Source organism: Armatimonadota bacterium (assembly GCA_017993055.1).
GTDB lineage: Bacteria > Armatimonadota > UBA5829 > DTJY01 > DTJY01 > JAGONM01.
The window spans coordinates 57672-173014 of record JAGONM010000003.1 but is presented as its reverse complement, the minus strand read 5'-3'; the positions used below and the strand labels follow the sequence as shown (position 1 = coordinate 173014).

Genomic DNA, 115343 nt, shown 5'->3' with positions numbered 1-115343 from the left:
GTTGGGCGAACGATCGCAGCTTACCGGGGACTCCTTCATCGCGCGCTCGCGGCGATGCAGGCGTTCAGACATCAACTGCTCGAAGGTTTGCCCATCGTCCCACAGTCTCCGGTGCAGTTCCCATGCGACGGGTACCCCTTCGGAACTGCCCGCAAGATTCTCGGACTCGCCCGGATCGTTCAGCATGTCGAAGAGCACCGGCCGGTACTCGGGGAACTCGACGTACTTCCACCTCATGGTACGGATCATACGAAACGTCATCTCCGAGCGCGCGATATGTTCGCACCTTGCGAACTCTTTTCGACGCTCTCGAACGAGGCTCTCCCCGTCCAGTCCATAAGGATGAGGGAGGCCTGCGAGGTCGCAGAGCGTTGGGAACAGGTCAAGCAGTTCCACGATGTCCGACACAGATTCCCGTACCGCCATCGGCGCCCCTGTGCGTATCAGGAGTGGAACAGCCGCCGATCCATCGTAGTAAGAGCGCTTCCACCAGAGGCCGTGCTCACCCATCATGTCGCCATGGTCGGATGTGTATACGATGATGGTGTTGTCAAGCAATCCGTCGCGGCGGAGGCCCTCGAGCAGATCGCCGATACACTCGTCGAGAAAGCTGAGTGAGGCATAGTAGGCGGCGAGGCACTTCCTGCGCTCATCAGCACTGAACTGCGTCAGACGGTAGTCCTCTATGATGAAGCGGTCGTGTGGATGGACGGAGTCAGGGAATCCTGAAGGCAACGGCGGTAGTTCCGGCCCACGAGGCCAGAACCGTTCGAAGTGACGCGACGGCGCGGTGACCGGATGGTGGGGCCGCGCGTACGAGGCGCACACGAACCAGGGTTGGTCGGAGCGAGCTTCGCCGTGGGCTCGGATGAAGGAGAGCGCTTCGCGGGTGACGACCGACTCCTGCATGATCTCTTCGGGTAGCTCCGAAACGCCGGCGAACGGAAAGTGCCCTATGTCGTGGCGCGTCCACGCCTGGTCTCCGGCCGAGGCTACCGGATCGGGCTGATGGCCGCAGAAGCAGTTCGGGACGAGATCGCCGTATGGACGGTGCATGAAGCCGTTCATGGGATGATCGCCACCGACGTGCATCTTCCCTACTCCGCAGGTGGTGTAACCATGCCTTTCAAAGTGCCCCGGCATCGTCAGGCAATCGTTCGGGATCGGGGCATAGTTGAAAGTACCGCCGACATCGTGCGGCAGCCGGCCGGTCCACATGCCAATGCGTGAGGGCGTGCACAGTGGAAACTGACAGTAGGCATTGTCGAACACGATGGATTCCGCGGCAAGGCGATCCAGATTTGGCGTGATGGCAGCCGAATCGCCGGCGAAACCGGCGATCCGTCGGTTATGTTGATCTGACATGAGAAAGAGTACGTTAGGTCTCTTCGCCAACTCGCCCACTGCACATCTCAACGCTCAATGCGCCTACTCCCCAGGGAACCCCTCGTTGCGAAGGCGTCTCCCGATATCCCGGAGAAGCTCGTCGTGGAGCGGATGAATGCTCCCGTCGGCCCGAGGGCCGGTGTTCAGCAGCAGGTTCGCTCTGCGCTCGCGGGCATTTCGGATGATCTGCCACACCTGTTCCGCTGTCTTGCTCTGCTGGACCTGCTCTGCCGAGTAGCCCCAGACCTTGTCCGGGAAAAGAGTCGCGCAGATCTCGATCGGCTTGTCCGACTGCTCCACGGCCTTGTATTCCGGGGCGCGGAAATCCTCCGTGCCTGTGACGCCCTCCTTGTAGGAGATCAGACACTGCGGCTGGAGTTCACGGACAATCGCGTAAAGTTCCTCCAGTCTGAACTTCGAGGAATCGCCCGACACAGGCACCCCTCGACCATCGAACCATATCCCCGCGACGGGCCCGTACTGCGTAAGGAGTTCTGCGATCTGAGCCTTCACGAAGTCCACGTACTTCCCCAGGTCGTGGTCATTTCCGTACGCATATGACGGTTCAGGCGGATCATACTGCGGGCGAGGCGCGCCTTTCCACTCGTCATTGTTCGGCGCGTGAGGGTGCTTCCAGTCTCGCCCGTGGGAGTAGTAGAAGAACAGCCCGAGACCCTTCTCCCGACATGACTCGGCCAGTTCGGCGATAAGATCGCGCTTCGCGGGCGAGTTGAGGCTGTTGAAGGGGGTCTGCTTCGTCTCAAAAAGGCAGAATGACTCGTGATGGCGAGTGGTGATGTTGAGGTACCTCATCCCGGCGGCAAGTGCGAGATCCGTGATGTAGTCCGAGTCGAAGCTATCGGCCGTGAACTCGGACATCAGCTTCGCATACTCCGCAACGGGAATCTTTAGGAGATACTGGTCCCACTCATGGCGCTCCGCGAGCGAGTAAAGGCCATAGTGGATGAAGAGGCCGTACTTCGCGTCCTGAAACCATGACAGCGCCGCGCCTAGCGGGTCTTTCGCGTAGAGTCCATCGTATCCCTTGAGGTATGAAGGTATCAGGGCCGCCATTCGCATCCCCATCAGCTACCAAACCAAATCATGTGCGCCGATCCAGCGGTGGTCCTGGAACGGCTTGTTGTGTATTCCGAGCCAGATATCAGCCAGATCGCTCTCGGCCTTGAGCAGCGCAATGAGGGCGTATCCCGAGGCTCGCATGTTCACGCACGTACGCCCCCACCTCCTTCGCTCTACGCCTTCGTAGACGCCCTGGAATCCGCCGTCGATGCATGGATCGCCGGTCTCCAGGTACTGCATATCCAATAGCGCCGCCAGCGTCCTGTCCGCGGCACGGATCAGCCCATCGTCGTTCAGCAACGTACCGTAGTCGCGGAAGATCATCTCCGTCACCGGAACAGCGGAAGGAATCTTGCCGCCCTCGTAGGCGCCATCCTCGTCCTGATGCTTCGCCAGCCAGTGCGCGAAGAGAGACGCCTTCTGCATATAAGAGGGATCTCCAAAGAGCCGGCTCGCCGCGATCATCATTGCCGCGCCGAAGTCGTCGTTGTAGGCATGCTGAGGAAGCGTCGTCTGGCCCGGTTCCGGCGATGTGACCCTGTTGGTGAACGGATCCCTGTCGAGATTGAGACTACCGTCGTCGTTGATGAAGTCGTCACGGTAGATTCGGGCGATCGGTTGGAGTCCTTTCTCGACATACTTCGCGTCGCCAGAGAGCATGAACAGATCGTAAAGGAACAGACCCGCTCCCGACTGGAACGAGCCTCTGCTGTAGAAGTTGTCCAGGCCCGTATCCATGTAGATCGCGTAGAGCGGCCAGCCGTTGTACATCCCACGCCCGACCAGCCAGTCGCCGAAAAACCTTGCTCGATCGAGGTAGAGCTGGTTGCCGGTCGCATCTGCGAGCCACACAAGTCCCCAAGCGGCGGAGGTAGCGTCCCTCGGCGCGAACTCGATTGACTGCGGGGTGAGTTCCCGGATCGCGCCGAAGTACTCATTGTGACGATCCATCACCTGGAGCGACATGATGTACCGCCCGGCGAGTTCAGCCCTTCGAAGGTACTCATCGTTCCCCGTGCGTTTCCAGAGGGCGCAGAGGGTCGTCGCAATGTGCCCGCACATCCAGTTACCGGTCAGCACTCGCTCGCCGGTGTGCATATCGTAGCTTCGGATTCCTCGACCGCGGTTTGCATCCTGCCGGTCGGTGATCTGGTTGCGGATGATCCATTCGCCGCATCGGACCGCGCGGTCCAGTAGACTATCTGGTGTCATTGGTTTGCCTCACGACACGACCGATCCACGAGGAAATGAGAGGGGATCGCAGCTATTCCTGACTAGGCCACTGGGGTTCGAGGTTGCGGGCCTTGAAGGCATACAGCTTCGCATCCCTCAGGTAGAACCTCAGGCGGACAGTCCGGCCGAATCGCATGAAGTTCCCCCTGTCGAAGAAGCGCGTCGGATCAGCCTTGAAGTTCACGACGGCTCGGGTATGATCACCCGTGATCGGCACGCAATCGGCCCTGGTACATCCCTCGATGGGATTCCCGTCGAGATCTGTCACCTCAGTCAGCACTTCCCCCTCTGATGCGTCAACATTCAGAAGAAACCACGATGCACCGGTCGGCTTGAACGGCAGGGAGGTGATGACGCCCTCCTTACCCGAGGCCTCCCAGCAGACGAAGCCATCACGCCGAAGCGTGCCTGTTCCGAGCGCGGCATAGCCCGCCTGGTAATGCGGCGTATTCTTCCCGGCGTACCAGAAACGAATCTTGTCACCTTCGGGATGCGGAATGTTGTTCGTCAGCGCAACGTGCTTCGAGTCCCAACTTCCCTCCGGGCCGCGCACCAGGATCGGCCGGCGATCTCCTACTCTCTGCCACTGATGTAGATCCCGACTCAATACAAGCTGCTCCTCGAGCGTCATGTCATCGGTACGCATAACGAGGAGCTGCCCGAGGTACGCGTGACCGTACGGGATTATATACATAAGATACAGTTGCGTATCTTCCGAGTCCTGCTCGTCGGCTTCAAGAACAGTCTCCATCGCGGTCCAGTGAATCAGGTCCCTGCTCCGGCTGAGTGCGATGTGCCGTTTCCAAGGACGACCCCAGCGCTTGCAGAGCCTCCCATGTTGATGCGAGCGCGATGTAAGCACGTACCCCTTTCCCGCCGGATCGGCCGAGAGCGAATGGCAGTCGCCGTCGAGCGGGAGAACCGGCGGGAACTGCGCGCGCCAGTCCACGCCGTTCGGACTGAAGCACATCGTGATGCCCTTGGGATAGATCGGATCGTCGTACTGAGTGTAAAGAGTGGCGGCGTATCTGTCCTCTGAATCGGGCGCGCTGTAAGGTATTACGTTCCACGCCTGCTCGGCAAGTACAGAGGTATCGGGCGTTGCCTGTTGGGCGAAGCGGATGATGTTGTTCTCAAGCGAGCCGTTGTGCATCACGCGGCGCAGGGGGAACTTCTCCCACTCAAGGCCGTCTGTGCTGATCGCCAGGCAGCAAGACGACCCCTGGTCGGCGAAAGGCGGCAGGTTTTGACGGTTTACGGTGCGGTCGTAGGCGTTGTACCAGCATCGGAAGACATCATCCTCCGGGTCGCGCAGGACGACACCATAGAATGGATCCTGCAACGAGGTCACTCTGCCGTCCGAACCGAAGCCTTCCCAGGGCTCGGAGGGGACGATCACCGGCTCGGGGCGCTTCTCGATGGGGCAGAGCCTACGCACGGCATTATCGCTCTGATCGATCAGTTGCTCGTCGGCCAGGATGAACAGATCCTGCTCCGACCAGGTGTGCGCACAGCTCAACATGTTATGCTCCTCCGTCCACTGCCGCAGGGTCTCCGCTATAATAGCTTCACCGCGGCGCGCCGTCAAGCATCAGGGCACACTGCAGATCAGCGCCCACGCCTTGCCGGCAATACGCGTCAGGACCAGAATCAGTTCGCGAGAGCCTCCTACCTTCATCCGACGCTCGACCTCCTCCGGATCGAAAGGCACCCCTCGCTTCTTCACGATGACCTTTCCCGCGTCCAAGTCACGCAGGCGCCGGTTCACGACCTTCGGACTGAACGGCATGCTGTCAAGAATCTCGTACACATCCACGAACGGACTCGCAACGAGTTCATTCGTCGAGAGATACGCGATCTGCTCCGAAAGCCTCCATGCACCGACTTCCCCAGCAAGTTGTTCCACGAAGTGAGCCCTCACGATACCCGCGTCGGGCTCAAGGAGGTATCTTCCCGGTCTCCGCACCGGAACAAGACCTACCTCCTCCCGGGTCATGGATATGCCATGCGGGAGCAAGGTCGCGCGGCGGTCGGCGGTGCTGAGCCCCCCCAGCCAAACGACGGCTTCCTTGCACTCGCCACTCTCCGAGATGAACTCGATCTCGCCGCCCAGGGACTGAAGTTCCTCGTCCGGGGTCGCGGGCGAGAGCTTGATGGCACAGTCGGGAATATCGCGAGCCAGTCGCCGGATGGACTCGAGAGGCGGGTTGAGATCGGCGATATGACGAGACCTCCGGCCGCCTGCTCTACGAGAAGGATCGGCAAACACAGCATCAGTCTCGAGGTCCAGATCGGTAATATCGGCATGGATGAACCGAACTCGATCCGCCAGGCCGTAGACCTGCAGGTTTCGCTCGGCCATCGCCAGTCGCACGGGATCCCGGTCAACTGCGATCACCGGCCCGCGCGAAGCGAGGCCGACTGTATCGCCACCGATACCGCACCCGACATCCAGTACAGTCGCACCCGCTGAAAAGCGATCAGCGCGGTAGCGAGAGATAGCCTCCCCCGACGACTGCTCCAACGCCTCTCGGACGAAGAACATCTCCTCTGCACGGGAGAACTTCCGTGCACCGCGACGCCGAAGATCGAGCATCTCGAGCGCGGCGGACGAAACTTCCGGCGGATACTGCTTTCGAAGGGCGGAAAGCTTCGTGAGGAGATCGCCTGTGAGAGACCCGGCGCATCTGAGAAGCTCGTCACCGGCAGGGCTGAGTAGAAACTGCGCAGTTGCAGGGTCGATCGCCATGCTACTCCGACCCGAGGACCGGGACGCCGACTCCCGCAAGCAGTCGGCTCAACCTCTGCACCGGCAGCCCGACGACGTTGAAGTAGTCGCCACCGATCCCCTCGACCAGGACACTCCCGTGCTCCTGAATGCCGTACGCGCCTGCCTTGTCGAGCGGCTCACCCGTCGCAATATAGGCATCTATCGTGGCCTGAGACAACTCGCGGAAGCAGACCTCGGTTCGCACATAGTCCCTGACGATGCCGACGGTGTATCCACCCAACCGGCGTACGACGCAGACGCCGGTGTACACGTAGTGCGTCCGCCCCGAGAGTAAGTGGAGCATCCGCCGCGCATCGTCCCGATCAGCAGGCTTGCCCAACACCTCCTCATCCACCACCACGATCGTATCAGCCCCGATGACGACACCATCATCAAGCCGCAGAGCGATATTCTCCGCTTTGGCCGTAGCGGAACCGAGAACGTGCTGCTCGGGCGGCCAGAGCGGCACGCTCGTCTCATCGAAACCACTCGGAATGACGCGGAACGGCAACCCGATCAGGCGCATAAGCTCCTGTCGGCGAGGGGAAGCCGAGGCAAGAATCAGTTCCGGGATCACGGCCGGGGTCACGAGACTACGTCCACGGATGCGCCGCACTTGCCGCAACTGTCATTTTCCAGATTCGTACTGACGATGGAGTATCCCATACGAGCGATCACCGTATTGCCGCAACTCCGGCAGATCGTATCTTCAGCGCCCGGGATGTGCATATTGCCGACATAGACGTGCCGAAGCTCCGTGAGGGCCATCTTACGGGCCGCGATCAGCGTCTCAGGCGGGGTGGCGGCCGGTTCGCGCATCCTGTAGTCGGGGTGATACCTCGTGATATGAAGCGGAACTGCGGGGTCGAGGTCGGCGAGCCAGTCAACCAGCCGCTGAATCTGATCCGGACCATCGTTCAGGCCGGGAATCAGCAGATTCGTGATCTCGATATGCACGCCGACATCGCGGGCGATTTCAACCGTTCGCAGCACCGGCTCAAGCGGTCCCCTGCACACCGTGCGGTAGAAATCTTCGTCCATTGACTTCACATCTATGTTCATCGCGTCAACAAAGGGAAGCAGTTCCCTCAGCGGGCGCTCGTTGATCTCCCCGTTGGTGACGAGTACATTTAGCATACCTGCCTGTTGAACCAGAGGCGCAGTATCCATCAGGTACTCGTACCATATGAGAGGCTCGTTGTAGGTGTATGCGATCCCGAGGTTGCCCGGAACGGCAGACGCCATCTGGACCGCATCGTGAGGCGATAGAAACCGTGCCCCGGCGGAGGACTGAGATATCTGCCAGTTCTGGCAGAATCCGCACGACAGGTTGCAGCCGAGCGAGCCGAGCGAGAGAATCTGCTTGCCCGGGTGGAAGTGGAACAGAGGTTTCTTCTCGATGGGGTCAACGTGTATAGAGGAGCATGCGCCGTACGTCGTCAGGATGAGGCGCCCATCCACATTCATTCGCGCGCGGCAAACCCCGGATTTGCCTGGCGCGATAACGCACCCGTGGGGACAGAGCCCACAGCGGCCCAACTCACCTTCCATCTCGTAACAGCAGCATTCGGCCCTGGGATACTCGGCTGTCTCCGGTTCGTCTCTACTCATCTTCGGCCCACTGCATCGGATCGTTCAGACACGCCGGACCCGCGCGGCTATGCCAAGTCCCGGTCCGCAGGTTTAGCTTCCGCCATGCCGCACGACTTCGAATCGGTACAGCTGGACGGGTTCACCCTCGCGAATGCCCGCCTTGCGCGTGGCGATCATCACCTGATCCTCGACTGTGTCTACTCCCTCGAGATCGGGCAGCAGCAGTCCCCGCTTGAGTCCGCTCTCGACGATGACGCCATATTTCCTTGGATTCAGATCGTCCATGCTCTCGATCGCCTGAGGCACGGTGAGAACATCGACTGTATACTCGATGTCGGCAAGCTCCTCCTCGACGACCGGCTCAAACCGGGGATCGCGGGTGGCCGCGCCGATCGCGTTCTGGACGACCTCGGCGGCGAGGCTCTGATCAGTCGGCTCAATCGTACCGATGCACCCCCTGAGCTGGCCGTGTTTCTTCAAACAGACAAAGACGCCGGCTCGCTCCCGGAGTTCCTGAGGGAGAGGCTCCTGGGGCCGAATCGTGCGACGATTTCGTACGAGTTCCTCGACGGTCTCTCTGGCGAGGCTTACAAGAGAATCTTCCTCAGTTTCCTTGACCATGTCACCCCTCCGAGGGACTCTTCTTTCCGAACCTGTTCTCCGTCCCATGAATCAGGCGAACGATGTTCTCGCGATGCTTCACGGTCACATAGATCGCCACCACCGCCCCGAACACGCGATATTCGAGTGGAGAACCCGTCATCCACATGAGAACGGGCACGGCGATGCACGCAAGCACTGAAGCTACGGACACATAGCGCGTGACACAGAAGACAAGCCCCCAGAGTCCGAAAGCAACCAGTGCAATGACCGGCACCAATCCGACGCCGACCCCCAGACTGGTGGCAACTCCCTTCCCTCCCCTCAACTTGAGGAAGATCGAGAGGGTGTGCCCCAGAATAGCAGCCATCCCCGCTGCGACTCCCAGCCAGGCGGTCTCCGAAGCCAGATGCTTTGCCGCCAGAACCGGTATCAGGCCTTTTGCAACGTCAGCCAGGAAGACGACAATCCCTGGGCCGGGCCCAAGAGTGCGGTACACGTTAGTAGCGCCGATGTTCCCGCTACCGAACCGGCGGATATCCACTCCGCGCCAGGCCTTTCCGATGATGAGCCCGAAGGGTACGGCGCCAAGTAGATAGCTCAGAATCAGAAGCATGGTGTAGGACATAACGTTGTGTCTGCCGGGGCACCGAGCACGATTGCCAAGAACCCCTAGCCCCTACCCCTCTCTCCCTCGGCCTTGCGCGCAAAGATGCGGATCGGCGTGCCTTCGTACGGGTATGCCTTGCGAATCTGGTTCTCCAGGTAGCGTCGGTAGGAGAAATGGAGCATCTCCGGGTCGTTCACGAACAATATGATTGTAGGTGGTTTGACGGCCGGCATCGTGACGTAGTAGACCTTGAGTTGCCTGCCTTTGTGCGTATGCGGATGAGAATCCACGGCATCGTGAATGAGCCTGTTAACTTCGCCCGTCGAGAGACGCATGGTATGGCTCTGCGCCGCGAGGACCGCGGAATCGAGGGATTCACGGACTCCCATGCCCTCCGTTGCTGAGGCAAACACTATCGGCGCGTAGGGCATGAAGACCATCTCGTCCCGCAGCTTTGCGGCGAACTGTTTCATGCTGACCCCCCGACGCTTCGCAAGGTCCCACTTGTTGACGACGATGACCGCCGCCTTACCCGCCTCATGGGCGTATCCACCCACGCGCTTGTCGCCGTCGGTGATGCCCTCGTTCGCGTCAATAAGAAGCAGGACAACGTCCGCACGCTCGATCGCACGAACTGCACGGAGTACGCAGTAGTATTCGATGGAGCGCTGGACCTTTCCTGCACGCCTGATGCCAGCGGTATCAATGAGCACGACCGGTTGACCCTCGTGTTCGAACAGCGTGTCAACCACATCGCGCGTGGTGCCGGGAATGTCGCTGACGATGGCCCGCTCCTCCTGGAGGACGGCGTTAAGCATCGAGGACTTCCCGACATTCGGCCGGCCAATGATGGCGATCCGGATAGCTTCCTCCGGAATGCCTTCCGGCTCGGCTTCGGGCGGGAGATTCTCTATGACTTTGTCCAGCAGATCGGCGACGCCATGACCCTGAATGGACGATATCGGAAACACCTCGCCCAGACCCAGCGAATAGAACTCCGCCGCATCGCGCTCTTGCTTTTCGTTGTCAGCCTTGCTCGCCGCGAGCAGAACCGGTTTCCGCGATCTCCGAAGCAGATCGGCAACCTCGATATCGGCTGAGGTCATGCCTTCCCGCACGTCAGTCACGAAGACGATAACATCGGCTTCTTCCATGGCGATGTCGGCCTGCCTGCGAACCTGCGAGATGAGCGGATCCTCGTCACCCAGTATCATCCCACCGGTGTCAATGAGCACGAACTCGCGACCGTTCCACTCGGCTTCCGCGTACAGGCGGTCACGAGTAATACCAGGCGTGTCCTCCACGATGGCGATCCTCCTGCCAACAAGACGGTTGAACAGAGTTGACTTGCCCACGTTCGGACGGCCAACGATGGCTACTATCGAATCAGGCATTGATCTGCTCCCAGGCCGCGACCGGCGACGGTTTGACGGCCGTGACTCTCGCTCGGAGGGCGACCCGCACATCGTCGAGCGTCACTTCATCAAGAAAGCGCCCCTCATTGAGAGCGACGGATGGGATGAGGACCTCCTCGCCAGATTGGACGTCGCCCAGCGCACGGATCACGTCCGCACCCACCATCAGCCCGGCCACGGTGACGGTCTCCCCGAGAAAACCGTTCGATACCTCGCATACACGTGCTCTGACGCCCGGATGGCTGCTCATCCACTCGGCAAACTGCTCAAGCAGCGGCTCTGCCAGCGTACCCGTTACGAGCACGTAACTCCCTCGACGCGGCGAGGGAGTCTTCATTCGGCGCAGGCGGGACAGCTCGTCCAGGAATATCCGCGTCACACCGATCCCATCCTCGAGTTGCGGGAACCCTTCGTAAGCCGACGAGGACGGAAACCCCCTCTTAGAGATCAGGTGTAGTTCGTCCGACGCAAAGACCAACCTCGTGCCGTAGCGAGCCCTGAACTCTTGCTGCTTGCGCAGGCACAACGCCATCACCTCGCGGGCCACTTGTGCGTCTGCGGTCCGAAGCCGACGGAGGCTCTTCCTGTGTTTCGTCAGCCCCACCGGCACGATAGCTATTGACTCCGTTGCGGGGAACAGGCCCGCCAGGTCGTCAACCGTGCGCTCGAGGTGCGCTCCATCGTTCACGCCGGGGCAGAGCACGATCTGCGTGTGGAATCTGATCCTCGACGCGGCCAGCCGTCTGAGCTGCTCCATGATAAGCTCCGCCTTCGGATTCCCGAGCATACTCGCGCGAAGCTCGGGGTCGGTCGCGTGCACCGAGACGTACAGAGGGCTCATCTTCTGCGAGCAGATGCGGTCCATATCCTCGCCGGTCAGGTTTGTGAGGGTGAGGTAGTTACCCTGGGTAAACGAGAGCCGGAAGTCGTCGTCGCGGACGTAGAGCGTCGGCCGCAGGCCTTTCGGCATCTGTTGCAGGAAGCAGAATATGCAGGAGTTCTGGCACAAGCGCACACCGTCGAACAGATCTTCCTCGAACTCGATGCCGAGATGCTCGTAGGCGTCCTTCTCGATCGTTGACACGAAAGAGCGCCCCTCCCGCATACACTCGACGGTAACCTGCTCGTGTGCGGTCTCGAAGCGAAAGTCGAGGATGTCCAGAACCAGTTTGCCATTGACCGAGACAATGTCGTCACCAGACTTCAGGCCCGCCCTGTCCGCCGGACTGGCCGGTATGACGCTTGCTATCCTGGCGTTCATCCCCGACATGTCGGCCCCGTCTGACCCGTCGGCGGCATCAACCGCTGAGCTACTTCATTGATGATCCAGTCCGGCGTTGAGGCTCCGGCGGTAAGGCCTACTCTCGCGGCTCCCTGAAGCCAGGATTCATTGAGTTCTCCGGCGGTCTCGATGTGATGCGTCGGCACGCCGGTATCGGAACACATCTCCGCCAGCCGTCGAGTGTTCGCGCTGTTTCGGCCTCCGACCACGATGACCACATCGACCTCCCGCGCCATCTCGACGGCCGCCGTCTGGCGCTCTGAGGTCGCGTGGCAGATTGTGTTGAACGCCCGAACCTCTTCCGCTCGGCCGACGACCTCTCGTACTATCTCGACGTAAGCATCCAGCGTCTGCGTCGTCTGTGCTACAACTGCAACCTTGCCGCAGAGCCTCTTCGACCGCAGTTCCCGAGCACTCGATACCACCAGCGCGTCGTCGCCCGCGCTGCTCATTATCCCCCGCACTTCGGTATGGCCGGCATCTCCGAGGATCACGACTTGATATCCCTGATCGCGCAGTTCACGCGCCAGGTTCTGTACCTTGGACACAAACGGACATGTAACGTCAACAACCTCGAGGCCAAGTTCACGAGCCCGACTCATGACAGATTCCGGAACTCCGTGCGACGGCATGACAACCAGGCTGCCGCCGGGGACTTCCTCAACGCCAGAAACCACCTGCACGCCATCATGCGCCAAGCGCTCGACAACTTGAGGGTTATGAATCAACGGCCCGAGGGTATACATCCTCTTCCCCTCGATGCGCGCCGCCTCCATGACCGTGTCGAGTGCCCTGCGAACTCCGTAGCAGAACCCGGCTGATTTGGCGGTTATGAGTTGCATTGTGGGTCACACAGGACTCATGGAACCTACGCGGCGCATGAGTGCCGCCCAAGTGCGAAGTGCCGACCCCGCGTTCACGAGGCCGGCACCAGTTGTATATCGGGCGTGCGCGTGCGTTACGCGTCCTTGTTTCGTCTCAATCTTAGCAGGCCGTATTCGACGCTGTCAACCAGAGCGTTCCAACTGGCCTCGATGATATTGGCGGAGACCCCGACGGTGTTCCAAGATGTGGCGCCGTCGGTAGACTCCACGATCGCTCGCACGCCGGCCGCGGTACCGTCGGTCGCGTCCAGCACGCGAACCTTGAAGTCGGTCAGCTTGATGTGCGTCAGTTCCTCGGGATAGAACTTCTCCAGTGCCTTGCGAAGCGCGCTATCCAGGGCATGGACAGGACCATCGCCTTCGGCGACGGTCAGCAGTTCCTCTCCGTTTGCCATCACTCGAAGCGTTGCCTCCGTGATAGGCTGCGGGTCAGTGCCGCGCTGCTCAACGATGACCCGGAAGCTCTTCAGGTCGAAGAGTTTCTCGTAGGTGCCTACCGCCTTCTGAATGAGCAGTTCGAACGACGCCTCCGCACCCTCGAACGAGTAGCCCTTGTTCTCCAACTCCGTCACATGAGCCAGAACTTCGCGCGTTTCGGGCGACTGCTTCGTCAGATCAATACCATACTTCTCTGCTTTGTGCGCTATACTGCTGGCCCCGGCCAACTCCGACACTAGTATCCGACGCTCATTCCCCACGAGTTCGGGATGCATGTGCTCATAGGTATCCGGATTCTTCATCATGGCGTCCACGTGAACGCCTGCCTTGTGAGCAAAGGCGCTCCGGCCGACGAACGGCTGACGGTCGTTGGGGACGATGTTCGCGATTTCGTCAACATAGTGAGACAGGGCCGTCAGATCCTTCAGCGATACCTCGGGAAGGCAGCTGTACCTGAGTTTGATCTGTAGGTTGGATATTATCGAGATCAGATTCGCGTTCCCGCATCGTTCACCGTAGCCGTTGACCGTCCCCTGGACGTGAACCGCGCCGCTCTGGACCGCGATGATCGTATTCGCGACGGCCAAGTCCGAGTCATTGTGAGCATGCATCCCAACGGGAACTGTTACGGCATCCCTGACGGCCTTGAGGACCTCCATCACCTCGGAGGGCATCGCGCCGCCGTTGGTCTCGCAGAGCACCACACAATCAGCACCCGCGGTCGCGGCAGCCTTCAGAGTGTCAATCGCGTAGTTGGGGTTCGCCTTGTAGCCGTCGAAAAAATGCTCGGCGTCGTATATGACCTCTTTTCCCTCGTTTTTCAGAAACTGAACCGAGTCGTATATCATCTCGATATTGCGCTCGAGTTCGACTCGCAGCGCATCGGTGACATGGAGATCCCAGGACTTGCCGAATATCGTGACGACAGGCGTCTCAGACTGAACCAGCTTGATGAGGTTGCTGTCTTCCTCGGCGCGAACACGTGCTCGCCTAGTGCTTCCGAACGCCGCCAGCTTTGCGTTGACGAGGGGAACGCTCTTCATCCTCTCGAAGAACTCCTCGTGCTTGGGGTTCGAACCGGGCCATCCGCCCTCGATATAATCGAAACCCGCCTCATCGAGCCGCGTCGCTATCTTGATCATGTCGGCGACGGTGAACGAGACTCCCTCACCCTGAGACCCGTCGCGCAGCGTAGTGTCGTAAACCAGTATCTTCGGCACTGTGTCCTCCATCCTCAATGATGGTGAGTCTACCGGCAGAGGCCCTCTGACCGGGCTCTCTGTCTGGCATAGGCGATCAGTCCGCCGGACGCGATAAGGTTCTGCATGAAATCCGGAAAGGGCTGTGCCTGGAAGGTCCGACCGGTCGCAACCTCGGTGATGGTACCTGATGCAGTATCCACCATGATCTCACTCCCCGCGTTGATCGCGTCGGCCGCGTCGGCACACTCCAGGATCGGAAGTCCGATGTTTATCGCGTTCCGGTAGAATATGCGCGCGAAGGTCCGAGCGATCACGCACGACACTCCGGCGGTCTTGATCGCCAACGGCGCATGCTCCCTTGATGACCCGCAGCCGAAGTTGTCGGCAGCCACAATCATGTCTCCAGGCCGGACCATCCTGACGAAGTCGGCGTCTATGTCCTCCATACAATGAGTCGCCAGTTCGTCCGGATCGGAGGTATTCAGATACCTAGCCGGGATAATAACGTCCGTATCAACATTGTCGCCGTATTTGAATGCGTTGCCCCTAAACATCATGTCAGTTGTTCCCCCTAGCGGCCTGCACTGAGGCGAAGCCACTACATGCCAAGTTCGCCCGGACCACCGATTCGTCCCAGGACCGCCGATGCCGCGGCGACTGCCGGACTCGAAAGGTAAACCTCGGACTTCGGGTGGCCCATCCGCCCGACGAAGTTCCTGTTGGTCGTCGCTATAGCACGCTCGCCTTCCGCCAGACAGCCCATGTGTCCGCCAAGACACGGCCCGCAAGTCGGCGTGCTTACTGCGGCCCCGGCCTCGACGAAGATGTCGAACAGCCCCTCGTGCATCGCCCGAGTCCATATCTCCTGCGTCGCCGGGAACAGGATCAACCGCACGTTCGGATGCACTTTGCGGCCCTTCAGTACTTCCGCCGCGATGCGCAGATCCTCGATGCGACCGTTGGTGCACGAGCCAATCACCGATTGGTCTATAGGAATGTCGCCGACTTCACTTACAGGCCTCGCATTCTCCGGGAGATGGGGGAAAGAGACCTGCGGTTCCAGCTTCGAGCAGTCAATCTCGACAACTTGCTTGTATTTCGCGTCGGGATCGCTCGCGTAGCATTTGAACTCCCGCTTGGCCCGCTGGTTTACGTAGGCCAGAGTGAGCTCATCCGGGGCGATGATCCCGTTCTTGCCTCCCGCCTCAATCGCCATGTTGCACATAGTGAAGCGATCGGCCATCGGCAGTTCGTCAACGACCTCTCCGGCAAACTCCATCGAGCAGTACAGCGCACCATCTACCCCGATCTTGCCGATCGTGTAGAGAATCAGGTCCTTGCCGCCGACCCACCTGTTCAGCCCCCCGTAGTAGACGAACTTGATCGTCTCCGGAACCTTGAACCAGCACTCGCCGAGCGCCATCGCGGACGCGACGTCGGTGCTACCGACGCCGGTCGAGAAAGCCCCGATCGCGCCGTAGGTACAAGTGTGAGAATCAGCGCCGATGACCGCGTTGCCGGGAAGAACCAATCCCTCGTCCGGCAGCAGCGTATGCTCGATCCCAACGCGTCCGATCTCGAAGAAGTTGGTGATGCCGTACTTCGTCGCAAAATCGCGCATGACCTTTACCTGCTCCGCGGACTTGATATCCTTCGCGGGGGTCGAGTGGTCCGGCACGAGCGCGATTTTCTCCCTATCGAAGACGCAGTCAACACCGATCTCACCAAACTCACGGATCGCGATCGGAGCGGTGATATCGTTCGCTAGCACGAGGTCCAGCTTCGCTGTGATGAGCTCGCCGGGTTCCACCCCTGTCTTGTCACAGTGAGCCGCGAGTATCTTCTGGGTTATCGTCTGGCCCATGGTCGGCACCCTTCCTTTTCGCGTGGTAGTAAACCAGTTTGTTGATCGCCTGTATGTAGGCCTTCGCGCTGGCCTCGACGATGTCGAGGCTGGCGCCTCTGCCAGTGTACATGTTCCTACCGTCGCCCAGTTTGACAGTCACCTCACCGAGAGCATCCGTGCCGCCGGTGACCGATTTCACAATGTAGTCCACGAGTTGGTGCGGCACATTGATGATCTTGTCTATGGTCTTGTAGACCGCATCCACCGAACCCACTCCGGTCGCGCAGTCCATAAGTTCGCCGTCCTGCGTCAGCACCTTTATGGTGGCTGTCGGGACGCCCTCAAGACTGGTCATGACAGTCATATACTGGAGCTGATAGGTCTCCGGCATAGAGTAGACCTCATCGGCTACTATCGCCTCCAGGTCCTCGTCGAAGATCTCCTTCTTCTTGTCCGCGACTTCCTTGAACCTTGCGAACGCCTTCTCGAGGTCCTTCGGGTTGAGATGGTAGCCCAGCGATTTCAGCCGTTCCTCGAACGCATGCTTACCTGAGCGCCTGCCCAAAACCAGGCCGCTACCCGTCCAACCGACGCTTGCCGGATCCATGATCTCGTAAGTGGTTCGCTCCTTCAGCACGCCATCCTGATGGATACCGGCCTCATGGGCAAAGGCGTTCCTGCCGACGACAGCTTTGTTGACCTGCACAGCGAACCCTGTTACGTCGGAGACCAGACGACTGGCGCGGCATATCTCTCGAGTATTGATGCCCGTCGTGCAGCCGAACAGGTCCGGTCGGGTGTTCAGGGCCATGACGACTTCCTCCATAGCGGCGTTGCCTGCGCGCTCGCCGATACCATTGACGGTACACTCCACCTGACCAGCGCCAGCCTGAACTGCGGCCAGCGAGTTCGCAACCGCCAGACCCAAGTCGTTGTGGCAGTGAACGCTGATCAGGGCCTTCCGGATATTCGGGACGCGCTGGAACACGGAGGAGATCATCGTGCCGAACTCCGACGGTATCGCATACCCCACGGTATCCGGGATGTTCACCGTGGTCGCACCTGCGTCAATCACCGCCTCAACGACCTGGCAGAGGTAGTCAAGGCCCGTGCGCGCCGCGTCTTCGGTCGAGAACTCGACCAGTTCGCAGTACCCTTTCGCACGCTTCACGGCTCTAATAGCCATGTCCAGCACTTCCTCACGCGACTTCTTCAGTTTCTTCTCGACGTGCACGTCTGATGTTGCGATGAAAGTGTGTATTATCGGCTTCTTCGCGGCCTTGACCGCCTCCCAGGAAGCATCAATATCCTGGTCGCGACAGCGACTCAGGCTGGCAATCGCCGGACCCTTGATAGTCTCTGCGATTGCCCTCACGGCCTCGAAATCGCCGGGGGATGAAGCAGCAAAGCCCGCCTCGATGACGTCCACCTTCAGGCGCGCGAGCTGCCGGGCCACCTCCAGCTTCTGTTCCATGTTCATACTGGCGCCGGCCGACTGCTCTCCGTCGCGCAGCGTCGTGTCGAAGATCCTGATTCGCCTTGCCACTTGGCATCCCCCTTTCCCCGGTCATTAGTACTCGCGGTCGTCACTCTGTACGAGAGAGACAAGCACGAGGATAGGACTCGATTCCCCTACTTCTTCAGGTAGGGCATCATCTCGCGGAGCTGGGCGCCGACTGCCTCGATCATGTGCTCCTTCGCGTCTCTGCGCGCCGCGTTGAAGACCGGGCGGTTGGCCTGGTTCTCGAGAATCCATTCCTTTGCGAACTCGCCACTCTGTATCTCCCTGAGGATTTCCCACATCTCGTCCTTGGTCTCCTCATTCACGACACGCGGACCGCGGGAGTAATCGCCGTACTCAGCGGTATTGCTGATCGAATACCTCATGTAGCTCATGCCACCCTCGTACATGAGGTCAACGATGAGCTTTAGCTCATGCAGGCACTCGAAGTACGCGATCTCCGGCTGGTAACCGGCCTCGACCAGCGTCTCGAAACCCGCCTGAACGAGAGCGGTGCATCCACCGCAGAGGACCGCCTGCTCCCCGAAGAGATCGGTCTCGGTCTCTTCCTTGAAGGTGGTCTCAAGCACTCCGACCTTTGTGGCGCCGATTCCCTTTGCATAGGCGAGAGCAGTGTCCTTGGCCTTACCGCTCGCATCCTGCTGGATAGCGATCAGAGCAGGGACGCCGGCACCCTCTGTATAGACCCGCCGCACCAGATGGCCGGGACCCTTCGGTGCGACCATGATGACGTCAACATTCGCCGGGGGAACGATCTGCCCGAAGTGGATGTTGAAGCCGTGCGAGAACAGCAGCGTCTTGCCACCGGACAGGTTCGGCTCGACTTCGGCCCTGTAGACCCTCGGCTGAACCTCGTCCTCGGTAAGGATTTGAATGATGTCACCCTTCTCCGACGCCTCGGCCGCACTCATCGGCGTGAAGCCGTCCTTGATCGCTTGTTCCCAGTTCGCGGTGCCGGGAAGATCACTCACGACAACGTTCACGCCGCTGTCTCTCAAGTTCTGAGCCTGGGCATGCCCCTGGCTACCGTAGCCGATGATGGCTACCGTCTTGCCCTTCAATGCATCCAGATTGGCATCCTTGTCGTAGTATGCCTTTGCCATTTCCAACCATCCTCCTGTTTTGTTTTCGAGAGCCGCTGGAACACAGAGTCACGGAGCTCGTCTCTTGTGTTTCCCTCACTGCCGTGCTTCCATGTTCATTCGCTACGGCGTTCGTGCCCCACGCATCATTGCTATGCGGCCAGTGCGAACCAACTCGCGAATGCCGTATCCTTCGAGCAGGTTCTCCATCGCGTCAACCTTGTCCACACTTCCGGTCACCTCGATCGTGAACGTCTTGTCGCTGATGTCAATGATCTTCGCACGAAAGATATCTACCATCTGCATGATCTCGGCGCGGTTCGTGCTCTCGGCGCTGACCTTGATCATCGCCAGTTCCCTCTGCACGATCGGAATATCCGTATAGTCAACTACTTTGATGACGTCAATCAGCTTGTGAAGCTGCTTCGTGATCTGTTCCAGTACCGTATCATCGCCGCCCACGACGATCGTCATACGGGAAACCGAGGGATCATCCGTAATACTCACCGCGAGCGATTCGATGTTGAATCCGCGCCGGGCGAACAGGCCGGAGACTCTAGCCAGCACACCGGGCTTATTCTCGACCAAAGCGGTAATCGTATGCTGCATTCTGAAACCTCCTGTCCCTCTACCTCGGGTCCTTCACCATCATCTCTTCGATGCTCTGCCCGGCCGGGATCATGGGGAAGACGTTTTCTTCCTGTACGACGCGGAAATCCATCAGCACGGGCCGTTCGGTGACGTCAAGAGCTCTGGCGATCGCAACGTCCACGTCTTCCTTCTTCTCGATGCGCATCCCGACGCCGCCGTATGCCTCCGCGAGCTTCACGAAGTCTGGCTGCCCGGACATATCGACTCCCGAGTAGCGACGGTCGTAGAAGAGTTCCTGCCATTGGCGGACCATTCCCAAAAAGCCATTGTTCAGGATGGCGACCTTGACCGCGATCTTGTTCTCGACGGCCGTCATCATCTCCTGAATGTTCATCTGAATGCTTCCGTCGCCGGCAATCACGAAGACCTCTCTTTCGGGACAGCCGAACTTCGCGCCGATACCGGCGGGCAGGCCGTAGCCCATCGTGCCCAGCCCGCCCGACGATAGAAACTGCCTGGGATACTTGCAGCGGTAGAACTGCGCAGCCCACATCTGGTTCTGACCGACTTCCGTTGCGACGATTGCCTCGCCGTTCGTCGCCTCCCAGATCCGCTCGATGACATACTGCGGATAGAGCCCGTCGTCGCCGTATTGAAGAGGATAGTCCTGCTTCCACTGCGTGATCCGCCTGTTCCATTCGGTCTCCCCGCGAGCCTCGACGTGCTTCAGAAGAGCATCCAACACGCACTTGCAGTCGCCGACGATCGGAATATCTACGTGTACCGTCTTACCTATCTCGACCGGGTCGATATCTATATGGATAACCTGGGCGCTCGTGGCAAAGCGGTCCAGCTTTCCGGTCACCCTGTCGTCGAAACGCGCGCCGACGGCAATCAGCAGATCGCAGTCGGCCACGGCATGGTTCGCGTAAGCTGTTCCATGCATCCCGAGCATACCGAGCGAGTGAGGGTGCGTCTCCGGGATCGCTCCCTTGCCAAGCAGGGTAGTCGTGACGAGAATGTGCGTTCTCTCGGAGAGTGCGAGTATCTCCGGCGCGGCGTTGGAAGATATCACTCCTCCCCCGACGTATAGAACCGGCCTCTCCGACGCCGCAATCGCCTTTGAAGCCTTGACGATCTGCCTTGGATGCCCGGTGGTGGTCGGTCTGTACGAAGGGATATCAGGATTCGTAACCGGCTTGTAGTCCAGTACGCCCGTCGAGATATCCATCGGTATGTCAATGAGCACAGGGCCGGGCCGGCCGCTTCGTGCAATATGAAACGCCTCGGCAACGACTCTCGGGATATCGGCGCTACTCTTCAGCAGATAGTTGTGCTTTGTGATGGGCATCGTGATGCCCGTGATATCCGCCTCCTGAAAGGCATCCTTGCCCAGAGCAGTCGTTCGGACCTGCCCGGTAATCGCGACCATCGGGACCGAGTCCATGTACGCCGTCGCCAGCCCGGTGACAAGATTCGTCGCGCCGGGTCCTGATGTGGCCATGCAAACGCCGACCTTGCCGGTGGCACGGGCATAGCCGTCAGCGGCGTGCGCTCCGCCTTGTTCGTGGCGTACCAACACGTGACGGAGACCCTGACAGTCAAAGAGACAGTCGTATATCGGCAGCATGACTCCGCCGGGATACCCGAATATGACGTCAACGCCTTCGTGCTTCAGCGATTCTATCAGTGCCTGCGCTCCGGTTACCTTCAAGCTGTTCCTCCAGACAAGAGTCAGACGAGCAGGACTGGGCTGAGTGCTCCAGTCCAGTCTACTTGACCACCGCACCGGTGCCCGCAGACGTAACATACCTGGCATACCTCGCCAGGTAGCCGTCCTTGACCTTCGGCTCGCGAGGCGTCCATGACCGGCGTCGCTCCTCGAGCACTTCATCAGAGAGCCGAACGTTCAACTGCTTGCCGGGTATGTCCAGGTCAATCGTGTCACCGTCGCGGATAAGAGCGATGTTCCCTCCCTCAGCTGCCTCCGGGGAGACGTGTCCGATCGAGCCGCCCCTCGTCGCGCCCGAGAACCGTCCGTCGGTAATCAACACCACGTCCTTGTCGAGACCCATTCCGACGACGGTCGCCGTCGGAGTCAGCATCTCCCGCATACCCGGACCGCCTCTGGGACCCTCGTAGCGGATGATGATGACCGATCCCTTCTCGATATCGTTTGCCCGCAACGCCGCCATAGCATCATCCTCGGAGTCAAAGACGCGCGCCTTACCGGAGAATTTCAGCACCTCCTCCGCCACGGCGGACTGCTTCACAACGCAGCCACCCTGCGCGAAGTTGCCGCGGAGGATCGCCAGACCACCCTGTGAGTGATATGGATCCTCGACTGATCGGATGACGTCCGACCGGCGGATAGCACGGCTGCCTACATTCTCCCTCACTGTAAGACCAGTCGCGGTTACTGCATCCGGGTTTTTCAGCATGCCGTGCTTCATGAGCTCATTCATGACCGCCGGCACGCCGCCGGCTTCGTCCAGGTCCTGGATGTGGTGCGGTCCGCCCGGGCTCAGGCTGCAGAGATGCGGCGTCTTTGCACTCACCTCATTGAACTTGTCGAGGTTCAAATCGATGCCCGCCTCATACGCAATCGCGGGTACGTGGAGAACCGTGTTCGTCGAGCAGCCGAGAGCCATGTCAACGGCGAGCGCGTTCTCGAATGCGTCGGGCGTCATGATATCTCGCGGCTTGATGCCCTTCTCGACCAAACCCATAACGGCCATGCCGGCTTTCTTCGCCAGCCTGACCCGAGCGGCACTGACAGCGGGAATCGTGCCGTTGCCAGGCAGGCCCATTCCGAGCGCTTCCGTCAGGCAGTTCATAGAGTTCGCCGTAAACATGCCCGCGCACGAACCGCACCCGGGACAGGCAGCTTCCTCCATTTCCTCCAGATCGGCTTCGCTCATCCTGCCGGCGATGACTGAGCCGATCCCCTCGAACATCTGAGTGAGCGAGATATCCCTGCCGCGAAACCGCCCCGCCATCATCGGACCGCCGCTGACAACTATGGTCGGTATGTTCAGCCTGGCCGCAGCCATCAACATGCCTGGGATGATCTTGTCGCAGTTGGTGACCAGCACCAGTGCATCGAACGCATGGGACTTAGCCATGACCTCTATGGAATCCGCAATCAGCTCTCTAGAGGCAAGCGAGTACTTCATGCCCTCATGGCCCATCGCGATACCGTCACAGACGCCGATGGCGCCAAACTCGATGGGAGTACCGCCGGCCATCCGAACACCGGTCTTAGCGGCCTCAGTGATCAGGCCCAGTTGTATATGGCCGGGAATAATCTCGTTCCTGGAGTTGCAGATACCTATCAGCGGCCGTTCCAACTCCTCGCTGGTGTAGCCCATCGCCTTGAACAGCGACCTGTGCGGCGCGCGCTCCACACCCTTCTTGACAACATCGCTTCTCATCGAGAACCTCCGTCAACGCTCCACTTACGACAAAGCCTCTCATCCCCTAGGGACGAGAGGCCATTCCTCACGCGGTACCACCCTAGTGAACCGATGCGTCCAGGCCGCTTCGATCCACTCTCAGGCGGGATAACGGCCGCCGACCGGGAAGGCCTAATGATCCCAACGACGCCGGGACGTTCAGTCTCCTGCTCCAAGGTGAGATTCAGCGAAACTCCGCTCTGCCTCGCACCGACCGGCAGATCTCTGAAACGGCCGCATTCCGCCTACTAGCCTCTTCACAGCGTGTGCATGCCAGAATGTTTGGTATGATACCACGCATTATCTCGCGGAGTCAAGGCATTTGGGCACCGATCCGCCAGTTTGTGGAAAAAAGTCGCAACTGACCGAGCCCGTTGCCTTCGGACGGGGCTTCTGATAGACTGCAGGAGAAGGGCCGCAGATAGCGAGTTCGTGACGGAGGTAAGGAGAGATGCTGGTCGCAATCATCCTGCTGGTTTCCATGTGCGCTCCCTGCGCGGCCGGGAGCTTCACGCCGCCGGTCTTGCTCGTGCGCAGAGCGCCGGCACCCGGTCCGGAGTTCCACCGCCTGACATCAGATGGCCGAACAGCAAGGGAACTGCCATGGACGCTGGACAAACAGGCACCATCCGTGTCGGGCCTCACCAACCTGCGCTACAAGGGACTGGCGACGGCACGGACCGATATCGCGCTGACCTATGACGACCAATGCCTCTACGTCCGTTTCGACTGCGCGGACGATCTCGATCCGGTAGCCGCACAGAGCGACCACGACGGTCCAGTTTGGCGCGACGACTCCGTAGAGATCTTCCTCGACCCCAGACTCAATGGCAGGTCCGTCTTCCATCTGATCACCAACTCCAGGCTGGCCAAGTATGAGGAGCAGGGCAGGCCCGGCAATCCGACCTCGTGGGACGGACCGTGGGAGGTCAGCCCTCGGCAGGTTGATGACGGGTGGAGCGTCATCGCCGTCATACCTTTCCGATCTCTGGGCGTACCGGCACCCAAACCCGGTGACACCTGGGGCGCGAACCTCGGGCGGAACGACCGTCCCCAGGGCGAGATGAGTTCATGGTCGCCGGCGCTCGGGCAATTTGCTGAGCCGGAGTGGTTCGGTCGGATCGTATTCGCGGGTTCGCAGGCACCGATAATCACCGTCTCACCACCAGATATCGGCGCACCGGGCAGATATGCGGTTACGACGCGAATATCGAATGCCGCAGGGGAGTCTCTCCCGATCCGTGCCGAGGTGCTGGTAGACGGCAGGCCGCTGCATCAGCCGAAGCCGTTGACGTTCACAGCTCGTGAAGGCGATAGCGAGTGGAGGTTCGACGTTGACTACCGCATCGAAGGCAGGCACAAGCTCAGCCTGCAATATGCCGATCACCAGGGAGCGTTGCTGACGCGTACCCCACCGCTCGCGGTAGACGTTGCGCCCCATCTCACCCGATTGAGCAGGCTTACGGAGATCGTCCGGGGGCTGCCAGAGACCCACCGAGACGATGCGAGGCCACTGCTCATGCGTCTCGCCCTCCTCCGGGCCGCAGCCAGGAAGGTTGGTGCAGACCGACAGAGATGGGCCGAGTTCGGGACGAGACTGAGCGCGATGGAGCCTGAGATCACACTGGCACGCCTCACCTGCGCCGACAAACACGGCTCAGGGTATGCGATCGGCACTGAGACGGCGCTTCGCAAGCTGCTCAGGCACGAGTTCTTCGACGGAGAAATCGGCCAGCCGTTGCGGATGTCCGCCGCGAGGAACGAGTTCGAGAGCGCGCAACTGATCGTCATGCCTTACCTCGCCGACCTGAAGCAGGTCGTGTTGTCCGTGTCCCCGCTGGCGGGTCCGAAAGGAGCGGTGATCCCGGCCGACCGGGTGACTCTCGACCTCGTTGAGTACGTCCGGACTTGCGAGCCGAAGTACGATGTGGACTACGTGGGTCTGTGGCCCGATCCCCTCATGCCGATGAGGCCGTTCGATGTGCCGAAGAACGGGATTCAGCCCGTATGGGTGACAGTTCACCCGTCCGACCAGACGACAGCCGGTGTCTACACCGGCACGATCACCGTCAGACCCGCCAATGCGCCGGAGTTCCGCGTACCGATCGAAGTCAGAGTCTGGGACTTCTCGCTGCCCGTACAGCCCCGACTCAAGACGGCGTTCGCCCTCTTCGAGCACGAGATCGGGGCATGGTACGGCTGCATGACCGACGAGATCAAGCGCAACTACTACGCCTTCATGCTTGATCACCGGCTGAATGTGGTGAACATCTACTCCAACGCTCCTCTGCCGCGCAAGGACGACATGCCCTTCTGCGTGGAGCGCGGCCAGAACTTCCTGACGCTGGCATACACGCACAACAAGGACCAGGAGGACCGCGATGAGCTTGCCGCGACGATCCGCGAATACGAGACCTTCCTGAAGTCGAACGGCTGGTGGAATATGGCCTCGATCTATGGCTTCGACGAGGTCAAGCCGGACAAGTTCGGCGAGCTTCGAGACATGTACGGCTGGGTCAAGAAGGAGTTCCCGGACCTTCCGAGGATGTGCACCGTCGCGCCGACCGACGAGTTGAAGGGATCGGTTGACATCTGGGTGCCGCTGACCTCGAACTACATCGAGAATGACGCGCGGGAGTTCGAGAAGGCGGGCGACAAGGTCTGGTGGTACGTCTGCTGTGTCCCGCCTCATCCCTATCCGAACTTCTTCATCGACTACCCGGCCATTGACCAGCGCATCGTATTCTGGATGAACTGGAAATACCGTATCCCCGGATTCCTGTACTACGCGGTGAACCTGTGGGAGGTGAACCGGAAGTCCCGAGAACGCTGGCCGGAGGTGGAGTGGAACACTCTCTCCTTCGACGAGTACAACGGCGACGGGCAGCTCATCTATCCGGGGCCGGACGGGAAGCCAGTCAGCTCGATAAGGCTCGAGTGCATCAGGGACGGCATCGAGGACTATGAGTACTTTGCGATTCTTCAGGATCGTGTCGCAGAGGCCGGCCCGTACGCAGACAGGAGCACCCTGGATAGCGCGAGGGAACTCCTGCTCATAGACGACGATATCGTGGGTTCTCCGAGCGATTATACTCTCGATCCGCGGCCAATTCTCGACGCGCGTACGCACGCGGCCGAGCTGATCGAGAGGCTGGCCAGATAGGCTCTCATAGACTGGAATCGGAGACTGCTTGGGGCGTGGTCAGTGCTTCTGCCTGCCCTTGGGCTGTTTCTTGTGCTTTTTCGGCTTAGCGTACTGACCGGGCGGCTCGTTCAGCGTCTCGGTGATGATCGAGCCGCCCTTCCTTCCGTTCTGCCCTGCTCGTCTTTGATGCGACATCGGTTCACCTCCTTAGACGAAGGTCCGTCCAGCATATACCCCGCATTAGGACCGGCAAAACAGGCAGGAGCGATACCGGCTGCATCTTGCCATGGATGCTGTGCAAACGGGGGTCCGTGATGAGTCACTGCTCTACCGGTCCCGCACCATCATCCGAGGAAAAGCGGCCTGACAGGTATTGCCAATCCGCTGAGCAAACACCTATAATCAACGGGTTGCACTGCGCAGCCGCACATCTGACTGGAGGAGCCAAGCATCATGAATGACATACCTAGACCCGAACACCCCAGACCCGACTTCGAGCGGTCCGCCTGGCAGAACCTTAACGGCGAGTGGCAGTTCGCCATCGACGACTCGAGATCCGGCATCGAGAAGGGCTGGAGCACCGGCGTCGAGTTCCCGCAGCGGATCATCGTTCCGTTCTGCCCGGAGAGCAAACTATCCGGCGTCGCCCACACCGACTTCATGAACGCGGTGTGGTATCGCCGGTTCTTCTCTCTGGACGATCCGCTGCGCGGCAAGAGGCTGCTCATCCACTTCGGCGCGGTTGACTACGATGCCCGCGTTTGGGTCAACGGCCAGGAGGTCGCGCGGCATAGGGGCGGCTACACTCCGTTCTCCGCCGACATCACCGATGCGCTCAAGGACGGCGAGAACGAACTGGTCGTCTATGCTGAGGATGACGTCCGCTCCAACTTCCAGCCGTCAGGAAAGCAGTCGCACCAGCTCAACTCCTACGGCTGTATGTACACCCGCACGACCGGCATCTGGCAGACCGTCTGGCTGGAGGCGGTGTCGAACACCTATGCCTCTACTATAACCGTCTGGCCGGATGCGGCGAACGGTCGAGTAACGATCGAAGTCGGAGTAGACAGACCGATCGCCGGTGTCGGACTAGAGGTCCTGGTGCTCTCAGAGGGCAAGGAGATCGCGGTCGGGAGAGTCAAGCAGGCCGGCGCTCAGAACACAGTCACGCTCGATATCCGGGAACCCGTGCTCTGGCAGCCGCTCCAGCCGTTCCTGTACGACCTCCGCATCCGCCTGCTCGACGGTGAGGCGCTTGTTGACGAGGCCACGTCGTACTTCGGGCTGCGCGACGTTCGCATCGAGGGCGACCGAGTGCTGATCAACGGGAAGTCTGTATTCCAGCGGCTGATCCTCGATCAAAGCTTCTGGCCGCAGTCTATCTATACCGCGCCGACCGACGCCGAGTTGAAGGCCGACATCGAGCGGAGCATCGCCTACGGGTACAACGGGGCTCGCATGCACCAGAAGGTCTTCGAGCCGCGCTACCTCTACTGGGCGGACAAGCTCGGCTACATCGTGTGGGGCGAGTTCCCCGACTGGGGGTGCTCGGTCAAGCACCATGCTCAGTCGAGAGAGAACTTCCTTCGCGAGTGGATGGAGTCGGTCCTCCGCGACCGTAACCATCCCTCGATTATCACGTGGATGCCGCTCAACGAGGCGCACTCCAGCGGCGACAGGTATGCACCGGTTTTCTTCCAAGAGTTATACACTCTGACCCGCACGATCGATCCGTCTCGCCCGTGCATAGATGCAAGCGGTTACACCCATGTCGTGACCGACATCTGGGAGGTCCACGACTACGATCAGGACCCGAAGACCTTTGGCGAGCGCTACGCCCCGTTCGGCGAGAATCCGAACGACGAGACGGTGTCCAAGAATGACCGCGACCACGAGCCGAAGTACCAGGGACAGCCTTACATGGTCAGCGAGTACGGCGGCATCTGGTGGAATCCCGGCCAAACCGACGGCAAGGCATGGGGCTACGGCGGACGCCCGGCGAGCGAGCAGGAGTTCATCGAGCGGTACGTCGGCCTAGCGAAGGCGCTGCTAGACAACCCACACGTGGCGGGGCTCTGTTACACGCAGCTCACCGACGTCGAGCAGGAGGTCAACGGGCTTTACACTTACGACCGCAAGCCGAAGTTCCCCCCGGAGGTGCTTCGCCCTGCGCTCGACCGCAAGGCGGCCATCGAGGACTGAGTCAGTACGGCGGCGGCCAGGTCACGAGTCCAGGGCCACGAGGAGAAGCTGCTGGCCCACGGGCACGACCTGGTGCGGGTGAGCGATTCGCCCGAGGAGTGCCCGCTCTGCCGACCCTGGGAGCGGCGGGTGCTCTCGTTGACTGGCGCGACACCGGGCTACCCGACGAAGGCCGAGGCGATCGCGGCGGGGCTCTACCACGCGAACTGCACTCATCGTCACTACCTGTACATCCCGGGCGTGTCGAGGGACCGAGTACCGCAGTCGAACCCGGTGGGCTACGAGCAGCGGCAGGACCAGCGCAAGATCGAGCGGGACATCCGGCGATGGAAGCGGCGATCGGCGGTAGCCGGCAACGATTCGGATCGGGCGGTCGCTGATCGGAAGGTCAGGTTCTACCAGGCTCGGATGCGCGGGTTCATCAAGGACACCGGGCGGCTGAGGCAGAGGGATAGGGAGCAGCTCAGGTTACCGGTCACCAAGAAGATCAACCTGAGATCGGAGACCCCGCAGGTAGTGGCGTGGCCGCGCGATATGCGGTCGTTGTACCAAGGGAAGCCTGGGCAGGGAGATGCGGCTCCGCTGCCGGTGGTGTATCCGGTTCACCGGATGGAACACATAACGGTGGACAATCCGCACCGCATAGAGTGGGTCGAGGCGAATACCAAGGTGATCCGGGACGCGATCGAACGCCCGGAGATCGTCTATTCGGAACTGGAGTTCCACCGGAAGACGAGGCACTATCGCCAAGTCTGTGCAAGCAGACTGGTGGTGCCGAACGGCAAGCACACTCACGTGATTACCGTGCTCAGTCTCGGGCAACCGGGCAAGGAAGATGTACACGATCTGTGGACAGTGTTCACGTGCAAGGACAGTTACCTGTACGAGAATAGCGGTGGGGTTGCGAAGCTGAAGTCGAAGTATCGAAGGGTGGCCCCGTAGCCCGACGCAACCTCGGGATCTCGCTGGTTTCCCAGGCGTAAGGAGCGGAAGTTCTTACCCCAGGGCCAAGAGTATTATACCACAGGGCGGAGGGTTGTCAACCCTGTTTTTGAGACGGCACGATGGCATCGAGCCTTCCCGGCTGGTACGGGAGGGCTTTTTGTATGGCCTGGTGAGCGCGGAATTCTCATCAGATGATACAGCCGACGGGCTCTAAGCGGGAGGTTTGGGACATGGTATTCAGGTCTGACGAATGGCGGGCCTTCTTCGACGCGGAGGACGGCGGGGGCAAGGGCTCCGGCGGTTCATCCGGCGGAGGCGGCGGTAGCAGCAACCAGAACGCCACTGGGGGCGGGGGGAACGACGCCGGCAAGAACGCCGATGGCGGCGGGGGCAACCAGAACGCTGACGGGGGCGGCAACACCCGGACGATCACGTTGACGCAGGACGAGTTGGACCGGATGATCCAGGACAGGCTGGACCGGTACGACAGGTCGCAGAAGCAGAAGCGTGAGAAGCAGGGCAAGCGGGAGAACATGTCGGACGACGAGAAGGCGGCACACGATCTCGATCACGAGCGCACGATCAGCGCGGCGGCTTATGTTGACGCATGGGGGAAGCATACGCTCGACGGGCTGACATCCCCCTACTGATCAACGACTACTTCCTCTTTCGACGGTCCCTTCTTCAAGTCGCCAAGGTCGTGCTCAAGGCGCCGGATGCGGTCGAGCATGCACTCGAACGCCTGAGTGACGGGATCCGGCAGGTCGTGCTGCTCGAGGTCAATCTCGCGGACCACCTTCTTGCCGTCACGATGCGTCACGCGGCCGGGGACGCCGACGACGACCGAGTTGGGCGGCACCTCGTGGACGACTACAGAACCCGCGCCGATCCTGCTGTTGTCGCCTACCTTGAAGGGACCGAGAATCTTCGCTCCCGCACCGATGACGACGTTGTCGCCGATAGTCGGGTGGCGCTTCTCTTTGCGCCAACTCGTGCCACCAAGGGTGACGCCGTGGTAAAGTGTGACATTCTCGCCGATCTCAGCGGTCTCGCCGATGACGACGCCCATGCCGTGATCAATGAAGAAGCCGGCGCCGATGACAGCACCGGGGTGTATCTCTATGCCAGTCCATGAGCGCCCTGCCTGTGATACCATCCGCGCCAAGAGTCTCACGTTGCGCTTCCAGAGCCAGTGCGCCATCCGATGGAAGAAAAGCACATGAAATCCGGGGTAGCAGGTGAGAACCTCAATCGTACCTCGGCACGCCGGGTCACGCTCTTTGATTGCCTGTATGTCCCGTCTCAATCGGCCGAACATATGCGCACGCACCTCCGGAAGAGTGCCCGGACCTCGTCAGATCTCGGCAACTACTCTTCGGCGTGGCTTGCGGGGAGGCCGATGTTCTCGACCTTTGTCACGCCTTCAACCTTCTGCTTGAGTACGCGCTCGACACCCATCTGCAGGGTGATCTGAGACATCGGGCATCCGGCGCAGGCGCCTACGAGCCTGACCTGGACGACCCCCGTATCCTCGTCTACAGCAACCAGCTCGATATCGCCACCGTCGGCCTGCAGAGACGGCCGGATGTCATTCAAGGCTTCAGCGACTTGATCTTTCACGTATATCCTCCTCGGGTAATGGCAAGACCGGGGCATCGAACCGCTGGAGCAGGATTTCCCAAGACTCCAGCAACTCGTCACTCCAGATACTTCTCTTTCTTGAGATCGAGACCCTTGCCGGTGGTCTTCTTCAGATAATCGTCAATCGCGGACTGGATCGCTTCCTCCGCCAGCATGGAGCAGTGCATCTTGACCGGGGGAAGGCCGCCCAGGGCTTCGGCCACCGCGCTGTTGCTGAGAGCCAGCGCCTCCTCGACGGTCTTGCCCTTGATCAACTCGGTCGCCATGCTGCTGGTGGCGATCGCCGCGCCGCATCCGAATGTCTTGAACTTCACGTCCACTATGATATCGTCCTCGACCTTGATGTACATCTTCATGATGTCTCCGCAGACGGGATTGCCCACGCTTCCGACGCCATCGGCATCGGGAATCTCGCCCACGTTGCGCGGGTTCATGAAGTGTTCCATCACCTTGTCACTGTACTGCGTATTGCTCATTTGCTCCTCCGCTTCACACGGTAGACGACAGACCAGGAGACTGGGGGCTGCCATACACCGAAAACCGTCTAGATCTCGTTTATCTGTTTCCCGGTCGCAGTCCGGTACACTTCGTTCACAACGCACTCAGGAAGGTGATCGCTCCCGCAGTGAGAGCACGATTCAAGCGCTCCGTGAGCATCCTCAATCGCGGATCTTATGAAGCTCTCCAGGTGTCCGATGAATGCGGCCCGATCGTCCGTCTTCATTGCGCGAAGAATGCGCGACAGTCCTTCTATGCGACTGAGACGTATCCGCTCCACCAACCTGACCCCGCCGTCAGTAAGCCTGATCTCCGAAATCCGGCGATCCGTCTGATTCTCGGACCGGGATGCGAGACCGCGCCTCACCAGACGGTCAGTCAACTGGCTGGCCGCAGAATACGTGATGGTCAGGCCGCGAGCGATCTCGCGCACGGAGCAGACTCCGTGCTGGTGCAGATACTGCATCGTCTGAGCAAGGCTCGGAGTCACCTTCACCGGCAGACCGTCAAGCGGCCGTATAGTGATGGTGCGGTGAAGAATCTCACCGAAGAGGTCCAGCAGATGTTCCGCATACGCTGCGGATGTCTTGCCCCGCTTCCGTTTGTCCGATGCGACAGTCTGCATCATTGAGAACGAACCTGCCGAGTACGGTTAGCACCTTCATTCGTTAAGGTGCTTAACTTATACCCGGTTCGGCGGGATTTGTCAACATGAATCCCGGAGATTCTCCGTGGGAGATTTCTCGCCTCCAGATAGGGGATACTTGCAGCCAAACAAAAAGGCGGCCCTGACAGAATCACACGTCAGGGCCGCCGGACATTGGCGCTCGGCTGCTACTTAGCGTCACCCTCCATCGGAGGCGCGGGGACCGGAGGCTGACCTGGTACTCGCGGCGACCTCGGACCGTCTCCGGGAGCGCCGGGGCGGTTCATGGGCCGCGGGAATGTCTGCCAAAACTTGACGCGCTGATCCGGAGTGAGTATTTGCTCGAATCGAATCCACATAGCCAGCTCGGCCTGCAGGATCGCACTCTCCTGACGCGCGATCTGCGCCCCAAGTTCTTTCACCTTCTCAGGGTTCGTCGGTTCGGCCTTATACTCGGCGATCAGTTCCTCCAGGAGCTTTCGCTCGCCGACGATCTCGCCGATCTTCCGAGCAAGAGCGCCCACCATCTCCGTAGCCTGCGTTCTCTGCTGCTCGTCCAACTGCAGCTCGGCGGCAAGCCGCTGCATCATGGCAGGCGCGGGTGGCCCGAAGAGCCTTGTCGGGCAAGGCGGCGCATCCTGATTCGCTCCGATCCTGTTTTGCTGCGGACCTCTCGGAGCGGTGTTTCCCAGCCGGTTGTCCTGCGCCTGTGCGATCATCACGCATACGAGCGCGAAAACGGCTACCAGCGACAACGCGATGACAATGCTTTTCCTGCTGAACATGCGAATCCCTCCCATCTCTGACGTATTCGTCCTCCGGTGGAGCGAGGACGAGGGTCCCGGCGAGCCGGATCGGCTCACCTGCTCGTAAAGCCTGATACTAGCGCGCCGACTTCTCAGTCGCCTGCTGCCCAGCAACCCACCTGTCCCGCATGGCTTGACCGGCCCGATGGACTATCGCCTGCAGCTTCGCCTGCTGATCCGGGGTCAGTACCCCTCGGAGCGAAATCCAGAAGTCCAACTGGGCCTCGATGATCGCCTTCTCGGCCTGCAGAACGGGTTCAGCCAACGCATCCAGTTCCGCCCTGCCGACCTTCGGATCGCGGAAGGCGGTCGCAAATGCCTTGAGCGCATCGATTCTCTGCTTTCTGACAGGCTTCGTCGTCTCCGTAAACTGCTTGTAGAGCTGTTTGATCTGCTCCTTCTGCTCGTCAGTCAGCGACAATGCGGTCGCCGCTCGCTGCATAACCCTCGGATTCGGCAATGCGATCAGGCCGCGGAGACTGCCCTGCACTGCTGCGCGCTGTTTCACTCGAAGCGCCTGCGCCTCAGACTGCTGTCCGGACTTCCGAGCCCGCTGCATCCTCTCCTTGACGGCCTGCTGCCGGGTAGTGATATTCGGCCGCTCTCTCGCCAGCCGGACCTGAGCCTGCGCAGCGATCCCAAACAGAAATACGCTTGCAGCGACCGCCGCTACCGCCACTTTACCCCTCTTGAACATCTCGCTCACTCTCCTTGAGTCTGTGATCATCGGCGTACCGATGTCGGGAAGGTTTTTGTCCGCACATGTAGACGAGCGTTGCGGCATATTGTTCACTTGCGTCTGCCCATTGCGCACGCTAGAATGGTGGCGAACTCGATTCAAGCTCCCTGGAGGCATACTTGAGAAGGCGCAGACCCGATTTCGAGCAGTTCTTGAAGGTATTGACCCGAACCGGCAGACCCGACCATCTACCGTTTTACGAGCACATCGCCAGCCCTGGGTTCATAGCCCGGCGGACCGGCGTCCCGTTCGACAAGATCGGTGCCGACGACCCCAGTTATTGGCCCGCGTACGTTGACTTCTGGCTCGGGATGGGCTACGACTGCATCCCGATGGAGATCGGACTCAACTGCCCGCTGCCCACCGGACACGGCAAGCTCTCCGAGGGCAGCGAGGCGTGGGTGGTGATCGCCTCCGTGGAAGATTTCGAGACTTATCCCTGGCCCGACACTTCAAATCCGATCGACTTCGGCCCCTTCGAGACGGTGGCGAAACTGCTCCCCGACGGCGCGAGAATCGTCGGCGGAGTCTGCGCCGGCCCGTACGAGTGGGTCTCGCGGATGATGGGCACGATTGGCCTCTCCTATGCAATCGCCGATGACATAGAACTCGTGGACCTGATGTTCGAAAAGATCGGCAGCCTCCATCACAGCGCCGACCGCCAGCTCGCAACGATGGATTGCATCGGAGCGCTCAGGCAGGGCGACGATCTGGGGTTCAAGACCTCGACGTTCCTCAGCCCGGAGTACCTGCGACGCTGGGTTTTCCCTATCTACTCGAAGATGGCCACCGAGGCGCACAACGCCGGCAAGCCGTTTGTCCTTCACTCCTGTGGCAACCTCGCGGAGGTCTACGACGACATCATCGACTGCGGGATCGACGCCAAGCATTCGTTCGAGGACGCGATAATGCCGGTGGCGGAGTTCAAGCGCCAGTACGGACATCAAGTGACAGCGCTTGGCGGACTGGACGTCGATGTGATCTGCCGAAGCTCGGAGGAAGACCTGCGGGCCTACGCTCGGAAGGCGATCGAGGAGTGCTTCGCGGACGGGTTCTGGGCGCTCGGGACGGGAAACTCGCTCACGGACTACATGCCGGTCGAGAACTACCTCGCGGTGCTGGATGAGGGGATGAAGGTCCCGGGCTGACTGAACCTACAAACCTCTTGCCGGTTTGGGATGCCGAATCTCAGGCATGCTACCGCATGCATGACATCTGGGGATTCTCATCGCGGATGCCGCACCGCACTGAAGACAAGCCACGAAATCAGGGACCCCGAGCGCGTTGTAGAAGAAGTCCACCCACAGATCGGCGATCACCCACTCCGGCAAGTCGAGACGCCCCTCCCGATCGAGGGAGAGCAGGTTCATCGCCGTGCGGCAGGTCGCATCGAGAAAGCACCACAGGGCGCCATAGGCTGATGCTGAGCCGAGAGATGGGGCGCTGCCGAACACATCCTCATCGGTCTCGATCCGGGGCTCCCACACCCTTTCGACATACGACTCCGCCTCGGAGGCCTTGAGGTGCCGATATACCTCCTTGCCCAGTTCGCCTGCACCGTCGGAGTTCACCTTGAACCGCAGCCAGATGGAGTCCCGGTACTCGTCGTCCTCCGCCCAGTGCCGAACGAAATGGAAGTAGGCGAACCGCCCGACGAATCGCGCGGTCAGTTCGGGCAAGTGACGCACGATGAAGGAGTTCTCGAGATCCACCCGCCTCTGCGTTCCGTGGACCGTCACAGCTACGGTCAGAACATCCCTCGTGAAAGGATCGGACATCAGGGAAACCCCCGTTTCTATTGCTGCTTCACATGAGTATCGGTTTGATGGGCGCGGGAGGCGGTCATGTTACCAGCCGGATAGCGCCTTCCGCCCGAGGCTCAGGATATCGTCAACTTGCGCCTTCGACTCGAATCCGATGACGACGGCGTCGACGCAGTCGAGACCGAGGACGTAGCGAAGCGACTGCTCCCTCTGATCGGCGATCTTGCCCTCGCCAAGAATCTTGATTCCCGTGACACCTTTGCCCGCCTCGTGCAGTCTCTTCAGCACGGGCACAACCTGGTCCGTCGGCGCGTCCATCTTCACACCGAGCGGATTGATTCGGCAGAGCGCAAAGTCCACCCACGGATCCTCGGCCGCCTGCTTCATCACGTCCAAACTGTGGAGCGAGATGCCGTGCGCCCGGATGCGCTTCTTCTGCTTCGCCTCCTCCAGGACGTCCATCATCTGCCCGAGATCAGCCTGCCAGTTGGTGTCATCAATGCAGTGGAGGAGCAGAACGTCAATATAGTCGGTATTCAGCTCCTGCAGGAAGCGATCGAGCGCGGCCTGAGCGTCCTTGGAGGTGCGGAACCATACCTTGCTCTCGAGCACATACCGATCGCGAGGGATACCCTTCAGAGAGGCTCGGAGATAGGGATGGCTGCCGTAGATGTCGGCGCAGTCGAAGTAGTTGACGCCCTGGTCGAAGGCATGGCGGATCATGCGAGCAAACTCGACCGTGCCTAGACGAGTCTGGTTCGACTGCTTGTTCCACCCGACGGTCCCGGTGCCGAACCCCAGATAGGAAACCTCAATGCCCGTGCGGCCGAGCTTAACCCTGTCGGTGAGCGACTTGATCTTCGGGACGGATGCGGCGGACAGATCGCTGGCGGAGAGAGCCGCGCCCGCAGCGAGCGATCCAGCAATGAACTGACGTCTGGTGAGTTTCGGTGACATACGATGCTCCTGGAGAACCTAATGGGACCCATGGGACGCCTGGGACCTATGGGATCTTGAACCTAACTATACTGACGACGGCATTCGCGCCGGGTTTCAGGTTCTTCATCACCACCGCAATTCTGCCTCGAGAGGTGTCGGCTGCGGAGATCGGCACTTCGACCCACTTGCCGGTCTGGAAGCCCTCATATTCGCCGATCATCCTGCCCGCCACAGACACCGATTGTCTGCGCCCGCCCTGGAAGTTGTCACCGTCGAGGATATAGAGGCGCAGTGTGCCCGAAACCCGCTTCGGACAGGTGATATCGAACTCAAGCGACTCCGGATCGGCCCAGCAGTGCTTGATATCGCTCGTCCAGGGACTGCCCTCAAAGCTGTAACCTCTGCGGAAGATGAAATCCCATCCGTCGGCCAGGTACTGGTCCTCGCCGTTCATCTTCCCGCACATCAGCACGAGAGTCTCGCCGTCCTCGTGACCGCCTTGCGTCTCGGCCAGACCAGACGGCCTGCGATTTCGGGCAATCGGGAGCGACCGGAATGACTTGTGCGGCTCGGTCTGATACCAGTAGGCGACACTGGAGAACTCGAGCGGGTTCTCGGGCTTCGAGAACACCTCACGGAACATCGGATGCTCGTTCTTGCCAAACCCCACGGTCATCGCCAACGACTTCTTGAACGTGATGCGGTCGTTGAGCGTGAACCGGTACGCCGCCGCTCCATTGTAGTAGGGCTGATAGCCGGTGTATTGGAAGCCGTTAGCCTGTTCCGGAAATCCCCAACTGAAGCCGAACGAGTCCTCGATGCCCTGCCACTCGATCGACGGCTCAGTCTCGCCATCCACGTAGAACTTGACGTTCTCATCGACGGGGTACCAGATCGCGGGGTTCGCGGGAGCACGGACGGTGCAGTTCCAGCCGATGAACTGTCCCCTGCCCCGCATCTCGGCCGCCTTGTAGTCCTCGCTGCCGAGGAGAAGCGACTCTTGCCGCCAGGTGGCGTGGAAGTATGCGGCATCGGCTGGGAGCGACTTGATTGTGCGGTAGATAACATAGCTGTAGCATGGATTGGCACTCCACGAGCCACTCGGATAGCGAGCATTGTCCATCTCGACCTCGACTCGCGCCGACTTAGCGAACGGCATCGGGAAGTAGCAGTTCCATCCCCGCTTCTTGTTCGTCAGGACGGTCTCCACTCGGTCCAGAGCGCCGTTCGGGTCGCAGAAGAAATCAACAAGCGGCGACTCGACGCTCGGGATTCTCTCGCCGTCCCAGTAGATGCGAAGGATGGTGTCGCGGTTGAGGCGCATGGCCTGCGGGAGAGCAAAGTGGATCATGGTGATGATCCCTGGGCCCTTCACGTCGGCGATGACAACCTTTGTCTTGCCCTCGCCGAACTGCATCTCCTTGGGGTTTTCGCCCCAGAGCGCGTTGGCCTGCTTCGTCTCACCGTCCTGGAGGCGATACAGCGAATCCAGATGCGGCACGAGGCCGGGTGCCTGCGCCCACACCAACGTCAGGGAGAATATGCACAGGGCGGTGAGCAAAGCGGTTCGCATAGCTCAATCCTTGGAGTGAAAGGACGAGTGAGACCGTCTCTAGAGGTCGCACTCACGGGCGATTGATGAAGAACGCTGATGCCTGAAGCGCGGTGAAGATCAGCGCAAGGATAACGAGTGTCACCACGTTTCCGGTCTGCATAACACGTTGGTCCTCCGAATCCTTCGGCGAGAACAACGCCACCAACAGGATCACCATCTGGAAGCCGGGAAACATGGCGAACACCACTGACTTCGGCACGGTGTTGTAGGGTTGCGCCGAGCCGGTCCAGCCGGACGGAATCTCCTGCGGCAGTCGCGGATAGACGATGAAGGCCATGATGAACTGCGCCAGCAGTCCGAGCACGATCACCCACACGGCGATCCGGTAGCCGACGCGAGTCGCCACCGGCTCCGTCGCGACTGCCGATTCCGTGTTGCCCCCACCGTTCTTCTTCTTTGCCATTCTGTACTCCCCGCGGACGGCCAGTGGTAGGCCGGTTGCTTGCAGGCCGGTTGACTATGGACTCCCTTTTCCACTACTATGATTTGTGGTGGCGATCGCGCATAGTCAACGCCGGCCAGAACTCGAACAGCGCGATTATAACACAGTTCCGGCCTCACCGCGCAAGTGGCACGGATAGAAACGGAAGTGCAAGTGTATCGGGTAGCCGCATTCGACCTTGACGGGACTCTGCTGAGGAGCGACAGCACGCTATCGGGCAGGACGCTGAAGGCGCTGCAAGCATGCCACTCCCACGGTATGAGACTCGTGATCGCGACCGGTCGATCGCCGAAGACCGCAGCCCTGGTGATTCCTGACGGCTTCACCCCGTCATGCTGGGTGTGCTATAACGGCGCTGAGATATGGAACGGCGGAGGACGGATCGCGCAGAACGCGATGGACGTCGAAACCGCGAAGGAGATCGTGAGCGTCGTGCGGTCGCTTTGTCCTCAGGTACGCCTCTACGCTGGGATTGACGACGTCCTCTACACTGAGGCTGAGAGAGACCCTGCGATCTTCACGCAGGTCGGCGACCTGCACAGTGTTATCGACCGCCCGGTCGCCAAAATCGCCTTCGACAAGGTGCAGACGATCGACGAGGACTTGCTCAGGCGGCATCTCCCCCGCTCATGCCGATTCATCATCACTTGCGGCAATCGCCTCGGTGAGATCATGACCCCAACTGCGACGAAGGCGTGGGGCGTGAGCACCGCTGCGCGCAACTGGGATCTGGGTATCCGCGACGCAATCGCATTCGGCGATGAGACGAACGACGTGGAGATGATCTTCGAGAGCGGCCTCGGCGTGGCGATGGCAAACGCGCATCCCGAAGTGAAGGAGGCGGCCGACCACATCACTGCCTCAAACGACGAGGATGGTGTGGCGCAGGTGCTCGAAGGTCTTCTCACGGGAGAGGTGACCACCAAGAACCGGCCAGTCGGACATGACCGGCATGTCCAGGCGGAAGCAGGAGGCAACAGATGACACCGCATATCGAGAAGGACGCGGTCGTCCTCTTCCAGGGCGACAGCATCACCGACGCAGGGCGGAACCGCGAGGACCCGAACGACCTCGGACGGGGCTACGCGCTCTTCACTGCCGCATGGTTTCGCGCGAACCACCCCGAGTTGAACGTGAAGTTCCTCAACCGCGGGATCGGCGGCAACACTATACGCGACCTCGACGCCCGCTGGGAGGCCGACTGCATCGAACTGAAGCCGACGTGGCTATCGGTGCTCGTGGGCATCAACGACGCGGCCGGGCGATATCATCATGACCGCGTCATCAGTATCGAGGAGTTCGAGGGCACTTACCGCCGCCTCCTTCAGAAAGCGGTGGACACGTCCCTCAAGGGCATCGTCCTGATCGAGCCGTTCGTACTGCCGACGGATCCGAGCCGCGTTCAATGGCGCGAGGATCTCGACCCGAAGATCGAGGCCGTCAGGCGACTCGCCAGGGATTTCGAGGCGCCGCTGATCCCAACGGACGGGCTTTTCGCGCAGGTATCAGCCCGAACATCGCTGGAGTACTGGATGCCGGACGGCGTCCACCCCACCCCGGCGGGGCACGCACTGATGGCTCAGGCATGGCTCAGAGCGGTTGGAGCCTTCTGAGGAGTACGGACGAGAGTGTTACGCGCGATAATCTTCGATCTTGACGGTACGCTGGGCAACACGTTGCCCGTCGTTTTCGCCGCCCTGAACGCCGTATTCAGGCGGCACCTTGGCCGCACTTTCACCGATGAAGAAATCACCCGGATGTTCGGCCCTAACGAGCAGGGAATCATTCAGCGACTGGTGCCAAGTGATCACGCGGCCGCGTACGCGGAGTTCCTGGAGGAATACGACTCCGCGCACAGTTCTTGCACCGCACCGCTACCCGGTATTCCCGAGGCTCTAGCGGCTCTTCGGGATCGCGGCGTGATGCTCGGCATTGTGACGGGCAAGGGTCCGGAGAGCGCCGATATATCTCTGCGCCACCTGGGGATCGGTGGTCTATTCGATGCCGTACGGGCAGGGTCGGTCCACGGAGACCGCAAACCGGGAATCATCCTGGAAATGCTGCACGAATGGGGCCTCAGACCGGACCAAGCGGCATACGTTGGCGACTCGGTATCCGACATCGAGTCCGCCCGCGCAGCTGGGGTGACAGCCCTGGCGGCGGCATGGGCAGCCACCGCGGACACAGACAGGCTGCGCGCCTGCAATCCGGATGAATTGTTCGTCTCGGTCCCTGAGTTGATGGAGTGGGTTCTCGGACGCCTCGGAGATACCTGACTTCTCCGGAATCGCGATAGGAACGCAGGAGGTACAACGTGACACTCATCGAGGACGATGCCGTAGTCTTGTTTCAGGGCGATAGTATAACCGACGCCGGACGTGGACGCGGGAATGACCCGAGCCTGGGTACAGGCTATCCGAACATGATTGCAGCCTGGTTCAACGCCACCCACCCTGAGAAGAACGTGCGGTTTCTCAACCGGGGGATCAGCGGCAATCGAGTGACGGACCTAGAAGCGCGCTGGAAAGCCGACTGTCTCGACCTGAAGCCGACCTGGCTCTCAATCCTGATCGGGATCAACGATGTATGGCGGAGGTATGACAGCAGCGACCCGACTTCAGTCGAGGAGTATGAGGACGGCTACCGGCGCATCCTGACCCGTGTCAAGGAGGATACCGCAAACCCGCGGCTCATCGTACTGGAGCCGTTCGTGCTGCCTACGCCGCCCGACCGAATGGCTTGGCGGGAAGACCTCGACCCGAAGATTCAGGCTGCGAGGAGCCTCGCACGGGAGTTCGATGCGATCTACGTCCCGCTCGACGGCATCTTCGCGGCGGCATCGGTCGCCCAGCCGCCCGCCTTCTGGGCCGGCGACGGGGTCCACCCCACCCAACCCGGCCACGCGCTCATCGCCCGCAAGTGGCTCGAAGCGGTCAAGGCTCTCTGACGTGTACGATGGATTCTGCGGCAGTGACATTGCATTCTGCGAGCATCTGCCTGGTGCAAGTCGCCAACTGTGAAAACTTCGTCACACCTCGCCTTTTGGCACGAATCGTGCATATCTGCCAGATGTGGGCGCTTTTCTGGCCACACGTACCCACCGCTGACCCCAAGGAGGCCACGGACGTGAAAGCTCAACACGCACTCATCCTATTCATTCTCCTCCTCTTGCTCTGCGCCACGTCCGCGTCCGCTCTGCAGTACAGCATCGTGGATCTGGGAGAGATCAGGCCGCGGGACATCAACGACGCCGGGATCATCGCCGGATTCGATATGTTCGGACTCGCCACCTGGGATTACCGTACGATGCAGCGAACCGCCATACACGATGGCTTCGCGGGGTACCACGCGCGCATCAACGAGCAGAATCATGTCGTCGCCTCCGAGGGCGTCTGGACTCCCGGATTCCATGCGGTCAGCGGCGGAGTGGGCATCAACGATCTGAGCCAAGTCGTTGGCGCCACAGACGGCTATGAACAAGCCTTTCTCTGGGGAAATGGAACCACAACCTATCTACCCAGCCTGACGGGAGGACGGTGGAACTTCGCCGTTGACATCAGCAACTCAGGCCTGATCGTTGGCGGATCGGAGCACGCGGCCGTAACGTGGCAGAATGGGACTATCACTCCCCTGCCGGTGCCTGAAGGAGTGCTTGCGTCGAGCGCCATCGCTGTCAGCGACAATGGCATCATCGCGGGTTTCGGCAACCGTCTGTACCCCCACGAGGAACACATGTTGGTCTGGATAGACGGAATCGTTCATGATGCGGAAGCCTCGATCGGCAGCGGACTGAGTTCGCCTACTCGCGCCACGGATGTCAACAACAGCGGCGCGGTCGTCGGCTCGACCCCTCTCGAGGATCTAGACGCGGTGACGGATGCCCGGATTTGGATGGTGTCCACCGGCCTGTTAAGCCTGAACACGCTCATTCCCCAGGGCATCGGCTGGAGTCTGAACGAAGCTCATGCCATAAACAACCATGGACAGATCGTCGGGACAGGAATAATCGACAACCATCGGCACGGCTTCTTGCTCAACCCGGTCCCGGAGCCGTCGAGTGTCCTTGCGCTGGGGAGCGGGCTGCTCGCGCTGGGCGGGCTCATCCGACGGCGGCGGCGGTAGATTTTCAAGCACCCAACACCGTCAGCCCTGAGTGCTCGCTCCGGCGAGTGTATCGAAGGGCGGTGGCAGGCTGTCATCCTGAGCCTCGGCCGTCATCCTGAACTTGATTCAGGACGCACACTGGATGCCGAATCAAGTTCGGCATGACGGCGCTGCCACCGTCCTTCGATACACGTCCCAGAGGACGAACTCAGGACTAACGGGGTCCGGGCTCAGGGCGGCCAAAAACAAGGGGACGGCATCTCTGCCGCCCCCTCTTTCTACTTTCGACTTTCCACTTTCGACTGAGCTACACCCAGCCGCGTAGCTTCATGGCTTCCGCCACACGCTGAATCGCCACCATGTAGGCCGCGATGCGCATATCCACCTTGTGCTCAAGGCTCATCGCCAGCACGTCGTGGAACGCCCTCGTCATCTTCTTGTCGAGCTTCTCGTGAACCTCGCTCTCCTCCCAGTAGAAGGAGTGGAGGTTCTGCACCCACTCGAAGTAGGACACAGTCACGCCGCCCGCGTTGCAGAGGAAGTCCGGGATGAAGAACACCCCCTTCTTGTGCAGCAACGCGTCGGCTTCCGGCGTCTGAGGACCATTTGCCAGCTCGGCGGAGATCTTCGCTTTGATCCTCGACGCATTCTCATCCGTGATCACGTTCTCGAGCGCCGACGGGAACAGTACATCCACGTCGAGTTCGAGGACCGCCTCGTTCGATATCGGCTTTGACCCCTTGAACCCAACTACCGAACCGGTGGAGTTCTTGTGCGCCAATACATCGTCGGCGTCAAGACCGGCCTCGTTCATGATACCGCCGCGCGAGTCGGTCACTGCGATGACCTTTGTGCCGAACAGCTCAGCCACAAGCTTGGCGGCATAGTAGCCCGCGTTGCCGTAGCCCTGAACAGCCGCTGTCGCCTTGGCGAGATTGACGCCGAGGTATTTGGCGGCCTCGCGAACGGTGTACATACCGCCGCGAGCAGTCGCATCGCCACGGCCCGCTGATCCGCCGAGCGGAATGGGCTTGCCGGTGATGACGCCCGGTGAGTAGTACCCACGCTGCTTGCTGAACTCGTCCATCATCCAGGCCATCGTCTGCGGGTTAGTGTATACATCCGGCGCGGGGATATCCTTCTCCGGGCCGATGATTCGGCCGACCTGGCCGATGTATGCGCGGCTGAGTCTCTCGAGCTCTCCATCGGACATCTCTTTCGGGTTGCAGATGACTCCGCCTTTGCCACCGCCGAGCGGAATATCCACGACGGCGCACTTCCACGTCATCCACGCGGCAAGCGCGCGCACGGTGTCTATCGTCTCATCGGGATGAAATCTGATGCCGCCCTTGTTCGGGCCGCGAGCATCGTTGTACTGAACGCGGAATCCCTTGAAGACCTTAACCCTCCCGTCGTCCATCTTGACGGGTAGAGACACGTGCATTTCGCGCATCGGCTCGCGCAGAACCGCGTGTATTCCGGGATCCAGGTTGAGCTTGGCGGCCGCAGCGTCGAGCTGAGCCTGTGCGATCTCGAATGGGTTGGTCGTAGCCATAAAATCCTCCTGATAGCAGTGATTTGCTGAACCTCAGGCAGGCCATTCTGCTGAAGCATCTTCTTCGACACCCGAGCGCGTCGCTATTGACGAGTGAGCGCACCTGCGCGACTCAGGGCAAGCAAAAGCCCCCTCGATATGATGCGCCGGTACGCGCGATATCGAAGGGGCTGCGATGCCCAGGCTGAGAACGTGCCTCTTCGCACATTGGCCCGCAGTCGCCGCAGGACATCCTGAGTATAGTCAATTGGAGTCCTGCGGTCAAGCGGTCCGACGCAGCGCATGTCAGAGAGCATTGACACACACCCCGCCATCGTGGTATAAGTCGGCAAGAGAACTCGACCCCGGCCGTTCCAGTGAAGGAATGCGTCGGGCATCAGCGATGCAACAGGACATCACAGTGGATGTAGATCGTGCCGTAGAAGGCATCTCTGCATCCATTTTTGTTTGTCTGAGAGGAGAGGTTCATGAAAGACAAAGAGTACATTCTGAAGACCGCACGAGACAACAAGGTCAGGTTCATCCGAATGTGGTTTACCGACGTTCTCGGCTTTCTGAAGAGCTTCGCCATCACCGCCGGCGAGCTAGAGAAGGCGCTGGACGAGGGCATGGGCTTCGATGGATCGTCCATCCAGGGTTTCGCACGTATTGACGAGAGCGACATGATCGCGATGCCGGATGTTTCCACCTTCCAGCTTCTGCCCTGGAGGTCGAAAGGAGAGGCTGCGGTAGCGCGCATCTTCTGCGATGTCGTCCAGCCGAACGGCGACCCCTACGAGGGTGATCCTCGCTACGTTCTGAAGAGGATACTCAAGACAGCGGCCGAGATGGGCTACACCTACTACGTCGGTCCGGAACTGGAGTACTTCTACTTCAAGAGCAGCAAGGGCGAGCCCGAAGGATTGGACGAAGGCGGATACTTCGACCTGACCCCCATGGACCTGGCCAGCGACCTTCGCCGGGACACTGTCATGATGCTCGAGGACATGGGAATCGAGGTCGAGTACAGCCACCACGAGGTTGCGCCCAGCCAGCATGAGATTGACCTGCGGTATACCGACGCGCTGACGATGGCCGACAACGCCATGACCTACCGCCTGGTGGTCAAGGAAGTGGCGCTCAAGTACGGGTACTACGCAACGTTCATGCCGAAGCCGGTCTTCGGCGAGAACGGAAGCGGGATGCACGTTCATCAGTCACTCTTCGAAGGCACGCGCAACGCCTTCTTCGACAAGAAGGACAAGTACCACCTCTCGAAGGTCGGAAAGCACTACATCGCAGGCCTGCTGAAGCACGCTCCAGAGATAACCCTGGTCACGAATCAATGGGTGAACTCGTACAAGCGCCTGGTCCCAGGGTACGAGGCACCGGTCTACGTCTCCTGGGCTCTCAGAAACCGCTCGGACCTGATCCGAGTTCCAGAATACAAGCCGGGCAAGGAGACCGCGACTCGGATCGAGTATCGGTCTCCCGATCCTGCCTGCAACCCATATCTCGCGTTTGCGGTGATGCTCGCGGCCGGATTGGAGGGCATCAGGAACAAGTGGGAAGTGCCAGAACCCGTCGAGCAGAACGTCTACGAAATGGGCGAAGAGGAGCGCAAGGCACGTGGGATCAACACACTGCCTGAGAACCTGCACGACGCCATTCTGCTTGCGGAGAAGAGCAACCTGCTTCGCGAAGCCCTTGGCGAGCACGTGTTCGGCAAGCTGATCGAGAACAAGAAGCGCGAATGGGATCGGTTCAAGGCTCAGGTCACCAAGTTCGAGTTGGACGAGTACCTGCCGGTGCTGTGAGGGAGGAGGAGTCAGGAGTCAGAACGGGAGTTCCGCTCTCTTCTGACTCCTGACTCCTGGATATGTATGAGAGGCATCCTCATCATAACCGAAGAGCAGCGGGAGATGGCGTCCGTCGCGAGCGCACTGATCCGTGCCGGACACACGACGGAGACCTGCGCATCCAATGACGACGCCATCCTCGAAATACTCGAACGCCTCACGCCCGAGATTGTGATCCTGGACGGTTCGACCACAGATCGGCAACCGAGTGAGATACGCAAACTCCTCGCAACAGAGTGCAATCTGCAGGAAGTCCTCCTAGTTTTCGTTACCACCGAGGACAGCGCCTCCAAGATCGAACTGAGCGGAATTGACGACTTTCTGATCGCACCCTACACGCCGGGCCACGTCGTCGCGCGTATCCGACTGATCCTGTGGCGGACAAAGAACATTGACGGCGACCAAGCAGTCAAGGTCGGACGCCTGGTGATTGACCTCGGGAACTACGAGATAACGCTCGACGGCGTACCGATCGAGATGACCTTCAAAGAATATGAACTGCTCAAGTTCCTCGCCACTCATCAAGGTCGGGTCTTCACCCGTGAGGCCCTTTTGGACCACGTCTGGGGCTATGATTACTACGGCGGCACGCGCACGGTGGACGTCCACGTCCGGCGGATTCGCTCCAAGCTCGGCACAGAGAGCGAGAACCTGATCGAGACGGTTCGGAATGTGGGATACCGCTTCGCCGGGTGAAACACACACTTAACCTCAGCGTAATATACCCGAAACATCCCCTCGGTATGATGGCGTTACCACATCAAGGAAGGGAGATGCTCGAGTCATGAAAGCGAGAGAGAAGGTACTCAAGGAGGCAAGAGACAGAGGAGTCGAGTTCATCAGACTGTGGTTCACCGATGTACTGGGCCAGCTGAAGAGCTTTGCCATAACATCAGACGAACTCGAAGGCGCCCTGACCGAGGGGATGGGCTTCGACGGCTCGTCTATCACAGGATATCAGGACATCCAGGAAAGCGACATGATCGCGATGCCCGATCCTGAGACGTTCTGCATGCTGCCATGGAGGCCTCAGGAGAAGGGTGTCGCCAGGATGTTCTGCGATATCCTCGAACCAGACGGAAAGCCCTACGAAGGCGATCCGCGCTACATCCTGCGCAGAGCCTTGAAGGAAGCCGACGATAAGGGCTTCAAGATGTTTGTGGGCCCTGAGTTGGAGTACTTCTACCTCAAGAACTCCGAATCTACCGAGATTCTGGATCACGGCGGCTACTTCGATCTGACGCCCCTGGATGTCGCCACAAGCTTGCGCCGGGAGACGATCTTGACGCTTCAGGAGATGGGCATCACCGTGGAGTACAGCCACCATGAGGTTGCACCGAGTCAGCACGAGATTGACCTGCGCTACGCGGATGCTCTGACCATGGCCGACAATGCCATGACCTACCGGCTCGTCGTGAAGGAGATCGCGCAGAAGAACGGCGTCTACGCGACTTTCATGCCTAAGCCGATCTTCGGGCAGAACGGCAGCGGCATGCACACTCATCAGTCACTTTTCAAGAACGGCCATAATGCCTTCTTCAATGCGAGCGATCCCTACAGCCTGTCGGACACGGCGAAGTACTACATCGCAGGCATGCTGAAGCACTCGAAGGAGATGTCGTCCATCCTGGCCCAGTGGGTCAACAGCTACAAGCGGCTGGTCCCCGGATACGAGGCGCCGGTGTACATAGCGTGGTCGCAGAGAAACCGCTCGGCTCTGGTACGCGTCCCGCATTACAAGCCCGGCAAGGAGAACGCGACCCGCGCCGAACTGAGATGCCCGGACCCCGCGTGCAACCCATACCTCGCTTTCGCAGTAATGCTGAAGGCCGGGTTGAGAGGCATCGAGGAGAAGTACGAGTTGCCCGAGCCGATGGAGAAGAACCTGTACCACCTGAGCGACTCAGAGAGGAAAGACCTCGGCATCGAGAGCCTGCCTTCCAGCCTCGGTGAAGCGATCGCCTGCACTGAGGGAAGCGAACTGGTCCGCGAGACGCTCGGCGACCACGCGTTCGAGCGTTTCATAGAGGTCAAGAAGTGGGAATGGGATGACTTCCGGATCCAAGTCACCGGATACGAACTGGGCAGGTACTTGCCGGTGCTCTAGCGCAGGTGACAAAAGGGCCTGGCGCCTCCAAACCCGATGCGCCAGGCCCATTCAGCATCGCCTATTGAGGAGCTACTTCTTCTTATCCGCCCCAGCCAGTTCCGCGCGCTTACGATCCTTGTAGGCTTCCTTCTTGCGTTTCCAGGATTTCATCAGATCTCTGTTCCTCAACCGCATCTGCGTGTACACCTCCGAGGTCGTTAATAGCGCAGTTTGTTCCACGTTCTCTCTCTTTTGTTCGGCCAAGACCACAAGGATTCCTGCGGGCCGCCGATGGTATGGCGATTTTTTTGTTGCATATTTGGGAGATACCGGGTATAATGCAGTCTGGCAAGAGGCGAGGGCCCCCGTGTGTGCTTCCTGCGATGCTCTTCTCTGAGGATAAGTTCGCTCGCGAGAATGCCCTGTGGCAACGCGCCCTGCTAGAAAACGTCGGGATTCAGATCCCGGAGAGGAGTACAAGTTGGCGAATAAGTCACTGTACGTCGGCAATCTGTCATACAGCACCACCGAGGAGGAGCTCAAGGAGCTTTTCGACGCGTGGGGACCGGTCGCGGAGGCACGAATAGTGCAGGGCCGCGGATTCGGTTTCGTGGACATTCCTGAGGAGAACGCTCAGGAGGCCATTGACGCGACCACCGGCAAGGAGTTCATGGGTCGCACGTTGACCGTGAACGAGGCTCGCCCGCGCGAGAGCGGCGGTGGCGGCGGTCGCGGCGGTTACGGCGGTGGCGGCGGCGGTCGCGGCGGTCGCGGTGGCGGCGGCTACGGCGGCGGCGGCGGCTACGGCGGTGGCGGCGGCGGTCGCTGGTAGTTTCCTGCCATACACAGACAAAAAGGGAGACCGGACGGTCTCCCTTTTTTTGCGTCTGACAACTTGACTATCCCCAGTCATATAGTGCACAATACGCGTGATGATCGGCTTACCGTTCAGCTTGAGCGACACCCAGGCCACCCTGATCGCCGGCGCGGTCGCACTGGCTTTATCTTCGGTCCTCCTCTGGCACTATCTGCGCTCCAAGAGGCTACTGGACGAGATGTGGGCGGTCGACACCTACGAAGCGCGCGAGCTCCGCAGGATGTGCAGCGGAGGTTTCCGCGCGATCGTCGAGATTCAGGGTGAGATCACCTGCGAGAACCCAGTGACCGCTCCGGCCTCTACATTCCCCTGCTGCTGGTGCCGCACAATCGTCGAGCGCGAAGAGACCAGGGTGGAGAGGACGAGGCAGGGCGTCCCCACGAGAAACGTCTGGGTAAAGGCGTACGACCGGACTATCTTCGCTCTCTTCAAGGTCAATGACGGGACCGGCTACGTCCTGGTCAATCCTATGGAAGCCAACATCGAGACCGAGAAGCCCTATCAGCTTGTCACCTGCGAGCGCGAGCCTTGGTTCGAGGGCGTCGGCTGGTCGCACACGGGGCGGTACCGTATCACTGAGACGATCCTGGCACCCACCGGTTATGTCTACGTGCTGGGGCAGGCATCCTGCGCTCAGGACGGCACGAACCCCGAGGTGATGATCCACCGTCCGGACGAGGGATACATCAACCCGAAGCACAGGGTATTCATGATCAGCCGAAGGACTGAGAAGCAGATCGCGGAATCGCACGAACTGTCTCTACAGATTTGCTTCTGGGGCTCGGCGGTCGGCTTCGTTTTCGCGGCGTATTGTCTGCTCAGCGTGCTCAATATCGCTCCGTGAACTGCTTTGCACGCACTCTCCCCTTGTGGTAGAATGGCCCGATGCGGGGACAGGTTCGCGGTCGGCGACCGGGGGGCTACCCTCGCACTATCCGGGCGTTCAATTCTTTGGGTACTCCACTCGAGTACGATTGCGATCAGGAGTACGAGTATGAGCAAGATACGATCCGTACTGGCTACCGACTGCGGAAGCACCACCACCAAGGCTATTCTCATCGAGAAGCAGGGCGAGGAGTACCGCCTGGTCGTGCGCGGCGAGGCTCCCACGACGGTAGAGGCGCCTTTCGACGACGTCACGGTCGGCGTGGTCAATGCCACCCGGGAGGTCGAGGAACTCGCAGGCCGTCCTATCCTGAAGCCGGACGGATGCGGCGTCAATACCTCCCCGGAAGGCAACTCCGGCGTAGATATCTATCTCTCGACGTCCAGCGCGGGAGGCGGACTTCAGATGACCGTCGCGGGCGTCGTGAAGACGATGAGCGCGGAGAGCGCCGAACGGGCGGCCCTGGGAGCGGGGGCCATCATTATAGACGTCGTGGCGGTTGACGACGGCCGCAAGGAATACGAGAAGGTCCAGCGCATCCGTGAGCTTCGCCCCGACATGATCCTGATGTCGGGCGGCACGGACGGCGGGACAGTGACCCACCTCGTCGAGATCGGCGAGATGCTTCTATCGGCCGATCCACGGCCGAGGCTCGGCGTCGGCCTGAAGCTGCCGGTCATCTACGCCGGCAACAGAGAGGCTGCGGACGCGGTCGGCGACATAATCAGCGCCAAGGTTGACCTGAAGATCGTTGACAACCTTCGTCCGGCGCTCGACCGCGAGAACCTCGGCCCGGCTCGCGAGGCGATACACGAGTTGTTCCTCCAACACGTCATGCAGCAGGCACCCGGGTACGGCAAGCTGATGACGTGGACGAGCGCAGGCATCATGTCCACCCCAAACGCCGTCGGCAAGATCATCCAGACGATAGCCGATCTCGAGAAGATCAACGTGCTGGCGGTTGACATCGGCGGCGCGACTACCGACGTCTTCTCCGTCTTTGGAGGAGTCTTCACCCGCACGGTGAGCGCAAACCTGGGTATGAGCTACTCGATCTGCAACGTCCTGGCAGAGGCGAAGATTGACAACATCGTACGCTGGATACCTTTTGAAGCCGAAGAGGGGTACGTTCGCAACCAGCTTCGAAACAAGATGATCCGCCCCACAACGATCCCTCAGACTCTGAAGGACCTCTACATCGAGCATGCGGTCGCCCGCGAGGCGCTCAGGCTCGCATTCGAGCACCACAAGTCGCTTGCCCGCGAGCTGAAGGGAGTCCAGCAGGACAGGCTCATTGACCAGGCGCTCAGCCAGGAGGCGACGGGCAAGACGCTCGTTGACCTGATGGGCCTGAACATGATCGTCGGCAGTGGGGGTGTGCTGAGCCACGCGCCGATGAGAGAGCAGAGCGCCTTGATGATGCTCGACGCGTACCAGCCCGAGGGAGTGACGATGCTGGCGGTGGACTCGATCTTCATGATGCCTCAGTTGGGTGTTCTTTCTGAGCACATGCCAGACGCGGCGCTCCAGGTCTTCGAGCGCGACTGCCTGATCAAGCTCGGGACGGCGATCGCGCCGGTCGGTGCGTGTAAAGAAGGTGGTCCGGGCTGCACGATCCGCATGGACGGCTCGGACATCGAGATCCCTGCGGGGACGATCCGTGTCTTCCCGCTTGGAGTGGGTGAGAAAAGGGAGATCGAGGTTCTGCCCAACCGATCGTGCGATCTCGGGATCGGGCGCGGAAAGCCGCACAAGTTCGAGGTCGAGGGCGGAGTCGTCGGCCTGATCGTTGATGCCCGCGGACGACCACTACAGCTTCCGTCCGATCCGAAGGAGAGGGTCAGGAAGCTCAGTGACTGGTACGGTGCCTTCGGGCTACCGATGATGGAGTAGCAGGAAATGGCGACAGCGTATACGCCGGGGCTGAAGGTCAGTTCGCGGACAACCATCCGGAAGACAAGACGACTGCCTCTCAAAGGGGAAGTCGTTGCACAGATCGGCGAGACAGTCCAACCCGATGCCGTCGTAGCGCGGACCGAGCTGCCGGGGATCATGCAGACGCTTCGCGTCGCGGAGTTCCTGGGCCTCGAACCGGGCGACGTGGCCAAGGTGTTGAGGATCAACGAGGGAGACTACGTCGAGGCCGGCCAAGTGATAGCGGAGAGCAGGTCATTCTTCGGCCTCATGAAGAACGACCTGAAGTCCCCGATCTCGGGGACCGTCGAACTGATATCTCCGGTCTCGGGTCACGTCGGGGTGCGGCACAAGCCGATGCCCGTGGAGGTGACTGCCTACATCCCAGGTCAGATCGTCGAGACGATCCCCGAGGAGGGCGTGGTCATAGAGGCCACCGGCGCGCTGATCCAGGGCATCTTCGGGGTCGGCGGTGAGAAGATCGGCGAGATCCAGGTCATCGTCGAGAGCCCCGATCGGATCGTCGACGCCGATCAGATCACCGAGCAAATGGCGGGCAAGATCGTCGTGACCGGCGCGAATATCACCGGCGCAGGACTGAAGAAGGCGTCGAGCATCGGAGTCGCGGGCGTGGTGACCGGCGGGATCATTGACCTTGATCTGATCGACTTCCTCGGCTACGACATCGGGGTGGCGATCACCGGCCAGGAGAACATCCCGACGACGCTCATCGTCACAGAGGGGTTCGGCGTGATGACGATGGCGCACCGGACGTTCGACCTCCTGAAGTCGCTGGAAGGACGGCAGGCCTCGATCAACGGCGCGACCCAGATTCGCGCGGGCGTCATCCGCCCCGAGATCATAGTCCCAGCGACCTCCGAGGCCGAGAATGCGCCTGCCGACGCCGAGCAGACCCTCGACATCGGCACAAGACTCCGCGTCATCCGCGAGCCCTACTTCGGCATCCTCGGGCACGTGACCGCGCTCCCCCAGGAGTTGATCGTCATCGAGTCCGGTGCGAAGGTCCGCACCCTCGAGGCCAAGCTCGACGACGGCCGGACGGTGACTGTCCCCCGAGCGAATGTGGAGATCATCCAGGAGTAGGCGCGGCATCTGGGGATTCCGAGCACTCGGCATACGCGTGCGACATGAGGCTACGGCTTCCACTCCACTGTCTTCCCGCCGACGACACGGGTGAGGAGCGGTTGGCCGTCCTTGACGCGGACGAGCGCGAACCGGCCGTCCGTCGTGAGCGGACTCCCCTGCTCCGCCTGGCCGACGTAGATCCAGTCGGTCAACCCGTCGTGTATCACCTTCACGAGCCCGTGCTCCACGTCGCAGACCACATAGAGCTTCCCATCGTACGGGTAGAGCACCGAGGTAAACTCAGCCGACTTCCCCGTCTTCCGCGAGATGATCAGCGGGACCCTGTGGTTCGTCGTCTCGGCGGGACACTTCGCGGAGGCGACGGTGTACGTCCCCTGGTCGAGCATGAAGAGCCCGAGCCCCTGCCCGCCGAGGTCCCATCTGGCCTGCCACTTGCCGTCCGCCGAGTGTGTCCTGACCGAGTCCACGAAGGCGTATTCCGGCGCGTCGGACGTATCGGATGGGATGAGCCCCATGCGCAGGTCGCCCTCGGAGCGGAGGAGCCAGTCATAGGTATGTTCAGAGTCGCTGGTGAGGCGGTCGAGCATTACGTAGTACCCGCCCACACGGATGACGGTGCGCCCGTGAACCACGCCGGGATACGCCTCCTCGGTCTCGGCTTCAGCCACCTCGAATAACTCGTCCCCCTCGAAGCAGTTCAGCTTCCGTTCCTTCGTGCCGGCCTGGTTCTTCCCATCGACGATCACCGTGTTGTGGCCCGCCGTGGACCTGTACCACGCCAGCGCAGGTGAGCCGTATCCACACGTCCCGTAGTCCGCGACCCACAGCTTCCCGTTCGCCCAGAGCGTGATCCCCATCTTGTCAGGCTGGCCGTGGCCGAGGTAGGGGCCGTAGTCGAAGGTCAGCATGCTCTTGTCGTCCGAGCGAAGCGTCGCGATGCCAAGGACGGGGAAGTTAGTCGAGCGGAGTTCCGGCTTCGGGCACTCGCACTCGAATCCGTCGCCCTTCAGGAATGCCCACAACCCGGCGCGCTTCGCGTTCTGCGCCAAATAGCCCTCCCGGAGCGCCCAGCCGATCTCCGGATCGCCGGTCCGGAGGTAGGCCAGCTCATACTGATCGAGCGGGAGGAACGAGTTGAACCAGCCGTCGTTGATCGCGGGCAGGCGCGTGTCGGGATACATGTATCCGAGCGGCGATGTGAACATCGCCTTGAGGCTCTTGCCCGGCTTGGCCTCCCAGTGGAATAGGTCGGTCCCGCTCTGCCATGCCGCCTCCGCGAGGTAGAGGAACGCGCCGAGCGGATAGAAGTGGTATGTGTGCACCGACTCCGGCCAGAGTCCGTCGTCGCCGAGTTGATTGGCAATCTGCGACTTGAAGCTCGTCACCGCGTAATCAATCAGCTCCTGGTCGCCGATCGCATATCCGATCACGCCGGTCGCCGAGAGATGCCACGATCCCCAGTTGCCGCCGATGCCCATCGCCTTCAGTCCCGCTGCGACCGGACGGAAGAGCTTGCCCTCGATCTTCTCCCGCAGTTCGGGAGTCATCGCCGAGGGGTCGTAGGTGAGGTCGTAGGCCCAGGCAAGAGGGATAGACCAGACCGACTCGCAGAGCGATTGATACATGATGCCGCCCTCGACCGCCGACGTGTGCGGTCCGGGGTAGGCGTCGGCATACTTCGACAGGATCTCGACCGCCTTCTCCGCATATCGTGCGTCACCCTCGATGGCGTAGGTCAGCGCGAGGGCGAAGGCGCCTCGGGAGAGCATGTTGTGCTCCCACCATCGGATGCCGCCGTCGTATCGCTCGCCCTGGTAGACCTTGCCGCAGACGGGGCATTTGTAGCCCTCGGGATGCTCTTTCATGTCCGAGGGGACTTCGAGCTGGTTGCCGTCGTCACAGAAGAAGTTGTGGAAATGGCCGCTCCGCCCGGGGATGACGATCTCGCGGTCTAGCCACAAGTCGGCGTCGGCCTTGATGCCCTGCCCGAGGCTGAGCGCATAGGGATTCGGAGTGGTGTGATAGAGGTCCTTCTTCCAGCCGTCCTTCTTGACCTCCTCACGTAGGCGGACCAACTCCTGGGAGTTCAGTAGAACCCGGGGTCTTAAGTCGGAGGCGCCGGCATTCGACGCGAGCATCAATGCGCCGAGTCCGATGACGAGCGCGAGTCCATGCCAGGAGAACATACGGTGATACCTCTGCGGATATGAACGCTGCCGACATGTTCCGCAGATCGTGGCGCGAGACCTGCCCGAGGTGCTATTGTCACTCTCGACTGCCCGTGATGAGGAACACTGCGAACCGCTTGGTCTCACCACTCGCAACCTCTTTGGTAGTCCTGTGCGCGGTGGATACTTCCACTCCGCTGAAACCCCTATCCGTAAAGAGCCGCCTCATGTGCTGCCTGTCGAAGCCGAAGTGGCGGATCCCGGTGTTGTCCGCGTGGAAGTCGCCATCCTCCGTATCGAGATCGGCGACGGCCAGGATTCCGCCGGGCTTGAGCATCCCTCGCAGGGTGCGCAGGAGCGCTTCCACGTCGGCGATGTGATGAAATGTCATGACGCTGTAGATGAGATCCCACTTGGCATCAGGCAGGGGCTCGGACTCGAAATCGCAGCAGAGGGTCTTGACGTTCGAGATGCCCTGCATCTTGACCTTCTGCCTGAGGACTGACAGCATTCCCTCGGAGCTGTCGACCGCCCTGATGCTGTGGACGAACGGCCAGAGCGCCAGCGCAACCAATCCCGTTCCGGCGCCGAGGTCCATGACATCCATCTTCAGGTCTAGCGGGACCTGACGCCGGATCGCCTTCGCGACGGCCTGCGCCCTCTTCACGGCATGCGGCTGATCGTAGGTCTCTGCGAGCTTATCGAAGTCTCTCTTGGGTGAGTCGGTCATTTGACCTCCCCACCGGTATCGCTACACCCGACATTGCCAATCATGGGCTGAATGAGGCTGCAGGCATACGCCGGGCGGACCATGCCGAGCCGGTATGTCATGCCGTTTCTCAACTTCAGTTCCAGACACCGGCCAGTCGTGACAAAGAACGTGCGAGTCTTCCTCAGGCGCTTCCAAGTGAACAATTCCTGGCGGAGGGGGCGGCACTCGATGATATCATCTAGGGGGAAGCGCTTTCTCACCGGGCCGCAGTGGAACGCAACACCCTCGGGACTGATAACAACCTTGCGAAACAGGAAAGAAGCGAAGATCACCATGCAGACGATTCCTACGACAGCATAGCCCCACCCTTCCTGACCAACGACCGCAAGGGTGCACATCACCGCAAGGAACAACGCAAACCCGACCCACCACCAGTCCACCTCCTTATCGACGTAGATGCCGGGTGTATCCGACTCCGGAGGCGCGGATTCAGGGGTCTCTTCATGAGGAAGGAACGGACGACGCCACTCGAGTACGGCGGTCAGACCAATACCGATCAGTAGCATCGCGGCAAGCAGCGAGAACATCCTCTCCAGCATATCCACCCTTGGCACCGGACTGGTCGCTTCGTAGGTCACACATACAAGAAGCAACGCAATCCAGGTCTCCAATAGAACCCCGGCTGGCCACACGAGAGACGGCCAGTTGAACCTCTTGGCCTGCTCCTGAGCAACCCACCCATGATTGAAACGTAGTCCGAGAGTCCAGAAGAACGTCGCCATGACGACCCGCGAGATGATGATCCCGCCCATGGTCATCTTGTCAGACGACTGCATCTCGCACACGAAAGGATGTTCCGCAAGTGTCAGGTAGTAGAAGAGCACGGCACCGATCCCCGACGCAACGGCCAGCGCGGATACGATCTCAAGCTGCCAGGGATGGTCCTTCATGAATTGCCGCATTATCCTGCCTCTCCAGAAGTGTAGACACTTGTTCGATCCGGAAGCTGCACCTCAGAAGACCGGGCTCAGCTTGTCGGAGACGTGGTGCTCATCTGCTATCTTCCTCAGACGGCGGCCCAAATCCTGGCAGTAGGCCTTGTACTCGTCCGCGTCGTAGAAGAGCGCGCGGTAGAGATCGAGTAGTTCGGGGTGATGGCGCTTGAGAAATGGGACGACCGAGTTCCAGACCCCCGGCTTCGGGTTCAGCTTGTCGGCAAAGATGTGGTCGAGCGGGAGATGCGCGATTGCCGAGACCAACGCGTCGAGCGCCTCATCGGTGTCGGAGAGCCCCGGCATGAACGGCCCGAGGAACGCACCCGACTTGATCCCGCGCGAACACGCCTCCTCCAGGGCCGCGATCCGCTCGCGGGTCGGCGATGCGCCCGGCTCGATGCGATACCTGAGCCGCTCGTCCATTGTGGTGAGCGTGCAGGAGACATCGCACCGGTCGTAGCCCGCGAGGATATCGAAGTCGCGCGTTACCAGCTTGCTCTTCGTCAGAATGCCGACGTGGAAACCCGCGTCCACCAGTATCCCGAGACACTGACGCGTGAGGCCGAATCGCTTCTCCGCCGGCTGATAGGCGTCGCAGACCGAGCTCATGAACACCTTCGCGGGCCGCTTGCGCTGGACTTCCTTCCGCAGGACCTCGGGCGCATTGACCTTGGCGTCGACGAACGTGCCCCACGGCTCTTCATGGCCACTGAAACGCTTCATGAACCGGGCGTAGCAATAGATGCAGTTGTGCAGGCATCCCGTGTAGCAGTTGACGCAGTAATCCGAGATGCCCGACTTGCCTAGGATGGTTTTCGCGTGGACTTCGTTGATGACAGCCATGCGGACATTGTAGCAGGAAATCAGAGCTCGTAGAACCTGCTCAGTCTCTGGAGGGCGTCCAGCTTCTCCCGGTCGCCGACCTTCGCGCGCTCGACAGCCTGCTTGACGACCGAGATCGAGCGGTCGTAGTTCGGCTTGTCCACCGGATACGGGAAGCCATCCTTACCCCCATGCGCGAAACTATACTTCGCCGGGTCGCGGGTCGAGGCCGGGACACCATACACCAGATCCGCGATCATCGCCAGCGCACGGACAGACTTCGCGCCGACTCCCTGAATCTCGAGAAGCTCCTTGAAGCTCTGGGGCTTGACTTCATATGCCTTGAGCAGGATGCGACTGAGCGACTTCGGGTTGAGATCGGCGATCAGGACCTCGTGATGCTTCGGCATGCTCAACGCCTGCATCCGCTCGATCTCGTGCCCGAGCTTCTCCGGCTTCTCAGACGCGAGGAGGGCAGTCGTCCGGCGCGACTCAGCCGCCTCGCCCGCGACCATGTTCAGCATGAGTTGCCCCCGATTGTCGGAACACACCGCCGCATGGGGCTCGTTCACGAAATCCTCCACGCCGGTCGAGAGCCAATGATACCGCCGAGCCCATCCGTTAGTATCGTTCATCCCCTGCTGGATGACCGCCCACTTGCCGTTCTTGTCGAAGAGAAAGACGTGGTGATAGAGCTGATAGCCGTCCTGAACTGCTGTGTTGTCAACCTTGGCGGACATCCTGCTCGCATAGACGAGCTTGTCCGGCTCGACGGCGATGGAGTGCTTCTCGGCGTGGATGCGTATCTCGTCGGGCGTCTTGCGGGACACCTTGCCCTTTCCGCCGGCGACGAAGAGGCCGAGGTCGCCCTCCATCCCCTTGATCCCCTCCTTGATCGCGCCGCATACGGTGGTGGTCACACCGGAACTGTGCCAGTCGAAGCCGAGAACGCATCCCAGCGCCTGGAACCAATACGGGTCGGAGAGCTTGCGGAGGACCGCCTCCGTGCCGAACTCCATGACCGTGAGGGAGACGATCTCGCGCCCGAGCCTCGTCATGCGCTGGAAGAGCCACGACGGCGCCTGTCCTCCGTGCAGCGGCAGACTGGCAGTACCGGTTCTCATCTCACGGCCTATGATCCCATATTGTCCTTCACCACGTGGCCGGCCTTCGTGTCGTATCGGAGCGCCTTCTCACTGTGGTGGCGGAAGATGTTGTCCTTCACGACCCAGTTACGGCAACCCTTGTCGAGCACCAGGCCGACCGTGTGCCTGACCGAGTTCGAGTCCCAACTGAAGATCTGGTTCTGGCAGAAGGTCGTGTCAACCGCATCGTACGCGATCACCGCCGGGAACTTGCCGCTGTTGTGCTCGGAGTTCGTATGGATCGTGTTGCCGGTGATGATGTTGAGCTGGCTCGGGTCACCGCCTTTGGGATCACCGACCACTATGCCGCTCTCGTAGCTCTGCTCGAAGCGATTGTTCTCGACGCGGTTGAAGTTCACTCCGACCATGCGGAGGGCCACCGTGTTCCCCCAGTGGTAGTTGAGAGTGTAGCTCCCCGCCGACGAGTGATCGAGCAGGCATCCCGTGCGGGGCGTCCGTTCACCGCCCCGGCCGAACTGGTTGCCGGTGATGTAGAAATCGTTGTTCGCGCGGCTGTAGAGCTGATCACCGAGATTGTTGGTCAGCCAGCAGTTGCTCACACTGTTCGAGGAAAACGGCGTTCTCACATCGCCCTCGAAACGGATGCCGCTTTCGGGGAACATGTCGATGTGGCAGTAGTCAATCATGTTGATGCCCGACCACTCGCCCCTGCGGAAGACGATCCCTGAGCCCTTGGAGGCCTTGCTGTCACCCGTGATGTCGAGGTTGCGCACCCAGCACATCCAGCACGAGCCCTCGAAGACGATCGCGTCTCCGTCGCCCTGCTTGACGATCTTCGTATTCCAGCCACTCCCGATCAGGCAGACCCGGCTCTTCTGCTTGATCAGGATCGTGTCCTTGATCGTATACGTCCCCGGCAGCAGAGTGATCGTCGCATCCCCCTCAGGCGGAATCCTGGAGATCGCCGCCAGCAGCCCGTCGGTGTCCGACACCGTGAAGCACGCAGGCTTTGGAGCCTGTCCCTCGGCGAAACACGCCGGCATCACTGCGATGCAGAGCATAGGTATCATGGCTCGGAACACATCTGACCTCCTAGGCGCTAAGCAACCCAATCGCACACGCACCGGCGATGATCCCGGCGATTCCATAGGGACCGATTCGCTCCCTGAACACGACCTTCCCGACCAGCGCGACCATCAGCAGCGTGCCCCCATTGATGATCGGAAACGCTATGTAGCCCGGCAGCACAGCCGCCGCCGCCATGTTCGCACTCAGTCCGACCGCCGTACCGATCCCCCCGAGCGCGCCGATCACAACACTCTTCGCCTCGATAGGCTTGCGCTCCTGGTACATGTGTACCAGCGCCATCAGGCCGGCAACCGCATAGACAAAGAAGAGCACGATCGGAATGAACTCGCGCAGGCCGACCTTGCCCACCGCCTGGGTGCATACCATCGTCAGCCCGTTGAAGACGAACGCCGCGGATATGAGCCGTCGGTAGATCATTCCCCCGACCTCCCGGCGTCGATCCCGAGGAGCGCGACTGCGACTATCGTCAAGACGAATCCGGCATAGTGCCTTGCGTACGGAATCTCATGCCACAGGAACACCGAGGCAAGCACCGGGATCACAAGGCCGAGATTGATGATCGTCCACGAGGTCGAGATCCTGCCGAGAACGACCGCCTTCCGGAAGACGAAGATGCTAGCATAGATGAAGACGCCGTCCACCACCCCCAGCCAGACCGCGCTCACGGGGAACGTTCTGATCCCCGCGGCGGCTGTCCAGACGAGCACAATAAGCGCCGCCGACAGCAACAGGAAGAAGTTAACCTGCGCGTGGTCGCACCTGCGGCGTTCGGAGAGCTTGTATGTGATGCCGAGCATCGCGAAGGCGAACGCGGCGACGATCGAGTAGACGTATCCCACCGCGGCATTATACCGTCATAAACGCTTCCGGTTCAATGGTGGAAGAGCCTGAGCCCGGTGAAGGCCATCACCATACCGTACCCGTCGGCGGCGGCGATGATCTCCTCATCCCGCTGTGATCCGCCAGGTTCCGCGATGTACTTCACGCCTGTCCTGCCGGCCCGGTCAATGCTGTCCCTGAACGGAAAGTATGCGTCCGAGCCGAGCGAAACTCCCGCGAGCTTGTCGAGCCACTTGCGCTTTTCGCCCTTCGTAAGCCTCTTCGGGCTGCCAATCAGGTTCTCCATCATCTGAGCCTCCTCCGGCGGGGTGATGTCCTCCAGCAGAAAGAGGTCGATCGCGTTGTTCTTCTCGGCGCGGTTCATCCCCTCGCGGAACTGCAGATCGAGGACTCGTGGATGCTGCCTCAGCCACCACAGATCGGCCTTCCCGCCAGCGAGACGCGTGCAGTGGACGCGCGACTGCTGGCCGGCCCCGTTGCCGATCGCCTGACCGTCTTGCGCGAAGCAGGCTGAGTTCGACTGCGTGTACTTGAGCGTGATCAGAGCGATCATCATATCCCTGATAGCGCCGTCGGGCAAGTCCCTCTCTGCGGTCACGACCCTGCCGAAGAGTTCGGGGCCTATACGGACGTCGTTCGCGTGCTGCTGCAGGGCGACGCCGAGAACCTCGCGTGACTCCATCTCGCGCCGGCGGTATTCAGGATCAATCCGAATGACCAAGTACTTGCCCTTGCGCTTCGCCTTGAGAAGCGCCAGCGCATCGGTATCGTATTCCGGAGCGATCACCCCGTCGGAGACCTCGCGGGCGATCAATCGGGCAGTCGAGAGGTCGCATGTGTCACTCAGCGAGACGAAATCGCCGAACGACGAGACGCGGTCCGCCCCACGAGCACGCGCATAGGCCGTTGCGAGAGGTGAAAGCTCCATGTCTTCCACGAAGTACGCTTTCGTCAGGACATCGCTAAGCGGGATTCCGACCGCCGCCCCTGCCGGACTGACGTGCTTGAACGATGCCGCCGCCGGAAGTCCTATCGCCTCTCGAAGCTCTTTCACGAGTTGCCAGCCGTTGAGAGCATCGAGCATATTGATGTAGCCCGGCGCCCCGCTCAGAACCTCGATCTGCGGGCTGTGGTCAAACAGCACGACCTTGGCCGGCTTCTGATGCGGATTCAGCCCGTACCGCAACGGGATACTTCGCTCTGTCATGTCATGCCTCCTTGTATCGGTTCAACGTTCGATGTTCGCGCGCGGCCGCAAATGATATCGCCTGGGCACGCACCTACGGCGTCTGCCCAGGCGATCGGCATTTCTCGACCCCGGCACTCCATGCGGTCAATTCCGCTGAAAATCGCCAGTCACACCGGGATCGTCATTGAGATTCCACTGCAATCCGCGGACTGTACTAGCCGCACTTCGAGAAACCGCAGAAGCGGCAGACAATGCAGCCACCTTCGTGCTCGACGCTGCTTCCGCAGTCAGGACACGCGCCGACAAGGTTATCCAGAGTGCTGGACCACTTCGAGACCGTCGTCTCGGCCGTACCGGTCTGCTTGAACTGGACATAGTGCTCAAGCGCGATGCCGATAGCATCCGGGCATGACAGCACACGTCCGCCGTTGTCCCAACCGGGGGACGGGCAGACGTTACCGCGAAGCTGCTTGATCACCGCCTCCGGCTTCACACCCGCGCGAAGGGCGGTCGAGATAACCCTGGACACGGCATCTAACTGGGACGAAGCGCAGCCGCCTGACTTACCCATCCGCGCGAAGACCTCGCAGAGTCCGTCCTCGTCCTCGTTAATCGTGACATAGAGGCTTCCGCATCCGGTTTTCACTTTCTCCGTGACGCCGTAGGTCCTTACCGGCCGAGGCCGCGGAGCGAGGACTCCAGGAGCATCCTGCTGGGCGGCGTCCCTATCCTTCCTGCCAACACTCAGGACCTGCTCGTCCCGGCTTCCGTCGCGATAGACCGTGACCCCCTTGCAGCCTAACCGAAACGCAAGCTTGTAGACCTCGGAAACATCCTCAGTCGTCGCCGAGTTCGGGAAGTTGACGGTCTTCGAAACCGCGTTGTCCACGTACTTCTGGAAGGCCGCCTGCATCTTGATGTGCCATACCGGCGCGATATCGTGAGCGGTGACAAAGGCCCTCTGCATGTCGCCTGGAACGGAATCGAGGCCGCGGACCGACCCGTGTCGGGCGATCTCCTTCATCAACGCCTCGCTGTAGAGCCCGCGCTCCTCGGCCATCTGCCTGAACATGGGATTGGCTTCGATCATCTCCGTACCGTCGAGCACAGTGCGGATGTACGAGACCGCGAACAGCGGCTCGACACCGCTGGAACAGCCGGCGATGATCGAGAGCGTCCCCGTCGGCGCGATCGTGGTAACAGTCGCGTTTCTCATCTTGAGGCCTTCGGGCACATCATAGACGCTGCCCTCCCAGTTCGGGAAGGTCCCGCGCTCGGCAGCAAGTTCGCACGACATCTGACGCGATTCGTTCTGGATGAACGACATCACCTCTTCGGCGAGGTTTGTCGCCTGCTCGGAATCATACGGAGTGCCGAGTTTGATCAGCATGTCCGCAAAGCCCATCACGCCGAGACCGATCTTCCTGTTGCCCCGGACCATCGCGTCTATCTGCGGCAGAGGATACCGGCTGATGTCTATGACATCGTCAAGGAACCTTACCGCCGTCCGAACGGTCCTGCCGAGCTTCATGTAGTCCACCTTCGGCTCGCCCTCGTCGGCAACCATCGCGGCCAGGTTGATGGAGCCGAGGTTGCACGCCTCGTAGGGCAGGAGAGGCTGCTCCCCACACGGGTTGGTGCACTCGATCTCGCCCAGATGCGGCGTGGGATTGTCTCGGTTTATCCGATCAATGAAGATGATCCCCGGCTCGCCGTTGCGCCAGGCCATATTGACGATGGTATCAAAGACCCGCCGCGCGCCTAGCGACTTCACGACCTCCCGTGTACGCGGGTTAATCAGGTCGTAGTCCTCGCCCTTCTCGACAGCCTGCATGAACTCCTCGGTGATCAGCACGGAAATGTTGAAGTTGGTAAGACGATTGTTGTCCTTCTTGCAAGTTATGAAGTCAATGATGTTCGGATGGTCAATGCGCAGGCAACCCATGTTCGCGCCCCTGCGAGTCCCTCCCTGCTTGATCGCCTCGGTGGCGGAGTTGAAGACCTCCATAAAGGATATCGGCCCACTGGAGACCCCATTCGTGCTCTGAACCACGTCCTCGCTGGGCCTGAGTCTGGAGAACGAGAACCCCGTGCCGCCCCCGCTCTTATGGATCAGAGCTGTGTGCTTGATCGTCTCGAAAATGCTGTCCATAGAGTCTTCGATCGGCAGAACAAAGCAAGCCGCGAGCTGTCCGAGTTCCCTTCCGGCGTTCATGAGCGTCGGGCTGTTCGGCAGGAACTCGAGTCCAGACATCATGCGGTAGAACTGCTCCTCCACCTCTTTCACTTCGGAATCCGACCTGCCGTATCCGCGTTCGGCCTCGGCGATGGCGCAGGCTACCCTGTGGAACATCCCCTCAGGCGTCTCGACGCAGTTCCCCCTCTCGTCCTTCTGCAGGTATCGCTTCTCCAGGACGGTGAGCGCGTTTTGTGTCAGCATCTCCGTGAAATCCTCCATGGCAACAAGAATGAGCCGGCATCTTGCCAGCGAGAAACCTCTAGGCGGTGTCGGTATCGAGAACTTCGACCAGTTCCTTGAACTGGGTAACATCCTCGAACTGACGGTAGACAGATGCGAATCTGATGTAAGCGACCTTGTCCAAATCGTGAAGCTTACTGATGACCATCTCGCCGATGTCTGTCGAACTGACTTCGCGCTCGCCCCGATTGTTCAGAGCGCGCTCGATCTCCTCCACGGCCTGCTCCAACTGCGCCAAACTGACAGGACGTTTCTCGCAGGCTGTGAGCATTCCTCTAAGAATCTTTGAACGATCGAACGGCTCTCTGCGAAGGTCCCTCTTTGCCACCATCAGACGCATCTCCTCGATCTCCTCATAGGTGGTGAACCTTCGGGCGCACTCGAGGCACTCCCGACGACGCCTTATCCCCTCCCCGTCACGCACCGAGCGGGAGTCCAGAACCTTGTCATCATTGTGACCGCAGTAGGGGCATTTCATGATCTAATCTCGACAATGCACCACAAGTTGTAGTGGTACGGTCCAGTCTACCACACAATATATTCCATGTCAAGGAGTCAATGCGTGACAGGATGCACACTGCGGAAACGTCCTCGGAGAAGCCCCGGATGCACAACTCACTGCCCGGCGATATCCGGGATGCGGTCGGTCAGGAAGAACTCGATCTCGTAGTCGGCATCGAGGAGATGCGGGATCAGCACCCTCGCGCACTCCCAGTCGCCTTCAAGATCGAGGGCGTATACGGCCCAGGAATAGCCGGATCGGATGCGGGGTACGAGCGGAGGCACGCGCCACGTGTCCATCCAGACCCCGTCCAGCCAGACAGAACACTGTGCCAGCCCGGGATCCATCGAGGGTCGCACGGGTTTGCCGGTCTTCAGATACCTGATGACCAGCACCATGCCCGATACCCTGGGGTGAGGCCAGTCCTCCCGGCAAGTGCTGCTGCTGGAATACGCGAGCGGCCGGATGACCGGCTCGGGCTGCGACACGACACCGGGGTCGTCCAGAGCAATGAAGTAGCGTCCCTGCCGACCGAAGCCGAGCCGAGAGTAGTCGCGAGTCCCGGGATAGTAGACGGCGTACCCGCCACCGTGGAGACCGGTGGGTTCGTTGCCGATGTACAGTTCCCCTCGAAGACCGCGCAGATCGAGGAGGATGGGGTATCCCTCCCATTCCCTGGGAAGTACAGCGCGATATCTGAACCCGACACCTGTCTGATAGCATATCCTTGCGGCTTCCATGACCGCCCGAGACGGGACATCCGAGGGCAGCGAGACCGGCGTGATCGGCATGCGGTACTTCCCCGCGTGATCCAGTCGGGATTCGAACAGCGCGTAGTGCTCTTCTGACGGAGCCACTTCGATCATCTTCAGTTCCCAGGGATCGAACCGAAGCTTGCATCCAGCCCACTCGAGCATACTGCCGGCCTGGGTGCTCGGGAACAACTCGATGCACATGTTTCGCACCTCTGGATTGCAGCCCACGTCCAGCGCGTGCAGATCCAAGCTGTCCGCTGTCCAGGACGGATTGAAGATCGCGACCAGGCCCTTGCCGTCTTTGACATTCGAATAGCCGTATATCTGCTGCTCCGCGGCAGTGCCGAGAATGCGACGCGAATGCCCGAACGCCTGCGCGTACGCATCGTGATGCTGCACCAGCCGCTGCAGGAAGAGCTTGTCGTCGTCATCGAGGATCGTGAGGTCTCCAGCCAGGAAGAGTTGGTTGCTTCTTGCGGCAGACATCACGGCGCTCTTGCGCCACGACTGCTTGCCGCACCAGAAGTTGGCGTCAGAGAAGTTGACGTACGTACCTGCGTCCAGTTCGAAGAAGCGATGATCCAAATCCGTATGGAGTATCTGGCTGTCGCGGATGGTCGGCGCTGGGATGTCCGAGGGATCTTCCTTCCCGGCGACGACGTAATCCGCGTATTCGAGCCACCAAGGCGACCTCGAGAAGCTCGTCGCGTAGATTACCATCTCCGGACTAGCGGACTTGATCTGGGCAAAGACCCGTTTCATCGTCTGCGCGGCCTGATACCGTGCGTATCTGCCGCACAAGTGCCCGTGAGACGAATTCTCGCAGGACCAGACGGCGTAGTCGGTCTTGACGAGCTTGAGGCCGTACTTCGAGTTCAGATCCAGGATGGACCTCGCAAGGTCCTCCGCAAACCCATCCCTTGAGGGACATCCCAGCCCGAACCACATTCCGAGGCCGATCTTCTCCGCACTCAGCCGTGACACGATGCCGTCAAAGCTGGGGCCGGGGAACTTCGCCTCGGTGTCCAACTCATAGCGCCCCGTTTCGACGGGATTCTCGTCTTCTGACCAGTACCCGTAGTCAAGTATGAAGTACTCAAACGGAATGTGCCAATCGGACTTGAGAGCGGCAACTTCGTTCAACTGCTCCACCACCGAAAGCTCGCTCGGGCCCTCGCATTCGTGCGCTCCACGCGTGCAGTAGTATGTGAGCAAGTGGTCCGGCTTACGTATCCGCAACTCATCCGTGTATTGCCGAAGGGCTTCCTCCGGATCGCTCGCGGCGAACTCCAGAATGGCGCGCTCAGTCTCATAGGAGTCGCCTGGAAGGATGGTAGCTGCAGGGTAGTACTCAAGGATGCACTCACCGTGAGAGACGCGGTTCTCGGCTTCCGGATGCTCGACGGCGAAGTATCCCAAGCCGCCAACGAAGACCGGCCAGCCACGACCCCCGCCCCAAGCACACCCCTTACCAGACAGCGGAAACCTCTCCAGCACGACATCGAATAGGACGAACGGGGCATCACCGGTATTCCGAATCGTCAGCCACTTGCGCAACCTGCAACCCGGACCTGCGCTGAAGTGCACGCGGACTTCCATTCGCGGGTCAGAGCATTCGAACCGCAGGACCGCGAGGCGGTTGTCATCCTCATCGCTGATCAGTTCGCAGTCGAACGATGCCACCTCCAACGAAGGCTTCACATCGCCGGGTGTGCCGAAACGCAGCACGAACTCCGGGCCTTCCCCGGGCGCAATACTTGCATTGCCCTCCAGATCGCCCATTTCGAGCGTGCGACATGACTGTCTGCGGACCACGCGGTATGCTCCGGGCGATTCGGTGCTGGCTATTCGGATGGATTCGCTCAATGAAACCTCTGTTGAGACCGACGATCGGAAGTTCCAGAAGGTGCGCCCAAGGCTCCAGCCTCTGCGGCCTGACCTATCGAGTTCACCTACTCAACCTCGACCGAAGGGGGATTGATGTACGAGTGATAGCTGTCGGACACCTTGCCAGCCGCGACATCACCATCGTGCACGTGTATACGATAGGAGAAAGCGAGACATCCCCCCGCCCTGATCATGTGACTGCCGTCCCAAGCCCTGTCGCCTCTGTACTCCGAGAGCGCGAATGGATTCGCGGTCATCAAGCCGTAGTCCCGAACGTGCCAGTAGGTCGGGTGGCGGAAGTTCGCCGGGTGATCAAATACCGCTATGCCAACGGTTCGCCCCGATACCGGCCCGGAATAGTCGCACCAGTGCGCCCTCCTGCCCCAAGTCTCCGCCTCAGTGACGGCACCGAACGAGTTGGTGATCAACCCGCCCTTGTTGCCATCCATCGAGGTCGCGACGCGGATTGAGCAGATGCCCCCCTCTTTCGTGTCTCCAAAAACCGTATCACCTTCCGTTGCCCGAAACTCGACCGTCATATCTATGACGCGAGAGGCGCCCGGAAGGTTATAGACCGTGAAAGATCTCTGCTCCTCGAGCACCTTGCACCCCCGGGCGTCGAGCCAGTCGTTGACCGTCCGCAGACGGGCAAAGACCGGCCCGCCCACCTTCTCGAGGAACTCCCGATGGCGCTGGACTCCATGACCCTCCATCTCTGACCAGTTGTCGCAACCGTTCACATCTCCATGCGCGATCCATAGGGATCGGTGATGCGCGTGATCGCTGGTCTCACCGGGTACATCCCTAATCATCGGGTAGCCGCGGGTAACTCCATTACCCCCCGGGCCGACGATCGGATGTAGGAACGGCCGGGCGTACTGCTCGCCATACTCATAAACGGTAAACAAGGCCCCGGAGATACGGAACTCGACGGAGTTCTTTCGATCGATCAGTTCGACCGCTGATTCGGCCCGGGTCTCGCACTTCTCCGCGAACCTGTACTTCCGGGATTCGCCTTCGGACATCGGCTCGCAGATCCAGACTATGCGGTCGCCATCCACCTGCGCGTGGATGCACGTGCCGTTTGGTCCGATCAGGCCCACGGCCGCCCCGTGCTTCAACCCCGGCATCTCCACCGATATCGGGGTGCTCTCGCAGCCGTGCCTAGCTGAAGTCACTATCACTCGCTTCTCAATCACGTGAAACCTCCCAAGGCCTTCATCGCCGGCGGGCCGCCTCTATGCCAACCTGTTCACCTGAGCCCGTTTCGATTCCTGCACCGAGCCCATTGACACACCCGCCCGAGCTAGGCTAAGCTAGACACGCACTTGGAGGTTCAAAGCACGAGGTCACCAGTCCCGCCAGTCTGAGCCTTGGTCTTTGGACTGAACCGGAGGTGACGCAATGAAGATTCTCGTGCTCCCTATACCCTCACTACGCGGGCGGCTGTTCTCTTCTGAAGCCCAGCAGCGACTGGAAGCGCTCGGCGATCTGACACTCAATCCTGAGGAGCACAACTACTCGACCGACGAACTTGCCGACCTCGTTCCCGGGCATGATGCGGCTCTCACGAGTTGGGGCTCGCCGAGATTCACTCCAGAGGTCGTGGAGCGCGCCGATCGGTTGAAGGTGATCTCACACGCCGCGGGATCGCCGCACGGAATCCTCACCCCAGCAGTCTTCGAACGAGGGATCTCAGTATGCACCTCTCAGCCGGCGATGGCGATCTCCGTCGCCGCGATGACCGTCGCGATGATGGAGATAATGCTGCGCAACGCCGTCAACTGGGCGGTCAGTATCCGGGAGAAGCAGTGGTTTCGGCCTGAGGGAGTCGCACCCGCTCGGGAGCTGAACGGCAAGAAGGTCGGCATCATCGGCGCGAGCCTTATCGGGCGGGAGGTGATCCGTTACATCAAGCCGTGGGATGTGGAGTTATTTATCGCCGACCCCTACATATCGGACGATGGCGCAGACGCGCTCGGTGCTAAGAGGGTCTCGCTCGAATGGCTGATGGCGGAGTGCGACGTGATCAGCCTGCACGCGCCATCGAACGAATCTACGCGAGGGATGATCACGCGGGAGCATCTGCAGGCGATCAGGGAGGGTGCCGTGTTCATCAACACCGCACGAGGGGCGATCGTCAATCATGAGGCGCTGCTCGAAGAATTGAGGACCGGACGGTTCTCGGCGGCGCTTGACGTCACCGACCCCGAGCCGCTGCCGCAAGGCCACGAGATGTACTCGCTGCAGAACGTCGTATTCACGCCGCATATATCCGGAGGCACGCCAGAGATGGTCCGTCGTCAGGGCGAGGCGGCCGTGCGCAACCTCGAGCTGTTTTTTTCCGGCGAGAGGCCCGAACGCCTCGTCACGGCAGAGATGATGGAGTTTATTGCCTAGAGACGGCAGCCAAGAAGTCACCGGTGGGACCAGCACCGCACCCACCCGATCGCCTGTCAACGAGCGCTGTCAGAGGTCTCCTGATGGTACGCAAACGCATTGTGTTGGTGGATTGACTCCTCGGATTCGCACTCAACCTCGAACCAACGGATGCGCTCGTCCTTTCGCAGGGCCAAGACGCAGTCACGGACGACGTCCTCGACGAATCTGGGATTTGAGAACGCCCGCTCGGTGACGTACTTCTCATCCGCACGCTTCAGAAACGGATATACCTGTGCGCTGCCCTGATCCTCGAGCAGACGAACGAGTTCCTCGATCCAGACAAACCGACCATGCACGAATCGGACACTAGCTCGGATGTTCGCGCGCTGGTTGTGTGCCCCGCACTCGGAGATCTCTTTGCTGCAGGGGCAGACGGTCTGAACTGGAACTTCGACACCGAGGCGGAAATCGAAGTCGTCTTCCTTGAGGCTGCCGGAGAAGCAGCTCTGATACCCTAGGATGCTCTTCATTTTCGACACGGGAGCACGTTTCTCTATGAAGTACTTGAAGCGCAGGTCGGCATGAGCCATCTCGGCCTTGAGGACGGTCTTCGCCTGCTGGAGGATGGCCTTCAACTCAGGGCCTGATACGGGCCTGTTACGCCACTCCTCCAGTACCTGGATGAAGCGGCTCATGTGCGTGCCTTTCAAGTAGTGCGGAAGATCGGCGGTCAGGGTGACTCCCGCAAGTACCGTCTGATGCCCATCGCGGAGAGCCTTGATCTGAAACGGAATCTCGACCCCCTTGACCCCCACACGCTGCAGAGGCACGTGTCTTCGATCCTCGCAGCTCTGCGTATCCTTCAGTTCGCCTGGTGTCGGCTTCATTGTCATTGTCTCTTCCCCGCTACCATCCGCCGGCGTAACCGGTCTCGAGCCTGGGCGATGCGACGCCTTCTATCAGGCCATCCATAGTCCGTATTCCAAGAACGCGGCCGTGACTCCACGGCCCGTTCACGACAAGGTCGTGCCCGCGCCGCATCAGGTCCTCCCGGATGTTCTCCGGAATGCGCTCCTCGACGACCACACGCTTCGGAAACATCGTCCGCGGATAGAAACTGCTCGGGAAATGGCTGGTGTGGAAGGTCGGCGCGTCCACGGCCTCCTGCAGGTCCATTCCGAAATCCACGACGTTCAGGAAGAACTGGAGAGTCCATTGATCCTGCATGTCCCCACCGGGCGTGCCGAGCGCCATGAAGGGTTTCCCGTCCTTCATCGCGAGCGAGGGCGTCAGCGTGGTCCTCGGGCGCTTCCCCGGTTGGAGCGCGTTCGGGCGGCGTTCGTCGAGGAAGAACATCTGGCCGCGCGTGCCGAGCGGGAATCCGACTCCAGGGACGACAGGCGACGACTGGAGCCATCCGCCGCTAGGCGTGGCGGACATCATGTTGCCCTGAGAGTCGATGACGTCGAGGTGTGTGGTGTCGTGGGCCTCCGTATGGGACGATTGAGACTGACGAGACCTATGGGACAGGGCCGTTGCGGGATCGTAGGGCAGTAGTCCGCGCCCTAGGTCGCCTGGTCGGAAGTCATCCGATGCCAGCGCTGAATCTACCAAGGCGCGCCGGTCGGCGGCATACTCCTTCGAGAGCAAGACTCCCATCGGCACGTCGTCGAACTCGGGGTCGCCATAGTAGGCCTCTCTGTCAGAAAAGGCGAGCTTGGCGCACTCTACGAGCGTATGAATATAGTCCGCCGAGTTGTGCCCGGACGCCTTGAGATCGAACCCTTCGAGCAGTGCGAGTTGCTGAAGCATCACCGGACCCTGACACCACGGCCCGCATTTGAGCACGTCGATCCCCCGGTAGCTAACGACCTCCGGCGTCTCGATCCTGGCCGAGTAGCCCGCGATGTCGTCGTACTCCAGGAGACCCCGGTGCGACTTGCCGGTCGCGTCCATAATCTCGGTATTCGCGACAAACTCCGCGATCCTTTCCGCGATCTCGCCCTTGTAGTAGAGGTCCCGGGCCGCTTGGAGTCCACTCTCACGCCCGCTCCGACCGCCGTGCTTCTCCGCGGCCATAAGCTTCCTGAACGTCCCCGCGAGAAGAGGTCGACGGAAGATCTCGCCGATCTCGGAGACACGCCCGCCGGGCATGAAAGTCTCGGCGGAGGTCGGCCACTCCTTGATGAACGCCTCCTCCTTGGCGACGAGGATCTCCCGCAGGTGATTGTACATCGGAAAGCCGTTCTCCGCGAGATCGTGAGCTGGTGCGAGAACCTCGGCCAGCGACATCGTTCCGAACTCGCGCAGGGCAGTGATCCAGGCGTCAAAAGCTGCCGGTACGGTCGCCGGGAGGAAGCCATTACCTGGGATGAGGTCTATGCCCTGCTCGCGGAACCATCCGATGGTCGCGCGCCGGGGAGCGGTGCCGTGCCCATTGATCGAGAACGCCTTCTTGCGGTCGGCGGAGTAGATCAGTATCGGAGCCTCGCCGCCCGCTCCGTTCTGATGCGGCTCCAGCACGTGCTCGCAGAAGCCCGCTGCAACGCCGGCGTCAATCGCATTGCCACCGGACCGCAGGATATGCACCCCGGCCTCCGTCGCCAGGTAGTGCCCCGTCGCGATGACTCCGTGTGTGCCCCGGATAACCGGCCGGGTAGTGAACGGCATGATTGGCTCCTACTCGTGAATCCAAGTGCTCGGTGGTGGAGAAAGGCCGTCTATTCCAGCACGCCGAAAACAGAGAGAATCTCACCGGGCTCCGAGAGCCGGCTGAGACTCCCCCGGGCCAACGCAGGTGGAATGAACTCGCGGCCGACCTTCGCATAGAATGAGTTCCTTGCCGCCCGGTCGTCTTCGAATGCCGCCTGTGCCTTGTCGCTGAAGTATCCGAAATCGGCATAACGCGCAAGGACCGTATGCCCGTAGAGACACCTCGCGCCATCGACGAAATCCCTGCGGTAGGGCGCCAACTCGTCGGAGTCGAAGGCATCCACAAAGGGCAGGCCGGCCTTGTTCATCTCCGTGCCGACGGATATCGGCAGATGGAACTTGCGAGCACCTTCCACGACCTCCCTCAGCTTGCGGGTCTTGAGCGCCTTCTCATCCGGGTTCTTGATGTTCCAGTTGCGGTCGGGGATGATGTTGAGCGAGACGCAGCCCTTCGAGATCAGAAGCTCCAGGAAGGCGTCCGTGCCCTCTTCGCCGGCGTTCGTGCCGTCGAGCCAAGTGATCATGGGTAGCGCATCCATGCCGCGCATCATCTTGATCGCGTCCTCGACGCACGGGAAACTGCCACTCGTGGGGGGTACGTAACCCACACCACCAAACTTCATCAGCTTCGAGCGTATCTTCTCATGGAACTTCGGCGTGTCCCCGAGCAGAGCCGTGATCTGCTCCTCGGGAGCACCAAGCTTCTCGGCCCAGAACTCCGTGAGTTCGGGCGTGCAGCATCCGAAGACCTCGCGGGCCTTCGAATCATAGGCCTGAAGGAGATGTCGCTCGGTCGCGTTGCCGGACGGGGTCAGCGGGATGGCGTCCGACTCGTAATCGAGCACGACGGGATCGAGGTACGCATTCACTCGTCCGACCAGGGCGAGGTTGCGCTCGCGAGCAGTCTCGGCCATCGACTGCAGGGTGCGTGAAGCCTCGCTTCCGGCAGGCGGGCGCTTGAAGCATCCTCCGGCCATGAAGTACGCGATGCCCGGCTCGTTCGGCGACGACATCACCTTGTCAGCGAGTTCGCTCACGAAGACGCGCGACTCAAGCCCTGCAACGGTCTTCAATCCGAGCAACTCTCCGGCCTCCAAGAACTCGTCCATACCGTCGAGCACATCGAAATCCACGATTCCGGACACCTCGAGCCCGTACTTGACGCTCTCCCACGCGATGCGGCCCGGCGACCAGCCGTTTGCGTTGAACGAGAAGAAGGTGTGAAAGTGCAGATTTACCTCCTCCTTCGGCGGAGGTATCGGCATCTGACCGAGCTTCAACCGACGCACCAGCTCCGCCAAGGCGTCACGCCGTTCAATCGAGTCGAAGCTGTTGAGGAGATGTTCGAGCCGTTGCTGGACATACGAAGTATAGGTCAAGGTGGGTTGCCTCTCTCAGAACGGTTCATGATTCGCGGATTCAGGATACACCGCCGGCAGTAGAACGGTCAAGGCTTCGGCGTGAGACGCCGCTTACTCTTCGCAGAAGAACTCGTCGTCATGCGTCCATGCAGGGACGCCGACGACAAGGCATCTGACATCACCGTACGCCCTGTGAACGACGCCAGGAGGTATCATGATGGTAACTCCGGGCTTCAGTTCCACGGAGTCCGTACCCAGTTCCATCGATCCCGTGCCGTCGAGGATGTAGTATATCTCCGTAGCTTCTCTATGGTAATGCCTGGCCGAATCCCGGATGCTCGTGACATGGACGTTGGCGGTAGGAGTATCCGCCCGAGTGATGATGCGGGTGCTCGTACCGCATGGACAGGGGACGCTCGGAGCTTCTTCGATGGTACGGTAGATGTAGTCGGGCATCGCGGTCTCCAGAAACCCTGTAGGCGCGAGCGCAGCGAAGAACGACAAGCAACCTCACACTGAACTAGAACTCGGTCGCACCGCTGAAGCGGAATCCCGTCGCTCGAATTGCGGGCACGACCGCCCACGACTGGCGCATGGTGTCTTTCGAGATCATATCCACATTCGACAGAACGCGGAGCACGCTATCGGTGAAGCGCATGTTCTTCAGAGGCTTCGTGATCGTGCCGTTCTCGATGAGGAACGTCCCATCACGGGTCATGCCAGTGATGAGCACCTGCGTCGGGTGAATCACGTTCGTGTAGTGGAAACGGGTGACGAGCACCCCGCGCCTGGTCGCCGCGACCATATCCTCCACCGACGAATCCCCGGCCTGCATGAACATATTCGTCGCCATCGGACCGTACGTTCCGATACCTCCGGAGGAATGGCCCGTGGATGCCTTTCCCTCCTTGCCTGCGGTATAGGAGTCGTAGACGACGGCATTCGCCACGCCGTTGACGATCAGGTCCACGCGCTGCTTCGGCACCCCTTCCGGGTCGAATCCAGTCGGGATGCCGCGAGCATCGAGACCGTCGTCCCAGATGGTGATGTTCTCACCGACGACTTTCTCCCCGAACTTGCCGTTCATGAAGCTCCGGCCCTCCTGGACGGCAAGCGCGCCGAAACCGAGGTAGGACAGAAACTCGAGAAACTCGACGGTCGCATACGGGAGCAACACGACGTCGTATTCGCCCGGCTCGATCAATTCGGGATGTCTGGACTGAACACTTCTCTCAGCGGCCTCTGCGCCCACCTCGACAGGGTCGAAATCGCCGATGCGCCTGGCCACCCGGTCGGCGTAACCGAATCCGTCATCGGCGGTCATCACTGTGTTCACACTGGCCACAGTATCGGCCCTGTATGCCTCGATGCCGAGGGAACTGGCAATCGCGACCTCCGCGTACTCAGTCTTCAGCGAGCCGGCTGCCGAGCTGTCACGCTTTCTCGCCTCGCCGATCAGGCTGCCGACCGCCGACGCGCGCTCCTCCGGCGAGCAGCCTGCCGTGCGCTCGTCGAAGCTCTCGACCAGCGAGAGCGTCCCCGGCTTGGGCAGCGAGACGAAATCCGGGTTCTCTCCGGAGTGCCGTGCGAAGATCACTGCCTTGTCCACCGTCTCGCGGATCGAGTGGTCATCAAGCTTGTTCGTGGTAGCAAACCCGATACGCTTACCGAGCGCCGCCTTGACAGACAGCCCGCCATTCCGTTCGGAAACATTCTGATGGATGCTCGAGTTGGCGAATCGGGTCAGGCTCGACTCACCGACTTGGAACACCGCCTGCGTCTGATCGGCACTGGACAGCGCAACAGCCTTGTGTACGATCTCCAACGCTCTGTCACGTCCAAGCATCAATCCTCCTCCTCCGGCTGCTCCATGACCCCGATACGCACGTTCTGGAACCTCGACGGCGCCACACCGTGCCCCACGTGCGCCGTCTGGCCCGGCTGTCCCTTGCCGCAGTTCGGTACTCCCCAGAGCCGCCATTCGTCCTCGTTGCCGATCGCATCGCAGCCACCCCAGAAGTCGTAAGTTATACCAGTATAGGTCGGATTCTTGTACACCTGACCGAGTGAGCCGTCCTCGATATCCCAAGCGATCTCCGTCGCGAACTGGAAGTTCAGGCGCTTATCGTCTATACTCCACGAGCCGACCATCGCTCCGTAGAGACCCTTCTGAGTGTCGGCGATCATCTCATCGAGGGTCCAATCGCCCGGCTCGAGATTGATGTTGGTCATACGGATGAGTGGAATTCGGTTCCACCCATCGGCCCTCATCGCCCCGCCACTTGTCTGCCCGATCCTGGCGGCAGTCTCCCGCGAAGTCAGGTAACCGACAAAGATGCCGTCGTCGATGATCTGTACGCATTGAGCGGGAACACCCTCGTCGTCGTAGAAGAAGCTTCCGAGGCCGCCGGGACAGGTCGCATCGGCGGTGATGTTCACCAGATCCGACCCGTATCTAAAGTTCCCAAGCTTCTCGGGCGTCAGGAAGCTCGTCCCAGCATACGCCGACTCCGTGCCGAACACTCGGTCGAGTTCGATCGGATGGCCGCAGGATTCGTGGACCTGGAGCGCGAGCATCGAGCCCTCCAGGATGAGAGTCCGCACGTCGGATGGGCACTGAGGCGCATCGAGAAGTTGTCGAGCCTCCTCCGCGACTCGTTCGGCGTCGGCGATCAGGTCCATCGCCTCGATGAACTCGTAGCCGGCAGTCGCGAAGTCGCCGCCGAACGAGCCGGGGTAGGACCGCCTCTGCACCTCGCCCTCTTTGATCGCGGTGGCCGCGATCCCCGCGCCGCTCTCGGTCTTCCGCTGCTCGATATACGAGCCGTCAGTGCTCGCGAAGACCGTATCGAACCGCCAGAGGTTCATCGAGGCCTCGGAGATGCCGATATCCGGGGTCTGCCGCATGATCTTGTCTGCGTCGAGCAGAAGGTTGATCTTTTCTTCGACCGGGACCTCGAATGGATCGAGCTTCATGTAAGAGGAGAACCTACCCTCGGCGGGCTCGACCGGGGCCAGTTCCACCGGCTCGTGAGCGAGGCTCGCGGAAGCCTTCGCGATTCGAACGGCCATCTCGGCGACACGGTCTATCTCGTCCGCATTGAACTCCAAGCTGGCGGCGAACCCCCATGCTCCGTCCGCGATTACCCGAATGCCGAACCCGTAGTCCGATCCCGAACTGAGTCCCTCGACCTTGCCGTTCTTGACCTCGATTGCTTCGGCCCGCTGCTCGACGACCCGTATATCACCGTAAGTTGCGCCCAGTGAAAGGACTCTCTCAAGCGCCTTGTCTGTCAGTTCTCTCAAGATTACAGCCCTCCGACGCAGGAAGTTCTTAGAGCTAGTTGCCCATCACGGCAGCGAACTCCTGCAACCTCGCTTCATCAATCTCCACCCCGATCCCGGAAGTATCAGCTAGGCAAACGACCGCGCCATCCAGCGATACGCCACCGACGACCGGATCGTCTGCCAAGAACTGCGGGCCGTTGAGGTCCACCGGTATCTCGACACCGTATGCTGCGTAGAGGTGAGCGCTCGCGGCAAGGCCGAGACGCGTCTCGGTCAGTCCACTACCGAGCAGCCATTTCCCGGCGTCGAGCGCGCGCTCGACGCACCTACTGGCCCCCGTCAACCCGGCCATCTTCGATACCTTGACAACCAGAGCGTCGAGCGCCTTCAGCCGGATGAGCTGCTCCAAGTCGCCGACGGAGAAGACACTTTCGTCCACCGCGATCGGGACGGCCGAGCGATCCACCAACTCCGCAAGGCCGAGGAAGTCGTTCGCGGCAACGGGCTGCTCCAGGACATCCACACCTATCTCAGCCATCTTGCGGCTCAGTTCGACGGCGTCCTCGACCGTGTAAGCCTGGTTCGCGTCAGCCCAGAGATACGCGCCGCCGGCAGCGGACTTGACTGCTCGAAGGATGTCGACATCGAGCGACGGATGGATACCTATCTTGACCTTAAAACCCTCGTATCCAGCGGCTCGTGCTTCTCCAGTAACCTTCTCCGCCATCCCCGGCGAATCGACGCTCGCGAGATAGCTCAGTCTGACCCTTGACGCTGCTCCCTGCTTGAGGAAGGAATGCAGAGGGACTCCAACCCACTTGGCATTCAGGTCATGGAGCGCCATGTCTATCCCGGACTTCGCCACCGGCTGCCCGACTGTGATCCCGGGAGCAATCTCTCGCTCCATGGCCGCATGCACCGCCTCGATATCGCTCGCATCCATACCGACGAGCACCGGCGCGAGGTAGTTGTTGATCGTCGTCACGACCGACTCCTGGGTCTCATAGCTCCATCTAGGGCTGGGACGCGATTCACCCCAGCCCAAGTCGCCTGTGTCGGCAGTAACACGGACGTACACGTGCGGTGCTCCGGCGGCTGGGCCGCCGACGGAGCCTCGCGATATCTTGAACTCAGTCAGGTAAGGAAGCCTGAGAGGAAAAGCATCGATCGCCGCAATGCGGGGATTGCCCATGTCGGTCTCCTTCTGGTATAATCTTAACAACAAGCTGAATCATCGGAGTCAATCAGGACGGTAGAATGCCTACATACGGATATAAGTGCACCCAGTGCGAGCACGAGTTCGAGGTACTCCAGAAGATCACCGACGAGCCAATCAAGGAGTGCCCGGAGTGCAGAGGTGAGGTCAAGAAGCTCCTGTTCCCGGTTGGCATAGTCTTCAAGGGCTCAGGGTTTCACGTCAACGACTACAAGAAGTCCGAGAAGAAAACCGAGAACGAGACAATGAAACCAAAAGCCGAGAGCATCAAGGAAACCGTTGAATCTACAACCGAGTAGTCGCTTCTCGTACCACGATGCGACAGAGCGAAAGGCCGGGCTTCCCTGCAGGAGCACCCGGCCTTCTCAGTCTATCTGTCCACCTTGACGCCGAGCGCATCCGAGACGAACGACTGAGACACCATCGTGCGACCGGCCTGCAGGGCTGCAGCACGATCCATGACAACCTGGAGGTCGTTTACCCGGGCACGCGCACTCCCGATTTTCAGCCGAACCTCACATCCGGGCGCCCAACCCCACACCGAGCGATCCTTCGAGTCCCAGCCGAGGAACCCACCAAGCCGATCGAAGGCTGATCTCAGAGAGACCATCACCGACCTGCCTGGAATGACGAGTTTTCGGCCGATGCCGATGAGGTTCGGATCCTTGATCGAGTTCGCTTCCGCGATCGCATCCACGGTCGTGCCGTATCGCCGGGCGATGGAATAGAGCGCATCGCCGGCACTCACCTCATGCACCTGCACCGCCGGCTCAGGAACATGCGTCAGCGTCGTTACCGGCTTCTTCGCCTCATCCAGCTTCGCGGACGCGATATGAACCAACCTGGGCTGCGGGGAAGCATACTCCGACTTCGCGGAAACAGGAGCGGGCAGCGCGGTGAACTCCAGCGGCCGCGAGACGAGCACGGCAACCTCAGGCTCAGGCGAATCCAGGGGGAGCGTGACAGGCTGTTCGGCGCGTCCTGAAACGGACGGGGCGGGCGGCGGCAGAGAGAACGCGGGTTGCTCAGTCTCGGACTCAGACACCCTCGCCGACTCGGTCGGGGGCGGAGCGGAAGTCGGAAGAATAGAACTGATGCTGTTCGGGGTCACCAGCACCGAAGAGACCGGGGCCTCAGCGCTCGCTGCAGTCCTCGTGTTCCGCACGATCACCCGAACCGGAGCACTAGTCATCCGGTTCTCAGAGTCGTCCATCGCCGAAACGTGAATCTCGTGCGGACCGTCCTCGGTCCTGGCAGTATCCCAGGTGTACTTGAAGGGCTCGTGGTTCGTGACCGCCTTGAGCGACTTGTCCACGAAGACCGACACGTATGGGCTCTTCCCGCTGTCGTCGCGGGCCTGAATAATGACGGGTACCTTGCCGGTAACCGTGGCGCCCTCTCGCGGGCTCTGGATCGTCACCTCAGGAGCCAGGAGATCGAGCGGGACAGGCGCCGCCACCGTTTCATCATCCGGCGCCGGAGCGGTGTTTGACACGCGGACTACCGAAGTGGCCATGCCCACGAACTGCTTCCCCGCATATGCCTGAACATCGAGCCTGTGCTGGCCGTCCTCCGTGCGAAGCGTGTCCCACAGGAAGCCGCACCGGCCCGACGCCAGAGGTGTATCGAATGACCGCTCCGTAATGCGCCTGCCATCGAGACTAACCTCAACCCTGGTGACCGGCTGCGCGGCGGGAGAGGAGAATACGACCGATATCTCAATGTCGCCGCCGGCGATGATCTCGCCATTTCTTGGAGATTCGATCGTCACAATAGGGGCTGGCGCGGCCAGCGAAACACCGGCCGTCACCACCATGAGTAGAAAAGTCGCAGAGATGAACCCGTATCGCATGTGAGTGTCCCCTCGCTGATGTGCATCCTTACACGGTCATCGTGACTTCCGCGCTAGACTGTATCACAGGGCTGGAGCGAAGTCAACCTGTCACTCCGCGGCGATTATACCATCGTTGACCTGCTCGCAGGTACGCTGCCCGGGGCGGACTATCAAGAACTCCGACTCATCCCAGTCGCCTGCGAGAAGCGCGTCCACCAACCGCCTGTCGCCCGGAATCTCCTCGTAGTCCCAGCAATTCCTCTCCGCGACAGCACGGGTGAAACGCCGGTACACGCTAATATCGCCAAGGCCGGTGTCAATCAGCGCGGCACGATCATAGTGGGCGAGCCAGAGCCCCTCCTGCTCGATCAGGTACTTCGCGTTGTCCTCGCCGAACTTCTCGAGATACTCCTGGTAGCGTTCCTCGGCCCGAACCTCGTGCGTTGACTTCAGCGTGCCCTGAGCCAAGTCGCCGTTCTTGTGCTCGATCCATCCCGAACTATAGTAGTATGTCCCCGGATGGTCACCGAACTGCCGGTCGTAACGCTCGCGGCTGCCCAGGAAAAGAGTGATGCAGTCGTGAACACGGGGGATGACAATCGGAATATCGCGGGCGACCAGATCGGCTGTCCCGCGGCTGCAGAGGCCGTAGCCGAGAACGATGTAGTCAAAACCGCCGCTGGAAGCGGCGTCAATGCGCTCCTGAACAGAACTCCGGAGCTTGTCCGGCTCGTCGTGCAGGCCGGAGTGCATGAACTCCAGGTGCACGATGTGCCGCGAATGCGCGGCGGCGTGGGCGGCCTCGCGGGCAAGAATCTCACAGACCAGTGCACAAAGCCTCAACGCCTCAACTCCTCAATGAGGGCTGCCACTTCCTTCAACTGCTGGACGATAGGTATGCCGTGCGGGCACTTCGGCTCGCATTCGCCGCATTCCGTGCACGCCCAGGGGCCCTTGTCCGGCGGAATTTTCAGAGCCCTCTGCCTCGCCCACTCCTCCAGTCCAAACACCTGGTAGTAGTTGCGCATACCGAAGAGCCTTGGAATCCTGACCCCGCTCGGGCAGGGCTGGCAGTAGCCGCAGCCGGTGCAGAACCGCTGGCCGAGGACCGAATACTCCTCGAGCGCCCTGACCGCAGCCGCCCGCTCCTCATGGCTCATCGGCGCGAAACTCTTAATCGCCGCCACGTTCGCTTCCACCTCTGCGACCGAAGTCATCCCGGACGGAGCGGTCGTGATCCCAGGGGTTGACAGCACGAAGGCGAGGGCAGACGCGGCCATGCTCGAGTACTGACCGGGAAGCAGCTCGCGCAGAACATCGGACGGAGTCGCCAGGAGCCCCCCGGCGAGCGGAGTCATGCAGACGACGCCCAGCCCACGCTCGCGCGCGAACTCAATGACCGGCTCGACAGTACGGTTCAGCATGTGATAGCTGAGTGTGCAGCTCTCGAAGCGGCCCGTGTCAATCATTCGGACCAGTTCCTCGTTCGTCTCGTGCGAGGTGAAGCCGATGTGTCCTATGAGCCCATCGCTCTTGAGCCTCTCCAGCAGATCGAGCGCCCCACCCTTCTTCGTAACTGCGTCGAACTCCGCCGCCTTGTAGTCCCAAACCTGGTAGAAATCGACGCGGTCTACACCAAGCCTCTTCAGCGAACGTTCGAACGCCCTCAGTGTGTCGTCCTGCGTGGTCTCCGGGTTCACTTTGCTCTTGCTGGAGATGTATACCTGGTCTCGCCGGCCTCGGACGCCGATGCCGACCTTGATCTCACTGCGGCTCTCACAGTACCACTCAGAAGTTTCCAGGTAGTTGACGCCGAGATCAATCGCGCGGCTGACAACCGACGCCGCTTGCTCATCGTCCTCGGGAAGACGCATACATCCGAGGCTCAAGATAGATAGGTCTTTGCCGGTTCGGCCCAGAGTTCTCCGCTGCAAGATTACAAACCCCTCTAACTGGCCCGGCCTGCCGCCGGGTGACAACGCCATCATTATACAGGCCGCGGCGTTCCCAGACAACACATGGGCCAAAACAGGCAGAGGATCGCAAGACCCTCTGCCCGCAGCAACTGTCACAGGCGGCGCGACCGCGCGTGTCAGCTTCTGAGCCGCTTCGTCATCGCGAGATGGGTACCCCGTTCCACTCTGACAAAGTCAACCGTGTCCATCAGGCTCCGCATCAGACTGAGACCGAATCCTCTGTTGCGGCGCCTGCACCTACGCATGTTCACCGGGAAACAGATGCCCGGGCCGGCATCAATCACGTCCACTCTCAGACTGTTTTCGCTCTTGGCGAAAACGATCTGGACGGAGTCGGCCTTGCCGTTCGGCGACCCGTGCTCCATAGCATTTGATACTGCCTCTCCAACCGCGAGTTTGACCCCGTAGGCGGTATCGAGGCTTATTCCCAGGCTTTCGCAGACGTCGGCGGTGACGCCGCGAATCAGCGACAGATACTTCGGATCACTGCGCACAGTAAGCGCCAGTCCCACATCGAGGTTTGATCCCGCGCTAGTCCGACGCGCGGCCGTCTCCACCTGGAACATCCAGCACCCGGCCGGCGTGCAGAGTACGTTCTCACTCGTAAGCTCTTCTGTATGCATGTTGGGCACACCTCCGATCACCCGTCCTGCATCCCTCGACGTGAAGGGTTGCACTAGAGACCGGCAATATGTGGGGGGACTCTCGCTCGCCACTAACCTCGGAGCCACTCGGCCTTCAAACGGATCGGCGAGAACCCGACGGCAATCGGGAGGCGGACAGAGGGGGGTTACGACTCAGATCAGCGATTCATGACCGGATGCTTACACACTCTCTATACCCATCGAACCTATGCGTTCAAACGCTTTTCCAACACATTCTTCGTGTATTAGACTGCTTGCGTTCACGTTTTAGACTCATAATTCGGCAAGCGAGGCACCTCTCCAATCACGTAGAACGACCCGGTGACCACGACAAGGTCGCCCGGGGAGGCGAGTTCAGTGGCGCGGACGAACGCATCCGCAACCGGTTCGACGGTCTCGATCTCAGGCACGAGGCCTTCGGCGGCCTCTGCGATTGATTCGGCGGGCATCGAGCGGGGATTGGATGCGGCGGTCGCGATAAGTACGTCGGCCATCGGAGCCAGGACGGCGACTACTTCGGCGATGGAATGGCCCGTGACCATCCCCATCACAAGGATCAGGCGATCGTAATCGAACTCGACTTCGATGGCGGCGGCAAGGGCCGACGCGGCCGATCGGTTGTGCGCGCCGTCGAGGACGACATACGGATTGGAGCGAATGACCTGCATTCGGCCGGGCATCCAGGCGTCCCGAAGTCCTGCGCGAACAGCCTCCTCCGGCACCTCCACACCGTGCTCCGTCAGCGCCTCGACCACACCGGCGGCGGTGGCGGCATTGGCGTACTGGAACGTGCCGCGCATCCCAACCTCCAGTCCCTCGTACCTTCGATAGACTCCATCGACGGCCAGCAACGGCATCCGTTCCGCCGGAAGCGCAGCGGCATCTGACGTGGTGTCTTCCGGCCTAATGGGGCGGACGGCGAAGCGGCCTTCCGAGCCGTCATACGGAGCAACCTGCCATAGAACCGAGTCCCGATCGAGGCAGATACTCCGAATGACGCCAAACGCGGCGGGATCGGTGACAGCGGTGACCAGGTGCCCACGTTGCTTCACGATCCCGGCTTTCTCAAAGGCGATCTCGGGGATCGTGGTGCCGAGCCGATCCGTGTGGTCGAGACCGATGCTGGTGATGACGCTGACGACGGGAGTAACGATGTTGGTGGCATCGAGACGGCCGCCGAGCCCGACCTCCAGCACGGCGAAATCAACGTTCTGCTCGGCGAAGTAGAGGAATCCGAGGGCGGTCTTGACCTCGAACTCGGTCGGATGCCCGAACTCCGTGCCGCCAAGCTCCTCGGCATAGGGGATCATGAACTCGACCAGTCGGGTGAAGTCCTCCTCAGGGATCATGCGGTCGTTGATCTGCACACGCTCGCGGATGTCGTAGACGTAGGGCGAGACGTACATGCCGGTCCTGTAACCGGCATGCCGGAGGATACCCGCGATCATGGCGGTCGTCGAGCCCTTACCATTGGTACCAGCGACGTGGATCGAACGGAACCCGTCCTGGGGATTGCCGAGCCGCTTGCAGAACTCGGCGAACCGCTCCAGACCCGGCTGCCAGCCGAGCTGCGTCAGCCAGTCCATGTATGCGAGCGCTTCTTCGTAGGTCATCTGCTATTCCGTGCTGATCCGGTAGGCCTCTTCGGCTGCGAAGACGACGAGCTTCGCGCACAAGTCGGTGTGCATCTTCTCCCGCTGGAAGCGTTCCCGCCCCTCGGCGGTGAGCATATCGCATCCGGTTAGAACCCGGCACTCGACGGCACCGAACTCGATCTCGCAGGCCCGCATGAGGCGTACGACTTTGGGATAGACCCTGTCCCTCGCGGCCGTGTCATCGCCGCCTTGACGACCGAGTTTGAGCCCGATCGCCATCAGCGCACCGGTGATCGCCCCGCAGACCTCGCCGTACCGGCCCATGCCTCCGCCAAACGGCGTGGCGATCCTCGGCACGCACTCCGACTCGATACCCAGCGCCTCAGTCAGTCCCAGCAGTGCCGACTCTGCGCAGTTGAACCCCTTGCTGAAGTGATCCACCGCAATCCGTGATGCTCTCTCTGCTGACATATCTCTCCTCCGTCTACGCGAACTTGCTCCGAACCTGCTTAGCGACCGCACAGCATCTTCTGGCCAGATCCGAGATGCTCTGCTTCTCATGACCGCGGATGTAGGTGCTGAGACCATCGCCGAACGGTCCTACCCACTTCTTCGGGAGCTTCCTCGCCCCGAGGATCGCGCCGACGATCGAGCCGGCCGTCGCGCCGGTACAGTCGGTGTCAACCCCACCCATGACAGTAAAGGAGATCGTCTTCTGAAGGTCGCCTTCGCCGTACCATAGTCCGGCCACGGTAAGGGCGGCATTGTTGAGCGTGTGTGCCATACTCATTCCGTCGTACTTCTTCGCGATCCGGGTCTCTGTTGCGCCCCAATCAGCGTCCTGCCTGCACCACTTCAGGGTCTCCTTGACGGTCTCCGTCAGCCTGCACTTCGCCGGGATCTCCGTGAGGCCGATCCGCAGGCACTCGATCGGATCGTTGACGACGAACGCGGCGGCGATGGCGGCGGAGAAGAACATCTCGCCGTACGTGCCGTTCATGATGTGACTGACGCTCGCATCTCGATATGCGAAGTCGGCGGCGACCTCCGGCAGTCCGGGAGCGGCATAGCCCCACGGATCGCTCCGGATGTCGGCGCCGATCCACTCCATATACGGATTGTCCTTCAGCGCGGTCTTCGGCGGCTTGAGGCCCTTCTTGAGGTTCTCCAACGCCACGTGCTCGGCGGTGCAGGCCATCGGAAGGAGCTTGACCCACGCCTCGCCGACGTGCCGGGAGGTGAAGCCAAGGCCGTACTCCTCGAGTATCAGGAGTCCGAGCACCGTGTAGGTGATGTCATCGTCCGGGCCGATGTGATCAATCCGTCCCTTGAGGAAGTTTATGATCGGCTCGGAATAGTGGTTCCCACGCCTCGGCGTATCCCTCCAGTATTCAGCTAACGGATAAGGTTGTTCAAGTATTCCAGCCCATTCTTGTATCTTTGTCCGGCTCCAGCCCTCGACCGGTATGCCGAGCACGCATCCCGCGCCTCGGCCGAGCCATGCGCCGAGCATCTTGTCGTAGAGTTGCTCATCCGTCAGATCGAACTTCAGCGACCTGGGGCCCTTCGGACGCGCCTTCAGGATGCTCTTGTACGCGACCGGCTCGAGGTACTTTGTGCCGAAAGGCGGGTCCTTCGATTCGAGCCCGCGACGCAGGGACCTCAGGTACGCGACGACCTCTTTCTCGATATCGGAAACGTCGAGGCCCTGTTCCTTGCGCAGGTCCATCCACGATCTGAAACTGCCGAACTCCCGGTCAAGCCCAGGGAAATACGCCATATCTCTCACACCTCCAGCGCGTGTTGTCTGCCAGGAGATTGTTAGGGGAAAGTGGAGGATCATCCTGCGTGGATTCCGTGGAGGCACGAGGGCGCCGACTGACCGGCGCTCAAGCGGCCGCGCCGCCCTCGCGCTCCACATCTGCTGCCTTCCAGATCTTAGACCGTCAAGGGCCGCCGAAACTTCAGCCACCGCGGACGATTTCGCATCTCAAGAGGGTTGCAGGAGTGGCCTCAGATATGCAAGAATAGAAGACAGGAGTATCTCCATCGCAGTTGTGATCCCGGTCTTCTGATCGCGACGGTCCGACATGCCGGGGGTATGCAGATTCGAGACGAGGAATAGCAGCATGTCAGGGAAAGACCTTGTTCTTGGTATCGACGTTGGTTCGGTAAGCGTGAACCTCGCCGTTGTCACCCAGGAAGGTGAGATACTACATACCCGGTACGTCAGACACAAGGGCCGTCCGATGCAGGTGACCGCCGATGAGGTGGACTCACTGCTGCTGCAGTACGGCGATCGTATCGCTGGATGTGCGGCAACCGGTACCGGCGGACGCCCGGTCGCCGGAACTCTGGACGGCGTATTCGTCAACGAGGTGATCGCGCAGGCATCTGCCTCCGCGCATCTATACCCCCATGTCCGCACAGTCATCGAGATCGGCGGCGAGGACTCCAAGCTGATATCGCTCAAACCGGGCGAGAACGGCGGCCCCGCCTCGATCGCGGACTTCCAGATGAACACGGTCTGCGCCGCCGGCACAGGCTCCTTCCTCGACCAGCAGGCCACCCGAATGAACCTCGACATTGAGGAGTTCGGCGAACTGGCACTCAAGTCCGAGACCCCGCCCAGAGTCGCGGGCCGGTGCACCGTCTTCGCGAAGAGCGACATGATCCACCTGCAGCAGAAGGCCACGCCCGTGCACGACATCGTAGCGGGACTATGTTTCGCGCTGGCCAGGAACTTCAAGAGCACGGTGGGCGCGGCGAAACAGATAGACACCCCGGTCGCCTTCCAGGGCGGAGTCGCAGCAAACCCCGGCATTGTGCGGGCGATGAAGAGTGTGCTGGGCCTAGAGGACGGCGATTTGATCATCCCGAAGGAGTTCGGCTGTACAGGCGCAATCGGCGCGGCGCTCGTTGCCCTTCGAGGCGATATGCCCGCCGCACGTTTCGAAGGCCTATCGGAACTCCGCGAAGGATGTCAGCCGGCTAGTCAGGACCAGGCCTCGGAGAAGCCGCTCAGACTTGACAGGTCGGTCTTGCCTGCTGACAATTCGTGCGATGCGCCGCCGAGCCAGAAGGTTGCGGCGTATCTCGGAGTGGACGTGGGTTCCGTAAGTACCAACGTGGTCGTCATGGACGCAGACAAGCGGGTTCTCTCGAAACGGTACCTGCCGACCGCCAGCAGACCGATCGAGGCCGTCAACCAAGGGCTGAAGGAAGTCGGCGACGAGATAGGAAATCTGGTGGACATCAAGGGCGCATGCACCACCGGCTCGGGAAGGTATCTGATCGCAGACCTGATCGGTGCGGACGTCGTTCGCAACGAGATCACGGCTCAGGCGCGCGGAGCGGTCGAGGTTGACCCCGGGGTGGACACGATCTTCGAGATCGGCGGCCAGGACTCGAAGTACATCAGTCTGAACAACGGCGCCATCGTCGATTTTGAGATGAACAAGGTCTGCGCGGCGGGGACAGGATCCTTCCTGGAGGAACAGGCAGAGAAGCTGGGAATCAGCATCAAGCAGCAGTTTGGAGAACTTGCGCTGAAGTCCGATGCTCCTGTGAACCTCGGGGAAAGATGCACCGTCTTCATGGAGACGGAACTGGTGCGCAACCAGCAGGACGGCGCTAACACCGAAGACCTAGTCGCGGGACTCAGCTATTCGATCGTACGCAACTACCTCAACCGGGTCGTCGGAACAAAACCCGTCGGAAACAAGATATTCTTTCAGGGTGGAGTCGCCGCGAACAAGGGCGTGGTCGCTGCCTTCGAGATGGTCACCGGCAAGCCGATCATCGTCCCCAAACATCATGAGGTGACGGGGGCACTCGGATGCGCCTGCCTAGCGATGGAGGCCGACAGAGGTGAAGGAAGCTCGTTCAAGGGATTCGACCTCAGCAACAGGAACTACGAAGTATCCTCTTTCGAGTGCAGGGACTGCGCGAACCACTGCGAGATCAACCGCGTAACGGTCGAAGGAGAGAAGCCACTCTTCTACGGCTCGAGATGCGAGAAGTTCGATGTGGACCGCCGGGCGGGGGAGAAGTCACTGTTCCCGGACCACTATGCAGAGCGCGAGGATATGCTACTAGCGCCGTATGTCCCGTCCGAGCCGATCCCGACGGGCGCGCCGAGAATAGGCATCCCCAGAGCGCTGTTGTTCTACGAACTATATCCGTTCTGGCAGGCCTTCTTCCGCGAACTTGGATGCGACATCGTAGTCTCGGACCCCACAACAAAAGCGATCATCCACAACGGGGCCGAGCGGTCAGTCGCGGAGACGTGCTTTCCGATGAAGGTTGCGCTCGGCCACACACTCAATATCCTCGAGAAGGAGATCGACTACGTATTCCTGCCCAGCGTGATCAACATGTCCAGGCCAGACGAGCGGATGACAGACAGCTTCGTCTGTCCGTACGTTCAGAGCCTTGTCTACACGATCAAGTCGGCGATCGATTTCCGGGCCCTCGGGGTTGAGGTTCTTCAGCCTGTCATCTACCTCCAACTAAACCACAAACACAGAGCAAAGGCGCTGGAAGACGTCGGCAAGAGGCTCGGACGATCCCGGAGCGAGGTGGCTCGCGCCGTAGAGGCTGCGCAGGCACATCTGGAACGCTTCCAGCAGAGGCTTCAAGCGAGAGGGCAAGAGATTCTCGCCGATCTTGGATCGGATGAGAAAGCGATAGTGGTTATCGGGCGCGCGTATAACACATGTGACGCCGGCTCGAACCTGGAGATCCCTCGCAAGCTGAACAAAATGGGCGTGCGGTGCATTCCGATGGACTTCCTGCCGCTCGACTCCGTTCGCCTGCCTGAGGACTGGACGAATATGTACTGGCGTTACGGCCAGAAGATACTCTGCGCGGGCGAGTTGGTCGCCGACGACCCCAGGCTGTTTCCCCTTTACCTGACGAACTTCGGATGCGGTCCGGACTCGTTCGTGCACAAGTTCTTTCGCGAGCGCCTGGGATCTAAGCCGTGCCTCGTGATAGAAGTGGACGAGCACAGCGCCGACGCGGGAATGATCACACGCTGCGAGGCGTTTATGGACAGCCTGGAGCACGCAAGCGAGAAGGCCGTCGGAGCCAGGGTCTACCGCAAGGTAGACATAGATCACGGCACGCACAGGACGGTCATGATCCCCAACATGAGCGCCCACGCCTATGCACTCGCGGCCGCGTTCAAGTCCTGTGGAATGAACTCCGAGGTCCTTCCGCCTCAAGACGAGGAAACTCTCGAATGGGGGCGCCAGTTCACGACAGGCAAGGAGTGCTTTCCCTGCATCGTAACGACAGGCGACATGGTCAAGTTCGTCAAGCGCCCCGACTTCGACCGCGACAGGTACGCCTTCTTTATGGGCGGATCCGGCGGCCCGTGCAGATTCGGCCAGTACAACGCTCTCCAGCGGATGGTGCTGGACCAGTTGGGCTATCCCGACGTACCGATCTATGCGCCGAACCAGGCATCGAGTTTCTACGACGATATCGGCATCGTCGGGCGCAAGCTGCTCGAGCAGGGATGGAAGGGCATCGTCGCCGTTGATATGCTGGAGAAATGTCTCCGCGAGACGAGACCCTACGAGATGATCAGCGGATCCACCGACGAGGCCTTCGGCAGATGCGTCAAGATCGTCTCGGACGCAATCGCGGAGGATGCAGACCTCGTCACCGCGCTGAGGAGATGCCGCAGCGTGTTCGAGACGGTGCAGGTTGACCGCAGCGTACAGAAGCCGATCATCGGCTACGTCGGTGAGTTCTATGTCCGCGCAAACGCCTACAGCAACCAGGACATCGTCCGCAGGATCGAAAACCTCGGCGGAGAGGTCTGGGCCGCGCCGCTTCTTGAATGGCTGCTCTACCGAAACGTCCGCCGTGCGTTTCGAGCGAGACTCGCGGGCGACCTCAAGCTGTGGGGCAAGAACAATGTGATGGATTTCTTCATGAAGAAGCATGAGCACGACTACGCGCACGTCTTCGACGGCTTCCTAAGGAATTGCTACGAACCGTCAAGCGCCGAAGTGCTCGACCTGGCTGCCCCCTATGTACACCGCAGTTTCGAGGGCGAAGCGATCATGACAGTCGGCAAGGCGGTGGACTTCGTCAACAAGGGCTTGGCGGGGATCGTGGCCGTCATGCCGTTCACGTGCATGCCCGGAACAATCTCAAACGCGCTTCTCAAGAGGGTCCGCGAGGAAATGGGCGAGTTCCCATTCCTCAACATGGTCTACGATGGGGTCGAGCAGGCGACCAGCGAGACTCGGATCGAGGCATTCATGCATCAGGCGCGGGAATACGCGAACCGCGTCGTTGCTCGCGACGCAGAGCTCTCTTGAGCTTGCGCCACGCACAAATTAGGTATTTTTACCTGTTGACAGGTTAGCCTGAAGGTGTTAGATTGGTACAGAGGACGAATTGTAGTCCACGGAGCGCCGAAACACAACGCGTTTTGGGCCTTGGTGCGCATGATGCGGCGTGTCGTCGCTTTGGGTTCACGGCCAAGCAACTCATCGGCAGGAGGAACATTCAAGATGAAGCGAACGATTATCGGCCTGGTGTTGGTCTCGCTGGCAGCGATGCTGCCCGCATCAGCAGCACTCACAACCATCACGTCGCCTCCGGGCACCGTAGTTTCCGGGTGGAGCTTGATAGCGCTTCCGGGGATTCCGGTTGATCCCGACCCGCTGGTTGTGATGAACGGCATTGACATTGACGGCAAGCTCACTCGCTGGGATGCCGCTACCCAGAGCCTCTATCAGTATGACCTCTGGACCCCGGAAGTGTTCGGCAACATGCTGCTGACGGACGGGTACTGGGTTCAGTCCGATTCGCCCGGGACTATCTCGTACGCCGGCCTGGACGACAACAACTCGATGGATGTCTGGATCAGCCTTCCGAAGGCGGGTTGGTCGCTGATAGGCAATCCCTTCAACAGGGACTTCACCTGGGCCGACGCGAAGGTCGTGGACGGCAACGTGACGGTGAGCCTGCAGGATGCGGCATACACAAACAACTGGCTCAGCTCTGTGGGGATGTGGTGGGATGCCGGCACTCAGTCGCTCTATGACATCGGCCTGCCCGATGACTGGCCCTACACGGAGACCATGCAGGCATGGCACGGCTACTGGATTCAGAGCAACGTCGACAAGATCGCCCTGATTCTCGAGTCCAGCTAGGCGCACCGGCAGAAACGTCGAACTGCCTGTAAGCCATCATCCTGATGGTGCTTGTCGCAGAAGAGTATACTTTTCTCCGGACAGGTTTTGTACCCTCCGCCGAATGATGAGAACGCCTGCCAGATCGGCAGGCGTTCTTCTCTTGCAGTCCCGTCTTCGGAGCACTTCGGTTCAGAATCGATAACTATAACGCGCAACGATTACTCTTCCTCAGCCGCAGTCTCCGACATCTTCTCCGCTCTCGCCGTGAGCAATGCCTCCGCAGTCGGGGCATCCAGTATGCGCGACATCATTGTCGTCAACTCGGCGTTCACATCGACATCCGCTCTAAGGGCGGAAGCCAGCTTGTCCACTCCCACGGACAGCACCCTGGAGTCCGCGGACCGAATGCTGTCCAGTAGTCCGGAAATCTCGGCCTTCATCCGCGTCGTCTCTTCGTCCTTCAGCTTCTGCAGTTCGTTGACCGCCTCTTCCCGAGATTCCCCGGTCAATCCCGCGAGCTTCTCTTGTCCGATCGTGAACCACTCATCCATCCTGTCGAGCTTCTTGACCTCAAGCAGTTCGGCGACGAGCTTCTCCCTGATCTGCGGATACTTGTCCTGAGGCGCAAACCTCACGTCTCCCACCATCTCCCCGGCGCGCTTCAAGGCTTCGGGGCTTCTGCGGACATCACGGACCTGCTTTGCAGTCAGAAGCTTGACCGCCGAGGCTACATATCCATCGTAGTCGGCCCAACCCTGCTTTCTCAATGACTCGAGTTCCCTGAGACCGGCATCCGCTAGCGATTTCGGAGTTGCGGGCACGGGCTTACCGTTGAGCAGGGCGTCCTTCATCTGCTCCAGAGGCGTCTTGATCTTCTCCAGTATCTGCTGTTCCTTCCGCGAGTACTCGAGACGTTTCGTGTTGACCTGCGCGACCTTCGCCGCGAGTTGGACCAGCTGGCTTCTGGAAAGACCCAGATCACTGATCATCTGCAGAACGTCAACCTCCGATCCCAGTTGCTTCAGTTCGGAACTCGAAACAGCCGCGACACCCCCAGTATCGTCGGCGCAAACTGCCGGGACGAAGCCTAACACGAAGCCCAGAACGATTGACGAAACCACTGCTCGATGATTGATCACCTGAGCCATTTTGATACTCCTCCCAAACCCGGCTCCTGAGTCTTGCAGAGCCGGCACAGGTTACGACGTGAAAGGCCGACTAATCGTTACGCTCGAGCAACACCTGTTCGCCCGAGCCAACCGACTTCAAGACCTGCACATCGCCGAGCACTCTGCCGACGACGTTCACTTCGCTGGCCGCGCGGCACTCCGACCCGCGACTGGCCGGTGTCGGACCGAAGAATATGCAAAACGCGCTCCCCGGGGGCCAGTAGGCAATATCGCCTATCTCGACAACCTCTCTACCGTCCTCCGACCCCGCGTTCACGGGGATGCCGAAGTAGATCTCGTCGCCCCATGTGTTTACGCGCCCTTCGATCGGAAGCGCAGCCCAGATAGCATCGGCGGTCTTACTGTCGTTCAACTCCGCCACAACCCCGACCCCACCGGCAGTGATCCTGATCACTCTGGCCATAGCACAACCTCCACCCTAGAACTGATGAGCACTCACCCCAAACTAGTTGTCCGCATTGAAGCGAGTTTCCTGCCGACCGATCCGAGGTATACGAGCACGGATTCCTTGCGCACGATCGCTCCGATGGGCTATGATGTGAGCAACATGGACGATGGGCGACTCTCACCATTCCTGACATACGCCGCCGTTATCCTCGGCGCCGCATTGACCGCAGCAATCGGTGTATACCTGGTCGCCACCACGAACCCGCGCGTGCCCGGCAAGACCGTTATCCGCTGGTGCGTCGATCCGAACCCGATCCGCAAGGAACAGATCAAGCTCTTCGAGTCCAAGCACCCGGATATCAGCGTGATCAACGACCCCGGCGCTGAGGCCCAGCGGCTTCTCACCCAGCTCGCCGGCGACGTCCCGCCGGACGTGATGGCGATCTACGACCCGCAGACGATCCGCCTGTTCGCCAAGAACGACGTGCTCCTCGACCTCCGACCTTACGTGGAGAGATACCAACTTCCGGTGGACAAGCTCTATCCCGGCCTGAAGCCGTACATCTACTACGTCGACAGGATAGTCGGCGTCCCGGAGAACTGCGGGCCATACGTGCTCTTCTACAACAGGAAGATGTTCCGCGAGGCAGGCGTCCCCTACCCCGAGCCCGGATGGACCTGGGATGAATGCCTCGATGTCGCCAAGAAGCTCACTAAGTACAGAGTAGTGAACGGGCGGAAGCTCCCCATCCAGAAGGGACTCTACGTCGGCACGAGCGACTGGTGGTTCTTCATCTGGATGCACGACGGACACCTCTACAGCCCGGACTTCAAGACCTGCACGATCGACTCCGAGGCCGCCAAGAAAGGCATCCGCTTCTGGGCAGACCTCCGGCTCAAGTATCATGTGACTCCGACCACCAGTGAGGCCCAAAGCATGGCTCCGACGGGCGCATGGGGGAGCGACGCCCTGCTCTTCCGCGAGTCACGAGTGGCGATGATGATCTCCGGGCGCTGGCTTGCGATCCAGTACCGGGAGCAGAAGGACCTCGACTGGGATGTCGTGAGCGTTCCTCACGGCCCGAACCGCGTGACCCTGCTGGCGAGCAAGTGCTACTCGATCCCGAAGACGTGCCGGCACAAGCACGAGGCGCTCACGTTCATCAAGCACCTCCTCAGCATGGACAATCAGCTTCTCGTGGCGAACTACGGTGACGGCATCCCAACGCTCCAGGACAGGGAGATCGAAAAGGCTTTCTCATACAATCCCGCTTACCCAAGCGAGAAGAACAACAAGCTGCACATCGAGGAGATGAAGTACGCCAGGGTGCAGGAGTTCTCGCCATACATCAATGCGCTCGATTCGGCCGCGATCATGTCGGTCGAGTTCGACAAGATGTGGCTGGGATCGCAGAGCCCCGACCAGGCGTGCGACAGAATAGCCAGGAGGATCAATGCGGTGATCCGGCGCAACCTGGCGAACCCGAATTTCCTGGACTAGAGCAACGGGACCGATGGGACGGATTTGACCTATGGGACGCATGACATACAAGAGGCGCGAGGCACTGGCGGCATATGGATTCCTGCTGCCCAACTTCATCGGCTTTCTGGTGTTCACCAGCATCCCGGTGGTTGTCTCGCTCGTCATGGCGTTCACCCACTGGAACATATTCAAGGCGCCGACCTGGGTGGGCCTCGAGAACTTCGTCAGTCTGCTGGGATTCCACCGCGAGGGAGGGCAACTGACATCGAACGACCCGTTCTTCTGGCAGTACGTCTACAATACGGTCTACCTCATGGCGGGAATACCGGTCGGGATGGCCGCGAGCCTGATCACAGCCCTCATCATGAACCAGAAGATCAAGGGCATCGTGATCTTCCGAACGCTCTACTTCCTGCCGGCGGTCTGCTCAGGCGTCGCGCTCCTGATCCTCTGGAAGTACCTCTACAATGCGGACATCGGCCTGATCAACAAGTCGATCCGGCTGGTGGGCGAATCGATCTACGGAAACAAGCTCTTCGCACTGGGATTCACGATATTCACCGCCGTCTTCTTCGGGATCATCGCGCTGGGAGTGGTCGGGCTCGTTCTGTCCCTCGTCCACTGGCTCTCAGAGAAGCTGAGGCTCACGTGGCCGGAATGGCTCTTCCGCGGACTGATTGTCTGCGCGGGAGCGGCGATCTTCATCGGAATGGGAGTCTATGGGCGGCAGGTCTACTCGATCATCAGCTTCTTCTTCGGGACTCCGCCGGACTGGCTCGGAACGGTCCAGTGGGCGAAACCCTCGCTGATCCTGATGGGACTCTGGGGCGGACTCGGCGGCTACAACATGATCCTCTACCTCGCCGCGCTCCAGGGCGTCCCGACATCGTACTACGAGGCCGCCGAGATCGACGGCGCGGGTCCGTGGCAGAAGTTCTGGGCGGTGACCTGGCCGATGATCAGCCCGACGACGTTCTTCATCCTCGTGATGAGCGTGATCGGCGGATTCCAGGGCGGATTCATGGTCGCGAATGTGATGACCGGCGGCGGACCGGCCGGAAGCACGACGACGGTCGAGTACTACCTCTACCAGACGGCGTTCGAGAAGTTCAACATGGGGTACGCCTCCGCGATCGCCTGGTTCCTCTTCGCCGTGATACTGCTGATGACGATGCTGACCTGGCGAATCGGCGGAAGGGTGGTCACGTATGAATAGGCTAATGAACCCTCTGATGAAGGCAGGCCTCTACACCATCCTGAGCGTCGGCGCGATCAGCATGCTCGTGCCGTTTCTCTGGATGATAAGCACGTCCATCAAGCAGCCGAACGAGGTGTTCGCGCCGGGCGGCGGGATCAACCTCTTCCCGGAGCACATGGTCTGGAAGGACACGGTGTTAGGCGGCCAGCCGATCCGCGCGTGGTGGGGCAACTACCCCGACGCCTGGAGGGAGATAAACTTCCCCCGACTCTACCTGTCGAGCATCTTCGTGGCGGTGATCGGCACTTTCGGTCAGGTACTTACGAGCGCGATGGCGGCGTTCGCCTTCGCCCGGCTCCATTTCCCCGGCCGCGACAAGCTCTTCTTCGCCTACCTGGCGACGATGATGATCCCCGGCTCGGTGACGATGATCCCCGTGTTCGTCATAATGAAGAACCTGGGCTGGATCAACACGTACCAGGCGCTCATCATACCCGGACTCTTCAGCGCCTATGGAACCTTCATGCTCCGCCAGTTCTTCATGGGGCTCCCCGGCGAACTCGAGGACGCAGCGAAGATCGACGGCTCGGGGTACGTCGGCATCTTCACGCGGGTGACGCTCCCACTCTCCAAGCCGGCGCTCGCGACCCTGACGACCTTCACCTTTATGGGCTTCTGGGGGAGTTACATGTGGCCGCTCATCGTGACCGTCACCGAGGCACCGCGAACCCTCCCGATCGGCCTGAGGTATTTCGTCGGGCAGCACGCGACGAACTACACGCAGCTCATGGCCGGCTCGGTCATCGCCCTGATCCCGGTTCTGCTGCTCTTCATATTCAACCAGCGCTACTTCGTCGAAGGCATCAAACTCAGCGGGATCAAGGGGTAGAACGGCGTTCGACCCAGGTATGCCAGTCCTCGCCTATGTCGCCACGGCGGCGGTAGCGCTCCATGAGGCGGCCGCAGGCACAGGTCCGCTCCCTGCTGGAGAGCCTGCTCACCAGTTCGCGGATGATCTCCGGGAATCGCCCGACCGCCGCATCGACGATCCGCCTCTGCTCATCGCTGATCAGCCCCTCGAAGAGCACGCCGGGGACGAACCGGCTAGGCTTGATGCCCTCGGCGTAGTTCGTCACGTAGCAGATCGACATATAGCACATCTCCAGTTCCTTGGCGAGGAAGACCTCCGGGACGAGCGTCATGCCGACCAGATCGCCGCCAAACGCCTTATACTTGCGGATCTCGGCGGGCGTTTCCAGGCGCGGACCCTCGGTGCAGACGTAGGTCGCGGTATCTCGGTGCTCGGCATCGAGGTCGGAGAGCACTGTGGATGCGTTGACTAGAAGCTCCGGGCAGAAGACGGGATTCTGGCGGACGAAACCGATCCCGAGACCCTCGAAGAACGTGTACGTCCGGCGCTTCGTCTCGTCGAGCAGATCGTCCGGCAGCACGTACTGACCGATAGTCAAGGAATCGTCTATCGCGCCGGGTCCCGACCAGGAGATGATACGCGCAGTCCCCAGATCCTTGAGCGCCCAGATGTTCGCGCGATAATTCACAGACGGCGCCGCGATATGGTAGCCCTTATCACCGTGGCGCGAGAGGAAGAGGAACTCGGCGTCGGCCGCGGCAAACCGGTGGATCGGCTGCGAGTCGCCGAACGGCGTCGAGATCGGTCCGACTCGCTCCCCGGCAAAGCTTCCGTTCTGCAGGAGCGTGTACGCGCCGCTCCCGCCTATGACTGCGATTGCGTCACTCATTGGCTTCCACCAGATCGTAGTATGTATTCCTCTTGCGCGGCGTGTACCCAGCCCCGGATATCGCCTCACGCAACTCATGCTCACTCATGCGGAACCGGATACCGGCCGCCGCAACGACGTTCTCCTCGATCATCGTGCTGCCGAGATCGTTCGCCCCGAACTTCAGCGATATCTGGCCGATCTTCGCCCCCTGCGTGACCCACGATGCCTGCAGGTTGGCAACGTTGTCGAGGAAGAGCCTGGATATTGCCAGGGTACGCAGGTACTCGTACGCCCCGACCTGCTCACCGCCGATATCGGTGTTCGACGGCTGGAAGGTCCAGGGAATGAATGCCGTGAACCCGCCGGTACGGTCCTGGAGGGTCCTGATCCGCGACAGATGCTCGACGCGGTCAGGGTAGGTTTCCGCGTGGCCGAACATCATGGTGGCCGTAGTACGCATCCCGAGGGTATGAGCGGTCTCCATGACGCCGATCCACTGGTCGGGGGAGCACTTCCCGGGGCTCACCGCTCTCCGGATGGAGTTGGAGAGAATCTCCGCCCCGCCACCCGGAAGCGAGTCGAGCCCCGCACCCCTAAGCCGACCGATGACTTCCTCTATCGTGAGACCCGAAACCTTGGCGATGTTGACGATCTCCGGTGGGGAGAACGAGTGCAGGTCTATGTCGAAGCGCTCTTTGATGCCACTAACCAACCGCTCGTACCACTCAATTCTCAGGTCAGGATGCAGGCCGCCTTGCATCAGAATCTGGGTCGCGCCGAGTTCGACCGCCTCTTGTATCTTTCGGTGGATCTCCTCGTCTGAGAGCAGGTACGCCTCTGACGACTCGGCATCCCGCCAGAAGGCGCAGAATCGGCACTTGGAGGTGCAGATGTTCGTGTAGTTGATGTTCCGGTCTACGACGTAGGTCCGGTACGGCTCGGGATGCATCCGGAGGCAGACGGCATCGGCGGCGAACCCCAGTTCGAGGAGTTGGCCCGACTCGAAGAGCGTCAGGGCGTCTGATCCGCCCAGTCGCTGACCCGCCAGGACTCCCTCAAGGATGGCGACCCAGTCCGTCATCTCAGGTAGATTCCATTCTGCGAGTCGCAGAACACCGACACCGGGCCCATGCGAAGGCCGGGCACCATGGCGCAGGATTTCTGCCGGAACAACTCCAGCGCCTGGTAGTGCCGCTCGGTCATATCGTAGTCCATGATCTCGCTGAGATACCTGTAACAGACCTCAGACGGCAGGTCGAGGCGCTTCGACTCCGACTCGCTGATCTCGTCAAGCGATGCCATGCCCCGCTGCCTGGCCTCGGTGAGAATGTCGACCAACTCGGGAGATGCCATGTCGGGATTCACCGCCCAAACCGCGAAGACGAACGGCAGGCCAGTGAGCAACTTCCATTCCTCGCCCAGATCGAGCATCGGCCAGCGGTCCTGGGGCGAGGTCATCGTGATGTCGCCGATCGTGACCGCGGCGTCGCACAGGTCGAGCATCTCCTCGACGTCCGGCCGCATATCCACGAAATCCGGCACGATCCCGTAGCGCTCGCGAAGAATGATTCGCGCGAGATTGACCGACGAGAGCGAACTGGTATCGAGGGCGACGGTGCGCAACTGATCGACAGGCTTGCCGAGGAAGATCCGGACGCTATCCGCCGGGCCGTCGCAGCCGATGCAGATCCCGGGTACCATCTGCAGGCCCGGGTTCTCGAAGCATGCGAAGACCGACAGAAGTCCGGCCGCGATCTCCTTGTCCTGGAGTTTCTGCGCCAACCTCGAAGGGACGTCGGTGATCAACTCGACTCGCGGTTCGCGTTCGAGGCCATGGACTAACGGCCTGCCGTTCAAATATGGCACTGCACCGATCTTCATCTCTCTACCTCGTTGTAGAGAGTATCGCGCTCGACGGGGATCGTGCCTGTCTCGGAGATCAGCCGGAGTATCTCGGGAACGGAGAGGCCCTGGGGGGTCTCCGCCCCGGCGGAGTGGGTGATCTTCTCCTCGACAACCGTGCCGTCGAAGTCATCCGCGCCGAAATGGAGGGCGACCTGTGCCAGCTTGAGGCCGAGCATGATCCAGAAAACCTTTATGTGGTCGAAGTTGTCGAGCATCAGCCGAGAAACGGCGATCATCTTCAAGTCGTCGATCCCCGAGCGCTTCCCGAAGTTCGAGATGTCCGTGCCCTGGGGGTGGAACGCGAGCGGGATGAACGCTAGGAATCCGCCGGTCTCGTCCTGCAGATCCCTCAGACGGAGCATGTGGTCTATGCGCTCCTCAGGGGTCTCTATGTGTCCGTAGAGCATCGTGGCGTTCGAGCGGATGCCGAGTTGGTGGGCGGTGCGCATCACATCGAGCCAGCCGTCTGATGAGAGCTTCTCGGCACACAGGTTCTTCCGGATTCTGGGAGCGAAGACCTCAGCCCCTCCTCCGGGAAGTGATCCGAGGCCCGCGTCGCGAAGCCGGATCAGCGTGTCCCTGATGCTGAGGCCGGCGATCTTTGCCAGGTGATCGATCTCGACCGCCGTGAACGCCTGAATGTGGACGGCCGGCATCAAGCGCCTGAGTGCAGAGAGCATCTCCACGTAGTAGCTGAACGGCAGATCAGGGTGCAGACTCCCGACGATGTGCAGTTCGGTGTAATCAATCTCCTGCCGGACTTCGTCCGCCCGACAGATCACCTCTTCGAGGCTCATCGTGTATGCACCCTGCTCGCCCTCGTTCTTCCGGAACGCGCAGAACCGGCAGTGGTTCTTGCAGAGGTTGCTGTAGTTGATATGCCGGTTGACGATGTAGTAGGTCCGGTCGCCGTTCATTCGCCGGCGGACGAAGTTGGCCGCCCAGCCGATCGCCAACAGGTCGTCGGACGCGAAGAGCCGCACGCCATCCTCGAAGTCAAGGCGAACCGCCCGCTCCACCTTCTCGACTATGTCGCCGATATCGGACTTCAGCGCCAGTTCTCTCATCAAGCAGCCCTTCTGACCAACAGATCAACCAAAGCAAAGATAAGAAAGCCTATGCTTACTAATCCGTTCGTGCTGAAGAATGCGACGTTCACTCTGCTGTAATCGTCCGGCCTGACGAGGCCCTGCTCGTAGGCCAGCAACCCGGCAACGAGGGCCGTCCCGACCCAGTACAAGGTCCCGAGTTCAAGTATCATCCCGAACCATGTCAGCAGAAGCACTGCCGCCAGGTGAAATCCCCGCGAAACGAGGAGCCCTGCAGCCGGTCCGAGCGCCTTCGGGATTGAGAAGAGCCCCTGTTTACGGTCGAACTCCAGGTCCTGGAGCGAGTAGATGATGTCGAAGCCGGCGGTCCAGAACATCACCGCCGCCGATAGCACCATCGGCGCGAAGTCGAGCCGTCCCGTCACCGCGATCCAGGCGCCGACGGGGGCAATCCCGAGCGCAAGGCCAAGCACCAGATGCGAGAGCGACGTGAAACGCTTAGTGTAGGAGTAGCCCAGAACGATCAACAGCGCAACCGGCGAGAGCGCGAAGGCCAGTGGATTCAGCATCCACGACGCCAGCACGAAGACGGCTGCCGAGCCGAGGGTGAACCACCAAACCTCGGCCAGCCTGACCGCACCGATCGGAAGAGCGCGCCCGGCGGTTCGCGCATTCAGCCTGTCGTAGTGAAGATCGGCGATGCGGTTGAATGCCATCGCGGAGCTTCTGGCGCCGACCATCGCGACGAGGATCCAGAGCATCGCCCAAAGCGACGGCATTCCGTTCGCAGCGAGGAACGCGCTGGTGAGCGCAAATGGGAGCGCGAAGATCGTGTGCTCGAACTTGATCATCTCGAGGATCGTGCGCACTTTCGCCAACACGGCGCTACTCCTCGATTCCATGCCACTCTGGCGCCGAGGGGTGCACGAAACCCAACTGCTGGATCACTCGTGCTACGACGAACTCCACCATGTCATCAACCGTCTTCGGATGCGAATAGAAGGCAGGCGATGCGGGCAGGATGATCGCCCCCGCTTCCGCGAGCCGCGTGAGATTGCGGAGATGGATGAGGTTGAACGGCGTCTCGCGAACGACCATGATCAGCTTGCGATTCTCCTTCAGGCAGACGTCGGCGGATCGTGTGATAAGGTCGCTCGATACGCCTGACGCGATCCGACCCGCGGTACCCATGGAGCACGGGATGATGACCATGCCTTCGGACGCGACCGACCCGCTGGCCGGCGGCGCGGTCAGGTCGTTCGGCGAGCAGAGCGTGATCTTCTCTGACAACGTGCCGAGGGACTCATCGGCGTCCGCATAGAGACCAACTTCCGTCCTGATGACGGTCCTCGCGTTGTCCGACACGATCGTGTAGATGCGGTCGTAGTGACGGAGAATGCTCTCGAGAAAGCGGACTCCGTAGACACTTCCGCTCGCTCCGGTTATCGCGACTACAAGGGTGCGTTCCACTCTCATACTTCTAGAGGCCCAACTCATCCCAGACGGAATCAATCTTCCTGACAACGTCAGGGCTCATCACGATCTCATCGGGCCATTCACGGGAATGTCCCTCGCTTGGGAGCTTCTTAGTCGCGTCGAATCCCATCTTGTTTCCGTAGCCGAGTTCCGACGAAGCGTGATCGAGGATATCCAGCGGACCCTGGACGAACTCTATGTCCCGCTTCGGGTTCACATTGTTGCCCAGCCGCCAGAGAACCTCGCTCATATCCTGGACGTCCACACGCTCGTCCACGACTATGATCATCTTTGTGAACGCCATCTGCCCCATGCCCCAGAGAGCGTGCATGACCTTCCGTGCGTGGCCGGGATAGCGCTTCGCAATACTCACGACGGCGAGGTTGTGGAACACGCCTTCGATCGGGAGGTTGATATCCACGATCTCAGGAAGCTGCAAGCGAAGGAGTGGAAGGAAGATGCGTTCGGTCGCCTTCGCCATGAAGCAATCTTCCTTGGGCGGCCTGCCAACGATGGTCGCCGGATAGATCGCATCCTTCCTGCGCGTTATGCAGGTGACGTGGAAGACCGGGAACTGGTCGGCGAGCGAGTAGTAGCCGGTGTGGTCGCCGAACGGGCCTTCCACCCGCCGCTCACCCGGGTCAACATGGCCCTCGATGACGATCTCCGCATCCGCGGGGACCTCGATGTCAATCGTCTTGCACCTGACCATCTCGACAGCCGACTTCCGCAGGAATCCCGCGAAGATCATCTCGTCGAAATCCTCGGGGAGAGGCGCTGTCGCCGCGTAGATGATCGCCGGATCGCCGCCGAGCCCAACCGCAACTTCCATGCGCCGCCCGAGCCGCTCGTACTCCGCATAGTGCCGGGCGCCGACCTTGTGGGGATGCCAGTGCATGCCGGTGGTCTTCTCATCGTAGACGTGCATCCGATACATGCCGACGTTTCGCACGCGGGTGTGCGGGTCCCTGGTGAAGACCATCGGGAGGGTGACGAAGCGGCCTCCATCCCCCGGCCAGCAGTGGAGGATCGGGAGTTCGTCCAGAGAGGCATCGTCCGTCTTGACGATCTCCTGGCACCTGGCGGACTTGACCGTCTTCGGCATGTATCCCGCGAGCTTGCCGTACTTCGGGAGCATCGCGATCTTGCCCATAAGTGTATCGGGAACATCGAGGCGCAACAGGTCCTCGATCTCGCGAGCGATCTGCTCGACCGACTCGACTCCGAGAGCCATCGCCATACGCCCCGTGGATCCCATGGAGTTGATGAGCAGCGGGATGTCGTATCCCGTGGGATGCTCGAAGAGGAGCGCCGGCCCGCCGTCTCTCATCACTCGGTCGGCGACTTCGGGAATCTCGAGAACCGGACTAAGCTCGCTGCCGATGCGCTTGAGCTGTCCGGCCTTGTCCAGGTGGGCTATGAAGTCGTGCAGGTCCTTGTATGCCATGACGCGGTGCCAGTCCTCAGCGGGGATGCGTGAGTCAGTCTAGCACCGCGCCCGGATCGGTGTCAAACGCCAAGAGCCGCTCTCGCCCGCGCCTCAAACTCCCTGATATCGTCTGGCGAGTTCAGAAGTCCGATCTCGAGGTGGTACTCGCGAATCTCGCCCGGTTTGAGGAACTGGAGGGCGCCACGCGCTCTCTCTTTCGCTCGGCCCTCGACGCGGCAGTTGGCGGGCTCCATGCCGACGACGTATGTACCCGCATCGTTCATCTTCCACTCGGTGAACTCGGGGAGTTCCCTCTTCGGATACTTCACGTAGACCCCGAAGCCCTGCCCGCCGTTGAAGCCGGGATTGACGATACCCGCCGACACATCCCCCTTCGCATCAGGGATCATGTCGAGGTAGTAGCACTTCTCCTTGAAGCCGACGGTCGGCGCGGGGAACTCGGCGTACTTCTCCCTGTCTATCTCGGCCTCGGCATCGCGCGGCTGGGAGTCTTTGATCGGGCCGATCAGCCGGCTGCCCTCGTCAATCACCGGGAAGCCGAGGTTGATGTGATAGAGGATCATGTGCTCCATCTCCTGGTAGCCCATGTTCGTCACCTTGTCGTGAATCCAGATCTTCGACTCGCCGAGTCTGGCCGTGATCTTGCGATCCAGTTCGATATTCTCGCCAAAGACGACTGTTTCGCGCATCCTGCCCCTGACCCACATGACGTAATCGTCGCCCTGCCACTCGCCATCGGCATAGACGTTGGTCGCCGGCGTGTTCGATATACGCCCGTGGAGGCCGAGTTCCCTGCCCTGGTCAACCGTCGGAGCGCCGGCGTATGTAAGCCCGCAAGTCACTACCAGGCCGCCGTAGAAACTCCGCAGCCAGCGGAGTCCCGGCTCCTCAAAGTACTGGGGAGCAACATCAGAGGTAGATGATCGCCAAGCAAGCGACTGCCCGCAGAACTCGGCAGAGGAGATATCGAGACCCCTGTCGATAAGTACCGAGAAGTTCAGGCCGGTGCCGGTGCGGAAGTCGGCGGTTCGGACGCCGCGCTCGAAACCGTCCGCACGCTCGTGAACGCGGACCCCACCGATCTGAGACAAGTCCCCCACTCTCTTGAGCAACTCATCCCTCGTATAGGACTTTCCGAAAAGCCTGGGCATAGTGTCCGCCTCCTTGTGGTTAGTGCTGATGGCCGATTGAACGGATGTACTTGTCTATCGCGTGGGCGGCCTTCTTGCCGGCACCCATCGCCGTGATTACCGTCGCCGCGCCGGTGACCGCGTCCCCGCCGGCGTAGACCCCGGGGATGGAGGTCGCGCCGGTCTCCTCATCGGTCACGATTCCGCCCCATTTCGTAGTCCGGAGATCAGGAGTGCTATGTCGAACCATCGGATTTGGGCTCTGCCCGATGGCGATGATGGCCGTGTCCACCTCGATGGTAAACTCCGAGCCTTCGACTGGAACGGGCCTTCTGCGCCCCGTGTCGTCCGGCTCGCCCAACTCTATCCGAATGCACTCGACGGCGCGAAGCCAACCCTGCTCGTCGCCTAAAAACCTTACCGGCGCGGTGAGCAGTTCGAAGGCCACCCCCTCTTCCTTCGCGTTCTCGATCTCCTCCTCTCGTGCAGGCATCTCGGCTCGAGACCGTCGGTAGACGACGGAAACCCTGTCAGCGCCGAGCCTGAGCGAACAGCGGGCGGCATCCATGGCCACATTGCCCGCACCGAAGACAGCGACCTTCTTCCCGATCTTGACGGGAGTCACATACTCGGGGAAGCTCCGGGCCTGCATGAGGTTCACACGCGTCAGAAACTCGTTAGCGGAGTAGACGCCGTTCAGGTTCTCGCCCGGGATGTTCAGGAACTGCGGAAGACCCGCGCCCGTGCCGATGAAGATCGCGCCGTAGCCCATATCGAAGAGGTCCTGCACTGTCAGCGTCCTGCCGATGACGACGTTGGTCTTCAGTTCGACACCCAGGGACTCCACGTACTCGACCTCACGCCGCAGTATGTCACGGGGAAGCCGGAAGTTCGGGATGCCGTACGTCAGGACGCCACCAGGCTCGTGCAGGGCTTCGAAGAGCGTAACATCGTAACCGAGACACGCGAGTTCACCGGCGGCTGTCAGCCCCGCCGGCCCCGCACCGATGACGGCCACTCTCGCCAGGTGGAGGTCGGGCGGCGGCTCCAGCGAAACCTCACAGAGGCCCATCTGCTCCTGATGCGATGCCTCCCAATCCGCGACGAAACGCTCGATCCGGCCGATAGCAACGGGTTCACCCAGCTTCCCGAGCAGACACACCTCTTCGCACTGCTCCTCCTGCGGGCAGACTCGGCCGCAGATCGCGGGGAGCGCATTCGTTCTCTTCAGCAGCACTGCGGCCTCGGCGAACTTGCCCTCCGAGACAAGTCGTATGACCCCGGGAATGTCAATACCGACGGGGCACCCAGCGACGCAGGGCCTGTTCTTGCACTGGAGGCATCGTTTCGACTCCCTGATCGCCTGATCTTCATCGTATCCGAGCGCAACCTCATCAAAGTTCCGCGCTCGCTCCTCCGGCGACTGACGCGGCATATCCTCACGCGAGGCGATCTGTTTCGGCATCAGTGACAACAACCTCCCGCGTGATGCTCGTGACTCTCGACGGCTCTCTTTTCCTCGTCGAGATACATCCTCTTTCGGGCGACGAGTTCGTCCCAGTCCACCTCATGCGCGTCGAAGTCCGGCCCGTCCACGCAGGTGAACCTCGTCCGACCGCCTACGGTAACCCTGCACGCGCCGCACATCCCCGTGCCGTCCACCATGATGCTGTCCAGACTGACAACGGTCTTAAGACCGGCGGGCTTCGTCATCGCCGCGACAACCTTCATCATCGGGACCGGACCGATAGCATACACGAGGTTGATCTCTCGACCGCCCGCGATGATCTCCGTGAGGATTTCGCTCACGTATCCCTTTCGGCCGTACGAGCCGTCATCCGTCGTGACGTGAAGTTCGTCGCTCGATGCCCGCATGTCGTCCTCCAGGATGACTAGTTCCCTGCACCGGGCACCGATGATCGAGATGACGGTGTTTCCTGCCTGCTTGAGCGCACGGGCGATCGGCCTCAACTCCGCGACTCCGATACCGCCGCCGACGCAGACGACGGTCCCGAAGTTCTCGATATGCGACGGCGTGCCGAGCGGGCCGACAACGTCACGGATGTAATCCCCAACATCGAGGATCGCCAGCTCGTTCGTTGACCTGCCCATATGCTGGAATATGACAGTGACCGTCCCTCGCGAGGCATTCCAGTCCGAGAGCGTGAGCGGGATTCGCTCGCTCTTGTCATGTGTCCGCAGGATGAGAAACTGCCCCGCCTGCGCCTTAGCCGCGATCAAGGGGGCTTCGATCTCCAGGAGAGTTGTGACTTCTCCGAGCTTCTGCTTGTTGACGATCCTGAACACCCGAAATGCCCTCCCGATAGTGGGTGGCGTACCGCCCTTACTCCACTTCTCCATACTCCGCGAGGATCGCCTCGGCCCGCTCGGTATCGGTTGCCGGAACGAGAACCTGGCCCCACAGACCCTCCGCCGGAACCATCATGCCATCGAACCACGACGTATGTAGCGGGCGTACGACCGCTGGAACGCCCTGATCCTCCAAGGCGGATTTCACTATGTTCGCGGAGACCTCGTTCTTCGCATCGTATACGGCCTCGAAACCTTCCCGAGATTCCAGGTCTCTATCGCTCATGTCGCACCTTCATCATTCGCGCAGTAGCCTCGGCGACGAGTTCGCCGGAAGCGTCACGCGCCTCAGCGGCGCAGTCAATCACGCGGCCCCTCTGGCCAACGATCCATCCAACGAACGTCAACTCCTGCCCGGTCCGAGCCGGCCGCTTCAAACGCACCGTCAACTCCGCCGTGGGGGCCTGATACCCCTTTGCACAGAGCAGGCGCGCCATGACCTCGTCGAGCACGGTGCTGATGATTCCACCATGAGTAACGCCACTATAACCTTGATGCTCCGGCTTCGGAGTGAAACTGGTGACGTATCGATCGCCGTCGAACTCAAAGGTCAGCTTCAGGCCGACGGGGTTCCTCTGCCCGCAGACAAAGCACATCCGATCGTCGGCAAGCTCCATCTATCCTCCTCCAGCGAGTCGCGACTGGCCGAAACCGCAAAGCTCCAGCAGCACGCACGGATTACAGTCCGGGTTCTGAGCCTTGCAGACTCGCCGACCGTGGGTCACGAGGTTCACGTGAAACGAGTAGACCAGTTCGCCCGAGACCACCGCCTGCAGGACGTGATGCGCTGCCTCGGCGGAGACACCCGCACCGATCAGGCCGAGCCGCTTCGCCAGCCGGTGGACATGCGTGTCCACGGGAAGTACGGGGCGCCCAAGCGAGAACATCAGCACGCATGAGGCGGTCTTGATGCCCACGCCGTCGAACTGCATCAGGAAATCCCGCGCCTCCTGATCGGGCATTTCTGCAAGGAAGTCCAGACTCAGGCCGCCGGTGCGCTCCAGTATATCGTTCAGCGCCTGACGTATTCGCGGCGCCTTGATCTTCGCCAGGCCGCCGGGGCGGATAGCTTCCTCGATCGCGGAGACGTCGGCAGTCCTGACAGCATCCCAGTCGGGGAAACGCTTGCGCAAGGCATTGAAAGCCCGCGTGTAGTTCGCGGCCGACGTGTTCTGCGACAGAATGGTCAGCACAAACTCATCGAGCGGCCCATACCTCGGTTTGGCATCAGGCCGCCCGTACTCTACTTCGAGCAAGGCGCATATCCGTGCGATCCGGTCCATACCTCGCAGACCCCGATGGCCCGATTATATCATACGCGGGGGCAACCCGCAACGGAATCCGAGAACGTTGACACAGAACAGGGCGTGTGATACCATTCTTCCCGGTTTGCCGACTCCAACCCTAGGTTTTCAGAGGCGTGTCACAAGTGGCTTCTCAACTCTCAATCGAACAGCAGATCGAGATCATCAAGCGCGGGACTCTGGAAATAGTGCCCGAGGATGAACTCAAGGCCAAGCTGCAGAAGTCTCAGAAGACCGGCAAGCCTCTAAGGCTCAAGCTCGGGCTCGATCCGACCGCACCGGACATACACATCGGGCATACGGTCGTGCTCCGCAAGCTGCGGCAGTTCCAGGACCTCGGTCATGAAGTAACAGTCCTGATAGGCGACTTCACCGCACTGATCGGAGACCCCTCAGGCCGCTCGGCGACTCGTCCGGTCCTGACGGCGGAGGAGATCGCCGTCAACGCGAAGACCTACGCCGACCAGTATTGCATGATCCTCGCCCCGGAGAAGACCAGCGTCCGGTTCAACAGCGAGTGGCTCGGCCCGCTCTCATTCGCCGACATCATCGGGATAAGCTCAAAGGTTACGGTGGCCCGGATGCTCGAGCGCGACGACTTCGAGACGCGGCTCGCGGACGGACGGCCGGTCGGCGTGCACGAGCTGCTCTATCCAGTCGCGCAGGCATACGACTCGGTAGCACTCGAGTCAGACGTAGAACTCGGCGGCCTCGATCAGAAGTTCAACATCCTGCAGGGGCGCGATCTTCAGCGCGAGTTCGGCCAGGAGCCGCAGGTTGCGATATTCATGCCGATCCTTCCCGGCCTCGACGGCGTGCAGAAGATGAGCAAGTCGCTCGGGAACTACGTGGGCGTGACCGAAGAGCCGAACGAGATGTTCGGGAAGCTCATGTCCATCCCGGACTCGGTGATGATCGAGTACTTCACGCTGGTGACGGACGTGCCGATGGAGGAGATCAAGGCGATCGAAGAGGGACTCAGGGCGGGGACGCTCCATCCGATGGACGTGAAGAAGCGGCTTGGCAGGGAGATCGTGACGATCTACCACGACTCGGATGCGGCATCCCAGGCGCAGGCGGAGTTCGAGCGCGTCTTCAGCGAGCGGGAGGTCCCGACGGACATCCCGGAGATCGAAGTGCCGCAGGACGCTATCAAGGACGGCAAGGTTTGGATCGTCAAGCTGCTGATCGTCGCAGGGTTCGCGCCGACGAACAGCGAGGCGAGGCGACTCGTCCAGCAGGGCGCGGTGACTCTCGACGGCGAGAAGATCGGCGATCCGGCCGCGGAGATCGAGGTCCGGGACGGCCGTATTCTGAAGGTCGGCAAGCTGAAGTTTGGAAAGTTGGGAGTTGGGGGTTGAGCATGACCCTGACAAGCATCATCGAGAGCGTCTTTGCACGGCTTCACATACCGCAGAGCCTCGTGCCATTGGCTGTGATGTTCGTCGCGTCTCTCGTCATTCTCGCCTTCATCCTATTCACCGTTCTGTACCTCATCTACGGCCTTCGGAAGATCATGGGATGGATACAGTCTCGTATCGGCCCGAACCGCGTCGGGCCCTATGGCCTCGCGCAGACGATCGCCGACGCCCTCAAACTGCTCACCAAGCAGGATATCATACCGGCGAACGTGGACAAGTGGGTCTTCGTAATCGCGCCGATAGTGGTCTTCGTCCCGGCCTATATGGTATACATCGTGATCCCGTTCGGCAAGGGCGGCGGATGGATCGCACAGGACTTGAACATCGGCATCCTCTACATTGCGGCGGTGACGACGATCCCTATCCTCGGGATTATCATGGCCGGATGGGCGTCGAACAACAAGTGGTCGCTACTTGGAGCCTATCGTGCGGCGGCACAGGCTGTGAGTTACGAGGTTCCTCTAGTGTTGGCGATGGTGCCGCCGGTGATGCTCGCGGGAACGCTGAGCATGCAGGGGATCATCGGCGCGCAGTCGGGCACGTTCTTCGGCATCTTCCCGAAGTGGTTCCTGGTGACACAGATCGTGGGATTCGCGGTGTACATGACAGCATCACTAGCCGAAGCGAACCTCGTGCCATTCGATATCATGGAAGCGGAATCGGAGTTAGTCGCAGGGTTCAACGCCGAATACAGCGGCATGAAGTTCGCGTTCTTCTTCCTGGCCGAGTTCGCCAGTACCTTCACGATAGCGGCCATCGGGACGACGCTGTTCCTCGGCGGATGGCTGCCGATTCATCCGGCGCTGGGATTCATCCCGCCGATAGTGTGGTTCTTCGCGAAGGCCGTGATTCTCGTCTTTGTTCTGATGTGGATTCGATCAACCCTGCCCAGAGTCCGGGTTGATCAGATGATGAGCTTCGGATGGAAAGTACTCATCCCGATCGCGCTGCTGAACATAGTCTGGACCGGCGCGGTTGTCCTGCTTTCGTAGTTCCGTACTCGTACCCGAATCCCAATCGTACTCCCAGGTACGAGCGGAGAGCCGAGTACGATTACGACTAAGAGTACGAGTATGAGCAAGAGAAAGAAGCTGGTTGAATACGTTGGTGAGGCCTGGTACACGATCTACAGCATCGTGGCCGGCCATATCGTCACGTTCATCAACCTCTTCCGGCGGAAGGTTACGCTTCAGTATCCCGAGGTCAAGTGGGATCTTCCCCAGGGCTACCGCGGCCTGATCACCCTGCCGGTTGACCCGAAGACGGGGGAGGACAAGTGCATCGGCTGCCAAGCGTGTGTGAAGGTCTGCCCGACCCAGGTGATTGACGTCCCGACGCATCAGGGCGAAGACAAGAAGCGCGTCGTTGACGGATGGACCGCGAAGATCGGCCAGTGCATGTTCTGCCAACTGTGTGTCGAGGCCTGCCCGACTCAGGCCATCGTCATGAGCGACGGCTACGAACTGGCCACATTCTCGCGCGAGGAGACAGTCTACGACCGTAAGAGGCTGAACGAACTCGGCGGTTCGTTCCCCGAAACGCCCGATGAAGAACCGGTCGCAGCGGCGAAGGAGGGCGAATAGATGCCCCCGATCATCGAACAAGTCGGTTTCGGCGTAATGGCGCTGATCGTCATCGGCTCGGCGCTCGCGGTCGTGACCCTGCGCAACATCTTTCACTCGCTGCTGTTCCTGGCGCTCGCATTCCTCGGTATCGCGGGGATATACCTATTCCTGGCCGCCGACTTCATCGCGGTCGCGCAGGTGCTGATCTATGTCGGAGCTATCGTCATCCTGATGATGTTTGCGCTGATGCTGACTCACCGGGTGATGACGACCGATCTGAGGCAGACGCTTGGGAACTGGATATGGGCGGCGGCGGTCTCGGCCTGGGTGCTTATCGTGCTCGTCAGGCTGGTCGTGCTTCACCCGTGGGGCGTGGGGAATATGCCAGGCAAGGCGCCGACTACCGCGACCATCGGCGTCGAGCTTCTGACGAGATACCTGCTGCCGTTCGAGCTCGCATCCATCGTGCTGCTGGTGGCAATCGTCGGGGCGATAGTCCTGGCGAAGGAGGACAAGCCCGATGATCCCGCTTGAGTGGTATCTCGGCCTGAGCGCGGTCCTGTTCTGTATCGGGCTCTACGGCGTCCTGAGCAGAAGGAACGCGATCAGCATCCTGATGGGCGTCGAACTGATGCTCAACGCGTCTAACATCAACCTGGTGGCGTTCGGGCGGTTCCTCCAGCCGCAGGTACTGACCGGACACGTGTTCACGATCTTCGTCATCACGGTCGCCGCCGCAGAAGCCGCCGTCGGCCTCGCGATCGTCATCTCGATCTACCGAAACTCGTCCCATATCAACGTGGACGAGGTCAACACGATGAAGTGGTAGGCCATGGAAAGCATCGCTAACCTGACCTGGCTCATACCGATCCTGCCGCTCGCGGCATTCGGGCTGATCCTGCTCACCGGCAGGCGGGGCCCGGGGAGAGGCGCCTACATCGCCATCGGGGCGATCGCGGCCTCGTTCGTCCTGTCGAAGCTTGTCGGCTGGTGGACGGTCACGCACGCGTTCGGCGGCCATGAGTTCGAGCCGTTCGAACGGAGCGCGCTCTGGGTCACGCTCGGGGACCTGCCGGTGCGCATGGGCTTCATGGTCGATCAGCTCACCGCCATGATGCTAGTCGTGGTCTCCCTCGTGGCGATGCTGGTGCAGATATACTCGATCGGCTACATGCACGGCGACGAGCGATATCCCCGCTTCTTCGCGTACCTGTCGCTCTTCAGCGCGGCGATGCTCGGCCTGGTGATCGCAGACAACCTGCTGCTGTTCTTCGTCTGCTGGGAACTCGTCGGCCTGACATCGTATCTGCTAATCGGATTCTGGTTCGAGCGACCGGCCGCCATGCGCGCGGCGAAGAAGGCGTTCATCGTCACCCGAGTGGGCGATGTCGGTCTCTTCCTGGGGATCATTCTGCTCTACAGTCGGACCGGGAGCATCAATTTTCACGAGGTGTTCGCGCAGATACCGAACATTCTGAACGCGACGCTGTCTATCGGCACGCTCTCGATCCCGATCCTGCCACTTGCCGGACTGCTGCTCTTTGCCGGCGCGGTGGGCAAGTCCGCCCAGTTCCCACTCCACGTCTGGCTTCCCGACGCGATGGAGGGCCCGACACCGGTCAGCGCGCTGATCCACGCGGCGACGATGGTTGCGGCGGGCGTCTACCTCGTAGGGCGGACGTATCCGGTGTTCGCATACCAGGAGCCTTCGATCTCGCTGATGGTCGTTGCGATCATAGGAGCGATCACGGCGCTGATGGCGGCGACGATTGCGACGGTCATCAACGACATCAAGCGCGTGCTCGCCTATTCGACGATCAGCCAGCTCGGATACATGATGATGGCTCTCGGCCTCGGACCGATCGGCTACACGGCGGGCCTCTTCCACCTGATGACCCACGCGTTCTTCAAGGCGAACCTCTTCCTCGGATCGGGCAGCGTGATACACGGCACCGGCACGCAGGACATGCGCGAGATGGGCGGTTTGGCGAAGAAGATGCCGAAAACGTACTGGACCTTCCTAGTCGCCACCTGCGCGCTCGCGGGCATTCCCGGATTCGCGGGATTCTTCAGCAAGGACGAGATCCTGCTCGGGGCATTTCATACAAACACATGGCTTTTCGCCGCCGGACTTACCGCCGCGTTTTTGACCGCATTCTACATGACGCGGTTGATGGCCCTGACCTTCTGGGGCGAGCCGCGTAGTCACGAGGTCCATGCCCACGAGAGCCCGCACGTGATGACTGTGCCGCTGATCGTGCTGGCGTTCCTTTCGATAGCCGCCGGATGGATCGGGGCGCCGTGGAATAACCTCTTCCATCACTTCATCCATTTCGGTGAGGCCGAGGCAGAGAGCATCAACTTGCCGGTCATGGCGATGGCGACCGGATCGGCGTTCGCTGGCATCTTGCTGGGATGGCTGGTGTTCGTGAAGAAGGTGGTCCCATCCGGCGTATTCCGGCAGAGGCTCGGCTGGGCGCACACCCTGCTGGCGAACAAGTACTACTTTGATGAGATCTACTGGGCGATCCTGGTAGTACCGCTTTTCCGGGTGACGAGAATGCTCGCTCTGTTCGACCAGAGGATCGTCGATGGTCTGGTCAACGGCATCGGATACCTGACGCTCGGCGTCTCGATCGCCCATGCCTGGATTGACAAGTACATCGTAGACGGCCTGGTGAACGTGATCGGCGGAGCGACCAAACTGAGCGGCCGAGTACTACGGTACGGTCAGACCGGCGTGGCGCAGGGATACGTGATGGTGTCCATAGTAGGGCTCTTCGGCATATTGGTGGTGTTCCTGTATCTCTACAGATAGACCGTTCGAATGACGGCTAATGACTGAAAACTGATCCGAGGATTGATGACTCATGAACGAGTGGATTCTGACACTGATAACCTTCATACCACTAGCTGGCGCGATCGCGATCCTCTTCGTCCCTCGGACTAAGGCATCGGCAATCAAGTGGACGGCGCTGGTCTTCAGCCTGCCGTCGCTCGCGCTGTCTGTCCTCCTGTGGATGCGGTACGATCCCGCTCTGCCCGGCATGCAGTTCGTCCAGAGACTGCAGTGGATCGAGTCGCTCGACGTTCACTACTTCCTCGGCGTCGACGGCATCAGCGTGCCGTTTATCTTTCTGACGGCCCTGCTCACGACGCTCTCGATCATCTACTCGTGGATCATCAACGAGCGGACGAAGGAGTACTTCGCGCTCTTCCTGGCGCTCGAGACCGGGATGCTCGGAGTCTTCGTCGCGCTGGACTTCTTCCTGTTCTACATCTTCTGGGAGGTCAGCCTGGTGCCGATGTACTTCCTGATCGGCGTTTGGGGCGGACCGAGGAGGGAGTACGCGGCGATCAAGTTCTTCCTGTACACCCTGGTCGGAAGCGTGGCGATGCTGCTGGCGATCGTCGGCGTATATCTCTTCACGAGCCCGCACACATTCAGCATTCCTGAGGCGATCACGCAGATGCCATTCGCGGGCAAGCCGATGCTTGGATCGCTGGCGTTTATCGCGTTTTTTCTGGCGTTCGCCATCAAGGTTCCATCGTGGCCGTTCCACACCTGGCTTCCCGACGCGCACGTCGAGGCACCGACCGCCGGCAGCGTCATCCTGGCAGGCATCCTGCTGAAGCTCGGCGGGTACGGATTCCTCCGCATCGCCCTGCCGATGCTCCCCGAGCCGGCCCGACACTTCTCGATATGGATCGCGATTCTCGCGCTCATCAGCATCATCTACGGCGCCCTTGTCGCGATGGCGCAGAAGGACATGAAGAAGCTGATCGCGTACTCTTCCGTCAACCACATGGGCTACGTGATGCTCGGCATCGCGGCGGCGGCAGCGATCGTCGGCAGCCCGAATGACAAGGCGATCGCCCTGAACGGCGCGATGCTCCAGATGTTTAGCCACGGTCTGATCACGGGTGCTTTGTTCCTTCTCGTCGGCGTGATCTACGAGCGGACGCACAACCGCGATCTCGATCAGTTCGGCGGACTCGGAGCGAGAATCCCTGTCTATGCCGGGCTGCTCTCGTTCATGGCGTTCGCGTCGCTCGGGCTGCCGGGACTGGCGGGCTTCGTGTCGGAGTTCTTCATCTTCCGGGGCGCGATTCCGATCTACACGGTGATCGCAGCGCTCGGAGTCATCGGGATAATCGTGAACGCGGCGTACCTGCTCTGGATGCTCCAGCGCGTGCTGCTCGGCCCGCTCAACCCGAAGT

105 protein-coding genes and 1 other annotated feature (2 of these 106 cut by a window edge) are annotated in these 115343 nt (G+C 60.6%); of the genes, 31 read left to right on the top strand and 74 right to left on the bottom strand.

Going from position 1 to position 115343, the window contains the following annotated elements:
• The 20 genes from KBC96_02480 to ilvD all read right to left on the bottom strand — a co-directional run.
• Positions 1 to 1365: the 5' portion of a sulfatase-like hydrolase/transferase gene (locus KBC96_02480; GenBank protein MBP6963252.1), read on the bottom strand. It extends 78 nt beyond the left edge of the window; 1365 of the gene's 1443 nt are visible here — the first part of the coding sequence; the start codon lies at positions 1363 to 1365; its stop codon lies beyond the left edge, outside the window.
• 63 nt (positions 1366 to 1428) lie between these two features.
• On the bottom strand, positions 1429 to 2472 hold the full coding sequence (locus KBC96_02475; protein ID MBP6963251.1) for an alpha-L-fucosidase: 1044 nt from the start codon (positions 2470 to 2472) through the stop codon (positions 1429 to 1431).
• A gap of 3 nt (positions 2473 to 2475) precedes the next feature.
• Entirely contained in the window at positions 2476 to 3678 is a 1203-nt protein-coding gene (locus KBC96_02470; protein ID MBP6963250.1) for a hypothetical protein, read from the bottom strand.
• A gap of 52 nt (positions 3679 to 3730) precedes the next feature.
• Positions 3731 to 5221, bottom strand: coding sequence for a hypothetical protein (locus KBC96_02465; protein MBP6963249.1), 1491 nt, complete (start codon positions 5219 to 5221; stop codon positions 3731 to 3733).
• Between the two features lie 69 nt (positions 5222 to 5290).
• The gene (locus KBC96_02460; GenBank protein MBP6963248.1) at positions 5291 to 6448 is read right to left on the bottom strand and encodes a methyltransferase domain-containing protein; all 1158 of its coding nucleotides are present in this window, start codon (positions 6446 to 6448) and stop codon (positions 5291 to 5293) included.
• A 1-nt stretch (position 6449) separates the two neighbouring features.
• Positions 6450 to 7058: a septum formation inhibitor Maf gene (gene maf / locus KBC96_02455; GenBank protein MBP6963247.1), complete on the bottom strand. Its 609-nt coding sequence runs from the start codon at positions 7056 to 7058 to the stop codon at positions 6450 to 6452.
• On the bottom strand, positions 7055 to 8080 hold the full coding sequence (amrS, locus tag KBC96_02450; protein ID MBP6963246.1) for an AmmeMemoRadiSam system radical SAM enzyme: 1026 nt from the start codon (positions 8078 to 8080) through the stop codon (positions 7055 to 7057). Before amrS ends, maf begins: the two co-directional genes overlap by 4 nt.
• A gap of 72 nt (positions 8081 to 8152) precedes the next feature.
• On the bottom strand, positions 8153 to 8683 hold the full coding sequence (amrA, locus tag KBC96_02445) for an AmmeMemoRadiSam system protein A (GenBank protein ID MBP6963245.1): 531 nt from the start codon (positions 8681 to 8683) through the stop codon (positions 8153 to 8155).
• 1 nt (position 8684) lies between these two features.
• Positions 8685 to 9290 (bottom strand): glycerol-3-phosphate 1-O-acyltransferase PlsY, encoded by a 606-nt coding sequence (gene plsY / locus KBC96_02440; GenBank protein ID MBP6963244.1) that lies wholly within the window; start codon positions 9288 to 9290, stop codon positions 8685 to 8687.
• A 44-nt stretch (positions 9291 to 9334) separates the two neighbouring features.
• A complete protein-coding gene (gene der, locus KBC96_02435) occupies positions 9335 to 10666 on the bottom strand; it encodes a ribosome biogenesis GTPase Der (GenBank protein MBP6963243.1) in 1332 nt (443 codons plus the stop codon).
• Entirely contained in the window at positions 10659 to 11957 is a 1299-nt protein-coding gene (locus KBC96_02430) for a DUF512 domain-containing protein (protein MBP6963242.1), read from the bottom strand. The genes der and KBC96_02430 overlap by 8 nt, the downstream gene beginning before the upstream one ends.
• The gene (gene ispH, locus KBC96_02425; GenBank protein MBP6963241.1) at positions 11945 to 12811 is read right to left on the bottom strand and encodes a 4-hydroxy-3-methylbut-2-enyl diphosphate reductase; all 867 of its coding nucleotides are present in this window, start codon (positions 12809 to 12811) and stop codon (positions 11945 to 11947) included. The genes KBC96_02430 and ispH overlap by 13 nt, the downstream gene beginning before the upstream one ends.
• Before the next feature lie 116 nt (positions 12812 to 12927).
• Positions 12928 to 14523 carry a citramalate synthase gene (gene cimA, locus KBC96_02420; GenBank protein MBP6963240.1) on the bottom strand — a complete coding sequence of 532 codons (1596 nt, stop codon included), beginning with the start codon at positions 14521 to 14523 and terminating at the stop codon, positions 12928 to 12930.
• 17 nt (positions 14524 to 14540) lie between these two features.
• Positions 14541 to 15050 carry a 3-isopropylmalate dehydratase small subunit gene (leuD, locus tag KBC96_02415; protein ID MBP6963239.1) on the bottom strand — a complete coding sequence of 170 codons (510 nt, stop codon included), beginning with the start codon at positions 15048 to 15050 and terminating at the stop codon, positions 14541 to 14543.
• Positions 15051 to 15091: 41 nt separating this feature from the next.
• Complete coding sequence (gene leuC, locus KBC96_02410) at positions 15092 to 16357, bottom strand: 3-isopropylmalate dehydratase large subunit (protein MBP6963238.1); 1266 nt, start codon at positions 16355 to 16357, stop codon at positions 15092 to 15094.
• Complete coding sequence (locus KBC96_02405; protein MBP6963237.1) at positions 16314 to 17885, bottom strand: 2-isopropylmalate synthase; 1572 nt, start codon at positions 17883 to 17885, stop codon at positions 16314 to 16316. The genes leuC and KBC96_02405 overlap by 44 nt, the downstream gene beginning before the upstream one ends.
• Positions 17886 to 17971: 86 nt before the next feature.
• Complete coding sequence (gene ilvC, locus KBC96_02400; protein ID MBP6963236.1) at positions 17972 to 18964, bottom strand: ketol-acid reductoisomerase; 993 nt, start codon at positions 18962 to 18964, stop codon at positions 17972 to 17974.
• 102 nt (positions 18965 to 19066) lie between these two features.
• The gene (ilvN, locus tag KBC96_02395; GenBank protein ID MBP6963235.1) at positions 19067 to 19552 is read right to left on the bottom strand and encodes an acetolactate synthase small subunit; all 486 of its coding nucleotides are present in this window, start codon (positions 19550 to 19552) and stop codon (positions 19067 to 19069) included.
• A gap of 19 nt (positions 19553 to 19571) precedes the next feature.
• Positions 19572 to 21344, bottom strand: coding sequence for a biosynthetic-type acetolactate synthase large subunit (gene ilvB, locus KBC96_02390; GenBank protein ID MBP6963234.1), 1773 nt, complete (start codon positions 21342 to 21344; stop codon positions 19572 to 19574).
• A complete protein-coding gene (gene ilvD, locus KBC96_02385) occupies positions 21307 to 22968 on the bottom strand; it encodes a dihydroxy-acid dehydratase (protein ID MBP6963233.1) in 1662 nt (553 codons plus the stop codon). Before ilvD ends, ilvB begins: the two co-directional genes overlap by 38 nt.
• A gap of 45 nt (positions 22969 to 23013) precedes the next feature.
• Positions 23014 to 23259 (bottom strand) — a binding site (T-box leader).
• 181 nt (positions 23260 to 23440) lie between these two features.
• On the opposite strand from ilvD, the gene KBC96_02380 reads away from it, so the two are divergent.
• Positions 23441 to 26152 (top strand): DUF4091 domain-containing protein, encoded by a 2712-nt coding sequence (locus tag KBC96_02380; protein ID MBP6963232.1) that lies wholly within the window; start codon positions 23441 to 23443, stop codon positions 26150 to 26152.
• Between the two features lie 39 nt (positions 26153 to 26191).
• Here KBC96_02380 and KBC96_02375 read toward each other — a convergent pair whose 3' ends face one another.
• Positions 26192 to 26329: a hypothetical protein gene (locus KBC96_02375; protein MBP6963231.1), complete on the bottom strand. Its 138-nt coding sequence runs from the start codon at positions 26327 to 26329 to the stop codon at positions 26192 to 26194.
• Positions 26330 to 26587: 258 nt separating this feature from the next.
• Between KBC96_02375 and KBC96_02370 the strand changes: the two genes are divergently transcribed.
• The 3 genes from KBC96_02370 to KBC96_02360 all read left to right on the top strand — a co-directional run bounded on the left by KBC96_02370 (position 26588) and on the right by KBC96_02360 (position 29931).
• Positions 26588 to 28336 carry a beta-galactosidase gene (locus KBC96_02370; protein ID MBP6963230.1) on the top strand — a complete coding sequence of 583 codons (1749 nt, stop codon included), beginning with the start codon at positions 26588 to 26590 and terminating at the stop codon, positions 28334 to 28336.
• 48 nt (positions 28337 to 28384) lie between these two features.
• Positions 28385 to 29278 carry a hypothetical protein gene (locus KBC96_02365; GenBank protein MBP6963229.1) on the top strand — a complete coding sequence of 298 codons (894 nt, stop codon included), beginning with the start codon at positions 28385 to 28387 and terminating at the stop codon, positions 29276 to 29278.
• A 233-nt stretch (positions 29279 to 29511) separates the two neighbouring features.
• Positions 29512 to 29931 carry a hypothetical protein gene (locus KBC96_02360; protein ID MBP6963228.1) on the top strand — a complete coding sequence of 140 codons (420 nt, stop codon included), beginning with the start codon at positions 29512 to 29514 and terminating at the stop codon, positions 29929 to 29931.
• Here the strand turns inward: KBC96_02360 and cysE are convergent.
• From cysE to KBC96_02330, 6 genes are all read right to left on the bottom strand, one after another.
• On the bottom strand, positions 29925 to 30599 hold the full coding sequence (gene cysE / locus KBC96_02355; protein ID MBP6963227.1) for a serine O-acetyltransferase: 675 nt from the start codon (positions 30597 to 30599) through the stop codon (positions 29925 to 29927). The two genes, KBC96_02360 and cysE, sit on opposite strands and share 7 nt — an antisense overlap.
• A gap of 50 nt (positions 30600 to 30649) precedes the next feature.
• Positions 30650 to 30901: a NifU family protein gene (locus KBC96_02350; GenBank protein MBP6963226.1), complete on the bottom strand. Its 252-nt coding sequence runs from the start codon at positions 30899 to 30901 to the stop codon at positions 30650 to 30652.
• Positions 30902 to 30978: 77 nt separating this feature from the next.
• Positions 30979 to 31398 carry a Fe-S cluster assembly scaffold protein NifU gene (gene nifU / locus KBC96_02345; protein MBP6963225.1) on the bottom strand — a complete coding sequence of 140 codons (420 nt, stop codon included), beginning with the start codon at positions 31396 to 31398 and terminating at the stop codon, positions 30979 to 30981.
• Positions 31399 to 31466: 68 nt separating this feature from the next.
• Positions 31467 to 32048, bottom strand: coding sequence for a MarR family transcriptional regulator (locus KBC96_02340; GenBank protein ID MBP6963224.1), 582 nt, complete (start codon positions 32046 to 32048; stop codon positions 31467 to 31469).
• Between the two features lie 206 nt (positions 32049 to 32254).
• Positions 32255 to 32851 (bottom strand): hypothetical protein, encoded by a 597-nt coding sequence (locus KBC96_02335; GenBank protein ID MBP6963223.1) that lies wholly within the window; start codon positions 32849 to 32851, stop codon positions 32255 to 32257.
• 97 nt (positions 32852 to 32948) lie between these two features.
• Entirely contained in the window at positions 32949 to 33569 is a 621-nt protein-coding gene (locus tag KBC96_02330; protein MBP6963222.1) for a Spy/CpxP family protein refolding chaperone, read from the bottom strand.
• Positions 33570 to 33730: 161 nt separating this feature from the next.
• On the opposite strand from KBC96_02330, the gene KBC96_02325 reads away from it, so the two are divergent.
• Positions 33731 to 34759, top strand: a complete 1029-nt coding sequence (locus tag KBC96_02325) for a uroporphyrinogen-III decarboxylase-like protein (protein ID MBP6963221.1) — start codon at positions 33731 to 33733, stop codon at positions 34757 to 34759.
• Positions 34760 to 34765: 6 nt separating this feature from the next.
• Here the strand turns inward: KBC96_02325 and KBC96_02320 are convergent, their stop codons facing one another.
• From KBC96_02320 to KBC96_02305, 4 genes are all read right to left on the bottom strand, one after another.
• Complete coding sequence (locus KBC96_02320) at positions 34766 to 35389, bottom strand: hypothetical protein (GenBank protein MBP6963220.1); 624 nt, start codon at positions 35387 to 35389, stop codon at positions 34766 to 34768.
• Positions 35390 to 35458: 69 nt separating this feature from the next.
• Positions 35459 to 36331 carry an aldo/keto reductase gene (locus tag KBC96_02315; protein MBP6963219.1) on the bottom strand — a complete coding sequence of 291 codons (873 nt, stop codon included), beginning with the start codon at positions 36329 to 36331 and terminating at the stop codon, positions 35459 to 35461.
• Positions 36332 to 36377: 46 nt separating this feature from the next.
• Positions 36378 to 37886, bottom strand: coding sequence for a DUF2961 domain-containing protein (locus tag KBC96_02310; protein MBP6963218.1), 1509 nt, complete (start codon positions 37884 to 37886; stop codon positions 36378 to 36380).
• A 52-nt stretch (positions 37887 to 37938) separates the two neighbouring features.
• The gene (locus tag KBC96_02305; GenBank protein MBP6963217.1) at positions 37939 to 38331 is read right to left on the bottom strand and encodes a DUF1648 domain-containing protein; all 393 of its coding nucleotides are present in this window, start codon (positions 38329 to 38331) and stop codon (positions 37939 to 37941) included.
• Between the two features lie 192 nt (positions 38332 to 38523).
• On the opposite strand from KBC96_02305, the gene KBC96_02300 reads away from it, so the two are divergent.
• The 5 genes from KBC96_02300 (at position 38524) to KBC96_02280 (ending at position 42492) form a co-directional block, all read left to right on the top strand.
• The gene (locus tag KBC96_02300) at positions 38524 to 39354 is read left to right on the top strand and encodes an HAD family hydrolase (GenBank protein MBP6963216.1); all 831 of its coding nucleotides are present in this window, start codon (positions 38524 to 38526) and stop codon (positions 39352 to 39354) included.
• Positions 39351 to 39983 carry an SGNH/GDSL hydrolase family protein gene (locus tag KBC96_02295; GenBank protein MBP6963215.1) on the top strand — a complete coding sequence of 211 codons (633 nt, stop codon included), beginning with the start codon at positions 39351 to 39353 and terminating at the stop codon, positions 39981 to 39983. The genes KBC96_02300 and KBC96_02295 overlap by 4 nt, the downstream gene beginning before the upstream one ends.
• 15 nt (positions 39984 to 39998) lie before the next feature.
• On the top strand, positions 39999 to 40646 hold the full coding sequence (locus KBC96_02290) for an HAD family hydrolase (protein ID MBP6963214.1): 648 nt from the start codon (positions 39999 to 40001) through the stop codon (positions 40644 to 40646).
• A gap of 38 nt (positions 40647 to 40684) precedes the next feature.
• On the top strand, positions 40685 to 41317 hold the full coding sequence (locus KBC96_02285) for an SGNH/GDSL hydrolase family protein (GenBank protein ID MBP6963213.1): 633 nt from the start codon (positions 40685 to 40687) through the stop codon (positions 41315 to 41317).
• 179 nt (positions 41318 to 41496) lie between these two features.
• Complete coding sequence (locus tag KBC96_02280; protein ID MBP6963212.1) at positions 41497 to 42492, top strand: DUF3466 family protein; 996 nt, start codon at positions 41497 to 41499, stop codon at positions 42490 to 42492.
• A gap of 289 nt (positions 42493 to 42781) precedes the next feature.
• Here KBC96_02280 and KBC96_02275 read toward each other — a convergent pair whose 3' ends face one another.
• Positions 42782 to 44029 carry a Glu/Leu/Phe/Val dehydrogenase gene (locus KBC96_02275; protein ID MBP6963211.1) on the bottom strand — a complete coding sequence of 416 codons (1248 nt, stop codon included), beginning with the start codon at positions 44027 to 44029 and terminating at the stop codon, positions 42782 to 42784.
• 467 nt (positions 44030 to 44496) lie between these two features.
• Here KBC96_02275 and glnA point away from each other — a divergent pair, with 467 nt between their 5' ends.
• The 7 genes from glnA to KBC96_02240 all read left to right on the top strand — a co-directional run bounded on the left by glnA (position 44497) and on the right by KBC96_02240 (position 52737).
• Positions 44497 to 45825: a type I glutamate--ammonia ligase gene (gene glnA, locus KBC96_02270; protein ID MBP6963210.1), complete on the top strand. Its 1329-nt coding sequence runs from the start codon at positions 44497 to 44499 to the stop codon at positions 45823 to 45825.
• A 105-nt stretch (positions 45826 to 45930) separates the two neighbouring features.
• The gene (locus KBC96_02265) at positions 45931 to 46563 is read left to right on the top strand and encodes a response regulator transcription factor (protein MBP6963209.1); all 633 of its coding nucleotides are present in this window, start codon (positions 45931 to 45933) and stop codon (positions 46561 to 46563) included.
• A gap of 88 nt (positions 46564 to 46651) precedes the next feature.
• Entirely contained in the window at positions 46652 to 47974 is a 1323-nt protein-coding gene (locus KBC96_02260; GenBank protein MBP6963208.1) for a glutamine synthetase, read from the top strand.
• 463 nt (positions 47975 to 48437) lie between these two features.
• On the top strand, positions 48438 to 48788 hold the full coding sequence (locus tag KBC96_02255; protein ID MBP6963207.1) for an RNA-binding protein: 351 nt from the start codon (positions 48438 to 48440) through the stop codon (positions 48786 to 48788).
• 97 nt (positions 48789 to 48885) lie between these two features.
• Complete coding sequence (locus tag KBC96_02250) at positions 48886 to 49677, top strand: hypothetical protein (GenBank protein MBP6963206.1); 792 nt, start codon at positions 48886 to 48888, stop codon at positions 49675 to 49677.
• A gap of 150 nt (positions 49678 to 49827) precedes the next feature.
• A complete protein-coding gene (locus KBC96_02245) occupies positions 49828 to 51612 on the top strand; it encodes a glutamate mutase L (GenBank protein MBP6963205.1) in 1785 nt (594 codons plus the stop codon).
• 6 nt (positions 51613 to 51618) lie between these two features.
• Complete coding sequence (locus KBC96_02240; protein ID MBP6963204.1) at positions 51619 to 52737, top strand: hypothetical protein; 1119 nt, start codon at positions 51619 to 51621, stop codon at positions 52735 to 52737.
• Positions 52738 to 52787: 50 nt separating this feature from the next.
• On the opposite strand, the gene KBC96_02235 is transcribed toward KBC96_02240, so the two are convergent.
• The 13 genes from KBC96_02235 to KBC96_02175 all read right to left on the bottom strand — a co-directional run bounded on the left by KBC96_02235 (position 52788) and on the right by KBC96_02175 (position 68483).
• Positions 52788 to 54926 carry an alginate lyase family protein gene (locus KBC96_02235; GenBank protein MBP6963203.1) on the bottom strand — a complete coding sequence of 713 codons (2139 nt, stop codon included), beginning with the start codon at positions 54924 to 54926 and terminating at the stop codon, positions 52788 to 52790.
• 79 nt (positions 54927 to 55005) lie between these two features.
• Positions 55006 to 55638: a methyltransferase domain-containing protein gene (locus KBC96_02230; protein MBP6963202.1), complete on the bottom strand. Its 633-nt coding sequence runs from the start codon at positions 55636 to 55638 to the stop codon at positions 55006 to 55008.
• Positions 55635 to 56582, bottom strand: a complete 948-nt coding sequence (locus tag KBC96_02225) for a hypothetical protein (protein MBP6963201.1) — start codon at positions 56580 to 56582, stop codon at positions 55635 to 55637. The genes KBC96_02230 and KBC96_02225 overlap by 4 nt, the downstream gene beginning before the upstream one ends.
• A gap of 51 nt (positions 56583 to 56633) precedes the next feature.
• Complete coding sequence (locus KBC96_02220; protein ID MBP6963200.1) at positions 56634 to 57458, bottom strand: radical SAM protein; 825 nt, start codon at positions 57456 to 57458, stop codon at positions 56634 to 56636.
• 20 nt (positions 57459 to 57478) lie between these two features.
• Entirely contained in the window at positions 57479 to 58561 is a 1083-nt protein-coding gene (locus KBC96_02215) for a DUF763 domain-containing protein (GenBank protein MBP6963199.1), read from the bottom strand.
• A gap of 8 nt (positions 58562 to 58569) precedes the next feature.
• Positions 58570 to 59625 carry a right-handed parallel beta-helix repeat-containing protein gene (locus tag KBC96_02210; protein MBP6963198.1) on the bottom strand — a complete coding sequence of 352 codons (1056 nt, stop codon included), beginning with the start codon at positions 59623 to 59625 and terminating at the stop codon, positions 58570 to 58572.
• Positions 59626 to 59635: 10 nt separating this feature from the next.
• Positions 59636 to 60049 carry a hypothetical protein gene (locus tag KBC96_02205; protein MBP6963197.1) on the bottom strand — a complete coding sequence of 138 codons (414 nt, stop codon included), beginning with the start codon at positions 60047 to 60049 and terminating at the stop codon, positions 59636 to 59638.
• Positions 60046 to 60471 carry a hypothetical protein gene (locus KBC96_02200; GenBank protein ID MBP6963196.1) on the bottom strand — a complete coding sequence of 142 codons (426 nt, stop codon included), beginning with the start codon at positions 60469 to 60471 and terminating at the stop codon, positions 60046 to 60048. Before KBC96_02200 ends, KBC96_02205 begins: the two co-directional genes overlap by 4 nt.
• A gap of 32 nt (positions 60472 to 60503) precedes the next feature.
• On the bottom strand, positions 60504 to 61679 hold the full coding sequence (locus KBC96_02195; GenBank protein ID MBP6963195.1) for a phosphoribosylaminoimidazolecarboxamide formyltransferase: 1176 nt from the start codon (positions 61677 to 61679) through the stop codon (positions 60504 to 60506).
• A gap of 196 nt (positions 61680 to 61875) precedes the next feature.
• Complete coding sequence (locus KBC96_02190; protein ID MBP6963194.1) at positions 61876 to 64119, bottom strand: vitamin B12-dependent ribonucleotide reductase; 2244 nt, start codon at positions 64117 to 64119, stop codon at positions 61876 to 61878.
• A 40-nt stretch (positions 64120 to 64159) separates the two neighbouring features.
• Complete coding sequence (gene nrdR, locus KBC96_02185) at positions 64160 to 64618, bottom strand: transcriptional repressor NrdR (protein MBP6963193.1); 459 nt, start codon at positions 64616 to 64618, stop codon at positions 64160 to 64162.
• A gap of 137 nt (positions 64619 to 64755) precedes the next feature.
• Positions 64756 to 67263 (bottom strand): hypothetical protein, encoded by a 2508-nt coding sequence (locus KBC96_02180; protein ID MBP6963192.1) that lies wholly within the window; start codon positions 67261 to 67263, stop codon positions 64756 to 64758.
• A gap of 86 nt (positions 67264 to 67349) precedes the next feature.
• On the bottom strand, positions 67350 to 68483 hold the full coding sequence (locus KBC96_02175; GenBank protein MBP6963191.1) for a PmoA family protein: 1134 nt from the start codon (positions 68481 to 68483) through the stop codon (positions 67350 to 67352).
• A 205-nt stretch (positions 68484 to 68688) separates the two neighbouring features.
• Between KBC96_02175 and KBC96_02170 the strand changes: the two genes are divergently transcribed.
• The gene (locus KBC96_02170) at positions 68689 to 69684 is read left to right on the top strand and encodes a hydroxyacid dehydrogenase (GenBank protein ID MBP6963190.1); all 996 of its coding nucleotides are present in this window, start codon (positions 68689 to 68691) and stop codon (positions 69682 to 69684) included.
• A 56-nt stretch (positions 69685 to 69740) separates the two neighbouring features.
• Here KBC96_02170 and KBC96_02165 read toward each other — a convergent pair whose 3' ends face one another.
• From KBC96_02165 to KBC96_02135, 7 genes are all read right to left on the bottom strand, one after another.
• On the bottom strand, positions 69741 to 70532 hold the full coding sequence (locus KBC96_02165) for a GTP cyclohydrolase I FolE2 (protein MBP6963189.1): 792 nt from the start codon (positions 70530 to 70532) through the stop codon (positions 69741 to 69743).
• A 40-nt stretch (positions 70533 to 70572) separates the two neighbouring features.
• Positions 70573 to 72336: a gamma-glutamyltransferase family protein gene (locus tag KBC96_02160; protein ID MBP6963188.1), complete on the bottom strand. Its 1764-nt coding sequence runs from the start codon at positions 72334 to 72336 to the stop codon at positions 70573 to 70575.
• A 50-nt stretch (positions 72337 to 72386) separates the two neighbouring features.
• Entirely contained in the window at positions 72387 to 73757 is a 1371-nt protein-coding gene (locus KBC96_02155; GenBank protein MBP6963187.1) for a hypothetical protein, read from the bottom strand.
• A 93-nt stretch (positions 73758 to 73850) separates the two neighbouring features.
• Complete coding sequence (locus KBC96_02150; protein ID MBP6963186.1) at positions 73851 to 74243, bottom strand: cupin domain-containing protein; 393 nt, start codon at positions 74241 to 74243, stop codon at positions 73851 to 73853.
• Positions 74244 to 74259: 16 nt separating this feature from the next.
• Positions 74260 to 75585, bottom strand: a complete 1326-nt coding sequence (locus KBC96_02145) for a TldD/PmbA family protein (protein MBP6963185.1) — start codon at positions 75583 to 75585, stop codon at positions 74260 to 74262.
• Positions 75585 to 77045 carry a TldD/PmbA family protein gene (locus tag KBC96_02140; GenBank protein MBP6963184.1) on the bottom strand — a complete coding sequence of 487 codons (1461 nt, stop codon included), beginning with the start codon at positions 77043 to 77045 and terminating at the stop codon, positions 75585 to 75587. The genes KBC96_02145 and KBC96_02140 overlap by 1 nt, the downstream gene beginning before the upstream one ends.
• Positions 77046 to 77079: 34 nt before the next feature.
• Positions 77080 to 78219, bottom strand: a complete 1140-nt coding sequence (locus KBC96_02135; protein MBP6963183.1) for a mandelate racemase — start codon at positions 78217 to 78219, stop codon at positions 77080 to 77082.
• A 65-nt stretch (positions 78220 to 78284) separates the two neighbouring features.
• Here KBC96_02135 and KBC96_02130 point away from each other — a divergent pair, with 65 nt between their 5' ends.
• A complete protein-coding gene (locus KBC96_02130) occupies positions 78285 to 78542 on the top strand; it encodes a zinc ribbon domain-containing protein (protein ID MBP6963182.1) in 258 nt (85 codons plus the stop codon).
• A 71-nt stretch (positions 78543 to 78613) separates the two neighbouring features.
• On the opposite strand, the gene KBC96_02125 is transcribed toward KBC96_02130, so the two are convergent.
• The 7 genes from KBC96_02125 to KBC96_02095 form a co-directional block, all read right to left on the bottom strand.
• Complete coding sequence (locus KBC96_02125; GenBank protein MBP6963181.1) at positions 78614 to 80095, bottom strand: LysM peptidoglycan-binding domain-containing protein; 1482 nt, start codon at positions 80093 to 80095, stop codon at positions 78614 to 78616.
• Between the two features lie 90 nt (positions 80096 to 80185).
• Positions 80186 to 80920: a DUF1638 domain-containing protein gene (locus KBC96_02120; GenBank protein ID MBP6963180.1), complete on the bottom strand. Its 735-nt coding sequence runs from the start codon at positions 80918 to 80920 to the stop codon at positions 80186 to 80188.
• The gene (locus KBC96_02115) at positions 80917 to 81951 is read right to left on the bottom strand and encodes an aldo/keto reductase (protein MBP6963179.1); all 1035 of its coding nucleotides are present in this window, start codon (positions 81949 to 81951) and stop codon (positions 80917 to 80919) included. Before KBC96_02115 ends, KBC96_02120 begins: the two co-directional genes overlap by 4 nt.
• A 218-nt stretch (positions 81952 to 82169) precedes the next feature.
• Positions 82170 to 82676: an ATP-binding protein gene (locus KBC96_02110; protein MBP6963178.1), complete on the bottom strand. Its 507-nt coding sequence runs from the start codon at positions 82674 to 82676 to the stop codon at positions 82170 to 82172.
• A gap of 281 nt (positions 82677 to 82957) precedes the next feature.
• Positions 82958 to 84310: a bifunctional folylpolyglutamate synthase/dihydrofolate synthase gene (locus KBC96_02105; GenBank protein ID MBP6963177.1), complete on the bottom strand. Its 1353-nt coding sequence runs from the start codon at positions 84308 to 84310 to the stop codon at positions 82958 to 82960.
• Positions 84311 to 84313: 3 nt separating this feature from the next.
• The gene (locus KBC96_02100; protein ID MBP6963176.1) at positions 84314 to 84763 is read right to left on the bottom strand and encodes a C_GCAxxG_C_C family protein; all 450 of its coding nucleotides are present in this window, start codon (positions 84761 to 84763) and stop codon (positions 84314 to 84316) included.
• Between the two features lie 13 nt (positions 84764 to 84776).
• Positions 84777 to 86072: an ADP-ribosylglycohydrolase family protein gene (locus KBC96_02095; GenBank protein MBP6963175.1), complete on the bottom strand. Its 1296-nt coding sequence runs from the start codon at positions 86070 to 86072 to the stop codon at positions 84777 to 84779.
• Between the two features lie 349 nt (positions 86073 to 86421).
• Here KBC96_02095 and KBC96_02090 point away from each other — a divergent pair, with 349 nt between their 5' ends.
• Both KBC96_02090 and KBC96_02085 read left to right on the top strand, forming a co-directional pair.
• Positions 86422 to 90630, top strand: coding sequence for a CoA activase (locus KBC96_02090; protein ID MBP6963174.1), 4209 nt, complete (start codon positions 86422 to 86424; stop codon positions 90628 to 90630).
• A 195-nt stretch (positions 90631 to 90825) separates the two neighbouring features.
• A complete protein-coding gene (locus tag KBC96_02085; GenBank protein ID MBP6963173.1) occupies positions 90826 to 91470 on the top strand; it encodes a hypothetical protein in 645 nt (214 codons plus the stop codon).
• Between the two features lie 200 nt (positions 91471 to 91670).
• Here KBC96_02085 and KBC96_02080 read toward each other — a convergent pair whose 3' ends face one another.
• Positions 91671 to 92600, bottom strand: a complete 930-nt coding sequence (locus KBC96_02080; protein MBP6963172.1) for a hypothetical protein — start codon at positions 92598 to 92600, stop codon at positions 91671 to 91673.
• A gap of 70 nt (positions 92601 to 92670) precedes the next feature.
• On the bottom strand, positions 92671 to 93045 hold the full coding sequence (locus KBC96_02075; GenBank protein MBP6963171.1) for a hypothetical protein: 375 nt from the start codon (positions 93043 to 93045) through the stop codon (positions 92671 to 92673).
• Positions 93046 to 93150: 105 nt separating this feature from the next.
• On the opposite strand from KBC96_02075, the gene KBC96_02070 reads away from it, so the two are divergent.
• The 3 genes from KBC96_02070 to KBC96_02060 are packed head-to-tail and all read left to right on the top strand — an operon-like array spanning position 93151 to position 96599.
• Positions 93151 to 94530, top strand: a complete 1380-nt coding sequence (locus KBC96_02070; protein MBP6963170.1) for a sugar ABC transporter substrate-binding protein — start codon at positions 93151 to 93153, stop codon at positions 94528 to 94530.
• A 31-nt stretch (positions 94531 to 94561) separates the two neighbouring features.
• Positions 94562 to 95728: a sugar ABC transporter permease gene (locus KBC96_02065; protein ID MBP6963169.1), complete on the top strand. Its 1167-nt coding sequence runs from the start codon at positions 94562 to 94564 to the stop codon at positions 95726 to 95728.
• Positions 95721 to 96599: a carbohydrate ABC transporter permease gene (locus KBC96_02060; protein MBP6963168.1), complete on the top strand. Its 879-nt coding sequence runs from the start codon at positions 95721 to 95723 to the stop codon at positions 96597 to 96599. The genes KBC96_02065 and KBC96_02060 overlap by 8 nt, the downstream gene beginning before the upstream one ends.
• Here the strand turns inward: KBC96_02060 and KBC96_02055 are convergent.
• From KBC96_02055 to KBC96_01995, 13 genes are all read right to left on the bottom strand, one after another.
• Positions 96589 to 97470 (bottom strand): MTAP family purine nucleoside phosphorylase, encoded by an 882-nt coding sequence (locus tag KBC96_02055; GenBank protein MBP6963167.1) that lies wholly within the window; start codon positions 97468 to 97470, stop codon positions 96589 to 96591. The genes KBC96_02060 and KBC96_02055 overlap by 11 nt on opposite strands.
• Positions 97463 to 98533, bottom strand: coding sequence for a dehypoxanthine futalosine cyclase (gene mqnC, locus KBC96_02050; protein MBP6963166.1), 1071 nt, complete (start codon positions 98531 to 98533; stop codon positions 97463 to 97465). The genes KBC96_02055 and mqnC overlap by 8 nt, the downstream gene beginning before the upstream one ends.
• Positions 98530 to 99333 carry a menaquinone biosynthesis protein gene (locus KBC96_02045; protein MBP6963165.1) on the bottom strand — a complete coding sequence of 268 codons (804 nt, stop codon included), beginning with the start codon at positions 99331 to 99333 and terminating at the stop codon, positions 98530 to 98532. The genes mqnC and KBC96_02045 overlap by 4 nt, the downstream gene beginning before the upstream one ends.
• On the bottom strand, positions 99330 to 100424 hold the full coding sequence (gene mqnE, locus KBC96_02040) for an aminofutalosine synthase MqnE (protein MBP6963164.1): 1095 nt from the start codon (positions 100422 to 100424) through the stop codon (positions 99330 to 99332). Before mqnE ends, KBC96_02045 begins: the two co-directional genes overlap by 4 nt.
• Positions 100424 to 101308, bottom strand: a complete 885-nt coding sequence (ubiA, locus tag KBC96_02035; GenBank protein ID MBP6963163.1) for a putative 4-hydroxybenzoate polyprenyltransferase — start codon at positions 101306 to 101308, stop codon at positions 100424 to 100426. Before ubiA ends, mqnE begins: the two co-directional genes overlap by 1 nt.
• Positions 101292 to 101882: a UbiX family flavin prenyltransferase gene (locus KBC96_02030; GenBank protein MBP6963162.1), complete on the bottom strand. Its 591-nt coding sequence runs from the start codon at positions 101880 to 101882 to the stop codon at positions 101292 to 101294. The genes ubiA and KBC96_02030 overlap by 17 nt, the downstream gene beginning before the upstream one ends.
• Before the next feature lie 4 nt (positions 101883 to 101886).
• Complete coding sequence (locus KBC96_02025; protein MBP6963161.1) at positions 101887 to 103329, bottom strand: menaquinone biosynthesis decarboxylase; 1443 nt, start codon at positions 103327 to 103329, stop codon at positions 101887 to 101889.
• A gap of 62 nt (positions 103330 to 103391) precedes the next feature.
• Positions 103392 to 104483 carry an aldose 1-epimerase family protein gene (locus tag KBC96_02020; GenBank protein ID MBP6963160.1) on the bottom strand — a complete coding sequence of 364 codons (1092 nt, stop codon included), beginning with the start codon at positions 104481 to 104483 and terminating at the stop codon, positions 103392 to 103394.
• A 19-nt stretch (positions 104484 to 104502) separates the two neighbouring features.
• Complete coding sequence (gene gltA, locus KBC96_02015; protein ID MBP6963159.1) at positions 104503 to 105927, bottom strand: NADPH-dependent glutamate synthase; 1425 nt, start codon at positions 105925 to 105927, stop codon at positions 104503 to 104505.
• The gene (locus tag KBC96_02010) at positions 105927 to 106769 is read right to left on the bottom strand and encodes a sulfide/dihydroorotate dehydrogenase-like FAD/NAD-binding protein (GenBank protein ID MBP6963158.1); all 843 of its coding nucleotides are present in this window, start codon (positions 106767 to 106769) and stop codon (positions 105927 to 105929) included. Before KBC96_02010 ends, gltA begins: the two co-directional genes overlap by 1 nt.
• A gap of 37 nt (positions 106770 to 106806) precedes the next feature.
• Positions 106807 to 107058, bottom strand: coding sequence for a DUF2007 domain-containing protein (locus tag KBC96_02005; protein ID MBP6963157.1), 252 nt, complete (start codon positions 107056 to 107058; stop codon positions 106807 to 106809).
• Positions 107048 to 107449 (bottom strand): PaaI family thioesterase, encoded by a 402-nt coding sequence (locus KBC96_02000; protein ID MBP6963156.1) that lies wholly within the window; start codon positions 107447 to 107449, stop codon positions 107048 to 107050. The genes KBC96_02005 and KBC96_02000 overlap by 11 nt, the downstream gene beginning before the upstream one ends.
• Entirely contained in the window at positions 107450 to 108088 is a 639-nt protein-coding gene (locus KBC96_01995) for an endonuclease III (GenBank protein MBP6963155.1), read from the bottom strand. It lies immediately after the preceding gene.
• Positions 108089 to 108261: 173 nt separating this feature from the next.
• On the opposite strand from KBC96_01995, the gene KBC96_01990 reads away from it, so the two are divergent.
• From KBC96_01990 to KBC96_01960, 7 genes are all read left to right on the top strand, one after another.
• Positions 108262 to 109497 (top strand): tyrosine--tRNA ligase, encoded by a 1236-nt coding sequence (locus KBC96_01990; GenBank protein MBP6963154.1) that lies wholly within the window; start codon positions 108262 to 108264, stop codon positions 109495 to 109497.
• A 2-nt stretch (positions 109498 to 109499) separates the two neighbouring features.
• Positions 109500 to 110549: an NADH-quinone oxidoreductase subunit NuoH gene (nuoH, locus tag KBC96_01985; protein ID MBP6963153.1), complete on the top strand. Its 1050-nt coding sequence runs from the start codon at positions 109500 to 109502 to the stop codon at positions 110547 to 110549.
• Between the two features lie 81 nt (positions 110550 to 110630).
• Entirely contained in the window at positions 110631 to 111140 is a 510-nt protein-coding gene (locus KBC96_01980; protein ID MBP6963152.1) for an NADH-quinone oxidoreductase subunit I, read from the top strand.
• Complete coding sequence (locus KBC96_01975) at positions 111141 to 111656, top strand: NADH-quinone oxidoreductase subunit J (GenBank protein ID MBP6963151.1); 516 nt, start codon at positions 111141 to 111143, stop codon at positions 111654 to 111656.
• Positions 111646 to 111951, top strand: a complete 306-nt coding sequence (nuoK, locus tag KBC96_01970) for an NADH-quinone oxidoreductase subunit NuoK (protein MBP6963150.1) — start codon at positions 111646 to 111648, stop codon at positions 111949 to 111951. Before KBC96_01975 ends, nuoK begins: the two co-directional genes overlap by 11 nt.
• A gap of 3 nt (positions 111952 to 111954) precedes the next feature.
• Complete coding sequence (gene nuoL, locus KBC96_01965; GenBank protein MBP6963149.1) at positions 111955 to 113940, top strand: NADH-quinone oxidoreductase subunit L; 1986 nt, start codon at positions 111955 to 111957, stop codon at positions 113938 to 113940.
• A gap of 52 nt (positions 113941 to 113992) precedes the next feature.
• A protein-coding gene (locus KBC96_01960) for an NADH-quinone oxidoreductase subunit M (GenBank protein MBP6963148.1) crosses the window boundary here: on the top strand, positions 113993 to 115343 show its 5' portion. Its footprint extends 161 nt past the window's final position; the window shows 1351 of its 1512 coding nt (coding positions 1-1351); the start codon lies at positions 113993 to 113995; its stop codon lies off the right edge, out of view.

Excerpts from the sequence above, each read along its gene's own strand:
- KBC96_02475 (MBP6963251.1), bottom strand. The coding sequence starts at position 2,472 with ATGGGGATGCGAATGGCGGCCCTGATACCTTCATACCTCAAGGGATAC.
- KBC96_02470 (MBP6963250.1), bottom strand. The coding sequence starts at position 3,678 with ATGACACCAGATAGTCTACTGGACCGCGCGGTCCGATGCGGCGAATGG.
- KBC96_02465 (MBP6963249.1), bottom strand. The coding sequence starts at position 5,221 with ATGTTGAGCTGTGCGCACACCTGGTCGGAGCAGGATCTGTTCATCCTG.
- KBC96_02460 (MBP6963248.1), bottom strand. The coding sequence starts at position 6,448 with ATGGCGATCGACCCTGCAACTGCGCAGTTTCTACTCAGCCCTGCCGGT.
- amrS (MBP6963246.1), bottom strand. The coding sequence starts at position 8,080 with ATGAGTAGAGACGAACCGGAGACAGCCGAGTATCCCAGGGCCGAATGC.
- amrA (MBP6963245.1), bottom strand. The coding sequence starts at position 8,683 with ATGGTCAAGGAAACTGAGGAAGATTCTCTTGTAAGCCTCGCCAGAGAG.
- plsY (MBP6963244.1), bottom strand. The coding sequence starts at position 9,290 with ATGTCCTACACCATGCTTCTGATTCTGAGCTATCTACTTGGCGCCGTA.
- der (MBP6963243.1), bottom strand. The coding sequence starts at position 10,666 with ATGCCTGATTCGATAGTAGCCATCGTTGGCCGTCCGAACGTGGGCAAG.
- KBC96_02430 (MBP6963242.1), bottom strand. The coding sequence starts at position 11,957 with ATGTCGGGGATGAACGCCAGGATAGCAAGCGTCATACCGGCCAGTCCG.
- ispH (MBP6963241.1), bottom strand. The coding sequence starts at position 12,811 with ATGCAACTCATAACCGCCAAATCAGCCGGGTTCTGCTACGGAGTTCGC.
- cimA (MBP6963240.1), bottom strand. The coding sequence starts at position 14,523 with ATGGAGGACACAGTGCCGAAGATACTGGTTTACGACACTACGCTGCGC.
- leuD (MBP6963239.1), bottom strand. The coding sequence starts at position 15,050 with ATGATGTTTAGGGGCAACGCATTCAAATACGGCGACAATGTTGATACG.
- leuC (MBP6963238.1), bottom strand. The coding sequence starts at position 16,357 with ATGGGCCAGACGATAACCCAGAAGATACTCGCGGCTCACTGTGACAAG.
- ilvC (MBP6963236.1), bottom strand. The coding sequence starts at position 18,964 with ATGGCAAAGGCATACTACGACAAGGATGCCAATCTGGATGCATTGAAG.
- ilvN (MBP6963235.1), bottom strand. The coding sequence starts at position 19,552 with ATGCAGCATACGATTACCGCTTTGGTCGAGAATAAGCCCGGTGTGCTG.
- ilvB (MBP6963234.1), bottom strand. The coding sequence starts at position 21,344 with ATGTTACGTCTGCGGGCACCGGTGCGGTGGTCAAGTAGACTGGACTGG.
- ilvD (MBP6963233.1), bottom strand. The coding sequence starts at position 22,968 with ATGAGAAGCGATGTTGTCAAGAAGGGTGTGGAGCGCGCGCCGCACAGG.
- KBC96_02380 (MBP6963232.1), top strand. The coding sequence starts at position 23,441 with ATGCTGGTCGCAATCATCCTGCTGGTTTCCATGTGCGCTCCCTGCGCG.
- KBC96_02375 (MBP6963231.1), bottom strand. The coding sequence starts at position 26,329 with ATGTCGCATCAAAGACGAGCAGGGCAGAACGGAAGGAAGGGCGGCTCG.
- KBC96_02370 (MBP6963230.1), top strand. The coding sequence starts at position 26,588 with ATGAATGACATACCTAGACCCGAACACCCCAGACCCGACTTCGAGCGG.
- KBC96_02360 (MBP6963228.1), top strand. The coding sequence starts at position 29,512 with ATGGTATTCAGGTCTGACGAATGGCGGGCCTTCTTCGACGCGGAGGAC.
- cysE (MBP6963227.1), bottom strand. The coding sequence starts at position 30,599 with ATGTTCGGCCGATTGAGACGGGACATACAGGCAATCAAAGAGCGTGAC.
- nifU (MBP6963225.1), bottom strand. The coding sequence starts at position 31,398 with ATGAGCAATACGCAGTACAGTGACAAGGTGATGGAACACTTCATGAAC.
- KBC96_02340 (MBP6963224.1), bottom strand. The coding sequence starts at position 32,048 with ATGATGCAGACTGTCGCATCGGACAAACGGAAGCGGGGCAAGACATCC.
- KBC96_02335 (MBP6963223.1), bottom strand. The coding sequence starts at position 32,851 with ATGTTCAGCAGGAAAAGCATTGTCATCGCGTTGTCGCTGGTAGCCGTT.
- KBC96_02330 (MBP6963222.1), bottom strand. The coding sequence starts at position 33,569 with ATGTTCAAGAGGGGTAAAGTGGCGGTAGCGGCGGTCGCTGCAAGCGTA.
- KBC96_02320 (MBP6963220.1), bottom strand. The coding sequence starts at position 35,389 with ATGTCCGATCCTTTCACGAGGGATGTTCTGACCGTAGCTGTGACGGTC.
- KBC96_02315 (MBP6963219.1), bottom strand. The coding sequence starts at position 36,331 with ATGTCACCGAAACTCACCAGACGTCAGTTCATTGCTGGATCGCTCGCT.
- KBC96_02310 (MBP6963218.1), bottom strand. The coding sequence starts at position 37,886 with ATGCGAACCGCTTTGCTCACCGCCCTGTGCATATTCTCCCTGACGTTG.
- KBC96_02305 (MBP6963217.1), bottom strand. The coding sequence starts at position 38,331 with ATGGCAAAGAAGAAGAACGGTGGGGGCAACACGGAATCGGCAGTCGCG.
- KBC96_02295 (MBP6963215.1), top strand. The coding sequence starts at position 39,351 with ATGACACCGCATATCGAGAAGGACGCGGTCGTCCTCTTCCAGGGCGAC.
- KBC96_02275 (MBP6963211.1), bottom strand. The coding sequence starts at position 44,029 with ATGGCTACGACCAACCCATTCGAGATCGCACAGGCTCAGCTCGACGCT.
- glnA (MBP6963210.1), top strand. The coding sequence starts at position 44,497 with ATGAAAGACAAAGAGTACATTCTGAAGACCGCACGAGACAACAAGGTC.
- KBC96_02265 (MBP6963209.1), top strand. The coding sequence starts at position 45,931 with ATGGCGTCCGTCGCGAGCGCACTGATCCGTGCCGGACACACGACGGAG.
- KBC96_02260 (MBP6963208.1), top strand. The coding sequence starts at position 46,652 with ATGAAAGCGAGAGAGAAGGTACTCAAGGAGGCAAGAGACAGAGGAGTC.
- KBC96_02245 (MBP6963205.1), top strand. The coding sequence starts at position 49,828 with ATGAGCAAGATACGATCCGTACTGGCTACCGACTGCGGAAGCACCACC.
- KBC96_02240 (MBP6963204.1), top strand. The coding sequence starts at position 51,619 with ATGGCGACAGCGTATACGCCGGGGCTGAAGGTCAGTTCGCGGACAACC.
- KBC96_02235 (MBP6963203.1), bottom strand. The coding sequence starts at position 54,926 with ATGTTCTCCTGGCATGGACTCGCGCTCGTCATCGGACTCGGCGCATTG.
- KBC96_02230 (MBP6963202.1), bottom strand. The coding sequence starts at position 55,638 with ATGACCGACTCACCCAAGAGAGACTTCGATAAGCTCGCAGAGACCTAC.
- KBC96_02225 (MBP6963201.1), bottom strand. The coding sequence starts at position 56,582 with ATGCGGCAATTCATGAAGGACCATCCCTGGCAGCTTGAGATCGTATCC.
- KBC96_02220 (MBP6963200.1), bottom strand. The coding sequence starts at position 57,458 with ATGGCTGTCATCAACGAAGTCCACGCGAAAACCATCCTAGGCAAGTCG.
- KBC96_02215 (MBP6963199.1), bottom strand. The coding sequence starts at position 58,561 with ATGAGAACCGGTACTGCCAGTCTGCCGCTGCACGGAGGACAGGCGCCG.
- KBC96_02205 (MBP6963197.1), bottom strand. The coding sequence starts at position 60,049 with ATGATCTACCGACGGCTCATATCCGCGGCGTTCGTCTTCAACGGGCTG.
- KBC96_02195 (MBP6963195.1), bottom strand. The coding sequence starts at position 61,679 with ATGACAGAGCGAAGTATCCCGTTGCGGTACGGGCTGAATCCGCATCAG.
- KBC96_02190 (MBP6963194.1), bottom strand. The coding sequence starts at position 64,119 with ATGGAGGATTTCACGGAGATGCTGACACAAAACGCGCTCACCGTCCTG.
- nrdR (MBP6963193.1), bottom strand. The coding sequence starts at position 64,618 with ATGAAATGCCCCTACTGCGGTCACAATGATGACAAGGTTCTGGACTCC.
- KBC96_02170 (MBP6963190.1), top strand. The coding sequence starts at position 68,689 with ATGAAGATTCTCGTGCTCCCTATACCCTCACTACGCGGGCGGCTGTTC.
- KBC96_02160 (MBP6963188.1), bottom strand. The coding sequence starts at position 72,336 with ATGCCGTTCACTACCCGGCCGGTTATCCGGGGCACACACGGAGTCATC.
- KBC96_02145 (MBP6963185.1), bottom strand. The coding sequence starts at position 75,585 with ATGCTTGGACGTGACAGAGCGTTGGAGATCGTACACAAGGCTGTTGCG.
- KBC96_02135 (MBP6963183.1), bottom strand. The coding sequence starts at position 78,219 with ATGGGCAATCCCCGCATTGCGGCGATCGATGCTTTTCCTCTCAGGCTT.
- KBC96_02130 (MBP6963182.1), top strand. The coding sequence starts at position 78,285 with ATGCCTACATACGGATATAAGTGCACCCAGTGCGAGCACGAGTTCGAG.
- KBC96_02125 (MBP6963181.1), bottom strand. The coding sequence starts at position 80,095 with ATGCGATACGGGTTCATCTCTGCGACTTTTCTACTCATGGTGGTGACG.
- KBC96_02115 (MBP6963179.1), bottom strand. The coding sequence starts at position 81,951 with ATGCGTCTTCCCGAGGACGATGAGCAAGCGGCGTCGGTTGTCAGCCGC.
- KBC96_02110 (MBP6963178.1), bottom strand. The coding sequence starts at position 82,676 with ATGCATACAGAAGAGCTTACGAGTGAGAACGTACTCTGCACGCCGGCC.
- KBC96_02105 (MBP6963177.1), bottom strand. The coding sequence starts at position 84,310 with ATGACCTACGAAGAAGCGCTCGCATACATGGACTGGCTGACGCAGCTC.
- KBC96_02100 (MBP6963176.1), bottom strand. The coding sequence starts at position 84,763 with ATGTCAGCAGAGAGAGCATCACGGATTGCGGTGGATCACTTCAGCAAG.
- KBC96_02095 (MBP6963175.1), bottom strand. The coding sequence starts at position 86,072 with ATGGCGTATTTCCCTGGGCTTGACCGGGAGTTCGGCAGTTTCAGATCG.
- KBC96_02090 (MBP6963174.1), top strand. The coding sequence starts at position 86,422 with ATGTCAGGGAAAGACCTTGTTCTTGGTATCGACGTTGGTTCGGTAAGC.
- KBC96_02085 (MBP6963173.1), top strand. The coding sequence starts at position 90,826 with ATGAAGCGAACGATTATCGGCCTGGTGTTGGTCTCGCTGGCAGCGATG.
- KBC96_02080 (MBP6963172.1), bottom strand. The coding sequence starts at position 92,600 with ATGGCTCAGGTGATCAATCATCGAGCAGTGGTTTCGTCAATCGTTCTG.
- KBC96_02075 (MBP6963171.1), bottom strand. The coding sequence starts at position 93,045 with ATGGCCAGAGTGATCAGGATCACTGCCGGTGGGGTCGGGGTTGTGGCG.
- KBC96_02065 (MBP6963169.1), top strand. The coding sequence starts at position 94,562 with ATGGGACGCATGACATACAAGAGGCGCGAGGCACTGGCGGCATATGGA.
- KBC96_02060 (MBP6963168.1), top strand. The coding sequence starts at position 95,721 with ATGAATAGGCTAATGAACCCTCTGATGAAGGCAGGCCTCTACACCATC.
- KBC96_02055 (MBP6963167.1), bottom strand. The coding sequence starts at position 97,470 with ATGAGTGACGCAATCGCAGTCATAGGCGGGAGCGGCGCGTACACGCTC.
- mqnC (MBP6963166.1), bottom strand. The coding sequence starts at position 98,533 with ATGACGGACTGGGTCGCCATCCTTGAGGGAGTCCTGGCGGGTCAGCGA.
- KBC96_02045 (MBP6963165.1), bottom strand. The coding sequence starts at position 99,333 with ATGAAGATCGGTGCAGTGCCATATTTGAACGGCAGGCCGTTAGTCCAT.
- mqnE (MBP6963164.1), bottom strand. The coding sequence starts at position 100,424 with ATGAGAGAACTGGCGCTGAAGTCCGATATCGGCGACATAGTCGAGAAG.
- ubiA (MBP6963163.1), bottom strand. The coding sequence starts at position 101,308 with ATGGAATCGAGGAGTAGCGCCGTGTTGGCGAAAGTGCGCACGATCCTC.
- KBC96_02030 (MBP6963162.1), bottom strand. The coding sequence starts at position 101,882 with ATGAGAGTGGAACGCACCCTTGTAGTCGCGATAACCGGAGCGAGCGGA.
- KBC96_02025 (MBP6963161.1), bottom strand. The coding sequence starts at position 103,329 with ATGGCATACAAGGACCTGCACGACTTCATAGCCCACCTGGACAAGGCC.
- KBC96_02020 (MBP6963160.1), bottom strand. The coding sequence starts at position 104,483 with ATGCCCAGGCTTTTCGGAAAGTCCTATACGAGGGATGAGTTGCTCAAG.
- gltA (MBP6963159.1), bottom strand. The coding sequence starts at position 105,927 with ATGCCGAAACAGATCGCCTCGCGTGAGGATATGCCGCGTCAGTCGCCG.
- KBC96_02005 (MBP6963157.1), bottom strand. The coding sequence starts at position 107,058 with ATGAGCGATAGAGACCTGGAATCTCGGGAAGGTTTCGAGGCCGTATAC.
- KBC96_02000 (MBP6963156.1), bottom strand. The coding sequence starts at position 107,449 with ATGGAGCTTGCCGACGATCGGATGTGCTTTGTCTGCGGGCAGAGGAAC.
- nuoH (MBP6963153.1), top strand. The coding sequence starts at position 109,500 with ATGACCCTGACAAGCATCATCGAGAGCGTCTTTGCACGGCTTCACATA.
- KBC96_01980 (MBP6963152.1), top strand. The coding sequence starts at position 110,631 with ATGAGCAAGAGAAAGAAGCTGGTTGAATACGTTGGTGAGGCCTGGTAC.
- KBC96_01975 (MBP6963151.1), top strand. The coding sequence starts at position 111,141 with ATGCCCCCGATCATCGAACAAGTCGGTTTCGGCGTAATGGCGCTGATC.
- nuoL (MBP6963149.1), top strand. The coding sequence starts at position 111,955 with ATGGAAAGCATCGCTAACCTGACCTGGCTCATACCGATCCTGCCGCTC.